The organism is Herbinix hemicellulosilytica, from assembly GCF_002904165.1.
Classification (GTDB): domain Bacteria; phylum Bacillota; class Clostridia; order Lachnospirales; family Lachnospiraceae; genus Mobilitalea; species Mobilitalea hemicellulosilytica.
On record NZ_CVTD020000008.1, the window covers coordinates 57,672 to 173,014 of the forward strand.

Here is a 115,343-nt window from a genome sequence, read left to right on the forward strand (position 1 = left end):
AAAAGTTTATGTGGCTAAGAACAAGGTGGCAAAACCGAGGGTATTTATTCCTGTATTTCCCGGTACCAACTGTGAGTATGATACCATGAAGGCTTTTGAGGCGGCGGGAGCCGAAGTGGAGACGGTCGTTTTTGCAAACATGAATGCGGACGATATAAGAGAATCTGTAAAGAACTATGAAAAAGCCATAAGAAAAGCCCAGATAATAATGTTTGCCGGCGGATTTTCGGCAGGTGACGAACCGGACGGCTCAGGTAAATTTGCAGCCACCATTTTCAGAAATGAAATTATAAGAGAAGCGGTAAATGACTTGTTATATAACCGGGACGGCCTGGCCCTGGGCATATGCAACGGTTTTCAGATACTGATAAAGCTGGGCCTGGTACCTTACGGCGAGATAAGGCCGCAGGATGAGGATTCGCCGACCCTGATAACCAACAAAATCGGGCGCCATGTATCCAAAACTGTTTATACAAAGATTGTAAGCAATGCTTCTCCGTGGTTAATGAAAGCAGAGCTTGGAGGCATATATTCGATCCCTTCATCCCATGGAGAGGGACGCTTTGTAGCAAGCAAAGAGTGGATAGAAAAGTTATTCAAAAACGGTCAGGTGGCTACCCAATATGTTGACATAAACGGAAATCCGACCACCGATGACGAATATAATCCAAACGGTTCATATTACGCTATCGAGGGAATCATAAGCCCCGACGGCAGGGTTTTCGGTAAGATGACTCATTCCGAAAGAATAGGAGATCATGTAGCTATCAATATAAGCGGAAATCAAAACCAGCATATATTTGAGTCGGGAGTTGAATACTTCAAATAATTATAGGTTAAAGCAAAAAAAGTGTCATAGAACACCCTTTATATAGTAAATGGGGAGAAGAAGGACCGTATTAATAAGCGGCTTTCTTCTCCCCATTATTTTGATTTTTATCTTTGAATATTTTAATTCAAATCATATATTCAATTAGATTATTATAGTTACTTCTTTGCAACTGTTTCCGTATCAGTTTATAGATTACAGTTTATACAATAATGGGGGTATCTTCTTTCGGAACCAGGCTTCCGTCTCATGCTGTGTCTGTAAGGGCTATAACGCTGCCCAAATAATCCAGCTCATCGGTATTCATTCTGCTTCCTTTTTCCGTATCAAAAAAGGTATACAATTCACCGTCAACAAATATCGAAGGCGGCGGATCAGCTTCCAAGACATATTCTGTGGAAACTGAAGGTGTCGGTGTGCCTGTGAAAACATTGCTATAAGCTAATTCAAAGCTATGCATTTTTTACAGCAGAAGTGATTTTATAGGTGTTAAGTTTAATTTTATATATTAATCGTCTAAGTCCACTTTATTGGTAAATGACTATATAGTCATTTTTTCTTCCTGACACTCCAAAGGTTCTTTATCATCCCTAAAGCCTTTAAATACCGGCTGGCGCAACATGCCCTTTTCATTGGGCATAAACTGAACCATACATACAAGCTTGGGTTTAAGCCAAACGGCATTTTCATTGCCGGGGGGAACTTCGGCAAAAGGAGGGGAAGCCATGGTTTCGCATTTTAATAAATCTTTATGCCTTACTCCCATGGTTACATGGCCTTTGTATATCAGTTCATTTCCACGGTATTGGCCTAAAATTATGCTTGTTATCCCTTTTTCCTTTTCTATATAGCCGCAGACTACAAAATCCATATCCTTCAGGAATTTGAACTTAATCCAGTCTTTTGTCCGTTTATCAAAGTAATATTTGCTGTCTTTTTTCTTTGCGATTACACCTTCCAGATTCCTTTCTTTTGCTATTTCGAATAATTCTATGCCTTTTTCCGGAATGTATCTGCTTACGGCAAGTTTCGCAGATTCGGTAACAGTTTCGGACAAAATGACTTTTCGCTCCGTTAAGGGAAGATGGATAAGCTCTTTGTCTTTCAGGTAAAGAATATCAAAGGCTACGAAAGAAGCAGGGTATTTGTCCGATGAAAGCTTAATTTTAAAATTGTTGGAGGTTAAGGCCCTTTTTTGAATTTCAAAAAAATCAGGGGATCCGTTTTTTAAAATAACAAGTTCACCGTCAAGGATACAGCGATATTTAACATTTTTAAATATATCGCTAAGTTCCGGAAATTTGGGAAGAAGCCGTAAGTTTCTTTTGTTTCTTAGTTCTGTATCCTTATCAAGATAAGCTATACATCTAATTCCGTCAAATTTAAGTTCATATATCCAGTCGGGGTCGTTAAACGGCTCTGTCATTTCCGAAATCAGCATGGGTTTTATATTTTTTTCCGTAAAAAGGTCCATTATGCTATATCACTCTTTTTATTTTTTTGCATATCCAAAGTTTTTTGCAGAGCCTCCATAAGGTCAATAACGTTGCCCGGCTCACCTGTATCTGCGGCAACAATATCTTCTCCCCTGATTTTTTGCATTATGGCATTTCTTAGCCGTTCCTGATATTCATCCTTATATGCAGTGGCATCAAAAGGTTTTGTAAGTGAATTTATCAATGTTTTAGCCATAGTAATTTCCGCTTCGTTTAATTCTACTTTAGGAATTTGCTTAGGCACAGGAAGTATTTCGTCATGATAGAATAAGGTCTTTGCTATCATTCCTTCCTGCGTGGGATATAATACCAAGAGGTTTTCCTTTGTACCTATAACCGTTTTTGCAAGAGCTACCTTCCCTTCCGATAACATGGCGGTCCGAAGCAGCTCAAAGGCTTTTTCTGCTCCGGTTTCCGGAATTGCATAATAGTTTTTCTCATAATAAATCTGGTCTATTTCGGGCAGGTTTACAAACTGAATAATATGAATAGTCTTGTCTTTTTTGGTCTTTATTTTCTCCAGTTCTTCATCTGTCATAATAACATATTTGCCCGGCTCATATTCGTATCCTTTAATTATATCTTCAGATTTAATTTCCTTATTGCAACTGGGGCAATACTTTTTGTATTTGACCCTTTCCCTAGTATCTTTGCATAGTTGATTAAAATGAATATCATTGTCCCTGGTGGTATTATAAAGACCGACCGGTATATATAATAAGCCCAGTGATATGGCTCCTTTATGCGAAACACCCATAAAATCACCCCGTTTTTTAATATGTTTAACAGTTATTATTGCTGAAAACAGAAAAAAAATACCTTTTAAGCAAAACGGTATCCTTAAAACTTATAAATAAGCATACAATTTATAGGTTTATGATAAACGTTTCTGTAAATTTAATAAAAATTATATTGTAGTACTAGGTTTGATATTGTATATTGGTAAAAGAAATACTTATGAGTGCCATTAAAATTAAGAGGTGGTTTATATGTTTAAATTGCTGATTATAGCTGCGGTAGTGCAAATTTAATTTCAATTTTTGGACCGATATTCTTTAAATTTCAATTTAGCTGGTTGTTGCTTATAAACAGCGTCTTATCTGGCATTTTATTTATAGCTGTTGCTTTGTAATATCTAATCAGGAAAACATATTGGGAAGACTAGAAGACAGGAAGAAAAATTGAGTAAATTAATATCCGGCAACAAAAAAGTATGTAAAAGGTGTAATTATTCCTATGATTTGGATTACAAATCGTGCCCGAACTGTGGTAATATGGAGACATAATTAAAAGAGTAAAACAGCCATATTCTGATAATGGAAAGCGACAAATTCATTCTTTAAATTGATATAACTGACGGAAGACATAAACATATGGAAGGAGAAATTAATTATATGGAAGCAAAAGAATACATAATAAAAACCTTACAGACTTTGGTTAACATACCAAGCCCTTCAGGCTTTACAAAAAAGGCAATAGAATTTGTAAAAGGGGAAGCGGAGCGTTTCGCCTATGCCTGTGAAATAAATCAGAAGGGCGGCTTAATTATTACGATAGAAGGCAGAAGCAATGAAACCGTAGGCTTGACTGCCCATGTAGATACCCTGGGGGCTATGGTCCGTTCCATCAACAGTGACGGTACGTTACAATTTACTATGGTAGGCGGTTACACCATGCACAGTGTAGAAGGCAGCTATTGCAAAATTCATACCAGGGATGGCAGGGTATATACGGGGACAATTCTCATAAAGAGTTGCTCGGTTCACTACCATGATGATGCCAGAACAATGGAGCGGACGGAAAAAAACATGATTGTCCGTATAGATGAAATTGTTAACAGTAAAGAAGATGTCCTGGCTCTTGGCATAAACAGCGGAGATTATATAAGTTTTGATGCTGAATTTGAATATACCGAAAAAGGTTTTATAAAATCAAGACATCTGGACGATAAGGCTTCTGTGGCAGTTCTTTTGGGAGTATTGAAAGAAATGTCAGAAAATAAGCTGGTTCCGGGTAAAAGAACTAAAATATTAATAAGTAATTATGAGGAAGTCGGTTTCGGAGCCAGTTGGATACCGGAAGATATATCGGAACTGGTTGCTGTAGATATGGGTGTCATAGGGGATGATTTAAACGGATCTGAATATAAAGTATCCATATGCGCAAAAGATTCATCCGGCCCGTATGATTATGAATTGACAGGAAAGCTTATTTCCCTTGCTAAGGAAAACAATATAGATTATGTGGTCGATATTTTTCCTCATTACGGATCGGATGTATCGGCTGTTTTAGGCGGAGGAAATAACATCAGAGGGGCTTTAATCGGCCAGGGAGTTCATGCTTCACATGGAATGGAAAGGACTCATATAAAAGGCATAGAAAATACTTTTAAGCTTGTAAAAGCTTACCTGGACTTAAGATAATACATGATATTATATAAATGTGCTATAATTTAGATTAAAAATCATATAAGGAATATTACAGATACACCTGTTGGATACTTGCTTTTGAAAGGATGTAAGATATATGCCTTGACAAAATGCCGGTATTACAACAGGTGTTTTTTATTATAAATTTATTTTTGAATTGGATTTAGTTATTGGTTTATATATAGGCGTCCTGTTTAATTATAGATTTGATTTATGTTTGATACAGCCTGTTTACTGTCAAAACATATAAATAGTTATTATAAATAGAGTTATTTTTACTTAGCAGAAATATAAATTTATTTAAATTTTTAAAATATATTGACAATAATGTGTTTAATTGCTATAGTGTATATAAACGATATATACAATATAACAGGAAGTGAGAATAATGGGATGAATATTATAATTAGTAATTCCAGTGATAAGCCCATATATGAGCAAATTACATCGCAAATCAAGCAAATGATTATAAGCGGAGACCTTCAGCCGGGTGACCAGCTTCCTTCTATGCGGATGCTTGCAAAGGAATTGAGGATTAGTGTGATAACCACAAAACGGGCATATGAGGATTTGGAACGGGACGGTTTTATTTATACGATTGTAGGAAAAGGCAGCTTTGTAGCCGATAAGAATATGGAATTTGTCAGAGAAGAACAGCTTCGCATAGTGGAGGAACACTTAAGTAAAGCCGTAGAAGGAGCCAAAGCCGGAGGAATAAGCCTGGAAGAATTACAGGACATAATCAGAATGATTTATGAGGAGGAATAGCATGAATGCCTTGGAATTGGTAAATGTAACAAAAAGATATAATAATTTTACTCTGGATAATATCAGCTTCAATGTACCTAAGGGCGCCATCATGGGATTTGTGGGTGAAAACGGAGCAGGAAAGACCACCACTATTAAAGCTATTTTAGACTTAATTCGTATAGACAGCGGAGAAATTCGTATTTGGGGGCATTCATCAAAAAAACTGCCGATGGACTTGAAAGCACAGATAGGAGTTGTTTTTGACGGAAGCAATTTGCATGAGAATTTGACTGCAAATAATATAGCCTTAATAATGAAGAATATTTATCCGAATTGGGATCAGAAGGTTTTTAGTGATTATTTAAGAAAATTTCAGCTTCCAAATGACAAAAAGTTTAAGGATTATTCCCGCGGAATGAAAATGAAGCTTTCCATAGCAATAGCTCTATCCCATAATTCTAAATTATTGATTTTAGATGAAGCCACAAGCGGGTTAGACCCTATGGTAAGGGACGAAATTTTGGATATTTTTCTTGATTTTATTCAGGAAGAGGATAACACCATCTTATTGTCCTCCCATATTATAAGTGATATTGAAAAAATTGCCGATTATGTGACTTTTATTCATGATGGGAAAATAGTTTTCAGTGAAAATAAGGATGAATTGGTTTACAAGTATGGGGTAATCAGGTGTCCGAAGGAAGACGTAAAAAAGATAGACAGAAACTTTGTGGTAGGAATCAGAGAAAACAGTTTTGGAGCTGAAGTAATGATAAATAATGTGGATTTGTTTAGAAGAAGAAACAGGGAATTTATTCCCGAGAGGACATCTATAGAAGAAATTATGCTTTTTATCAGCAGAGGTAAGGAGGCCAAGGCATGAAGGGTTTAATTATTAAAGATTTAATTAATATATTTAAAAATGTAAAAGTAATCTTGCTTTTATTAATTTTTTATGGGTTTATTTCTGTTATGACCGATAATCCGGGCAGTTTTATAGGGGTATTTAATTTATTATTTGCCATGTATTTTTTAAGTACTTACTCCTATGACGAATATGCCAATTGGGATAATTATGCCCTTACAATGCCTGTTACAAGAGAAAAAATAGTACTTGGGAAATACCTGTCTATGCTTTTAGTATCTTTGACCGGATTTATGATTAGCAGCGCATGGATTGTATTAATTAATTATATTAGCAAACAGGATAATATTTTTGAAGGTATTGTAATTAATGCTGCAATCATTGCGGCCGCAATCCTTTTCTTTTCCGTAATTATTCCTGTAATTAATAAATTCGGCATTATAAAAGCCAGAATCTATATAATAATCATATATATGGTACCCTTTCTTTTAGGCTCATATGTATTTGGAAAAGTTAAGGAGATTTACCCGACACCACCGGAGAAATTAATATCATTTATTGAAATAGTAATAAAATACGTTTATATTATTGTTCCATTGTTTTTATTGGTTGTTCTTGGAATATCATATGCATTATCGGTACGAATCTATCGGAAAAAGGAATTTTAGATACATCACCTTTTGGCATTATGTTCATAAAATATTATGTGAACATCGATGCAGAAAGAGGTATAATCATTGTATTATAACCAGGATAATAAAAAAACCGGGCAGGGACCGATAAGATATGAGCAGGTCTTTCCGGGATTTCCTCCGGGATCAGGACCCGGGCAAAGACCTGGGACAGGAACAGGACAGCAACCGGGAATGGGACCCGGACAAAGACCCGGGACAGGAACAGGGCAGCAGCCGGGACCGGGACCCGGACAAAGGCCTGGAACCGGAACAGGGCAGCAGCCGGGAATGGGACCTGGGCAAAGGCCGCCGGGAATGGGACCGGGATTTGGGCCAGGACCGGTAAGACCCGGTGTTCAACCACCTTCATCTCCTCCCGATTTTACACCCCAACTGCCCCGTGAAGAACAGCAATTGCTTTCAGAGCCTTCTGGTTTTCGTGGACCTTTTGGCAGCAGGATAATAGATTTTCGCAGGCGCCCCAGGGATTTTGGAAGATGCTTAAATCGTTTTACCTATATATGGATGGTTAACGGCAATAATTTTTGGTTTTATCCGGTATCAATAGGCAGAAACAGCATTGAAGGATTCAGGTGGCGCAGAAACAGATGGGATTATGACAGGTTAAATATCAACAGAATTCTGTTCCATCTATGTTTCTAAAATAATTTTTATAAGCGAAAATTTCAAAGGACACAGGTATAACCAAACCGACAGGTAAGATCCATGTGGGTTGGTAAAACCTGTGTCCTTTATAATTTATATATTCTATTTAATATTTTTATTGCATTTTAAATAAAAAAGCAAAAAAATAACAAACAGTACATACAATACTTTACATAATATCTAAAATTATGTATAATTATATAAAAATAAGTTTGCTGCATGGTGTATTTTGGTTACATATTATAATATTTGGTGTTATATATTTGTAAGAAATATATAAAATTGATAAATTATGATTATAAAATATGTTGTTTACATATTATCAAAAAGGAAAATTTATAGGTAAAATTTGGCGTTTAGTTTAAAAATATTGACGAATTTTATTAATAATTTTATTTGAAGGAGAAAATCATGTACAGAGATATGGAAGTTCGAAATAATAATATCGGAACGGCTATTCAGTATTTCCGCGAATCTTTTCATATCTCACAAAGTAAGTTATGCAAGGGCATTTGCTCTGTATCCACCCTGTCCAGAATAGAAGCAGGGGAAAGAGACGTGGATGCTCTTATTTTAGAAACGCTCTTGGAACGGTTAAGGAAGGTTACGCATCATTTTGAACTGATACTTACAGATTTTGACTATAAGGCCTATATATGCCGGGAAGAAATAAAAAAGAAGATTAAAGATAAAGATATAGAAAAGGCAAGAAAACTAATTCATGAGTACGACAAGCTGACTATAGGCAAGGGTTCACCTCATAGGCAGTTTATCATGGTAAACCGGGCATATCTTAATGAATTGGAAGGTAAAGAGCCCAAAACCACCATTGATTTACTGATGGAAGCCATAACCTGTACGGTTCCTGATTTTAACACCAATGAAATTAGAGATTACTATTTAAGTGTAACGGAATTAAATATTATTCTTGAAATTTTGCAGAGAATGATAGCCCTGGGGATGGATGAAAAGGCTGAAAGAATTCTTAATCAAATAATCGGCTACCTCTATTGGCACGGACAGATGGCCTATGACCGAAAAATTTATCTTAAGGTAGCCGTTATAGCAGGTAAATTTTTTATGAAACATAATAAAATTGATAAGGCCTTGGAGATATGTGATATTACCCTTAAGATGTACAAGGGCAGCAATAAGATGGATTATATTGGTGAACTACTTTATATAAAAGCACAATTATTGGAAAGAAAATTTATCGGAAGTTCAGAGTGGGAACCTGGTAAGAAAACTGATTGTCTGAAATTATATTTGCAGGCATATCATATTTTTGATTTTTGCGAAGAAAAATCGGAGGCTGAAAGTATACGCAAGCATTTGCGGGAGGTGTACCAATGGGAAGATATCGGTTAGGAGATATTATACGGATGACAAGAAAGTCTTTATCAATAACCCAGGAACAATTAAGTGAAGATATCTGTTCTGTGGAGACCTTATCGCGTATTGAAACCGGCAAGCAAAATCCCAGCCGGGATGTATACGAGCTTTTGATGGAGCGGATGGGAAGAGTAAGAAATCGGGCTTATTCCATACTTTCTGTTTCCGATTTTAAGGTTTTGGAAAAGATGCAGTTATTTGAAGAAGCAATTTTGTCTTATGATTATCACAGGGCTGAATATATATTGGAAGAAATAATGAAAAAACCCGGAAACACTAATTTGGATAAACAGTTTATGATACGGGCTAAAAGCTTAATTGATTACAGAATGGGCCGTATAAGCACCGATGAGTTTTTGGAAGAGCTTATAAAAGCAATCCGTATAACCATACCTAAATTTGGGGATATTTCATTGGTTAATTGGCCCCTAACCTATAATGAATCAAATATAATCCTCAATATATCTACAGCTTATGCCGAAAAGCAGGATTATCAAAAGGGGATTAATATTCTGGAAGAAGCGTACAGCGCTATCAAGAAGAGTTATATGGATGAGGAGTTTAGAATTACTATGCAGGTTATTATCCTTAATAACCTGTCTAAATGGTATGGCCTGCTGGGAGACCATCAGAAGGCAATTGATGTTATAAAACAGGGGCTTAAATTATGTAAGGAGTATAAAATAAGCAGTGTACTCCCTAATCTATTATATAATTATGTCTGGAACATGGAGCGGTTAATAGATAAGGGAGTACTGTCAAAGGAGAACAAGAGAGAATGTATTAACTTGTTAAAGCAAGCGTATTATATATCATGTGCTGTGCAATATCCCTATTTGGAGCAATTTATAAGGAAGCATCTACAAGTTCAATATAATATAAATTTATTATAAATTATAACGGGAATGCAACAGAATCTGCAGGAGGTAAATTACTGCAAATTGTTATTTCCTGAGTATCTGCTTTTGCATTACCTGTTACAACAGGAACAACTAAGCCTAAAGCCATAAGCAAGCCACTGACAATAAGTAATTTTTTAAATTTCTTCATATAAATTCCTCCTTTTAAAAAGTTGTTGGTTTATGGGGATGCTTATTATATAGCCGGCTATATCGGGTTGTATTTTGTACAACCTCTATAAGCAATTTTATTATAATATGTATATATATAAAATAACATGGCGTATCTGGAAAATTTTTTATGAAATTTTTCCAAATACGACATGGTTTTTTTAAGCCCTGTCCACTATTATATAATTGGACAAAGCGACTAGACATAAAATACACTACCTCATGAAAGAGAAAATATATGGAGAAAACAACCAAGTCAGAAAGATACCATGATTATATGAATGTCTTATCGGTATCCGGGTTATATAAAAAGAGGTATAAGAACGTAAGCTATCGCCGATCAGATATTTTGAAAAAAATTATAAAGGCTATAAAGAATGATGAGTTTACGCTGTTCTATCAGCCGGAATATGACCTGGAAACGGGAAAAGTAATTGGTGTAGAGGCTTTAGTAAGATGGATTTCTCCTGACAGTAATACCATAATACCTCCTGATGTTTTTATTCCGGTAGCTGAAAAAACCGGGCTGATATTTGAACTTGATCGAATGGTTATCCGAAAAGCATTAAATCAAAAAATGATATGGGAGAGTAACGGCTTAGGACATATAGAACTGTCAATAAATCTTTCAAGCAAAACTATTGAAAGTGAAGAGAATTTCAGATGTATTGAAGAAATAATAAAATCAATCAATGTTGATTATAATACGGTTATATTTGAGATTACTGAAACAATGGTTATCACAAATATAGATTTGACTATGGAGCGCTTAAACAGGCTCAGAGAATACGGTATCAGGTTTGCGCTGGATGATTTTGGTACAGGTTACTCATCCTTAATCCATTTGGTAAAATTGCCAATTGATATTATAAAGATAGATAAAACATTTATAAAATCAATTCCGAATGGCAACGAAGAAACTGCAATTACAAAAAACATTCTTGCGATGGCGCATGATTTAAATTTTAAGGTTGTTGCAGAAGGAATTGAAACTGAGAAGCAATTAGAATATCTGCAAATCAACTCCTGTGAAGGAGGACAAGGTTTCTTGCTTTGTGTTCCACTGCCTTCTGATAAAGTTGTTGATATTATCAGGGGATCAGCATAAAAATCAATAATTAATGTCGAGAGTTTCTGCATTGCCACCTTGTTGGCAACAGGTATATGGGGATAATGGAAGGCTCGTCCCGCAAGGGATGGGCCTTTCCATTTAGTACGCCCGGCATGGGCCTAAGCTAACATAGTATTATAAGTATTTATGAAACAATTAATAATAAAATTAATAATCAAATTTTGGTAAATTACTTGAGAAAAAAAGAAGATTATGTAAAATCACATATAGGACAAGCAATTAATTGGCATTTCAATGATGATGGCGAATATATGCTTACATATTTAAAGAAAAAGAAATATCAAAATAAGGAGATATATTTAATTTGCTATTCTGGTAACAGAGCAGCCAAAGCTTTTAATTTACTGTATATATCCGGTTTTAAAAATATTAATTATGTTAAATTTGGATACGATGAATTTGTTGAAAATGTGGGAAACGAATTTACACCGGCAACCGGTGAATGTAGCTGTAAATCTAATTAAATAAATTAAAGGAGGATTATAATGTCTCAATATGTATATTTACCGGCCAGAGTTAGAAGAACAGAATTTTATGAAGAATGGTATTACTATATTTCTAATGAAGAAAAATGTATCAGAGTTGATGAAATAATAATTTTTTTTAATAAAGATATAAATTATATCTTTTTATTAGCAAAATCAGATCAGAATTTTAATGATGAAGACTATTTTTCATGTGCCATGAATTTGGTACATGATATGATGGATGACAATGGCGATCATATAAATTTTAAATTTGAATATATACTGGTACCTGAAACATTAGATGATAATCAAAAGAAGAAGTTTATTTCAGATAAAAAAGAGGAGCTAAAAAATAATTATCTCAGAAAATAAAATGAAACGAATAAAACAGAAAACAGCATTTTATTTTACATATGACTGTCTGTTATATTTTGTTAGCGGTTAGTTTTAAATGTATCTTTATATGCATTATGGCAATAAAATTGATATGATTAAGTTTAGTATGATTTATACAGGCTTAAAATAGAAGAAGGGCATGCTGCAATCAATGATTATCTGTAACATGCCCTTTTACTTATGGAGTCAATGGGGCTCGAACCCATGGCCTTTCGCACGTCAAGCGAACGCTCGTCCCAGCTGAGCTATGACTCCACAGTATTTAAATTTACTTTATAAATGACAAATGGAGCATAGGGGATTTGAACCCCTGACCCCCACACTGCCAGTGTGGTGCGCTCCCGCTGCGCTAATGCCCCAGTACTACTAAGTATATCAAATCTTTTTGAAAAGTCAATCGGGTAATTTGAGGAATATTTTTACAGACATAGAAAATTGTAAATTCAGATTTGCTTTCTTAAAAAATTTGAATTTACAATTACATCATTTCAATATGAATTAACTTTTATTATTTGTTAAAGTGAATCGACTGCACCCCAACTATGTCCGGAAATATTAAACTTGTTGTCAGGTCTGTTTTGGATTGTTTGCAACATATTTATAACATGAATCATTATAACCTGATTAACGCATTTTCTAAGATCACGGTTCTGGCATTATCTTTTTAGACAAATTTTCTGTATTTGAGTTTTTTGATAATTCATGCATTATTTTAGCGTCCGGTATGTGTATAAATTATTACAGGGGTACTATATATCTGATAGTCCAGGAAAATTTTTATGAATTCATAATGAACTACCATTTTTGGCTGACTTTAATCAATATTTTTTGGAAGCTAGTTAGAATTAATATTATGATTTGATATAGATAATGGCTATAACTGATTATATAAATTTACTAATTTACAATAGCAAGCTTGAGTGTTATTCTACACATAACAAAGAAATTCCGGAACAATTACTGAATCATATAAAATTATAGATATCAGGTCAAGGAGGTTTGGTTATGAGCAAGAAATCATATTCCGAAAGGAAATTTAAATTTGAAACTTTACAACTTCATGTAGGACAGGAGAAACCCGATCCTGCTACAGACGCAAGGGCAGTACCTATTTATCAGACAACTTCGTATGTATTTAGAAACTGTGACCATGCATCGGCCAGATTTAGCCTTCAGGATGCAGGAAATATATACAGCAGGCTTACGAATCCCACTCAAGATGTATTTGAAAGAAGAGTAGCAGCCTTAGAAGGAGGTATAGCAGCTCTTGCACTTGCTTCCGGTGCGGCAGCAGTTACATATGCAATTCAAAATCTGGCACAAAACGGTGATCATATCGTTTCGGCTAAAAATATTTATGGCGGAACATATAATTTATTTGCCCATACGCTTCCTGCATACGGGATTACAACATCCTTTGTTGATCCTTTTAATTATGAGGAAGTTGAAGCGGCAATAAAAGACAACACAAAAGCAATCTTTATAGAAACTTTGGGTAATCCCAACTCTGACGTGGTTGATATTGAAAAATTCGCCGAGATAGCTCATAAACATAAAATACCGCTGATTGTAGACAATACTTTTGCAACGCCTTATCTGGTAAGGCCTATAGAACATGGAGCAGATATCGTAGTTCATTCGGCTACAAAGTTTATCGGAGGCCACGGCACTACTATCGGAGGAATTGTTGTAGACAGTGGAAAATTCGATTGGGAAGCCAGCGGAAAGTTTGAATCCATTACCGCTCCAAATCCCAGCTACCATGGCATAAGTTTTACAAAGGCTGCAGGACCGGCGGCATATATTACAAAAATGAGGGCTATATTGCTGCGTGATACAGGTGCTACTCTTTCTCCTTTCCATTCATTCCTGTTCCTGCAGGGGCTTGAAACTCTGTCGCTCAGGGTAGAAAGACATGTACAAAATGCTTTAAAAGTCGTAGAATATTTGAAAAATCATAAACAGGTAGAAAAAGTAAATCATCCTTCCGTTTCCGAAGATCCGCTTCAACAGCAGCTTTACAAAAAGTATTTCCCTAACGGCGGAGGAACAATTTTCACGTTTGAAATTAAAGGTGATGCTAAAAAAGCCAGGGATTTCATCGATAACCTTGAACTTTTCTCCCTGCTTGCCAACGTAGCTGATGTTAAGTCCCTTGTTATCCATCCGGCATCAACTACTCATTCGCAATTAACAGAAGAAGAATTGCTTGATCAGGGCATTAAACCTAATACCATCAGACTTTCCATCGGTACCGAGCATATTGATGATATTATAGAGGATTTAGAGGAAGCATTTAAGGCAGTATCAAAGTAGCATGTTAAATTATTTTCTATAAATCATTATAAAATTAAAATAATAGTATAAAGTAGTATTGTAATGCCTCCTGTCAGGTAGACAAAGAATGCTTGAAAACAACCGTATTGTTTTTGTGGTTGTTTTCAAGCATTTTTTTATATAATTCCTTATTTATTTAGAATATTACATTATATTAACTTAAATGAAGATAATGTTTTTTTGTGACATTGAATGGTATTTTGCAATGAAATTTGATTTACTTTTCTTCTATATTTTATGTCGCAATGATGTTTCATTCGTTATATCAGTTAAACCCAAATATAAAATACATATGAACGCAATTGTACAATGTAAAATTAAAACATATATTGACATCTTCATACATAATATATATAATCAATACAAGGTAATTATTGGGAATTTGCATAAAATAAATTAATACAGTATATAGAACAAATAATATTAAAAACTACTGATATCGTGTATTAATTTTATTATTATGCATCTCAATATTGCCTATATATTATAAAAGGGATATCATGAAAAAAATAAAGAAATTATCAGCTCTTATAATTGCTGGTATTTTAGTTTTTGCCTCAAGTTTAGGCATAGCATTTGCAGATACTAAAAAAGGACAATTGAATGGCCATGATGTTATAGGACACAGTTCAGTTACACAGACCTCAGGAATAGCATATACAGATATGTTATGGTCAGGTAGTGTATCAGTTAATGCAACATATGCATATGTAAATATTAATACATTAGAAACAGCTACACAAACAAAAAGTGCAGGCGGCCAGAGCAATTGTTCTGTAAGTTTCTCAGCTCCCAGTAGTTGCAGAAGTGTTTATATTAGTGCATCCCACTGGGCTAGTTTGTCGGGACAAACCTGGTCAGCATCTACTTATGACGCATATTAAAGTTGATTAATAGTATAAAATTGGATATAATTATATATATTTAGAAACGATATAAGATATCATTAGTAAAATGTTCTATATACTATATCGTTTCTAATTTATTTTATTGGATATGCAATACCGGATGAGGAGAGATTTCCAATGAAATTCAAATATTTTTTAATTTGTATTTTATTAATACTTCCGATTTTTCTGACGGCATGCAAAAAAAATAATCAGAATGATTTATTGCAAAATATAGTGAACAATACAACAAAAGAGGTAGATAATGATACACAGTGGCATGGCAAACTTATTTATTCCGACAATATAATAAAATGGGGTGTACCGAATTTATATAAAATCAGTGATAGGGCATTATCTGAATTTAATAAAAAACTTGTGAATATGGGATATGATTTTAATGTAGAATTTATATCATTGGATTTCAATAATTATCATGATGAGCTTAAAAAATATGAAGAAAAATATGGCTCATTAGATATTGCATTTACAGGTTTTAATTCTAATAAACACAAAGAATTAATTTTGGAATGGATTTTATCAGGTTATTATATACCTCTGGATAATTATTTAACTTCATCTGATGGGAAAGATTTGTGGGAACTTTATGATTCAAAGATTTGGGATTCGGTTAAAGTGGAGAATTCGATTTATATGGTTCCAAATGGTGTAGGCACAAATAACGGAATTGTATTTGCTTTTAACAAAGAGTATGTTTCTGAGCAAGAGTTAAGTAATTTTACCGGCAAACTGGAGCAATTAGAGAAGTTTTTGGATTATTTACCGTCGAGTGATGATTTTGTTCCAATTATTATAGAACTTTCCGACATGAGTTTAACGGATCTGATTGCATGTGATTACAGATATGGATTAATTTTGCCTCATAATGAAAAAGCTGCATACAATCCTTATGATTATAATAATTTTAGAGATTTATTATTAGTTCTTAATAAATATTATAAAGCAAATTATATTCAGGATGATTATTGTCTTATTGGTAACGAGGAAAAACCATCTACATATACTGAACTTGTTGACAAGAAATTAAAAGAGGGCAAATTTTTTGTATATATAGGAGATAAAAGCAGAATATCCTCTAATTATGAAAATATTTTAATATATGAAATGCCGTCATATATCAGAACAAGATTAAACGGTACTGGGATAGCTGCAGGATCCAAAAAGCAAAATGATGCTTTTAAACTTTTAGCATTATCCTACACAAACCAAGAATTGGCAAATCTTTTAATACACGGTTTAGAGGGATATGATTATACATTAAAAAACAATGTTGCATATCCGACAAGCGATGACGGTGGTAATGCTTGGTTAAACCAGCTAACGCTAGGTATTTATGAAAATACATATCCAATGCCGGGAGAATCTTTTAAAACTGACAAGATTACAGATAAAAGGGAGTTTTATAAATACCATGTAACAGCATCCCCTTATCTTGGGTTTAATTTTTATGATAAGGAATTTAGTACAAGAATTCGTGAAATAAATGAAATTGTCATGGATAATCTGGAACTATGGAAATCGGATAACATTGAACAAGATCTGGATTATGCTAATAATCTACTGAAAAAAAATGGCATTAACGAATTGATTGATGCTGTTAATTTGCAGTTGAATGAAAAATAATTCGTATGGAGAGCGATATGATATTAGAAATTAAAAATCTAAATAAAATGTACGGAAAAGTACAAGCTCTTAATGATTTTTCTTACAGGTTTACAGAGGGTGTATATGGTTTATTAGGGCCGAACGGTGCCGGCAAATCTACCCTGATGAACATTATAGCGGATAATTTAAAAGAAAGCAGCGGAGAGATTCTTTTTAACGAAGTAAATATAAAAACATTAGGCAGTAATTTCCGCAAGATTTTAGGGTATATGCCTCAGCAGCAAGGATTATATCATAACATGACTCTCAATAGGTTTTTATACTATATGGCTTCTCTTAAGGGAATGACAAAATCGGAAGCTGAAGAACAGATTGATCAGATTTTACACCTGGTTAATTTGGAAGCACATGCAAATAAACCTTTGGGTTCATTTTCGGGAGGGATGAAGCAACGGGCACTGATTGCACAGGCACTTCTCGGAAACCCAAAGATTCTTTTATTGGATGAACCGACAGCCGGACTAGATCCAAAAGAAAGGATTAGAATACGAAACTTAATTGCCAAAATATCCTTTGAAAAAATAGTCATTTTGGCTACTCATATTGTATCTGATATTGAATTTATTGCTAAAGAAGTTTTATTTCTCAATAAGGGTAATTTGATAGACTTTGGGTCTCCTCAAGTATTATGTGAAAAATTGTCCAATATGGTATATGAGATTATTTCAGCCCATGATGGAGTTACAGATATAGCAAAGGATTATCGTATAAGTAACATTTTTAAAGACGATAAGTATGCTTATATAAAAGTTATTACAACAAAGCCGCCTTTTGAATATAAATATCGGGAGGCAAAACCAAATCTAGAGGACGTATATCTTTACTATTTTGATGAGGATGTATTATGATGAGGCTCTTGGCAAATGAATTTATTAAGGTATTTGGGAAAAAATCAATATGGTTAATTCTTCTGGGGGCAATGTGTTTAAACGGAATCTTGCTTTATGTGAACGAAAGTAGTAGGGTTACCAGAAATAATTTTTATTCCACAAAGCACTATAAAAATATATATGTAGATCTTCAAGGTAAATCGAATCAGGAAGCTTTGAAAATATTACAAGATGAGTTTAAGACACTAGAGATACTGATGCAGCTTACCTATATGGAAAACGATATACTTTTTCAATATAACAGTCAAAATGGAATGTTAATGGATATTAATGAAGATGAACTTAAAAAGTTGGAAGAAATATATAAGTCAGGCAGCTATTTAAAATATACCGATGATATATGGAAAGAGTATTGGCTATATCGCGATGTTATTTCAGAAATTACCCTATGTGAGAGTTATGCTGATTACCTTAATAAAATTGATGAAGCAGCCGAAACATTATCACAGCTTCCTATATTCGAAGAAAAAGATTCGTTCAGTTATAGAAATATTTTAAAGACACCAGAAGCTTTTAATCACCTAAAAGGCAATAAACTTTATTTTGGGCCATCAAACGGCATAAAGATGGCTACAGAATTTTTTGGCACAGATATGTTGGCAGTTGTTTTATTAATTATGATTATTGCATCTCTGATTACCAGAGAAAAAGAAATGTCTCAGCTTATTTTATTAAAATCCACTTTTTTAGGCAGAAAACCTTTGGTTATTGCAAAGTTAGCAACTGCATATTTGGGTAGTTTTATAATTACAGTATTACTATATGGTGTTAATTTTTTTGTAGCATATCATGTTTACGGCTTTGGAAGTCTTAATCGTTTGATTCAATCCGTTTCCGGGTATATGGGAAGTAATTTAAATATAACTATTTTGCATTATTTTATAATGTTTCTGATAGCTAAACTTATTATTTATATACTTTTTACATCGATTGCTTTCCTTTTTGCCGTATTGGCAAAGGATGCCGTACAGTTGTATTTGACACTGGTTTCACTTTTAGCGGTAAGTGCTGTAGCTTATTATAATATTGATCAATCAAGTTATCTTTCCATATTTAAATATTTAAATATAATAAGTTTTTTAAATACCTATTCTTTTTTCAAAAGCTATTTAAATATAAATTTTTTTGATATGCCGATAAATTATATACTTATTTCATTTATTACTATAATTGCTAAATTAATTATAGCTGTAACTGTCTCTGTTTTAATATTCTGTAGACAAAAGACTATTGATAATACGTCGCGCATAACTGAAGTGTTAAAATATATTCGTTCTAAGTTACAGTTAAAATACGGATACAGAAGCAGCCGGTTATTTTGGCATGAATGCTATAAGATTTTTATCGGTGGAAAATCGTTATTATTCTTATTGGTTTATGCCGCAGTAACATTTGTTACATATAAGCCACTATCTGAAAACTTAAGCACTCTGGAAGATTTTTATTATAAGCAATATATGTTAGAATTAGAAGGAGAAGTAAATGAAGATAAGCTTCGTTATATTGAAGAGGAAGAAGCCAGGTTATCAGAGGCTTACAATAATATGATGCAATTGATGGAAGAGGCTGATATTAGTCCATACATTATGGAATCATATCAAAATATTTTGGCTCCATATAAAGCTTTACAAGAAGTTAAAATGCATACGGATTATTTGAAAACTAAAAATGGAAGTCAATATCTTTATGATTCCGGTTATAAAATACTTACAGGGGAAGGTAGTGGAAGATATAAGGATATTCAGCTTGCATTGCAGTCGGTAATAATGACTATAGTTTGTATAGTATATGTTTATACGGTGGAATATCAAACGGGAAGCATTAATTTAATAAAAGCAAGTTACAAAGGCAGATTGCATACGTTTCTTTGTAAATTAGGGATTTCTGTAATTATTTTGACGGTTATATACTTTACTACGTATGCTCCTTATTTTTATAACGTATTACAGGCTTACGGGGTAAGAGCATTATCTGCACCTGCATATAGTATGGAACATTTATCTGAGATTCCGAAGCAGATATCTATTTTAAAATATTTAATATTTATATCTGTTATGAGATATATTGGTCTTATTTTGACAATCTTTATTATTTTTTGGTTATCGGTTAGGCTCAAAAGCGTTATATTAACTTTAGTAGCATGTATATGCGTTCTTGTTTTGCCGTTACTTTTTTCTTTGCTCGGAATATCAGGATTTGATTATGTACTTCTCAACCCATTTTTATTGGGGAATGTGTTCTAAAATTATGCAGATTTGGAAGGGGTTATAAATGAAGAGTAAGAAAAAAATAATATATATATCATTTTCTTTAATAACTATATTGATTGTTATAATAGTAGTTTTTATTTACTACATAAAAGTTAATGATATAAGAATGACCGGAAAAGTAAGGGTGCATTCAATTTTTGCCTATACTGATCAAGGAATTACCTATAATATGGATAAATTTTTTAGATATGTTGATGCATCAAGCGGGAAAGCTGTAGTGTTATGCGATAAGCCCCATTGCAGACATATAGACTCTACATGTAATGCATATAAGGATTTTCATTTAAGAGGGCTTGCTATATATAACGGTAAACTCTTCTATGTGAAGGAAGAAAATGACCGTACATTAACTGTATATAAAGCTGATACAAACAGTACAAACAGGAAAGCAATTGTCAAATTAAAAGAATTACAGAATAATACGGCTGCTGTATATATGGATAATTATCTTCTTTATGCTTACAGAAATTCATTTATTTATGATGATGATTCTGTCGGACCTGTTGGTGAACTGGAAAAACCGTCAGCAGGATTAGCAATAATTAATTTGCATAAACGGAAAGTAGTATACGTACCTGAAAAAGCTGATTATGATGCTACTATTCTTCATCCTTATTTATATGATAATAAGATCTACTATTTATATCTGTATTTAGATGTAAAAATTGATTATACGAAAGATATTGCGGCAATTGACCAGGATTATATTAATAATCATACCTACTATAGAATTTATTGCTATGACATAGCTACCAATTCTGAAACGGTCATTTTTGAAGGCAAAAATATTTCACTTGAAGATTACAGTGAAAGTAAAGCGTTTATTGTGGAATCTTCCGGAGATTATAACAGAATATATTCGTTGGATTTGCTTACACAAGAAAAAAATCTTTTAATTGAGGAAAATGCTGATAAAAGTCTGCGCTGTTTTGCAGATGGAGATCGTATTATTTATTATAGTTATAATCGCAATGATAATAGCTCCAGATATCATTATTATTATTACGATTTAGTATCACAATCAAAAGTTGAAATCGGAGAAAGCGATTATTTTGCTGTAATATCAGAGATTGTGAATGATAAAATATACCTGTCATTTTATGATCAGTCATCGGGTGAGTTACAACTTGGTTATATTATGAAGGATGATTTTTATGCTTTTAAATTTGATAAGGCAGTACCGTTAAAATTAGAATACAATGATTAAAATTCAAGTACAGAATTTTTGCTATGTAAATAAGAAAGTAAGAGGTTTGATAATACCGGTATTAAGTATGAATAATGACAATATCTCATTTTTAAGCAAGGATGTGTCATAATTTTATAGGAGGAGTAAAATGACTTTACAGCAGATAAGGTATGTAGTTGCGGTAGCCGATACAAATTCTATGAATGAGGCGGCAAAAAGGCTGTATATATCCCAGCCGACCCTTTCCGGTGCAATTAAAGATTTAGAAGCCGAATTAAACCTTACCATATTTACCAGAACCAATAAGGGTGTGATACTCACACCGGAGGGAGAAGAATTCCTTGGATATGCAAGACAGGTTTTAAACCAGATGGAACTGCTTGAGGGGAAATACATAGAAGGCAAGAAGATTAAGAAAAAGTTCGGGGTATCCACCCAGCATTATTCTTTTGCGGTAAAGGCGTTTGTTGATACGGTTAAAGAGTTTGATATGAATGAATATGAGTTTGCCATTCGTGAAACAAGGACAGCCGATGTTATAGCTGATGTAAAAAACGGAAAAAGTGAGATAGGCATTTTATATACAAATGAGTTTAATGAAAAAGTGATTAACAAATTGCTGAAAGAAAATCAACTGGAATTTCATCATCTGGTCAGTTGCAAAGGGTATGTATATTTGTGGAAAGGCCATCCTCTGGCATCAAAAGATAAGATAACTATGGAGGAACTTTTGGATTATCCGTGCCTTTCTTTTGAACAGGGTGACAATAATTCTTTTTATTTTGCAGAGGAAATTTTAAGTACGTATGATTACAAAAAAACAATAAAAGCCTGTGACAGAGCAACCATGCTGAATTTGATGATTGGTATAAATGCATATACATTATGTTCGGGAATAATCTGTGAGGAGCTTAACGGCAGTGATTATTGTGCAATACCGTTAGATATAGATGTAAATATGAATATCGGTTACATTACCAGAAACCATGGTATAGTAAGTGATATCGGTAAGAAATACATAGAGGAACTGCAAAAATATATAGGTAATTATGTTATAAAGCAGCAGGCGGAAAATTTATAACCCGTAATATTTTAATATTACGGGTTACGGCATACACGAAAACCTGTATCAGGTCCCATACCGTTAGCTTCATATTTGCCTCGGTAGGAAAGTTCGCAGCATACCACGTCTCCCATCCAGCCTCCGCCTTTCCAGATTTTATATGCGCTGCCTTTGGCGCTGTCGGACTCCGTATACCAATCCCAGCACCATTCTCTTACATTGCCAGACATATCATAAAGGCCAAGTTCATTCGGTTTTGTGGAACCTACAGGCTTGGTTCGGTTGTTATTGCTTGCAATTTTAGGCCAACTCCAGTCACCTTTTAAGTATTCATCACCAGAATTTCTCCAGTACCAGGCCGCTTTATCTGCGTTATCGCTTCCGCTATAAATATAATTTTTGCTTTTTTGTCCGCCGCTTGCGGCATATTCCCATTCGGCTTCCGTCGGCAGGCGATAACCGTTGGCGTTTTCATTAATGGTTACCGTCCATTTGATATCATCGTATTCGCTTATATTAAAAGGATCTTTTGATGTTTTATCTATGTTGTAATACGGCTCCAACCCTTCTTTTATACTTCTTTTGTTGCAATATTCTATAGCATCATACCAGCTTACATTTTCAACAGGATAGTTATCCCCTTTGAATTCGGAAGGGTTATCACCCATTATCATTTTCCATTCATATTGTGTAATTTCGTATTTGCTGATATAAAAATCATTTATGACTATATCTTTTCCGTAAAAAGTGGAATTTTTATTTACAAAGGTACCGCCTTCTACAAATACCATTTCATTGGTAATATTTTCATCAGTGGATGCCTTTTTTGATGTCTTACGGGTGCAGCCACCCAGAATTAATATTGATATCAGAATTAATAAAAGAACTTTTTTCATTGGTATATCTCCTTCTGAAGATGCTTTCTAATTATAATATATATTCAAACAGTATGTAGGCAGTTAAGTCAAGGTTTTATGTTACCGGATGCTTGTCCGGTTTTAGCCAAGTGGCCATATTGCGCTAGAGGTATTATACTACCATACGGTTACGTTAGCGCTTCCGCTGCTTTGATAGCCTTCAACGGCCATAACCTGATATGACCAGCTGCTTCCCAGATATAATCCTCTGCTCGCCCATGCGTTGACATGGTTAGCAAATGTGATTGACACATTGCTTCCTGTCGGCCGCTTGGAAGTACGTACGCTCCAATACTGAGCGAAAGTCTGGGTTCCGTCTATGGACGGAGCATTGTATCTCATAGTTCTGTATATATCATATGTTCCGCCGTCACTGTATACAGTTCCCAGAGAATTTGATCCGGGTGGACGCCAATTGCCCCAACTGTCTACTACATAATATTCAATAAGAGCATTTCTTGTCCATCCATAAAGGGTAAGATAACCGTTGCCTGAAGGAGCCCAGACACCGGCATTATAATTGATTACCCTGTTGGGGCTTCCGGTAGCCCAACCTTTACCTACTACAAAGTTACCGCAATTGTACCAATTGACGCTGAAATTACCGCCTGATCCGTTAACGGCGTTAACATAGCCGCCGCCGTCGGTCCAATACTGCCAGTATGTATTGGCATATGCATTACCGGCAAGCATTGTTGAAATGCAGAGCGATGCAGCGAAAATTAATGCAATTGCTTTTCTTAATTTTTTACTCATATTTTTCCTCCTTCCAATATCCAAATATTTGCCCCTGCCTACATACTGTTTGAGTCAGGGATGTTAAGGAAGTTTAAAGAGTAATATTTGACAAAAAGAGTAAAATATTTACACGCAAATATAATATAACACATATTGGAAAAATATGCAATATTTATATAATAAAAATTTTTTTTGATTGGATTTGCAGTAAGAATATATGAAAAAAGTCTAAAAATTATAAATTAAAATAGTTAAAATTGATAGATATTAAATTTTTGCTTTAAATATATTAGTCATTTTAAACAATTCAATATATATTCGTGAAAAAATATACAAATCATAAAATATTAGTTGATATTTCAAAAATTGATATAATTTGACATAATGAAAATAAAATGGGAAAAAATGAAATTTAAAACTTTTTAAATTTTTGTAAAAAGGCTTTAAATTTCGATAGATTGTGATAAAATAGTATAGCGTTTATCAGATTTCGATAAATATAAGATAAAACGCTTATGAAACCCTTGTGTTTGTTAATTTGATTTGAAATGAGGAGTATATATGTATGATAATGATAAAAAGACGGAAGAATTACTAAAGCAGCAAGTTCTTGAGATAATGAACGAGGATAAAAATTCCCGTATAAACAATAAATCAGGTAAAAAGAACAAAGGAAAAAAGAAAAAGAAACGGATCTTTAAATATGTTGCTATTCCATTTTTATTGATATTGACTATGCTTATACTTGTTATAGGCACCAAACCCGGACGAAGCATACTTTATAAAACCGCAAGTAAATTTGTATACAGTAATATTAAAAAGGGGGAACCCAAAGAAGAAGAGAAAGAGGATTTCAAGCACGAACAAAAGGCCGATAATGTTGTTTGGGAGGATTATGTATACAATTTTCTGATATTTGGCGTCGAAGAGATAGGGGGAGCCAAAAATACGGATGCCATGTTAATCGGTTCCATCAATAAAAAGGACGGCAAGATAACACTTACTTCTCTGCTTAGAGACAGTTATGTTGATATCCCTGGATATAAGGCAAACAAGCTTAATTCTGCTTTTTCCAAAGGCGGAGTAGATCTTTTGATAGAAACTATAGAGAAGAACTATAAGATACAGATTGACGGTTATGCTTATGTCAACTTTGAGTCCTTTGAAAAACTGGTGGATATGCTTGGCGGTGTTACTATAGAGCTTGGTAAAGAAGAGGCGGCATATCTTAATAAAACCAACTATATTTCTAAGAAAGAAAACAGAAATGTAAAACCCGGAGTTAATAAACTTAACGGAAACCAGGTAATGGGTTATGTAAGGGTAAGAAAAGTTAAAACTTTGGGTGGTGCCAATTATGATTACGGCCGTGTTGTACGTCAGCAAAGGGTATTAAAAGCAATGTTTGACAGTCTGATGTCAACTAAGAATCTTTTTAAGATCATTCCTATCGGCAAGGAAGCTCTAAGCTATGTAACAACCGATTTAAGCCAAAAACAGATTGAAATATTGATGGAGGCGGTAATTGAAAATAAGATTACAACTCTTGAAACATCCAGGATACCCGTTGACGGGGCATTTGAAGCGCCAAAAAAGTATAACGGTATCGGTTATCCTATAGTTCTTGACTGGGACAAGAACTTAATAGAGATGTATAAATTTATTTTCGGATATACGGAAGAAGAAGCTTTGGCTGCTCTTGAAAGAGTAAAATAATTTAGGCTGACAGATGATTTAAAACTAATATAATCATAATTAACAGCGGTTTATGATTGATATAAAGCTCTTTGCCAAATAAGGACTGGCAAAGAGCTTTTTTGCAATAAGAATGAAAAATAAAATTTGTCAATTTATATTTTGTAGACCGGAATATTATTTATTCTAAATTATTTGGTGATAATAACGTATTGACAGCATAAAAACCAAGGTTTAGACTAATATTGTTGGCGTATTTTGATAGGGTTTGGATTAAGAATACGAATTTTAAAGGCACTTGGAACAATTAAATTATATTATGAAAAGAAAGGAGCGAGATGATAACAATGGACGCTGGCAGTAGTAATGGCATACCGGACCGAAGTTTCAATACAACTTTATATTGGACTGCGGAAGCGTCCGTTTGTTATTGACGCTTCGGTCTTTTTGTGCCTTTACTCCTGCCAAGTATGGCCAAGTATAGCAATATACTTGAGTTATGCTTTGGAAGGAGGTAAATTAAATGATTAAAACAACAGATTTAGAAAATCAGATTATTGAATTATTAGAAGGAAAAAAATACAAAGAACTAAAAGAAATCATATCAACTATCAATCCCTATGACTTGGCTGCATTGTTTGAGGATTTGCCGGAGAAAAATATTATTTTATTGTTCCGGTTACTGCCCAAAGATCTGGCAGCTGAAACATTTGTAGAGATGAATCCGGAGCACCAGAAAACTTTGATTGAAAGCTTTTCTGATGTTGAGCTGAAAGAAGTGATTGACGAGTTATATATCGATGACATGGTATATTTAATAGAAGAAATGCCGGCCAATGTCGTTAAACGTATTCTTAAAAACTCATCGGAATATGACCGTAAGATAATTAACCAGATCTTAAACTATCCCCAGGATTCTGCCGGAAGCATAATGACAACGGAGTTTGTCAGCCTGCGTTCTGACATGACCATAGCCGATGCCATTAAAAGAATACGGCAGATCGGTTTGGACAGTGAAACGTTTGATACCTGTTATGTTACCGATAATGTAAATCATTTAATAGGGTATATTACTATTCGGACAATTATTCTCTCCGATGATAACAGTAAAATAGAGGACTTAATGGAGACAAACGTCATATCTGTAAATACCCATGATGATCAGGAAGAAGTGGCCCATCTATTCGGTAAATACGACTTGACCGTTCTCCCGGTAGTTGATAACGACAACAGACTGGTAGGAATTGTTACGGTAGACGATGCATGGGATGTATTGGAGAAGGAAACAACAGAAGATATCGAATTGATGGCTGCTATAACCCCTTCGGATACCCCATATCTTAAGAAAACGATATTTGAAATTTGGAGAAGCCGTATGCCGTGGCTGCTTCTTTTAATGATATCTGCTACATTTACAGGCCTTATCATAACCCGTTTTGAAGATGCACTAAAAGCATATGTGGTTCTGACTGCATATATACCTATGCTTATGGACACCGGAGGAAACTCGGGAAGCCAATCTTCGGTTACTATAATCAGAGGACTTTCTTTAAATGAAATAGAATTTGGAGATATTCTTAAGGTTTTGTGGAAAGAATCTAGAGTAGCAATGCTATGTGGAATAACTTTAGCGGTAGTAAATTTTGCAAAACTGATGGTGTTTGACAAGGTAGGATTTGGGGTGGCTGTGGTTGTAAACTTAACTTTGTTACTAACAGTAATTATTGCTAAAATGGTAGGTTCAACCCTTCCTATGCTGGCTAAAAAGATAGGATTTGATCCTGCCGTAATGGCTAGCCCATTCATAACTACAATAGTTGATGCTATTTCTTTGATATTATATTTTGCTATCACCGGTATGATACTCGGTCTGTGAGAGGATCTGATACCTGTTTGCTATGTTAGTGGGGTGTACCTATGGTCTTACAGGAAACATTTATTTTAAAAAACGGAGTAAAGATACCCAAGATCGGACTTGGTACCTGGCAGATACCTAACGGCAAGGAAGCTTATAATTCCGTAAAATGGGCATTGGAAGTCGGCTACAGGCATATAGATACTGCCATGGCCTATGGGAATGAAGAAAGTGTAGGCAGGGCTATAAAAGATTCGGGTATACCGAGAGAAGAGATATTTGTAACGACAAAACTGCCTGCCGAAAAGAAAGGTTATGACATAGCCCATGAATGCTTCAAAAAATCCCTTGAAGCTTTAGGTTTGGATTATATCGACTTGTATTTGATACATGCTCCCTGGCCGTGGGATAGGATAGGACTTGATTGCACTGAAGGCAATATAGAAAGCTGGAAAGCTTTCGAGGAAATCTATGACAGCGGTAAGGCAAAAGCTATAGGAATATCAAATTTTGAACCGAAGCATATAAGGCCTATCCTTGAAATGTGCAAACATGTGCCTATGGTAAACCAGATTCGTTTCCATATAGGTGAACGTCAGGAAGAAACGGTAGAATTTTGTGCCAAACATGATATTTTAATTACAGCATATTCTCCGCTGGCTACCGGACGTATTCTTAATAGGAAAGAAATTGTGGATATGGCAAATAAGTATAAAGTAACCGCCGCCCAGCTTTGCATAAGATATTGTTTGCAGAAAGATACTGTAGTTATACCTAAGTCCACAAAAAAAGAACGTATCATATCAAATGCTAATGTAGACTTTATTATTGATGATGAGGATATGAAGGTTCTGGATAGGTTATAAGTCTGCTTTTCGTAAATTCTGCAAGAGCAGTAAATATGAATTTATATAAAAAATCTTAATAAAGTATGTATTATAATAGTTGATAGAGTAAGCAATTATATAACTCCCGGTGCCTCGTTTAAATATGGCATCGGGAGTTGTATTATAATAACTTATTCATCAATTGTTTTAATTTCCCATGCTTTCACAATGCTACTCGTATTGATAAGCAGTTTTTCTTTATTTGCATTGTATATAATAATTGCTGATATAAGAAACAGTAATGCAGAAGCCACAACAGATGTAACAATGCTTGTAGAATTAATCGGTATTAAATTTCCGAATGGTACAAATAGTACCGGCAAAACAAAGCCAAGAACAGCAAATACTGAAGCTATTAATTGCTTATGCAAAGTATAGTCTGCAAAATGTATTGTCGATCCTGCAATTAAAGCAGCGCTCATAAAAAGATTCAGAAATGATTGGCAAATCGTATAAATATTTAATGCAATATCTTTATGTAATGCAAATTTTAATATAAGGCCAAAGGCGAAGAGTAAAAATATTGAGTAAATAAAGCCGGTAATTGTGACAAATACAATGTTAATAAACCATAATTTCAGAATGGAGGTATTGGTAGCTAGTATTACTTCACATGACACAAGTTCTTCAATTGAAAAGTGAATAATAACGCTAAATGTTATAACATTAAACGGAAAATATGCCACTATACTATTCCACTGAACTCCGGTAAAATATAGTAAGCCGAAATATAATACAGGGAAAAGGAAAAAAAGGATTACTTTTGATATTTTTTTATGTGATTCATTAATTCTTTTCCAAATAAGAGCCCTCATATTCAGATACTCCTTTTTAAAATTCTTTCTTTGCTTAGTGTTTCGGTTAATTTTTTTATTCCTATAGAAATGGGCAACAGCAAACCAAGCATAATTAAAATAAGAATATTAACCATATTTTTTGATAATAGCAGAATACATGTAAGCAGTATTATAATTTGAAAAAGGTAAGGGATAATTCTTATTTTTGATTTTAAATTCCAGATTACAAGCCCAATAAAATAACTAAAATAGTATTGCCAGATAGGTAAAACTATGATCAGTAAAAAAGTTTTAACCGAAAACACCATATCTTTCTTTTCAATAAAAACATGATAAATCAGTAGAATAAGTGTTGTTATAATTGATTGTACATATGCTTTTAATAATATAAAAATACATTTGCTTTTTATAATATTTATAATTTCAATAGGCAATGAGAGTAATGATTCAATATAATTAGTAAAATCGTAATGAAATACATCGGTTTGGATGGCTAAAACATACATTAATGGTATAAGTGACAAAACAATTTCAATACTAAAGATGCTTTTTAGATATATATAAAAATAACAATAAGCTATAACTTGGATAATAGGCGTTATCTTTGATTTTTTTTGACGTTTTAATTCTTTCCATAATAAAGGATGTAATTTAGGATTCATGAATTTACCTCTCACTTTATTTTGAAAAACCTATAATACGTTGATATATGTCTTCCAAGTCACCGCTTACCTTTTTCAGTTCAATAATTTGCACATTTCTGCTATGCAACCATTCAGGCAAATTATTGTAATTATTATCAACGCAAACCGTAACAGTATCAAATTCTGTATGCACCCATTTTACAAAGGTACTTCTTTTTAATTCATTCAGCCATTTATCTTTATTTTTAGCTTTAATTGAATATATATTTTTGCTATACCGTTTGCTTAATTCTTCATATGTACCTATATCATATATTTTTCCTTTATTAATAAATGCAATTTTAGTACATAATTTTTGAAGAGAAAGCAGATCATGTGAATTTATAAATACAGTTTTTCCCTGCTTTGCATTTTTAAGAATAAAATCCCTAAGAAGTATTTGTCCTTCAAGATCAAGTCCTCTGGATGGTTCATCCAGGATTAGTAATTCAGGATCATTAACTAAAGCTCTTGCTAATGCTAACCGTTGCCTCATACCTCTGGAAAAAAATGAAATATTGCTGTCCTTTTTTGAATAAAGATCAAACTCCCTTAATAACATACTTATTTTTTCATTCCTAATACTTTTAGAAGCATTCGGAAAATAAATTCTGTGAAAAAATTCGAGGTTTTCCCAGGCGGTTAAATCTCTGAACAGACCGATATTATCAAGAAGAAATCCTATTTTTTGCCTTACTTTGTCATATTCTTTACTTCTTACATCAACGTTATTAACTGTTATTTTTCCGCTATCTGGGTTATATAAGTTTAAAATCAGACGTATTAATGTCGTTTTCCCCGCCCCGTTTGGACCGACCAGAGCAAATATATCTCCCTGGTTAACTTTAAATGATACATTAGAAAGAATCGTTTCTTTTCCTATAGTTTTACAGACATTAATAATGTTTACCTCCATATTCCTTCCTCCAACAAGTATATACAGTGAGATAAATTAAATATTAAGTATGCATGTGATTTTAGAATTGGCAGTATTATTATTTCGGTAACTGTACTATAATTGCGGCTAAATTAATACTTCCATTTTTTACGCTATTTATTAATAATTGTTAATATTATAATCATATTTCAAAATATTTACAATAATAAATATTTAATAATAATCTAAAAACTATTTTCTTAATAATTATATTTGTTGACTTTATTAAAGTAAAATAATAGGGGCTGTCGCATAATTAGATTAAGAGGATATAGATATAACTGTAATGCACCGTTAAAAGAACATCTAGCATGTTTTGACGTCATAGGCGAACCTTTGCGTCCGACAATGACGCACATAATTAGTTAGATGTTCTTTTACCGGTGTGTGAAGCTATATCTATATCCTCGATAGAATAATGCGACAACCCCAATACTATAAATATATCTATAACTTTATTTTAACAATATCCCCATCGCTGGTTTCTACATCTACCAGTACCAAACCGGGATGCTTTCGTTTGATTCTGTTTATTTCTTTTACAATCTTGTGCAGATCACGGGGTTTTATTTTAAACTTGTCGGAAGGAACATACTTTTTTAAAGCAGCCGCTCCGATTTTTGCTGTCAAACTATTAAACAGCAATCTGGTCGGAAAAATAAGCCTTATTGTTCTTTCATTAGGGGATTTAATAATTATTTTCATATTATTCCACCACTATTTCCACGATATCGCCTTCTGCACTTTCAACTTCTACAAGTTTGCCGATAACACCTGATTCCACCAAGCGGATAAGCTGCTCAAAATCTACGTTTTGTAATGCTGCATTTCCTGATACCTGTGGCAGGTTCATTCCCATTTCCAATCCCAGCTTTATCAGGGCCAGGGGGAGATTAATCTTTATTTTATCTCCTTCTGATGTATTTACATAGATTCTGAATATCATATCATCTATGTTTTTGCGTTCTTCTTCAGGCAATAACCTGGTTTCTTTTTTGGCTTCACCGGAAAGCAGTTCGTCAACAGTAACTTCGAGTATTTCTGCAAGTTTCGGAAGCAGCAGGATATCCGGATAAGATATATCATTTTCCCATTTGGATACCGCCTGAGGGGTAACTCCAAGCTTTTCTGCAATTTCTTCCTGGGTAATGCCTTTTTCTCTTCTTAAATAGGAAATTCTTTTTCCAATGGTTTCTTTCATACTAATCACTCTCCCTTCTTGTTGTTTACATTTTAACTTCAAATGCAGGGAAGGAAAAGAGATTATTGGTTGAATTTACGATTTTCTTGCAACCTGTGGTTTAATTTTTACTCAACCGTAAGTTGATTATTCTGCAAATGCCAGGATATTAAGTACAGAGCAAAAATTCTGCTATAGATAACAGTTTTAAATTTGAAATAAGAAAGTGTAAACTGCTAACAATGCTTAATGACAAATTGATTTTTTGATATTTGGAAAACCATAAGATGATATAATAAGGTAAGGAAATAGCAGACAAGATGTGATAGAATAAATAAAAATCATTTAAGTCAGATAACCGGTTGTAGAACTGTAAAATTATTACCAAGGGGGATAAGATGAAAATATTTCATATTTCTGATTTACATATAGGCAAATATTTGCATTTTTACAATCTGAAAGATAACCAGATAGCCATACTTGATCAAATTGTGGACAAGGTAAAAAAGTACAGGCCGGACGTATTAATAATTGCTGGAGACATTTTTGACAAATCCATCCCTTCGGCAGAAAGTTATACGGTTTTTGACCGGTTTTTGATTGATTTGTCGCAGATAAGGCCCGGTATTCCTGTTCTTATCATAGCAGGCAATCATGATTCGGCTGACCGCCTGAATTACGCCAGTTCTTTTTTGGAAAAACACAACATTTATATATCCGTCTATCCTCCCAGAAAAGATGACGAATATCTGAAAAAGGTCGTACTGGATGATGAATATGGAACTGTCAATTTCTATCTGCTTCCTTTTACCAAGCCGGCATATGTTAAGCACCTTTTTGAAGAAGGAAGGATAACAAGTTATGATGCGGCCATAAAAGCCTTAATTGAGAGGGAAAATATCAACTATAATGAGCGAAACGTCCTTGTATCCCATCAGTTTTATGTAGCAGGGGACAGTGTGCCTGAAACCTGTGATTCGGAGCAGGTTTATATTTCCGTAGGAGGAATTGACAGTGTGGATATTAGAGCTGTAGAGAAATTTGATTATGTGGCTCTGGGACACCTTCATGGAGCTCAAAGCATAGGGAAAAAACACATACGTTACAGCGGGACCCCCTTAAAATATTCCGTAAGTGAAGAAAAACATGTAAAATCCATAACCATGGTTACTATAAAAGAAAAAGGCTCGGATATCGCTATTGAGGAGATACCGCTTAATGCTTTGCAGGATGTAAGAAGCATAAAAGGCACTTTACGGGAAGTTATCGGGATGGCTACGGACGAAAACAGGCATGATTTTGTCAGCATAACCCTTACTGATGAGGAAGAGTTATACAAGCCCAAGGATCAACTGGAGGAGCATTATGACCATATACTTGAGGTAAAAATAGAAAACAGCAGAACAAAAGCCCAGCTTATGGATACATATTCGGAAATAACGGTGCTTAATCCTTTTGAAGCATTTAAGCAGTTTTATTTGGACATACAGGGAGTTCCAATGAGTGATGAGGAAGAAAAGATAATGTCTGAAGTGATAAATTCTATTAAGGAGGTGCGGGAAGATGAAACCGATTTACATTAAAATGTCTGCTTTTGGGTCATATGCGGGAGAGGAAGTTATAGATTTTACGGGTATAAACAACGGTATTTTCCTTATAACCGGGGATACAGGTGCGGGAAAAACCACCATTTTTGATGCCATAACCTATGCCTTATATGACCGGACAAGCGGAGGAAAACGTGACGGGGTTATGATGCGCAGCCAGTATGCAGCTGATGATGTCCGCACCTTTGTGGAATTTAAATTTCAATACAGGGGGGAAACTTACATAATCAACAGAAGCCCAAGGCAAAACCGTATCAGCAAAAGAAGAAACAAGGACGGAGAGTATGTCTTAACAACTGAGCAGGCGGCGGTTACCCTGATTATGCCGGACGGACAGCCTTTTAGGGGAAATATTAAAGAGACAAACCAAAAAATAGTAGATATAATAGGCCTTGATGCCGACCAATTTACCCAGATTGCCATGATAGCCCAGGGAGAATTTTTAAAATTACTCCATGCATCTTCCAAAGAACGTAAAGAAATATTCGGCAAAATCTTCAATACCAGAATTTATTGGCTGATAGAAGAGGAACTAAAAAGACGGGCAAATGAAGTCTATATTGCTCTTGAAGACAACAAAAAGGCTATTGTAAGAGAGTTGGAAGATGTTCAGTTGATTAAGGACAGCAGCCTTACCGAACTGTGGAATGAAATGGGGCGGTTTACGGAAACCGATCCTGAGAAGCAGTTGGAAATGCTAAAACAGGTTATAAAAGAAGTAAAGTACAGGGAAGAAGATATCAACAGCCATATCCGTGTATATAAGAAGGAACTGGATGAGGTAAACACAAAAATAAGTCAGGCCAAAGATCTGAATAAGCTGTTTGACGACCTGGAGGCAGAACTGAAAAAGAAAGAAGAACTGGATTTACAAAAACATGAGATGGAGCTTGTTCAACGACAGATAGAATACGGAAAAAAAGCCCAATATTTAGAACCAAAGGAAGCATTTTACCTTAATAAGAAAACGGACCTTATTCAGTGCAATCAAAGGATTGAAGATATAAAAAAGTGGCTTTATGAAAATAGGGCTAAATTGGAGAAATTAAAGAAAGATAAAGAGGATAAGGAAGAAAAGTACAGTAAATATAGCCCGATACTGGTATCAAAAATAAATAACATAAATGAGCTGATCCCCAAATATGAGCATTATGATAAAGTAAAAGCCGAATTGGAATTGCTAAGGGAGAATATATTAAAGACCGAAAAAGAACGTGACAAAATATGCGAGAGTATCGGTAAGGCAAGAGAAAGTAAAGTTAAATTGGAAAAAGAACAGGAAGAGCTAAAAAAGCTTGCCGATCAGTATACCGAACTGTTACATAAGGTCCGGGTAATGACCGATAGAAGCAATGCCATTATTGATTTGACAGAATTAATAAAAAATATGAAACTGCTTGAGGTTAATTATAATAAAGCAAGACAGGATTATGAAAATGCGAATAGATCGTATGAGTTAAAAAGGCAGCACTACGAAGAACTGTATCACAGCTTTATAGTAGGGCAGGCCGGAAGGCTGGCAGCAGAGCTTAAAGAGGGTGAGCCATGCCCCGTATGCGGTTCTACTTTCCATCCTCAAAAAGCAGTATTGGCAGAACAGATTATAGACGAAAATGAGCTGGATGAAGCAAAAATTCTTATGGATGAAGCTATGGGTACAAGGCAGGAAAAATATGAAGCTATGCAGAAAGCATGGCAGGAATATGAAAGCAAAAAAAGCCTAGCCGAACATGAGGGAAAGAAAGTGGTTGATGCTTCATTTGATCCTGACAATATTGACGAAAATCGCTTGCAGGATATGTTGGCAGAATGTCAGGAAGAACTTAATAAGACAACATTTGAAATGAACCGGGCCAAAGAAGCAGGAGAAAGATATACAGAAAATCAAAAAAGAATTAAAGTTCTGGAAGAATCTTTGGAAACCTATGATAAGGCAAAGATAGAAGCAGAAGAAGCTTTAAAAGAGTTTGCTGTAAGTTTAGCAAAAGCGGATACGATAAAAGTTTCCCTTAAGGAAGCTCTTGTTTATGAAAGCAAAAACAAGGCTTTGGAGGAACTTGCATCAGCAAAAGAACAACTTAAGGTCATGGAAGAAGCAAAATCCACAGCCGATAGAATTTATCAGCAGATGGCAGAAAAGTTTGCTTCTGAGCAGGGGAAGCTTAAGTCTGAAGAAAAAAATCATGAAAGGTTAACAGTGGAAGTAAACGCAGCTTTGGATGCATTCAATACGGAGCTTAAAAAGCAAGATTTTGCGGATGAGAATGAGTATCATAAGTCGTTAATCGGTCCTGAGAAGATAGAAGAATTAAGTGCTTTGTTACAATCGTATCGTGATGCCTTGGTAGATAATAAAGCACGGCTGGAAAACTTGAAAAGTCAAACTCAAGGTAAGGCAAGGATCCAAACCACAGAACTGGAAGAAAGGCAGGCAAAACTTACAGAAAATATAATGAAACTGGATGAGGAAAATAAAACCATATACGGCATACGAAGCAGAAATGAGGAAATTTTTGAAAGGCTTAAAAGACTTATTAAAGACAGAGAAAAAGCCAAAGAAACTTACGGAATTATAAGCAGGCTCTCCGATACGGCAAACGGTAAAATAAGCAGGCGGCATATAAATTTCCAGACTTATATCCAAAGAAGGTATTTTGAAATGATACTAAGGGAAGCAAATAAGCGATTATATAATATGACAGGCGGCCAATTCCTTCTAAAATGCAGGGATATGGAAGACCTATCCGGCCAGGGGGAAGTAGGTCTGGACCTTGACGTATACAGCCTGGTAAATAATCAGGTTCGTGACGTAAAGACTTTATCCGGAGGAGAGTCTTTTATGGCAGCTCTGGCAATGGCTCTTGGAATGTCAGATATTATTCAGTATACTGCAGGAAGAATCCATATTGATACTATGTTTATCGATGAAGGATTCGGCTCGCTAAGTGACGAGGCTAGGATGCAAGCCATTAAAATCTTAAATGATTTGTCCGGAGGAAAAAGACTGGTGGGTATTATATCCCATGTGACCGAATTAAAAGCTCAGATTGATACAAAACTTGTGGTGACAAAAGATGAAAAAGGCAGCAGAGCAAGGTGGGATAATTAATGGTACCTGACACTGTTAACAAATTGTAAACACATTTGTTTACAATTTATTTACAGTGTCAGGTACATAATGTTTTTTATTCAAATAAACTGTCCAATTTTTTTCTGATAAGTTGTTTCCTGGCTTCGGTGGCTTCAGTATCTATATAAAAATCACCGTTGTTTTCGATAAGTATATCCCCCTCTTTGGTATCGGGAGGAAGTATATCTTTTTTAATATTAATGAAAGATTTATCCTCTTTCTCGCATACGGCGTAGCATCCTTCAAACCTGTCAACAATATATTTATTCATATGATACCCCTTTTCTTTATCAGGTTTATGTAAAATTATATAAAACATAATCATAAAATAAATAAATTACATGGTCGGAGGATTGCAGGTTTTACATGGGGTTAGCCCTTTATTCAATGCTTCTTCCAAAGTAACCTCTATATCGCTTTTACTTAGATGTCTGCATCCTGCCCTGTGATATTTTGAACCGGTATTTGTTATGTGAACTATAATATTTTTAGCAGATTCTGTGTTTTTATTTGATGAATCCGATTTATTTGTATCAGTTTTGCTTGTGCTTGATTTACCCGTATTGTTACTTTGGCTTTTGCTTGTTTCAGTCTTGTTTGTGGAAGTTTTGACTGTATCTGCTTTAGTTTTATCAGTGGATGAAGAATTTGAATTATATGTTGATTTATCGCTTTTTGTGGTATTAATATCAGCATCATTTATATTATACGGATCTTTGTTGGCTGTAATTTTAATTCCGTCAGATTCCAAAATAATTGTACCTTGTTTATCGGTTCTGAACAACTTGATTTCTCTGTCTTTTATGGATTTTAAGGTCTCTGCATCGGGATGACCATATTGGTTGCCTTCCCCCACACTTATAATAGCCATATCCGGAGTTACGGCATCCAGGAATTTGGCGCTGCTGCTGGTAGATGAACCGTGATGGCCTAATTTTAAAACATCAGCATTAATATTAAGACCGTTTTTAAGCATTTCATTTTCCGATTGTACTTCTGCGTCACCGGCAAAAATAAATGAGTTATTGCCGTTTATCAGCTTAATTACTACGCTGTAATTGTTAAGATTATCATAGTCTGTGCCGTTAGGAGCCAATATAATAAATGAAGCATCTCCGATATTATATTCGTTTCCTGGGATTGCTTTAGTTATCTTTAAGCCTTTTTCTGAAATTGTGTCCAGTAAATTTTCATAAGTTTTGGAAGTGTGTACCGCATTGGGCATGATAATTTTGCCTATGTTAAAATGATTTATAACATCGGCAAGACCTCCGATGTGGTCACTGTGAGGATGGGTGGCAACGATATAGTCCAATTTTTTTACCCCAATGGTTTCTAAATAATCAATTACGATACTTCCCTTGTTCCTTTCTCCGGAATCAATAAGCATATATTTGTTGCCGGATTCAATCAATATAGAATCTCCCTGGCCTACATCGATAAAATGAACTTTTATTAAAGATGAGTTAGTTTTTTTATTGTCTGCTTTATCAGACTGTCCGGTCTGTGAAGAAATAGCAGCATTAGCATCTGATGAAGTATCGGATTCTGAATTTTCACTGTTTGGATTTTGCTGATTATCAGAAACATCAGATTTTTTAGCCTTGTCATCGTCGTCTATGCCTTCGGCGGAAATTTCTCTGTCGCCGGAATTATTAATATTGTTAATATCATTTTCTATTGATTCTTTATCTGAACCTGCACCTTGAGTATGCTCTATATAAGAACATCCGGTAATTATAAACATTGTCACTATAAGTATCCATAAGAGTATTTTTTTCATATTTGCCTCCTGTTTGTTACTTTATGCTTCTGTTTTACAGTAATAACCATTCTAATCCGATATGTGGAATTTATGTAAACATAAAAAAAGGCCATCTTTATGTGGCCTGTTATATTTGCTTCAATTATAACATTCTTAAATGGCGATGTCTATTGGTACCTGACACTGTTAATAAATTGTAAACAAAAATGTTCACAAAATATTTACAGTACCTGACACCATATGGTATGATAATTTCTCTAATGAGCAAATTCTTACATATAATAAAGGAGCAGAATATGTATAAATTAATTGCGGTGGATCTGGACGGAACTTTACTAAATGAGGATAAGAAAATTTCCGAAAGATGCAGGGAAGATGTTAAAAAGTTAAAGGAAATGGGTAAAAAGATTGTTATTGCCACAGGAAGACCAATGAAAGGGATTTTACCTTTTATAGAAACTCTGGATTTATTTGATGAAAATAATTATGTTGTTATATATAACGGGGCCATGGTTCAGAGTACCGTGGGTGAAAAAATCATATACGACATGCCTGTATCTCTTGAGTCTTATAAAGAGCTGTATGAATTAAGCCGGAAATTGGATGTAAATATACATGCTCTGACGGTAAACCGGGTGCTTACACCCAAATTTAATCCGTATACGGAAGTTGAATCAAGCATTAATCAGATACCTGTAGTTGAGGGACCGGTTGACGAAATCGATGCTTCTACTAAGATAGTTAAAGTAATGTTTGTAGATGAACCGGAAAAATTGGATTCTGTCATAGTTCAATTACCGGATTGGGTTAAGCAAAAGTATTCGGTACAAAGAAGCGCGCCGATATTCCTGGAATTTCTGAATAAGAAAGCCAATAAAGGCATAGGTGTATCGATTGTGGCCAAAGAATTGGGAATAAAACCGGAGGAAGTTATCTGCGTTGGCGATGCAGGAAATGACATTGATATGATAAAATATGCCGGTCTTGGTGTCGCCATGGGCAATGCAACAGACGATGTTAAAGCAGCAGCAGATTTTATAACTCTCACCAATGAGGAAGATGGAGTGGCTCAGGTTATAGAAAAATTTATGCTATAAACTACTTGGTAATTGAAACCAAAATAATTTGAGACCTCTGAAAAAAGTTTTGTTTCGATAATAAACGCTGATATTATTTTTTTATTAAAATATCCTGTATGTTATTGTTGTTTATCCGTAGCCCGGATTACAGCGACAAATTTATCACCCATTCATGATGATATCACCGATAATGAATTCTCATACGCCTTCTTAAGTAGATTGTGATTTTTGTTATACGCCACTATTACTATATATAAGTTAAGGTATATGGACTTAAAAGCAATTAACTGCATGCAGGTAAAATTTTAATGAATAGCTTACCTGCCTGAAAATTAATAGTAATATTTTCATACTAAATCGGAATTTTGTCCGGTTAATTTAGTTTTATATATTAGCTACAATTTAAATATTAAAAACTTAAAAAATCGGTGATAATATTATGAATAAATTATATGCCAGGGATGTTTTAAAAAGTTCAAAAATACTTGCTGACCGTTATTTCGGTAATTTGTTAAACGATAAAGAGTATTATGACTGTCAGTTTATTGATATAAAATATCAGCATTTATTAATTATAGGAAGTTTTAAATATCAGGTACCGGCATTAAAAGAATTATATAAAAATGAAGTTGTAGGGGAATTCCTTAACCGGCTGTCATTGGACAAATCACACTTATTTAAAATAGATTGGGATACAGAACAGATAATATATTATGTTTATTCGGACGGAAACATCTCTACGGAAATAATTAATCCTGAATTATTCATGAGGGTAAAAAATCATAGATTTACCCATGGAATTATTACGACAGTTCATTTCCGAGGATAAATTTTTATGAAAGTTATTCACAAAAGGGTATAATATCCCCTTGGTTTATCCACATTTTAAATTTCTTGAACTGTCAAGGTACATTTTATATATCATTCAAGCTTTGGCAGAAGCCGTATGTTTTTCAATGTCTCATAAAACTCATTTTTATAAGGACAGCTACTGCATAGCTTGAATGTTATATACCTCGCTGAATGCACTATTTTGGCGGCAACCTTCAACAACTTCAGGCGAATGGTATCAACTTGCAGCTTTCTCATTCTTGCCGGAAGTACCAAACGCCTAAACCAGTTAAATATATTATATGCCAATACGGATATCTGCAGCCGGTTTTCATTTATCACCATACTGTAGCTTGGCATGGTGTCCATATCAAATCCTCTTTTGGATTCTTTTATGAAGTTCTCCATCTTGCCACGGTTACAGTAAAAATGAATGATATCCTCAGCTTTCATATACATATTGGTTACAATAAAGGTATGCATATATACAAGCTGGCCTGCCGGTTTTTCTGCCTTTACAACAACTCTTCTCGGATAGGACCAGCTGGATGCTGCATAATGGATTTCACCATATACTACTGCATAGTCAACTTTATTATTAGCAGTAAGTTCGTCAAGCTCCTTATCCAGATATGCAGCCATCTCCTTTAAGATGGCATTTTCCTTCAGCCTGATTGCATAGGATGTACCGTTGCTTTCCAACTGTTCAAACAGCTCAGGTTTTGCAAATCCGCTGTCAGCACGAAGAAAAAGCTTTACATCAGGATAATCCTCCTGATATTCGGTAAGTAAAGGCTGAAGAAATTCGCAGCAATCCGTAGAGGAATATACATTTCCCGGCCTTAAGGCAGCTTTTAGCAGGTCGCCGGTAAGCCCGTCATAACACATTAGTGCATGGTAACCATAATTGGAATAATGATAATTATATCCACTGCCTTCCTGTTTACCGAAGGTATCAAAAAGAGTGGAATCAATATCCAACAAAACCATCTCAGGCCTTTTGATGGAATAAATCCTTTGTCTAAGAAGGTAAAGTATCCAGTCAAGCTGCATCAAAGTAACATCATCCATGCGGTTAAAGAACCGGGACATGGTAGGCTGGGAGGCCAATGCTTGTTTGCCAAGTATATTTGTAAAAACCGGGTCATCAGTCAGCTCATCCGAGTCATCATCAGAAAAGTAACCGGATATCTGCTGGTAAATTTTTTGCAACAGGTTATCAGCATCCGTATGGATACGAATTGTTTTGTCCTTGGTCTGAAAATGTTGCTTAACAAGCGGCTTAAGACCAATTTTGTGAATGAATTCATTAAGTAACAGCAAACCTGCATCGGAAGATAAATCGCCGCCGTGAAAATTTATTTTAAATTTACTATTGCTTTCTAAGTGAAGTGCATTTAAACTAGACATAAGGGTTTCTCCTTTGCTGATTTGTATGTTTGGTAAACTTCATTTTAGCAAAGCTGAGACCCTTTTTCTATAGTTCAGTTTCACTTTTTAAGTGAAAGCAATAAGAAGATAAAAACATAGTAATTATGCAGTGCCAGGCACTGTTGTATATGTTACGATGAATAATTCAGGTTAATAAAGAAATACAGAGTCAAATTCTTAAAACACTTAAAAATTATACCAAATGGGCAGGATACCTAAACGATAACGGAGATCATATTATTGACCTTAAAAGTCCGTCGCCCGGCCCACATTTTTCTACCAATATGTTATTGGGGAACAGGATAGGATTTGCCCATCCTTTGCAGACTACACCAAAATCAGTAATTGACCGGTTTGGGGGCGGCAGTTTCAGAGCCCATGCCGCTACTCAGGTTTTGGCTACCAGATGGGACATGCTGCCTGAGGAGAACGGCTTTCCTGCCAACCGCCAATTCTATCTCATTGAAAACGGCAGGCAAATATTTTATTCGGCCAATGCCACCGAAAAAAATATTAAATCTGCAACTTGCAGGCATTCAAGCAATTATACGGAAATCGAATACATTACTGAATGCGGTTTACAAATAAAAAGAAGAATTTTTATACTGCCTCAGTATGAAGGACTTCCTATAGCAACGGAAGTACAGCGTATTACCATAGCAAATAAAAGCAAAAGTAAAAGAGATATAAAAATTGTTATGACCGGTATGCTGGGTTCGCCTAAACCCGAGGCCTTCATGGAAGATGTAGTGTATTCGGCAATTATAATGGAAGCCGGAATGATTCGTGACGAAAACGGTAATCTTCTTGCTTACATACCCCATTATTATCCTGAATTTTGCCGAAAAGACATCAGGTTTATGACGGGTATGTTTTATCAAAAAGATCAAAAGTATTTAACAGAGGAAATCGGAACACATTACGGCGATTTTATAGGAAACGGAAATTTAAACTACCCTCAGGGCTTAACCAAATTGTCCAATAAACTTAGTACCAAGGGGCCGGCATTTGTAGCCCTTGGAAAAGCATTTTCATTGGATGTTGGGGAAGAAGTAACAGCAGACCAGTACGTTGGGCTTATCTCATCGCTTGATAAAGAAGTACCCGATGAAAAAGTTTTCTCTGAAATACATTCCCTTCATAGTAAGTTTCAAACTAAAGAAGCATTGGATAAGGCTTTTGAAGACCAGCTTTCATGGTATTTAAAATACAAGTCATATCTGACAGTCCGTTCAGATAAGGAATATTTTGATGAGTACATAAACAATAACCTGCCTTTTCAAGTTTTGTACCAGACCTTTGTTTCAAGGTCCTTTGACCTGACTCAAAAAGGATACAGGGAAACAGGTTTTAGAGAAATTCAGGATATATATGCTTCGATGTACTATTTCTTCTCCATGGGTCAGCATACTTTTGTCAAGGAGCTTTTGGCACAATGGATTGAAAAAGTATTGGAACCGGGCTACTGCTATCACAATTTTTTCTGGGTCGGAAAAGAAGCCGGAAAATGGTCTGATGATGGCTTGTGGCTGGTGCAGGCGGTTTACAGATATGTAGAGTATACCGGGGACATTGACTTTTTGAAAGAAGAATATAATATACCTGAATCTGGCGGTAAAAAGCGAAGCGTATATGACACTCTTAAAGCGATTATTAATTATTCGGGAAAGGTATCAACAGGCAGACATGGCCTTCCTTTGATAGACTTTGCCGACTGGAACGATTGTTTAAAGGTTGATCCTGATTATTTGAGCGGAAAGGATAAGGAAAACCTTACAGGGCCTTTTGACAAATATTCGGAAAGTGTCATGAACGGTTTTCTTTTAAAACTGGCTTTGTTGCATATGAGAGACCTAACCAGTATGCTTTCCGATTATGAGTATGAGGAAGAGTTAATAAAGCTGACAGAAAATTTAAGCCATTCACTTCAGACCCATGCATGGAAAGAGGACTTTTTTGCCCGGGTATTGTTTAATCGTTTTGGGGATGAAATCACATATCTGGGTGCAGGAAAAGACGGTTTTTCCAGCGATCCTGATATAGACGGAACATATTTTTTAAATTCATTCAGCTGGTCTGTCTTATCCGATGAGGCTACTGAAGATCAAATCGCAGTAATGGTAGACAGAATTGAAAAATATTTGAAAAAGGAAAACGGATTTGCCCTAATGAGCCCTACCGATTTATCAAAAGTTTCTAAAGTTACGGCAACAGGAGAGTATTTTCCGGGAGACCGGGAAAACGGAGGGATATTTAAGCATGCCACAATGATGGCTGCGGCTGCCATGGTTAAGGCTGCCAAAGAAGTTAAATGCCGTAATCTGGCTGAGAAACTTAGTGATCTTGCTTATTGGATGGTTGAAAAGGTTTTGCCGTACAATACCTTTAAAAACCCGTATTTGTACTGCGGCAACCCCAGATGGTGTACCCAGTATATCAACAGCAACACCGGCGAACACGTGGGGCCTACCTTAAGCGGCACATCCACATGGCTGGCTCTCACCCTGTTTGAAATGCTGGGAATTAAATATCAGGGGAATAAATTAATCCTTAACCCTTTGCCTGCAAAAAATGAGGAGCAGGTTGAATATACCTTGCGTTATCTTGACAGCTTTTACTCGATTACCGTAAAGAAACCCAAAGGATTATGCAGGGTTAAAGACTTTAAGTACAGCTTATCTTTAGATAATGAAATTCTGAAGGATAATATTATTTGCCTGGTAAATGACAAAAAACATCATAAAGTTAATATGATTTTCTTCTAGTTAAAACAGCCATAGATAACTCCTATACTTTGTTTATCTATGGCTTGTATTTGTTGCAGGAATTTAGTAGGCTAATAATCAGAGATGGGTTTATTATAGGAGGAGGGGGTTTATGTTTAACGTTCAGATAGTAGATGATGAACCTATAGTAAGAATGGGCCTAAAAAAATTGATTCCCTGGGAAAAATACGGTTTTAAGGTGGTTTGTGAGGCGCAAAACGGAATCGAGGCATTAAAACAACTTGAGAATAATAAAATTGATTTGACTGTTACCGATATTGAAATGCCTATCATGAACGGCATTGAATTTATAAAAAAAGTAAATGAAAAGAAATATAAGCCCCATATAGTCATTTTAACTGCTTATGAAGAGTTCGAATATGCAAAAACGGCAATAGATTACGGGGTAATGGGGTATATCATAAAGCCGATTATAGAAAGCCAAATATGCGAAATGCTTGAGCAAATCAGAGAGAAGCTTACAATTACCGTAAACAGGGATTTTGACAGTGAATTGGACAGAAAACTGATAGAAGCGGTAATAAAAAATGATGATGCGGCATTTCAGATTATGGAAGAGATAATTGAAGAAGAAAAGAAATATGGGGAGAAAGATATCAGCGGAACATGTTATCGCTTTTTTTATATACTTGAAAGTATTATAGATAAAGTAAATAAGAAGTTCAGTAATTTAAACAAGATAGAAAAGCTGAATGTCTACTTTAATTTAAAGAAGGAGAGGTATATTACAAAAGAAGACATACTCCTTGAATTTAAACAGGAAATAACAAGAATTTTTAAGCTTTTGCAAAAAAACTATCTTATTTATGATAACAATATTATAAGGCTTGCCTGCAACTATGTAATTGAACATATAGACGAAAAAATTGGTCTGGCGGAAGTAAGTGATGCTTTGGGAATAAGCAAGAACTATTTATGCAGTTTATTTAAGCAGGAAACAGGGGAGAATTTTTTGAATTATGTAACAAGGATGAAAATGGAACGGGCAAAGTACCTGCTTAAGGAAAAGGATATGAAAATCTATGAGGTCAGTAACTTCCTTGGGTATTCCGATACTGCATATTTTGCCAAATTATTCAGGAAATACTGTAATATGACGCCATACGAATATAAGAAATCCGAGTGTGAGTATTATGAAATGGTTGAATAAAATTTTTAAACGAAAGCATATTAATGCCACTATAACCAATGTATTAATAGGCAGCTATATCCGCGTCATGATAATATCTTTTATACTTGGGATTTTTTTGTTTATCGGTATAACGGGAAAAGAACTTAAATTTAGGAGAGCCCAAAACAGCGAACAGATTCTAAGAATAATAACATATATAATAAATACCAGGTTAGATGACATAAAAAAGTTTTGTGATGAGCTAATCATTGACGACGAATTTCATGAAATATTCACAAGGAAAGAAGACATCAGAAACAATTTGCTTGGCGGATATTTGATGAAACGGATGGCTGAGCAGGATGATATATCTTCAATTCATATTGTCTTAGAAGATTCTGTGGTGTCTGAATATAAGTACCCCGTTTATAATGTCGATCAATCGAAAATGGCAGAAACTTTTAATTTGAAAGACAACATAATAAAAAGAGGCGGGTCATACTGGGAGATAGGGACAGATAACGGAATAAGCGATGAAAATTCCTTTTATTTTGTTGTAAATATTAAATCCAAAACCAGTATGGAGCATCTGGGATATTTGATTATTTTTATGGACATTAATCAGTTGATACCTGACATAAACCAATATTTGCAAAAGGATACAGAAATCTATATACAAAGTGCTGCCGGCGAAATTTTAACTTTTCCTCAGGATATTGAAGATGATACAGTCGAAGATGTTATAAGAGTTATAAACGATAAGGACAGCAGGTTGCCGGACAAGTTTAGGATAAAGGAAATGGCAAATATACAGGGAGTTATTGCGGCCCTATCCAGACAGTCAATATTCAGCCCTAATATTGAGTTTGCCATTATATTTATGCTTATCATAATTATTGAATTTACGATTATTGCGTCCCTTGTTCTTAATAAAAGAGTGATCGGCCCCCTTGAAGAAATTGCGTTAAGGGCAAAAGAAATAGCCGTTAAGGGAAATCTGGACATTCAATTCCCCAATGAAAAATATTATACGGAGGCGGACGATATATCAAATGCTCTCAATGAAATGATGACGCAGATCAGAGGATTGCTTGAAGATGTTAAAAACAAGGAGAAAATGCAAAGGCAGCTGGAACTGTCAGTAATAAATCATCAGATCAAGCCCCATTTTTTATACAATACTCTTAACGCTGCAAGCATATTGATAAGTGTGGAAGAAAAGGAAACCGCAAATCAGCTTATTCAAACATTGGCCAGTTATTACCGGGCCTGCTTAAACAGGGGAAATGATATTATAACACTGGAAAATGAGCTTAATATTGTTCGGGATTACATAAAAATTGTATTAATCAGAAATCCCAATATTTTAGAATTTAAATGTGATATAGATGATGGACTAATAAACTTACAAATACCCAAAATGACCCTGCAGACCCTTGTAGAAAACAGTATTAAATATGGAATTAAAGAAATGGGACAACCCATTAAAATATCAATTACAGCAAGGAAAAGAGAAGAATATGCAGAAATTATAGTCGAAGATGACGGAGTAGGAATGAGCAAAGATACAATAGACAGGGTTATGAGAGGTGAACAATTGGAAACTAAATCAGGGTTTGGGCTTAGGTCTGTATTAAACAGGCTGGCTCTATTATACGATACCAAAGATATAAAGAATTTAATGGAAATTCAGTCAGAACCCAATTGCTACACAAGAATTATACTTAGGATGTACTGATAAAATATTAATTTACATATAGGAATATTATCCCCCTAAATCGTAATTTTACGTGGTTATAGGAAATTTGCATTTATTTTATAATTAATTCATCAAAAATAAGGGGGATTGATTATGAAAAAATTATTGGCATTTGTCCTGATATCTGTTTTGGTATTAGGTACTTTTGCTGCTTGCTCCAAAAAAGAGGAGACTACAGACGTGGGGCAAAGCGATGTAAAAAATGAAACTACACAAAACGAAAACAAACAAGATAATGAGAAAAAAAGCAATGACTCAGATAAGCAGGCCGGTGGCGAAGTAACAACTGTTACCATGTGGATTATGCCTAACAGCGGCGCACCGGAAGAAGATTTGAGAGCAACATTAGAGCCGTTCTTAGCCGAAAATCCTGATATCCAGGTTGAGATTACGGTTCTTGACTGGGGTTCTGCATGGACAAAAATAACAACAGCAGCAACCAGTGGAGAAGGACCTGATATTACACAATTGGGAACCACTCAAGTGGCAGCCGTAGCAGCCATGGGAGCCCTGGAAGATTTAACAGGTATTTATGATCGTTTCGGTGGAGAAGAAGCATTTGTTGAAGCTACACTTCCCACAACCCAGATTTTAGGCATGGGTGAAGAAAGATACGCAGCACCTTGGTTTATTGATACCAGAGCATTATTCTACAGAAAAGACTATTGTGAAATGGCCGGAGTTAATCCTGAAACCGATTTTGAAACTTGGGATTCTTTTGTACAGGCACTGGAAAAATTAAAAGGTCTTGTTGTAGACGGTAAGGAAATTGCTCCGCTTATAATGCCCGGTAAGAATGACTGGAACGTTATACATAACTATGCACCTTGGATTTGGGGCGCAGGCGGTGACTTTATAGCTGATGATTTAAAGACCAGTATTATAAACTCTCCTGAAGCTTTTGAAGGTGTAAAATTCTACTCTGAGTTGGCTATTAAAGGGCTTCTTAGTATGCCTCACCTGGAGAAGAATTCTGCAGAAGTTGAAGCAATCTTTAACTCCGGTGATGCTGCAATAATTTTCTCAGGTGCTTATCACATCAATACTTTAAGAAGAGAAGTTCCTGAAGTAGCAGAAAAGATCGGAACAGCACCTTTCCCTGCCGGTCCTAAAGGTAGATATGTATTCTTCGGCGGCAGCGATTTATGTGTATTTAAAACATCAAAGAATAAAGAAGCCGCATATCGGATTTTGGAATATTTGATGACACCCGATGCACAGATTACATATCAGAGATACTGCGGAAATCTTCCGACTGTTAAGGCGGCTTATGAAACAGAGTTTGTAACAGAAGAACCGTTAAGAGTAGCATTTAAAGAGCAGCTCCAGTACGGTAAGGCTTATCCGTCAGTTGCAGGATGGGGTCCTTCAGAGACAGTTCTGCAAAAAGGTCTCAGTAATGTTTGGGATAATATCATGGGCGTATATGGTGAATATGATCCGAACAGAACAAAAGAATTCCTGGATCAGACGGCAAGCGAGTGTACGGTTATTTACAGTCAGCAATAATAAGTTTTAATTGTTTAAATTAGAATAACCGCTGCAATGATTATATTTATTGCAGCGGATTATTTATAAGAGGTGTATGTATGCAGCACAGAAAAAGAAGGAAAATTTATAAACCCGAACTAATAAAAAAAGAGGGGCTGTTTACTAAAATAAAAAAGAATAAGCTTGCTTACCTGTTAATAACACCGGCAATAATCGGAATGATTTTTATACATCTTGTACCTATAGTATCGGGTATATTAATGTCATTTTTAAAATTAAACCAATTCACTTTAAAACAGTTTTTAAAAGCTCCCTTTATAGGTTTAGACAATTATAAAGCTGTTTTATTTGACCCTACCAGTACTATCAGATCGGGATTTTTGGATGCATTAAGAAATACGGCAATATTCGGAGTTATATGTAGTGTATCTGTTATTTGCATTTCTCTCCTTCTTGCTATTTTATTAAACAGAAATTTCAAACTAAGAGGCCTTGCTAGAACCCTTCTTATGACACCTTGGGTAGTCCCTTCCTTTGTTGTAGGTATGTTATGGGGGTTCATGTGGCAAAACGACGGAATCATTAACAGAGTCTTGGTTGATATTTTACATATATTGCCCAAAAAGCCTTTCTGGCTTACAGGACCAATGGTTTTGGTCGCTATTATAATCCCTACCATATGGAGACAGGTTCCTTTTGTAATGTTAATGTTTTTGGCAGGGCTTCAGCAGATTCCGGATGAATACTATGAAGCCGCCAAAATAGACGGAGCCAACGCCTGGCAAAGATTTAGGCATGTAACCTTGCCTATGCTTAGGTCGGTTTTATCCATCCAGATACTAAACGGTATCATTAACTATGTATATTCCTTTAATATTGTGGCAATGATGTTTGGCCACGGTGCAGGTTTCCCCGGCAAATACGGAGATTTGTTAATGACCAATATAAACAGAAACTCTTTCCAGATATGGCAATTTGGAACAGGAGCCGCAGCTACGGTTATTGTTATGTTGTGTGTCATGCTGCTGGTTGCTGTATGGTATAAAGTATTCCAGGATGATTTGGTGGTGAAAGATAATTAATGAGAAAAACCGGAATCAATTATAAAAAACGGAAAAAAATCTACAATATATTGGCAAATACAATACTTTTCCTTTTTGTGTTTTTTGCAATAGCTCCGATTTTATGGATGGTTGCAACATCCCTAATGACTCAGAATGAGATAGTAACGGGTAAGTATACCGTTCCTTCCCATTTCGAAAATTACATAGAGATGTGGCAAAACATAAACTTTTTTCAGTATTTTAAAAACAGCGTAATAATATGTGCATCTACTACAGCGGTTGCTTTAATTATTGCAACTTTAGCTGGATATGCGGTAGCCCGCTATAAATTCCCGGGTTCAAACTTATTTGGCGCAACCGTACTGGCAACACAGATGGTTCCCGGAATTATGTTTTTGCTGCCCCTGTATCTGATGTTTATAAAGATACAGGAAACCTTAGGAATCCGGCTTATAAATACCTATCCGGGAATTATTATTGTATATTCGGCATTCTTTATTCCTTTCAGTATATGGATCTTAAGAGGATTTTTTGCCAGCATACCGGTGGAACTTGAAGAAGCCGCAATTATTGACGGGTGCAGCCGGATAGGCGCTTTTGTAAGAGTGGTTTTGCCTTTGGCAAGGGTAGGCATTATTGCTACCGGAATTTACATTTTCCTCATGGCTTGGGATGAACTTTTATTTGCCTGGGCATTAACTACATCAACCGATGTGGCAACAATTCCGGTCGGTATCCGCTTGTATGTAGGAAACTACCAAAACAGATATGATTTGCTTATGGCAGCAGGATGTGTGACTACCCTGCCTGTTCTGATTATATTCTTCGGACTGCAAAAGCACTTTATTACAGGTATGACCGCAGGTGCGGTAAAGGGATAATAAGTTCGTGACAAAGGGGATGACGCATAATTTTATCGGGGATATAGATATAACCTTAAGTTGTATCTATATCCCTTTCGTTTAATTATGCGTCCCCTTTGTTTTTATGGGATCTTTTGCAATAGTTGGGGTGGGATTCTTTGAATCCCGCCTTATTTGTTGTATTTAATTAATTCAAATATCATTTTGGCAGACCAATCAAACTCGCTTTGCCTTGAACATTTTTATTTAACATTGAAAAATTATTGTGCTAAATCTTAAAAATTTTTTACCGGACGATAATTTTTTTTAAATAGTATTTGTAATATTTAGTCAGATGATATAATTTTATTTTTTTTGCGGCCACTTATTTGTGCATAATCTTGATTGGCAGAAAATGAATGTGCTATAATCTTATTGTTCGGATTCCATATCTGAAAGGTGGTCATTAAGTTTGAAAAGCAGACAATTAACAATTCTTTTGATTTGCTTGGGAGTAATCCTGTTTATTTTTATAATAAAAATATATTCCAATTTTATCTGGAGAGACGTTGACGTTGATAAGAAATCTGAAGAGGTAATCCGTGTCTGGACCATCCATGGAGATACCGAAGATGTTTTAAAACAAATTGCAAAAAAATATGAAGAAATTTATCCGAACATAAAATTTGAAATAACTGTTTATAAGAATGAGGTTTATCAAACTGCTATAAACAATGCCTTAATGACCGACAGCCTTCCGGATATGTTTTTTTGGTGGGGGTTTAGCAAATTAAAAAGGCTTGTTGATGCCGGCATGATATATGATTTAACAGAGGCGCTCAAAAAAAAGCAGATAGACCAGGAAATCATAGAAGGCGGTATGGATGCATTTACGTTTGATAGTAAAACGTATGCTTTGCCGCTTTTTGGCTGGACAGCCGTTTTGTTTTGCAACCGGGAAATTTTTGAGAGGAATAATTTAAAATACCCGAAAGATTATAACCAATTCCTTGAAACTATAAAGGCTTTACAGGAAAAAAACGAAGTGCCCATGATACTTGGAGCCAAGGAGCCCTGGTTGTCTTCGCTTTATTATATGAGTTTAGTTCAGGGAGAAGATTCCGGAAGGAATATTTTTGATGCTGTCAGAGACTATAATTTATTCCGGACATCTCAATTCAAAGAAGCTGCCGTCAAATTAAGTGATTTGGTCTTTATGAAAGCATGGCAAAACAATTATCTTGAAAGCGATGCTTATTATGCAGCATATTCATTTGCACAGGGTAACGGTGCAATGCTGTATTACGGGAGCTGGGCAACCGCATTGCTGGAGGGCGAATTATCAAATATCCAGGGGAAAGTGGATGTAATTCCCTTTCCAAACGATAATGAAGCTGAAGGCATAGGAGGCTTTGTAGATACATTTGTGATTAATAAAGAGGGTGTAATACCGAAATATGATTTTTTGGTAGATATGTATATAATGCCCCCCATTGTCAAGACAATTTTTCAGCTTTTCTAAGTTAGATTCTCCTTTCTTTAAATTTCTATATTTTACATTTATTTACTATGTCTGAGGATGTCAAGGGCGAGCGTAAGCGAGTTCATCTTGACCCTTGACATCCAATACACATACATCATTTTTCTTTCCGGTCTGTCATGACAGACCGGCTGCCTTCCGGCGAGGACGGGGTTTGGGGCAGAGCCCCAAGGTTTTATACGACTGCCTGAAACTGTTTGTAAACCCCGAAATAATACTCTGCTGGCGTTTTGTAGTCTAACGACTGATGAGGTCTCCGGTTGTTATAATATTCAACATAATCCCTGGTAATCTGCCGGAGTTGGTGCCCTGTTTCGCAATCCTCAAGATAAAGCTTTTCCCACTTGTAAGATCGAAAGAAGCGCTCTATCCTTTGGTTATCCAGTGCTCTTCCTTTCCCATCCATTGAAATTTTTATATTGTTACTTTTTAGTAAGTTTATGTAATCATCACTGGTAAACTGTGAACCTTGGTCACTGTTCATAATTTCAGGTTTCCCGTACCGTTTGATCGCCTTTTTTATTGCCTCTAATACAAATGTCCTTTCCAAAGTATTTGATAACTCAAATCCAACAATATACCGGGAATACCAGTCTATAATGGCTACCATGTACATAAAACCACGTTTCATCCGGCAGTATGTTATGTCTATAGACCATACCTGGTTTGGATGATCAATATTCAAGCCTCTCAGCAAATACGGATACAAATACTTGCCATGCAGACGTTTGCTAAGATTAGGTCCAGGACAGAAACCATGGATCCCCATTTCCCTCATGTAACGCCGGGTTCGCTTTCGATTGATATGAATGTGATAATCCCGGTTCAGGATATTCGTCATCCTGCGGTAGCCATACTCCGGATGAGCCGTGTAAATCTCATCAATAATACGCTTAATCAGGTATTCCTCATCATTTACTGGAACCGGCTTGTAGTAAAGGCTTGTACGGTTAATTCCCAACAGTTCGGCTTGCTTTGTGATGCTCAGTTTCTTTTCTTCTCTGTCAATCATCTTCATGCGGTCTTCACGGGACTTAGAGTCGGCCAGATTTTTTTTTAAGCCAGGCAACCTCATATGAAAGTTGTCCAATTTGCTTAAACAGTTCGTCCTTCTCCTTTTCATACGACTGTTTGACCTTCTCTACTTCATCAGTTTCCTTGCTGAAAACTCTGCCTGCATTGCTTATGAATTCTGCCTTCCAGCGACTTAGCTGGTTCGGATGTATTTCATATTCGGCAGCAATCTCATTCAGCGTTCTTTCTTCCCTTAAGACCTCAATCACTATTTTTGCTTTTTCTTCCGGTGTAAAATTTCTTCTCTTTTCCATAGTTCCATTCTAACTTATTTTGGCCGTTTTGTCTGTCTTAATTTCTGGTATCATTATAGTACATCGATATTATGCGTGAAATATCGGATAATATTATAAATGAAATCGGAGGAGGCATACCCGTATATAAGGATCAAAAAATTGATGCAGAACGGTTCCCTTTGCTTTATGATTGCTGGAAAATAAGTAATGACAGAATTTTATATCCAGCTTATGATCAGATTATGTCGGAGGAGCTTTCGGCACAATACTACTATTTACTTAATGAACTGATGGCAGGGGAAATTAACCAGGATGAATTTATAGAAGGTTTAGTTGCTCAATAATTTGACAAACATAACTCTGTTGCTTTGGATACTGGTGAAAGTCAGCCCATCCGTGCAATAGAGTTTTTATTATGCTCTTAATGATAATTTTGTCCATGAATTTCATAATTCTGTATACTTCAATGTTTTCTTATGTATAGATACAATAATCAGTGATAAATTTATTATATTGCTGTGACAAAATATTAATAAAAAGGTAGGAGGGAAAGGAATGGTTAAATTTTTGAAAAAAGCAGGAATAATCTTTATGGCTGCGATTATCTTGACCGGGTGCGGAAAAAAGGACATAAAAGTAGATAATCAGAAAGAAGACAGTGAAATGGAACAGGCGGAAAATATTCAAAACAGTGAGGAAAAGTTGACCGAAGAAAACCTTGCAGATCAGGAGAATCCGGCTGCCGATAATGAAGAAATTATCGATAATAATGAATTGGAGGAAAAAGACATGAATACAGAAGGTAAGTCCAATGTACTGGAAGTTGATTTACAGGAGCATGATCCCAAATTGTTTGAAATAGCAAACGGTTGGTCAAACGGTCAAATGTTTGACTGTACCTGGAGAGAGGCCAATATTACTTTTGAAAACGGTATTATGAAATTAAGAATAGACGATGACGGAGAAAATGCAAGTCCGAAATGGTCCGGTGCAGAGTACAGGTCAAGAAATTTTTATCATTATGGATTATTTGAAGTCAGAATGAAACCTATTAAGAATGACGGGGTAGTGTCATCTTTCTTTATCTATACCGGTCCCAGCGATAATAATCCCTGGGATGAAATAGACATTGAGTTCCTCGGAAAAGACACAACCAAGATTCAGTTTAATTATTTTACCAACGGACAGGGAAATCATGAATTTGTCTATGATTTAGGCTTTGATGCGTCCGAGGAGTTCCATACATACGCATTTGAGTGGTTGCCGGATTCAATTACATGGTATGTGGACGGACAGCCGGTACATACCGCAACGGAAAATATTCCTGTCACTCCCGGTAAGGTTATGATGAATGTATGGCCGGGTATCGGTGTTGATGAATGGTTAAATCCTTTTGACGGCAACGTGCCTCTTACTGCAGAGTATGACTGGTTCCGTATAACTCAGTATGATCTTAGCGACAACTGATTCTAAATAAATTGATAGGGTAAAAACTTTTATAATTAGGATTATTAATTATTTGCTCAGTACCGTTTAAAGTAAAATAAATCATCATTATCATAATAATAGCTTATTTATCTGTTTTATATTTAAACCAAGCAATTCTCATAAATCAATATACGTGTAGGAATAACCGTTAATGTATATTACTTAAAAAGGATGATTATTTGCATGAAGAAATACAGATTTTTGGATGAATACGGGACTTTTTATCTGGACAATCCGGAAAGTACAAATATTTTGTACTTTCCGCTTGCCAATGAAAGCGGTGTAATGAGTTGTGTAACCCCTTATCTAGGCGGGGATTCAAAGATCGGACAGGATTATTTCTGGCTGGAGCCTGTCAGCATTGAAAACCTGCATAATAACAGAAGTACAAGAAATTTTTGGGTTAATATTGAGGGATATGGCCCCTGGTCTGCCACAGGGGTATCTGCAAGGCAGCAGCTTAAGGTTTTCAGTAAGGATAAGGAAGAAACTGTGCTTGAAGCAGGTATCTTGTGGCATAGGATGACAAGGTATAATAAAGATGTAAAAATTAAAGCGACAGTAACATCCTTTGTTCCATGCAGCAAAGATACCGTAGAGCTAATGGAAGTTGTAATCTCAAATCTTGGTTCGGGTGATTTGAAGTTTACCGCAACGGCAGCAGTTCCCATCTATGGAAGGTCGGCGGATAATATCAGGGATCACAGGCATGTTACTTCTTTACTTCACAGGATAAAAACAGTTGATAACGGGGTTATAGTAAATCCCACCCTTAAATTTGACGAAAGAGGCCATCGAAAGAATGAGGTCTTATATGGCTTTTTTGGTAGTGCCGATGGGGTTAATATAACTGGCTTTTATCCTACTGTGGCTGAGTTTATAGGTGACGGCGGAAATTTTGAACATCCAGAAGCAATCTTAACGGATCATGTTAAGCCTGTTCCTTCCGGATATGCAGTTAACGGATACGAAGCCATGGGCGGAATCCGGTTTGAAGAAATATGTCTTAAGCCCGGTGAAGAAAAGGCCTTTTATCTCGTATTAGGTTACGGCAACGATGAAAAGGAATTAATTTATACGGCAGAAAAATATCTTTCAAAAGCAGGATTTCATAAGGCTTTGGGGGAATCAAAAGAGTATTGGAAGTCCAGAGTAAATATAAAGTTTGAAACAGGAAATAAGGAATTTGACAACTGGATGTATTGGGTAACATTTCAACCCATACTAAGAAGGATATACGGATGTTCTTTCCTACCCCATCATGATTACGGCAAAGGCGGAAGGGGATGGAGAGACTTATGGCAGGACTGCCTTGCCCTGCTTATTATGAATCCGGCAGGCGTAAGGGAAATGATTTTAAATAATTTCGGGGGAGTAAGGATAGACGGAACCAATGCCACTATTATCGGTACCAAACCCGGTGAGTTTATAGCCGACAGGAATAATATAACCAGGGTTTGGATGGACCATGGTGTATGGCCTTTAATTACGACTAAATTATATATTGAGCAAACAGGCGATATTGAGATACTGCTGGAAGAAAAAGAGTATTTTAAAGACGCACAAATATACAGAAGTGATAAGAAAGACTTAGACTGGGACCCTGAGCAAGGAAGTTTGCTTCGGACCAAAGACGGTGAGGTATATAAAGGGAGTATATTGGAACATATATTGCTGCAGAATTTGACTGCATTTTATGACGTGGGTGAACATAACCATATAAGGCTTCGGGGAGCTGATTGGAACGATGCTTTGGATATGGCTAAAGAAAGAGGAGAAAGCGTAGCTTTTACCGCATTATATGCCGGCAACTTATCGGACCTGGCGGATTTAATAGATTATTTGACTGAAAAAACAGATATAAAAGCTGTTAATATTGCCAAAGAAATAGAAATGCTTTTAAACTTTGATCCGGAGCATTATGATGACGTTAATAAGAAAAAAGAAGTGTTAAATGCTTACAATCAGCAGTGCCAAAGCTATATCAGCGGAGAAAAAAAGGCAGTTGACTGCAGGGAACTGTCGGATGCACTTCGAAGAATGAGTGAATGGATAAAAACTCATATCAGAAAAAAAGAGTGGATTACAAATTCGGACGGTTACTCATGGTTTAACGGATATTATGACAATAACGGAAGGCAGGTAGAGGGCGATGCACCGTCCGGTGTGCGTTTGATGCTTACAGGCCAGGTGTTTACCGTAATGTCAGGGACCGCAACCGATGAGCAAATCCATAAGATTATCGAAGCTGTGGATAAATATCTTTATGATGAAAAGGTCGGTGGATATCGTTTAAATACCGATTTTAAAGAACTTAAAACCGATCTTGGAAGGATGTTTGGATTTGCTTACGGGCATAAGGAAAACGGGGCTGTATTTTCCCATATGGCCGTAATGTACGCTTACGCCCTGTATAAAAGGAATTTTGTCAGAGCAGGTTTTAAAGCTATCGAAAGCCTCTTTAGGCACCTTAGTAATTTTGAAAAAAGCAAGGCTTATCCTGGAATAACCGAATATATCAATGATAAAGGCGAAGGTATGTATCATTATCTTACCGGATCTGCCAGTTGGTTGCTTTTGACCGTACTTACCCAGATGTACGGTATAAAAGGAAGTTACGGAAATCTTATGTTGGGACCGAAACTTCTTAAGGAGCAGTTTGACGATGAGAAAAAAGCAAGTGTAAGTTTTACTTTTAGCAATAAAAAGTTCAAGGTTACTTATTATAACAAAAATAACAAAGAGTACGGGGATTATAAAATATCAGAAATCGCTTTGGACGGGAAAAATTTGAGCGGTTTAATACAAATAGATAAAGATTTAATTGAACGCTTAGATTCGGAAAAAGTACATCATATTGAGGTTTGGTTAATTTAATGGTGTCAGGCACTGTTAACATTTTGTGAACAATTTTGTTCAAATTTTGTTAACAGTGCCTGACACCATTAAAAAATCAATCCGGCTGCAAAGACCGTACAGATTGCCCCCAGGGCAACTACCGTCAAACTTTTTCCCCTGTATGCAAGTATAATTGCTGCGACGGTACCGCATATGGCTGTGGTCATGTCTCCTGTGGAATATAGTATGTCCGGAAATGTTAAGGCACCCAATACGGCAAAAGGCACATACTTAAGGAAGGATTTTATATATTTTGACTTTATCTCTTTTCGGAATATAACAATCGGAAGTACTCTTGGAATATATGTTACGACTGCCATAAGTATAACCGCGATAAATGCATATTTTATATTCATGATTACGGCTCCTTTTCTTGTACTGGTTATATATTTTCTTCAACAGGAAACAGTAAAGCGCCGATTCCGGCACCGATAATTGTTGCAATTATTATCCTGAATCCAGAGGAAATAAAATTAAATAGCGGGATATATTTCAGTATACATACAACGACAACGGATATAGCAATTATTATGATGACCGGTTTTGATTTTCTGGCTGCCGGAAGTATTATAGCTATAAACATTCCGTATAAGGCTATTCCCATGGCACTGCTTAAGCTTTCCGGAAGGGTTGAACAGATTACGGCGCCCAGGGCGGTTCCGGAAGTCCAACCAAGTACCGGGCCCAAAATAAGGCCTGTGAGATAAGGAAATGTGAGAGTTCCTTGCTCCATGGAAGCGACAGTAAAAATTTCATCTGTAACGCCATAGCCAATCAAAAGCCGTTTTGGCAGATTCATTTTCTGATCCAGCCGTTGCGTCATAGATAAAGACATAAGTAAATAACGGATATTAATAATAAATGTTGTAAGGGTAATTTCCAGAAAACCTGCACCGTTTATTATTAAGTTTGTCCCCGCAAATTGTCCTGCGGAAGTCAGATTTGACAATGATATGAAAACAGCCATCCAAACGGGTATTCCACCGGAGACGGCCATAAGACCGAAAGTAAATGAAACAGGGACATATCCTAAAGCAATAGGCAGCCCTCTCTTTAATCCGTATGTAAAATCCTTTCGCCATTTGCTATTCATAACTAAAACTCCGTTCGGCTATATAATCGGAATGCTGTTGACATATATAACATGCTGCAAAAGACAGTCTTAGATATTTAGGTGACATACATTATCCAAATAACTTAAGAAACAGGGAAAATGACGGATATCAGACAAATTATACAGGCTTTAACCGCAGTTAATTTTTATTTTGGTGCCAAAATTTGCGAAGAGCCGGCAAGGCAAATGCAAATAAGCAAAAGCATGCAAATAAAGCGGCAGCCAATATAATCAAAGTTTTTACAGTTACTTCTTTACCGGTAGAATAATTTAATAACCAGTATACGGCAGAAGCAAAAACAGAAAGGAAAAGGTATTTTATAACACTTTTTAACTTATCCATTACGGCAGTCCTCCATTGCATTCTGAGTTTTAAGGGAAATTATATGTAAATTATAGTTATTCATATATGAAAAGTCAAATTTTAAGAATATACAGTAACTCTTAATAACAGCACATGGATATCAAGTGCTGGGAAAGCCGGTATAGACTGCAAAAGGAAGACTAATTGAAAAATTAAGATCTTTTGGATAAAATAGATTTAGCAGTATATAAATATCAAATTTAATCTGAATTAACGAGTAAGGAGGCATGGGATATGACAAATAAAAACAGGACATATATAGCAATAGACCTTAAGTCATTTTATGCCTCCGTGGAGTGTGTTGAACGCGGGCTTGACCCTATGACTACAAATTTGGTAGTAGCCGATGCAAGCAGGACAGAAAAAACCATATGCCTTGCGGTATCGCCTTCGTTAAAAGCATACGGAATACCCGGAAGGCCAAGGTTATTTGAGGTTGTGGCAAAGGTACGGGAAGCCAATGCAAGGCGCCTTCTTAATGCTCCCGACCGTAAATTTACCGGCTCTTCGTATGATGCCCTTGAACTGAAAGAAAATCCCCAGCTTGCAATTGATTATATAACAGCCGTTCCTCGAATGGCTTATTATATGGAATACAGTACCCGAATATACCAGGTCTATCTGAAATATATAGCACCTGAGGATATACATGTTTATTCCATAGACGAAGTTTTTATGGATGTTACTGACTATCTGAAAACATACAATATGTCAGCCAGGGAACTGACAAAGAAAATAATTTTGGATGTACGTGAAAGTACCGGTATTACTGCAACTGCAGGTATAGGTACGAATTTGTACTTGTGTAAAGTGGCACTGGATATAATGGCAAAAAAAATTCCCGAAGACAAAGACGGGGTCCGTATTGCGGAATTGGATGAGATGTCATACAGAAAAAAGTTGTGGACCCATAGGCCTTTGACTGATTTTTGGAGGATAGGCAGAGGTTACGCTAGAAAACTGGAGGAACACGGCCTGTATACAATGGGTGATATTGCCCGTTGTTCCATAGGGAAAGGTGATGATTATTATAATGAAGATCTTTTATATAAACTGTTTGGGGTAAATGCTGAGCTTTTAATTGACCACGCCTGGGGCTGGGAGCCGTGTACGATAGAACATATCAAAGAATATAAACCCAGTACCAACAGCATAAGCTCCGGCCAGGTACTGCAAAGCCCCTATGATTTTGAAAAGGCAAAGTTGGTTGTTCGTGAAATGGCAGATTTACTGGCATTGGATCTTGTGGATAAAGGGCTGGTAACAGACCAGATGGTGCTGACAATCGGATATGATGTTGAAAATCTCTCTGATCCTGAGAAAGCAAAAAACTACAAAGGAGAGGTCACTATCGATAATTACGGCAGAAGAGTACCAAAACATGCCCACGGAACTGCAAACCTGGACAAACCCACCTCATCTGCCAGATTGATTACAGATGCTGTTATGAAATTATATGACCGAATTGTGGATAAAAACCTGCTGATAAGAAGAATTACTATTGGGGCTAATCATGTGACAGATGAAAAAATCGCAAATAAGGAAGAATCATATGAGCAGCTCGATCTTTTCACCGATTATTCAGAGCTTATAAAGAAAAGGAAGCAGGAAGAAAAGCTGCTCGAAAAGGAAAAAAATATGCAAAAAGCCATATTAAGCATTAAAAAGCGTTACGGTAAAAATGCGGTTCTTAAAGGAGCAAATTTACTTGAAGGAGCTACAGCCAAACAAAGAAACGAGCAAATCGGCGGTCATAAAGCGTAAGGAGATGGAAGCGGTGAATAGGAACAATCTATATTCAGATGACGAACACCGTTATGATGATATAATTAATCTGCCTCACCATCAATCACAGACACGGCCCAGGATGCCGCTTATTGACCGGGCTGCACAGTTTTCTCCTTTTTCGGCATTAACAGGATACGATGATGCGATAAGCGAAACAGAAAGGTTTGTTGATGAACGCATAGAACTTGATAAAGACACTATAGCCATGCTTGATGAAAGACTGCAATTTTTGAAAAATAAAATTAATGAGCAGCCCTATGCAATAATCACGTATTTTGTGCCGGATTTAAACAAAGACGGAGGCAAATATGTCACCGTCACAGGAAATGTTAAAAAGATTGATGAATATGAGAGGAAAATAATACTTAAGGACGGTTCTAAAATTCCAATATATGAAATAATAGGAATTTCAACGGAAATTTAATATATGACTTTTCTATATAATAATTTTGGCTGATCATTTTTTAATGAATCCGCCAAAAGTTGATTTTACGTCATTAATACTTATATATGCATTAGGATTAGTTTCTTTTATTAGTTTAATAGCATAAGGTATTTTCTTTCTTTTAAGCTGAATAAAAAGAAGAGTTTTGATGCTGTTGTCTTTACCTTTTCCTTCAAGAATTGTAACGCCAAATTCGTTGTCACGCAGTCTTTCGGCCAATGCAGCTCCTGCTTTCGAATCAACAATTACTTGAATAGACGCAAGACCGATAGCTACTTTTGATTCGATAGATACTCCCATGTAAACCCCAAAAGAGTATCCGGCTGCATATGCAACTATTTTTAAAGGGTCTTCTGCAATATTGTTAAGAACAGAACTTACAACCAATAACCAGATCATTATTTCTATAAAACCAAGTATGGCTCCCTTAACCCGTTCCCCTTTATTGACAAATACCAAACGGATTGTAGAAATAGCTATTTCTACCGTTTTTGCAACAAAAATAATCAAATACAAAAGCGGACCGTTCAGTTTTATTAGAAAATTCATACATGACTCCTTCGCTTATTTTAATTATTATTATTTGTCAAAATTCATTTTATAATCTTTATTCCTTATAAAGTGAATAATAATCAGCTTCTATGTCTTCAAACCTTTTGTCAAACCAGCGTTTTGCATCATCAAGAGCCTTGTTATATATAACAGGTCCAAGGGAAACTAAAAAAAAGTCCAAAATCATTTCAGATCCGATAATTCCAAGTTTCTCATCTCTTTCTGTTTCAAAGAAATATATGATATCCTGTATAAGTTGTTTTTTTCCTCATTGCTTAGTTCTATGTTTCCTCTATGATAAAAACTATTCATTGTTATACCTTCCTTTGCTTATATTGAATACTAATATCAGAATAACAAGATATAAGTGGTTAGCAAGGTGATTGCCATCGATTAGCATTAGCATCTCTTAGAAAGAGAATAATGTTAAAATATGGCGGTTATTGTTGACAAAAATTGTGCTGTTGATATACTGGAATATATAAACAATAAACGTTTACGTGATATTATAGATGACTTACAAGAAATGTACCCAAATTATATAGACCAACGAGTTACTATTATTGAAACGGTTTGCTTGCTATTAAAAAACAGAGTGTTATTAATAGGAGGATAAAATGTATAAATATATACTTAAGAGTAAATTGGCGTTTATATACTTTTTATTATTGATTTTGATGCTATTAATGTTTCACTGATGGCCTGGTTTTTAAAAGAAACATTGGATGCATCATTAAGCGGCAATAAAAATGAGTTAATAAAAATGGCTATAGAAATCGTAATTTTTATAGCATTTTATTCTTTGATCAGTTGGTTTACAAGGACTGTAAAAGCTTTTTACATATCAAAGATAATGTATAGTATCAAGCAGGATCTGATGAAATCTATAATTAATTTTAATATTAAAGATTTTTTTACAAGAAGCAGTGCGGATTATATATCCGTATTTAATAATGATATTAAAATGCTGGAAGATAAGTATTTTAATTCTATTTTATTAATGTTCAGAAGTTCGGTAATCCTCATTGTATCAATGGCTATAATGATATATATTCAACCGATAGTTTCAGTTATTGCAGTAATTTTATCTTTCTTTCCTATAATAATTCCTAAATTTTATGGAAAAAAGTTAAGTCAAGTAAATGGGGTATTTTCAGAAGGATTAAAAAAATATAATAGAGTAATAGATGATATATTTAACGGATTTGAAGTTGTTAAAGGTTATAAGATGGAACCTTATATCTTAGAAAAACATGGTAAAGAAAACGAAGAACTCGAAATTTATCGTAAAAATGCCGGAATAAAAAAAGCTAATGCCGATGTATTAACAAATTTAATAGCTGTAGGTATTCAGTTCGCTGTTTTTGTTCTTTCAGGTTTTTTTGTAATTATGGACAAGATTTCAGCCGGTGATGTACTTGCAATAACGCAATTAATGAATAAAGTTGTAAACCCGGTGTTTGATATTATAGACGGCTTTAATAACATTCAGTCGGTGAAAGAAATTGAAAAAAATATGTTAGAAATAATAAATAAGAAGAGTGAATGTACGGAAACAAGACCTATAAATGAAGTTAATAAAAAAATTATATTAAAGAATATAACATATACATACTCGGAAACAGACCAAGGTCTGAAAAATATTTCCTTGGAATTTGAAAAAGGGAAAAAATATGCTATTGTAGGAGAAAGCGGAAGTGGAAAATCTACATTAATAAAATTAATATTGGGGTATTTTGATAACTATAAAGGAGACATATATTTTGATGACGTTAATATAAGGGAACTTTCGCAGGAATCAATTTTTAATATTATATCTGTAATGACTCAACGGGTATATATGTTTGAGGATACAATTAAACACAACATTACATTACATAAGAATTATTTAGATGATGAACTGGAAAATATTATATTGATGGTTGGACTCGATAAAACATTGGCAATGAAAGAATCTGACTTGACATATTTTCTTAAACGGAATGGTGAAAACTTATCAGGTGGCGAGAGACAAAAAGTCGCTATTGCAAGAGCCTTACTGAATAATAAAAAATGGTTAGTTTTTGATGAAGCAACGGCAGGTTTAGATAATGAAGCCTTATATCAGATAGAAAATTTAATAGTTAATTTACCTGATATAACATGTTTGACTATTACACACAGATATAATCATGATATATTAAGCAAATATGATAAAATATTCGTTATGAAAGAAGGAGAGTTGGTAGAATCAGGAAGATTTGATGAACTTATGAGTAAAAAGGGTATTTTCTATAATTTGTATTCGCTGCAAACTTGAAACACAAATGATAACTGCATAATATTTACGTAGGATAAATTTCTTAAATATAAAAATCCAAGCAATTCTGGTATGTTGCATCTTGAACTTAGTAAACTAATTAAATCATCTTAAATAAAAGTCTTGTATTATGTGACAATTGAATTGTGTAACAATAACTACAGATGAACATTGTATAAAAACGCTAATCCTTATAGGATTAGCTTTTTTTATTAGGTGCCCGTAATTAGTTTAAAACATTTGATTATTAATTGACATATATATGACAACAAAATGACAAACAAAAAATTTATAAAGTAATTAACAAAGGGATAATTTTCCTGAATGGAGGTTAAAGGATGACAGCTCAAATGAAAGACCAACTAATGAAAAAAAGAACTTTTATGCTTTTCATTATTGCTTTTGTGGTCTTTGGATTTATTTTTTGGCCCGGTAAAGCAACATATGCAAAAGAGGAAACCGTCTACAGCGACGGTATTTACAGATATATTATAAAAGACAACAACGAAAAAAAGGTACAACTGATCGGAATAGAATCTGATAAAGCTACAAAAGAACTTTACATTCCGGGAAAGGTTTTTATAAATAACATAGAATATACGGTTGATTTGGTGGATATTTACTATGAATATTATTCTAATGAGAAATATGCTAAATTTTATAGCAGTGTCAGCAAAATAAATGTGGCGGATAACTTTACTGGTTCACTGCGAAATTTGACATTTGCTTTTGAAAATTTAGAAGCAATTGAATTTTACGGAAAAGATGTACCAAAGGAAGTTGATATACTTTTATTTTACTGGAATTTAAAAGATTTTTTGTTTATAGTTCCCAAAGGCACGGAAAATGCGTATTCAAAGGTAATTAATATATATATTCATTATTATTTTTACAGCGATTTATATGAACAGGATATTGAGGTAAAACCGACCATAATATCAGGTAATTCTAAAGACATTGAATTCAGTTATTTTGCCAAAGACGGATTTATTTATAGAGTAACAAAATCGGCAAAAAAAGGAAAGGGGAAGGTAGAGCTTGTCGGTATTACCCATTCGCTTAAACTGGATTATTTGAAACTTCCAGATAAGGTAAGCCACAACGGGTACACTTATGAACTTACTAAACTTCGTCATTTTGCTTTGCTCGGATGCGGTGCAAGGGTTATTGTAGTGCCGGATTCTGTTACTGAAATGGAAGGAAGGGTATTTGATTCAACTGTTGAACTTCTTTTCCTGTCAAAGAACTGCAAAAAAATTCCTTCTTATATGGTCGCTGATGAAAACAGTGAGACAAATTTGAGGTTTGTATATGTGCCTGAAGGGGTAACTACCATATCGGATTATGCATTTAACAATATACCTCTTAATACGGCCAGTATAATCTTGCCTACTACCGTTACAAAAGCAGGAAAAAATTCTTTATATACTTTTAAATTAGTGACGTTTCTAAATAAAAAACCTCTGGATAACGTGGCTGCGGCAGTGAAAAAAGGCACGACTGTTAAAGTTGATAAATCGGCCGTTTCTGCTTATAAGAAAATTCTCGGAAGCAAGGCATCGGTTGTCGAGGCTAAGAAAATAGTAAAAACAAAAGATATTAAGGTAAATAAAGAAGAATTGAAACTTTCTACTTATAATACAGCCACATTAACCGGTACACTTTCAAAAGGTTCAAATGAAACGATTTATTGGCTTTCTGCAAATCCCGATATTTTGGAGGTGTCCTCAAAAGGGGTTATAACACCAAAGAAAGCAGGTACCACTTATGTGGTTGCATATACCAGAACCTCGGGAAGACATAAAGCGGTGAAAGTTACAGTTACGGAAGCAATTTTTGATGACGGAATTTTTACTTACAGAATTACCGATCCGTCAAAAAAGACAGTGACTTTATGTGAAATCCGCCCGGATAAGTCTCTCAAAACTTTGACCATTCCCGAAACGGTTACTTATAAAAAAGTAAAATACACTGTAACGTCAGTTATAGCCAATCCGGATGATCCTGCTGTTCCGTTAATACCCGAAAAGTATAGCAACAATAAGATAAAAACGATTATATTCCCCAAATCTATAACGGGAAAGGTCGGATACCTGGGAGTTTTAAAAAATATAGAGAGTATAACGTTTAAGGGGACTAAGGCTCCCGAAGCCATATGCAACTGGTATGAAGACGGTGGGCTTTTGGCATGGCAGGCTGTAATTTACGTTCCAAAAAAATGTGTAAGTGCATATACATCCGCCCTGTGGTTAAGGGCCTATGATACTTACCAGCAGAATCATTACGGCTGCATCATGGATTTTAATGTGGTTGAGACAGGTAACGATCAGGTAAAGCGTTTTGTGGCAGACGGAATACTGTACCATGTGACTAAATACGCAAGCAAAAAGAATAGCGGAGAAGTAATAGTAAAGGGAGCAGATGTCAACCTAAAGAAAATTGTAATAAAGAATACGGTTAAGTACAAAGGATATACCTATAAAGTTACCGCAATTTCAAGAGGAGCTATAGATTACAAAGGAAAAGAAGTGTATATTGATAAGTCTGTAAAGAGGAACTGATTATTTTTTGGGTGTTTTGGTTTATAATATAGCAAGCTAAATAACTGATGTTTAAGATTATATAACGGAACTCTTTCTTGTAAGCTTTTTATAAAACAAGAGGGGTTCCGTTATTTAATTAATAATATGGGAAATGTTAATTAAAGAATTATAACCGTTTGCTTTATTATATGTCCTTGTATTATAATATTTATGTATTTCGGCAGGTATGAACTTGCATAAAATCATATATTGTATTATTCTAAAGGATGAAATTACGATATTGTCAAACTATACTTCGCTTTAAAAAAATATGGGCTTAATATAAATTACATATGTATGTTTCTTTACTTTTACAAATATTATATAGACACATAAAAGTAACAGGCCGTATTTTTTTTGAGTTGATCTGGTTATAAAAAGCAATCATAAGCAGCTGATATATAAATTAATATAGAAAGTCTTGGTGGTTTAATGGAAAATGATAAAGCAAAACTTTTTGAAGAATTAAGGACCAAATATCCGAAATTCATATATAAAGGCTATACATATGCCATTGGTGAATCTTCTTTAGATATAGATTTTAACTTTGAAATACCCGGGCTTTCACAATTTAATCCAAGGTGGTCGATTAAAAAGAGTGAAAGTAAGATTACAGACCCTAAAGATCTTGAACTTCTGATTTTTAATCTGGGAATGGTAGAGCTGATAAGTTATTGGAAATTAACGTGTTCACCTAAGATTATAATAAATTGTGGATATCTTTCTTCTGAACAGATTAAATGGTGGAAAAAACTATTTATAAAAGGACTAGGTGAATTTTTTTATACTAACGGAATTTCATTTAATTATGATATGTTTGAGTTCCGGTGTGACAATTCGCAAAATAACATAAACTTTATAAAAAATCCTGTAGCTGTTGCAGACAATTCAAACCCCAAGGTGCTTATTCCTGTCGGCGGTGGTAAAGATTCTGCGGTTACAATAAACCTTTTAGAAAATAAAGCTGACAGATACGGTTATGTTATAAATCCGAGAAAAGCCTGTATAGATACTTTAAATGCTTCGTCTATTCCCGAAGATAAATACATTTTTGTTCACAGAACACTTGATCCGAATATGTTAAGACTTAATGCCGAGGGATTTTTAAACGGTCATACTCCTTTTTCGGCAATGGTTGCATTTTCGGCGGTTTTGACTGCATTTTTAAACGATATACCTTATGTGGCTCTTTCAAATGAATCCAGCGCCAATGAAGCGACGGTTTTGGGATCAGACGTAAACCATCAATATTCCAAAAGTTTTGAGTTTGAGGCAGACTTTGTAAATTATGAAAAAGAATATATAAAGTCCGGTGTTCATTATTTCAGCTTGCTTAGGCCGTTTGCCGAGGTAAAAATTGCAGAGTTCTTTTCAAAGTATAAGGAATATCATGAGATTTTTAGAAGCTGCAATGCAGGCAGCAAATTGGATATTTGGTGCAATAAATGTGCAAAATGCCTGTTTGTTTATATAATTCTTTCACCTTTTCTGGATGAGAGCGGGATGCTTAAAATATTCGGTGAGAATTTATTAGATAAAGATGAACTTAAACCCATATTTGATAAATTGATCGGTATTATGCCCGAAAAACCTTTTGAGTGTGTAGGAAGCTACAATGAGGTGAATGCTGCATTACAGGAGCTTTTACGCCAATATGAAAAAAATGGCATGTCATTACCGGTACTGCTTGAATATTACAGGAAACTTCCAGGCATTCCGAAATATAATTTACAAGACTATTGCGACAGCTTTGACAACGATAATTTAATTCCTGATTATTTTCTAAATCTACTTAAAGATATGGGGAAATGACAATGATAGAACTATTAACCGATATTGTTAAAAATAAAAATGTACTGATTCTTGGTTTTGGCAAAGAGGGCCAATCTACATATAATTTATTAAACAAGCTTAATGTCTGTAAAAGACTTGATATTTCGGACATAAAAATGCCGGACTACAAATTCAGTTCAGAAACAATGGTTTATACGGGAGATACTTACCTTGACTGTCTGGATTCATATGATTTAGTTTTTAAAAGCCCCGGTGTAGTTTTACCGAAAGACATTCATGAATATAAATGCAGAATTACATCCCAAACCGAAGTTTTTCTTGCAGCTTACAGAAGGCAGGTAATCGGAATAACCGGAACTAAAGGCAAAAGTACCGTATCAACCCTGTTGTATCATGTTTTATCAAACAGCAATGTAAAATGCATTCTTGCCGGAAATATCGGAACTCCGGTATTTGATGTTATAGATAATATAGATAAAGATACGGTAATAGTTCTTGAGCTTTCCTGCCATCAGCTTGAGTATTGCAATTATTCACCGGCTATAGCCGTATTGTTAAACATTTATGAGGACCATCTTGATCATTATAAAAGCTTTGAAGCATACAAAAAAGCCAAAAAGAATATATTCCTTCATCAACATGCATCTGATACATTATATTGTGGCGAGGAAGTTATATTGGATAATGACGAAGCTATATCCCGGGTATTTTATATAAATGCCGACATATTACCTTTCAAATCATTTGAAAGTATAGGAGACGTAAAATTAAAAGGGGTACATAACTTAAAAAACTGTGCCTTCGTTTATGCAATAAGCAAGAACTTCGGAGTATCGGATGATGGTTTTATTTCTTTGCTGCAGACATATAAACCTCTTAGACACCGCCTGGAATATATAGGCACTAAACACGGGGTGGAATATTACGACGATTCCATATCCACAACCGTTGAATCCACAATAAATGCAATTAAGAGTATAGAAAATGTAGAAACAATAATTCTTGGCGGAATGGACAGGGGAATAGATTATACCAATCTGATCCGGTTTTTGCTTAACAGTAAAATAAAAAATATTCTTCTTATATATGAATCCGGGAAGCGGATTTATGAGCTTTTTAAGCAGGAAACAGATTTACATAATAAAAAAATAATTTACTGTTCCGATTTGGAACGGGCTATAAAAATGGCCCAGGATGTAACATCCAAAGGAACTGCCTGCCTGCTTTCTCCGGCATCGGCAAGCTACGGGCATTTTAAGAATTTTGAAGAAAGAGGAGATGCATTTAAGCATTTACTTTTTGATTACTAAGTTTGATATTAGAGCAATAAAATTATATAGGAAGTATATGCAGATTGATTTTACCCGAAGATCTTGATTGATTTTTCGGGTAAATATTTTATATTCTTAATAGCAAATATATCGCCTTTAGAAATAAAAAATGGAGGAGCATATTGTGAATAAGAAAAGCCGAACTATGTTTATTGTGGTGAGTGTGGAGTAAAATATGACGAATCAAATATCTCTAACATTAAAAATAAGTTTTGCACCAATTGCGGGAAAGAATTACATACAAATGATAAGTTTTGCACGAATTGCGAAAGTAAGGTTGAGTAAATTTTTTAGTCTTATGTTCATGGATTTGTGTAAGGAAAATTTATGTTATTAATTGCAACATATTTAGTAATATGGCCATTGAGAGTATCTGTTCTTATATTTAGGATAAACGATTCGTAGGTTATGAATTTAACGGATACTGCCAATGGCCTATTTTTATTTTAATATATGTACCTGCTATAAAAGCATATAGTAGATCTAACTGATTATATGCTAAAAACCGTATTTTCTTAAAAAATAGGTATCAGTTTCAATATTTTATGCCAGTGCAAGTTATAAATATCCTCTGAAGCCACGTCCGATAATTTCGCTGGTATTGGTTATCAGGATAAAAGCGTCGGGATGGTTCTTTTTAATGTAATGTTGGAGCTGTACGGCCTGAGAACGGGTCATTACCGTCAAAATGATTTTCTTTTTATGATCCGTAAATGCTCCTTTGGCATCATATACGGTAGCGCTTCTGTTTAAGCTCTTTATAATGAAGCTGCAGATATCGTCTGCATCATCGCATATGACGGTAAAATATTTGCACAGGTTTAAAGCTTCAACAATATTATCGACTACAATGGATTTGATAATAAGTCCCGCCAAGGAAAGTAAACCTGTCAGCATACCGAAAATAGGAAATGTCAAAAGAGTAAGTATAAAATCTGTAGCAAGCAAGGCTTGTCCAATATTTACATTTGTTTTCTTCTTTAATATCATTGCAATGATATCGGTACCGCCTGTTGAACTACCAAGGTTAAAAAGGATGGCTGCACCGACTCCGGGAAGGACAACAGCAAAGAATAATTCTATAACAGGTTCATTTGTAAAAGGGCGGTCCATTGGGCTAATTATTTCCAAAAGTTTAAGTCCAACAGAAAGAATAAAGCTTCCGTATGCAGTCTTTACTCCAAAATCCCTGCCAAATACAATATAGCCTAAGACTAGGAGAATTGTATTAATAATAAGTACAATAGTTCCTGATGATATCTTGCCGCCTAAAATACTGCTAAGTAAAATTCCTGCTCCGGTTATCCCTCCAATGCTGAAATTGTTCGGAAACTTGAAATAGTGTACGCCAACAGTTACCATTAAGGCGCCGATTGTGATTAAAAAATATTCTTTAAGAATATCTGTTTTTTTATTTTGCTCTTTCATATAATCTCCGGTTTAAATAAATTTTAATTATTCGTTAATTATACCACTATAATAATACTAAATAACAAAACATGCAAAAAGTATTTCAAGGAAATTTGTTACAATAATTTATTTATGCCTATCTAACAGTAAGTTGTAATAAAAATAAATACATGCCAGTGTGACAAAAAATCCTGCGACAACGTCACTGGTAAAATGGGCACCAAGTACCACTCTTGAAACGGCCACAAGGCTGCCCCATATTACAGCAAGGAAAAAGAAAACTCTGCCTTTATATTTTTTTTGAGATGGTACAAAAACATTATAGGAAAGTATAGTAAAAGCATTGGCGGTATGGCCGGAAGGAAATGATTTAAACTCCTGACCTAAAGCAGGACCTGAAATTTCGTACCAGTAGCGAAATTCGTCAAATCCGGAAATGCTTCGCATCCTCGGTCTTCCCCATATATATTTCATTATGCTTACAAAAAGAATTTCTGTAAGAATGACCAGGATTAAGAATATTGCGTGTTGCCTGTATTTTTTTAGTGTTTTTTCATATTTAGGAGTAACGGTTGTTATAATTATGCCAATAACCAAAGCTATACCTGCAGTATTTAATCTGAAATTATTTATTGATGCCGAATTATCATATATGTAACGTAGGGGTATTATTAAAATCAGGTAAGTACACAATGATGAAAGAATGAATTCAAATATTAAGTAAATACAACGCAAAAGCTTATTCGTTTTATTATGTACGGATAGCAATATTACGGTGCCGATAAGTAATCCCCAAAAGGCAGGCTGTTCTCCAAAAATGTAAAAGAACTTTGCCCATATTGATTCTTGGTTTAATAAAAGAAGTGACAGGTTGTAATCTATCTTCCCAAAGGCCAGGATTAAAAGAGAAATTGTGGTAAGAATAAAACTTCCTAATGTAAATCTTTTAAGTAAGTTCTTATCCATTAAAAACGCTCCATTTCATATATGGCGAAATTACTGCTGAATCATTTTATGCGGATTTTATATATGGGATTATTAAAATTTTAGTCATTTGCCTGTTTTATCTTCTAAGCTATTCTTTCTCCTGTTAGATTTCTTAACTCCCTGTCCTGAAAATTAGTAAAATTTTTGATTTTGAAAACAATTCTTAGTTTTTTAGATTTAAACTTTAGGTTCGATATTAAAAATAAACAATATGCAAAATAAAAGATATATTTTTTGCATATACAGAAAAATCAAAATAAAGATATCCTGTCTTTTTGTATAAAAAGAATAATATAATACTGTTGCTTATAAGCCATGACAGTATTTTACATAAATAAGTTTACATAATTTGCTATTTATGTTATAATATGTAAAAACATAATTTTGAAAAGAATACACCTATTGTATGAATTGGGTTCTTAATTTTTTTTTATAGAGAGGAGAAACATATCAGTGAAAAAGCTTTTAAATCGTTATTCAATGTTTTATATTTTGGTATTAGCCTGTATATGCTGCTCTTCATGTTCAGTTAAAAAGGAACATGATTTGATAAATGACCAAAATTATAAGGTGGAGCAGGAGAAGGAGCAAGTAATTCCTCAGGAGGATTTATCGGATAAAAATATACAAGATAACTCAGAAAACACTTCTGATATTAAAACCAAGATCGAGGAGGATGACTTGCCTGCCGAAAATTATGGAAATAAAAATAATCTAAGTAAGGACTTTTTACAAAATTTTTATGATTTTACAGAGCAAACCTTTGCACATATTATCAGGGACAATGAAGGAAAAAATCAAATCTATGCGCCCTTTAACTTTTATCTGTCCTTATCTATGCTTAATGAATTATCTGAGGGAGAAGCAAGGGAAGAGATACAAAAGGCTTTAAATATATCTGATGCTAAAAATAATGCATCAGAGTTGAATACCGCACTTTCCTCCCTGCAGGAGAGGAGATTATTTCCCATAGGCAGACTCAATATAAATACTTCGCTGTGGTTAAGTGACGAAATAAACTATAAGGATAATTTACTAAATATGCTCCAAAGCCAATATAATACTGAAATATTTAAGGGTGATTTAAAAGATAGGGAATTTCAAAATTTAATGACAAAATGGGTGTATGAGAATACCAATTTTGAATTTCAACCTGACTATCAATCTGACTATCATAAATCTTTTGATCAGTTAGATCAACATACATTTATTTCTTTAAGTACCCTTGATTTTTATGATGAGTGGCTGAATCCATTCAATGAAGAGGATACAAAGCCAGATACCTTTTTTATAAGTGATAATGAGAAGATTACCTGTGATTTTATGAATATGGAAGCTTGGTCTCATCCATTTATGGTTGGTGAAGACTACATATCAACCATATTTATATTAAAGGGAGGAGCCGAATATATGCTATTTATCCTTCCGAAGGAAGTTTTGTCAGTGGATGAATTAGTAGAAGAAAAAGGGAAATTAGCTGAAATCATATATAATTGGACTGATGGGCAAGTTTCCGATGGGAAGATTTCCGTAGGGAAGGTAAAATTAAGCATTCCTAAGTTTGCCTATGAGGATGAAATCGACCTGAGAAAAACAGCAGAAAAAATGGGAATTAGAAAAATATTCGATATAAATTCAAAAGCATTTTCTTTATTTGCAGATGAGGATACATATATAACTGATATCCGGCAGGTGTCAAAAATTGAAATTAATGAAAAGGGATGTTCCGCATCCTCATATACTGAGATAGCAGCAGTGGGTGCAGTAGCATCGAAGGATGAAGCAGAAGTAATTTTAAACAGGCCATTTATTTATATATTATATAAAGATAAAATTCCATTTTTGGCAGGAGTTGTAAGAAACCCTATTGGATGAGAGAAATTTGTAAATAAAAAGTGATGTAGGTGTAATTATCAAATATAATTTTTTATTTATGATACAACCTAAAGAATAAAATAAGTTAAAAAAGTTAAGGGCTGAATGTTTTTGTTACATATGAATTTGATAAAAATGGAAAGGGGACTATTAATGAAGAAAGCAAAAATACTTACAGCTGTTATTTTAACCGTATGTATTATAAGTTCTAATTTTTTATCAGTGTATGCAAATGAAAAAAGCAATTATATTAATCAAGTTAATTATCTGGCTTTGAATTCACCCCAAAATTTCCGACAACATCAAATTGGATAAATAACAAAATTATAAATTTGGTTCCATTATATGATGTGAATGATTCTTTATATGCTTATTGTGTTGATATTGTTAATGAAGATACTGGAAACTACGCTTATATGATAATACTTGCTATAACAGATAAGCCTCAGATACTTGAATTCCATCCTAATGGGAGTTCTCCTTATATGAATATTGCTGATAAAAAAGCTTATTATGCTGGTTTATCAAAGTATTATATTAAAGAAACTGATAGTATGTTACAGGATTTAACAACCGGTAATAAAATCAATAAGAAAGATATTAGTGTAATTATTAGCAAAGAAAATTCTCATCTATCTTATAATGCAATAGGTGGGAACAGCAATATAAAAGGGGTTAATGCAATAGGAGGGTATAGCAATATAGATGCAGTGCCAGATTATAAATCTGAAAAAGGATGTGCGCCAACAAGTTTAGCAATGCTAATAAAATACACCTATGGCAATTTAGTTGATAGCCAAACTACTTTAATAGATAGATTAGCTTATGAATTCGATTCATTACCTGGAAGTGGTGCTACACCTGTGGCATATATTAAACCGGGGGTAATCCGCTATTTATCTTCTAAAGGCATTACGCCTACCTTTTGTAGATTTATATCTGAGAATTATTTTGGAGACCCTATTTATGGTATGACTTATAATTCATTAGAAACATACCAAACTTATATTAATGCAAAAATTCCGGTAGTAGTTATAATGTTTGGTGCCAAGGGAACATCACCTGCCTTTCCTAGTGGATTTAATGATCATGCAGTTTGTGGTACGGGTTATTATGTAGGTTCAGCTGGGGAGTTTATTATTGTACATACTACAGCACAAGAAGGGGATGTTTATGTGGCCTATTCAGAGTATGCCTTAGGCCAATTTGCTTGGTTTACAGTATACTAACTATTATAATAAAAATATATTATTTAATAATTCAGCCCTTAACTTTTTTAAAGAGAGGAGCTTTAAATCAGTGAAAAAGCTTATAAAGAGTTATTCAATATTTTATATTCTGATATTAGTCTGTATAGTTTTCTCATCATGTTCCGTTAAAAAGGAACATGATTTGATAAATGACCAAAATTATAAGGTGGAGCATGAGAAGGAGCAAGTAATTCCTCAGGAGGATTTATCGGATAAAAATTTACAAGATAACTCAGAAAACACTTCTGATATTAAAACCAAGATCGAGGAGGATGACTTGCCTGCCGATAATTATAGAAATAAAAAAAATATAAGTAAAGACTTTTTAAAAAATTTTTATGATTTTACAGAGCAAACCTTTGCACATATTATCAGGGACAATAAAGGGAAAAATCAAATCTATGCGCCCTTTAACTTTTATTTGTCCTTATCTATACTTAATGAATTATCTGAGGAAGATGCAAGGGAAGAGATTCAAAATGCTTTAAATATATCAGATGCTAAAGATCATGCATCAGATTTGAATACCGCACTTTCCTCCCTGCAGGAGAGAAAATTTCCCATAGAATTATCCATAGACAGACACAATATAAATACTTCGTTGTGGTTAAGTGACAAAATAAACTATCAGGATAATTTATTAAATATGCTCCAAAGTCAATATAATACTGAAATATTTAGGGGTGATTTAAAAGATAGGGAATTTCAAAATTTAATGGCAAAATGGGTGTATGAAAATACCAATTTTGAATTTCAACCGGACTATCATAAATCTCTCGATCAGATAGATCCATATGCATTTATTTCTTTAAGTACCCTTGATTTTTATGATGAGTGGCTAAATCCGTTCAATGAAGAGGATACAAGACCAGATACCTTTTTTATAAGTGATAATGAGAAGATTACCTGTGATTTTATGAATATGGAAGAACGGGATCATCCATTTATGGTTGGTGAAGACTTTATTTCAACCGTATGTGTTCTAAAGGGTCATGAATCTATGCTATTTATCCTTCCGGAGGAAGGTTTGTCAGTGGATGATTTTATAGGAGAAAAAGGGAAATTATCTGAAATCATATATGGCTGGACTGATGAGGAAGCTCCTGTTAAAAAGGTTTCCGCTGGTAAAGTAAAATTAAGCGTTCCTAAGTTTGCCTATGAGAATGAAATTGATCTGAAAGAAACAGCAGAAAAAATGGGAATTAAAAAAATATTCGATAAAAATTCAAGAGCATTTTCTTCATTTGCAGATGAGGATATATATTTAACTGACATCTCTCAGGCGTCAAAAATTGAAATTAATGAAAAGGGATGTTCGGCATCCTCATATACAGAGATATTTGCATTTGGCTCATCAGGACCAAAAGATGATGAGGCAGAAATAATTTTAAACAGGCCATTCATTTATATAATATATAAAAATAAAGTTCCATTTTTGGCAGGGGTTGTAAGAAACCCTATTGGTTGAGAGGATTCGTAAATAGATTGTATATCAGATAAAAAATATTGCTTTTCGGGGAAGGAAACAAAACGTGAACATTTAGGACACTCACATTAGGACATGGAGATTTATCTATGATTGCAAATCTAAAACAGAAAATCTAAGATACTTGTCTGTGTATTTAGAACATGAGTTGACTCAAGGGGCATCAAGTGCCGAATAAATAAAAACTCCAAAATCCTTATAAAATTTAGGATTCAGGAGTAAAAATAAAAAGCGCGAGACGGGATTCGAACCCGCGGCCTTCGCCTTGGCAAGGCGACGCTCCACCACTGAGCCACTCGCGCATCACTTATCGAACAAGAAATATAATATATTTATTTTGGACATTTGTCAAGATAAAAATTAATTTTTATTTCAAAACTATTTTTTAGCTTGATTAAAATTTATTGTTGCCATACAATACTTCCTTCCCTCATTTGCCTAAATTTGAATAGGAAATACAGGCATTATGTAAAAGGCATTTTCATTTCAGGGCTTATATATAACCTATACAAAAGGATGATGTTTAATAAGTTGTCATATGTCAATTTCTTTTGCTTTTTTATAAGCTAAATCCCAAAACTGATGAATCGAAAGATGTTCATAATCCCAATTCATAGGTTCCAAAGCAGTAGCACCCTTATATCCACAGTGAAGTAAATATTATTGAAAAACAAGAATATCAGGAAGAATCTCCACTATTGTATTTTTAATAATTGGGGTTGGGTAAGTTGGAAGCCTAAACGGAAACAAAAAAGACCTTATGCTTTGCATAAGGTCTTTTTATAAGCGCGAGACGGGATTCGAACCCGCGACCCTCGCCTTGGCAAGGCGATACTCCACCACTGAGCCACTCGCGCATATTATGATGTGTCACTGCTTTGCTGTTTTGCCTGCTGTATTTCGTGAGCACGTATCATAATATACTATATATATTGGGGTTTGTCAACACCTTAAAATAAATTTTTTTAATTTTACTTATTTTATAAATTATTCAGATAAATTAACTAATTAGAACAGTTAATATATATTCGTTGTTTGGGAATGATTTGTTTTTTAAAGCATCGGATTTTGCCACTTTTACATCAATCCAGAGTTCTTCGGCAGCAATCAAAAGATTAGCCATCATTATTCCCATATCAATCATTTTCATCCGATCTAAAGGTTTGGCAAACCAAGGATTTTTTCTTGCAAATACGTGAATACGGTTTTTATAAACGACAAAGCGCCAAGGCTGGTTATTTATGCTTGACGGAGCAAGCCTTGCTGCTTCCAGCATTTTACGGATATTTGAGGATACCTCTTCTTTATAGACTACAAGATCTTCTTCGGGAAGACGGTTTGCCTGTGAAGGGTCCCTATATACAGGCCCCTTGGATTTGCCAAAGGCAAGTGAAATTACATAATCGTATTTCATTGAGCTTTTCAGGGCTCTTCCGGGATTGGCAGTTCCAAGGAAGCAGGTCCCTAGACCTTTGGATTCAATATATAGATTTAATTGCTGCATAAGATAACCGGCATTCAAAAGATAATCTTCAGTTTTCTCGGCGGACAGACAGATATAATATGGAGCCTTTATAGAAAAAGGACCGTTAAATCCCTGTTTTTGCTCTATGTTACTGACTAATTTGAATTCCACTTTTGAATCCTTAATCAACATGGGTAGGCTGTCTGCAAATTTTAAGATATCTTCAAGTGTTTCCCAGTCTATTCTTTCCTGGCAAAAATTTCTGATGCTTTGTCTTGCGAAAATTGTATCAAACATATTCATATGACATACCTCACTTTACTGATTTGATGCTAAATTTTGCAGGGCCTTTTTCCGGTAATATAATGGTGAAATACCATAATATTTTTTAAATAATTTACTGAAGTGATAGGCGTCATCGTAACCTACCTTATTTGCTATATCTTTGATACTGCTGTTTTTGTCTTTTAATAAGATGTCCTGAGCTTTTTCAAGACGAATCTTTATAAGATAATTTATCGGGGATTCACCGGTTTCTTCTTTAAATATTTTTGATATATAAACCGGGCTTAAGTACATATTATGCGCAATTTGCTCCAGAGATATCTTTTTGTTGTAATTTTCGTTAAGGTAATTTATAACTCTTTTTACGGCATAGTTTTTGTTGTATGATTCGAAGGTGCATTTTGACTGCTCATAACTGTCGTTGCTGACTATTTCACGCATAATAAGCAGCAGCATCTGCATCAGATGGGTTTTAAACATAATATATTTTCCTACATTGCAGCTTTCTTTCTCCGCAATCATCGCATAGCAGTGCATCATAAGCTTTTGCTTAAGTTCGGCTGTGGTTTTTAATATGAAGCTGCCGCCCTTTAATTCGATTGAGTTTGGAGCCATATTTTTGAAATGAAAATCGGTAAATCCGGCAATAAATTCGATAGTTGGCTCTTTGGGATTGGTAACGATGTGGGTATGCATTACACCGGGATTGCAGATAACAAGGTCTCCGGCTTCCACGTCAAATTCTCTGCCGTCAATCAGATATTTACCTTTTCCGGATAAGATATAAGCCAATTCTGCATGTTCATGATTATGGTAAACTCCGTTTATTGTCATTTTGCATTTGGATACATAAAATACGGTGGGATTAAAATCGTTATAAGTTAGGTCATAGTCAAAAGCCACTGTAATTTCACCCCTTTAAAGGCATATATTCTGCCTAAGATTCTTTTGTGCCGACTTTTTTATATATTTTACTTACATATTTTATATCAGTAGATTAATGAATATTATAACATTTTAAATATAAATTAGAAAGAATAATTTAATGTTAATTTTAAATATGGTGCAATCATTAGTGGTTGCGAGTTTTTATATGCAGGCGACGGCTTTAATTGATTTGTTACTAAAAGTTATTATATATAATTGTTAGGTTGTTAAGTTTGGTAATTTCGATAATATGCCAGTTTTTATTTAAAATGTTTGAAATATATATTAAGACTAATTTTATCGTATTTTACATGATATTATAATTATAATTTTATTAAAAAATTTATTTTTATAAGGTAGTTGGAAGAAGAGGACAAATATGATATTATTGTATAGGACGATATTCTTATAAGACATCTAAACGTTGGAGTGATTTTATGAAAAGCAAACTTTTATATATTTTTTTGGCAGCCTTGGTAGTATTATTTGCAGGATGTAAAAGTGAAGATAAGGAAGCTTATTTTATTCCTACTCCTGCACCGGAAATTCCCGATCTTACAGAAGAAAATGATGTGCCTAATGATATCACTGACGATACGGATGGCCAGAATGAAGAGTCTGAGGATGCGGAAAAACCGGTTGTTATCGGTCAAACTACAACAAAATATGTTAAGCTAAATACTTTCGGAGCCATATTAAATGTCAGGTCTTCACCGACAACAGCAGAAGATAATGTGGTGGGGTTTTTGGTTCATACAGAACCGGTAGAAGTAATTTCAATAGAGGACGGTTGGGCAAGTTTTATGTACAAAGGGCAGATTTGCTACGTAAGTGCAGAATTCCTTGTGGATTTTGTTCCTCCGTATATATCACCTCCTACTCCGTCGCAGTAAATTATAAGTTATTCATTTTTTAAACGTACAAAATCAATAAGTTTTTTTAAAGAATCAGAGAGGTAGGCTGATTTGCTGTAGCAAAATCCAACCTCTCTTTTATTTATAGGTTTTTTAAGAGGAATAAGAATAAGTCGGCCAGAGTTAAGTTCATCAGACACAAATTCTTTTATAACGCAGGCAACGCCAAGGCTTGTTTTGGCAAACTCTATTAATAGGTCCATGCTGCTTACTTCAAGTATATGTTGCGGGATAATGTTATTATCCTTAAAATATTCTTCTACATGCTTCCGTGAAATATTTTCTTCATCCAAAAGCAATATAGTGGCTGCAGAAAAGAGATCTTCATATTTTTCCCGAAGCCTCAGATTATCCAGGTAATCTTTGGTGGCTACAAAAACGTCTTCGATTTCGGCTACAGGAATGAATTCATACATTTTCAGATTGGCCGGTTTAGCCACAAGCCCTATGTCTAAAGTGCCGTTTTCCAGTTGTTTTAGGGTATGAATGGTAGATTGGCTTTCAATCGTTATTTTTATATGGGGATATGTTTTCAGAAAACGATCCAGATAAGGAAGCAGAATATATTTGCACAAGGTAGCGCTGACACCGATTTTAAGATGTCCGATCCCCAGTTCTTGTATACGTTTTATATGATCTTCGCCCTGTTTTAAAATATCAAAAGCTTCTTTTGTGTACTTATAAAGTATCTGTCCTTCTTCAGTCAATTTTACTCCCCTGGAATTACGGACAAACAAAACCTGATTTAAGCATTCTTCAAGATTTGTGATGGCTTTGCTGATTGCTGGCTGGCTCACATAGAGTACTTTTGCAGCCTGAGATATGCTGCCTGTTGCGGCGACTGTGTTAAATACATTATATAAGGACAACAGATTATTCATAATACTTCATCCTTTTTGATTTATTATATTTTACACAAGATATAACTTAGAGTTATAGTAACCATTCTTAATATGTATTTCTATTATACCAGTCCATATGGTAAAATATCAATAGGTCGAATAGCAATAAATCAAGTGTGGGGGTGATATAAGATGGATTACCGAATTGCGGTAATTCCAGGGGACGGTATCGGACCCGAAATTATTGCTGAAGCAAAAAAAATTCTGGACGTTATAGGTAGAAAATACGGGCATAATTTTCAGTATACCGAGGTGTTGATGGGCGGGGTATCGATCGATATAACAGGAGTACCCCTTACGGACGAAGCGCTTCAGACGGCAAAAAGCTGTGATGCGGTTCTTTTGGGTGCTGTCGGGGGAGATGTGGGTAAATCCAACTGGTACAGCCTTCCTCCGAATCTGAGGCCGGAAGCCGGTCTTCTTGCTTTAAGGAAAGGTTTAAATCTTTTTGCCAATATAAGACCGGCAGTTCTTTTTGACGAATTAAAGAGTGCCTGTCCTCTAAAAGAGGATATAATCGGTGACGGTTTTGATTTTGTTGTGGTAAGGGAACTGACCGGCGGATTATACTTCGGTGAAAGATGGACCAAGGAAGTGGAAGGATTAAGGACTGCAGTAGATACTCTTATATATAACGAGAAAGAAATTGAGAGAATTGCCAGATGTGCCTTTGAAATCGCAAGAAAGAGAAGAAAGAAAGTATGCAGCGTAGATAAGGCTAACGTTCTTGATTCTTCAAGGCTTTGGAGGCAGATTACCCATGAAGTGTCAAAGGATTATCCTGATGTGGAGTTTACCGATATGCTGGTTGATAACTGCGCCATGCAGATTGTAAAAAATCCTCGCCAGTTTGACGTTATTCTTACGGAGAATATGTTCGGTGACATTCTCTCTGATGAAGCCAGCATGATAACAGGCTCTATTGGGATGCTTGCCAGTGCAAGCCTCGGAAAAACCAAGCTTGGCCTATATGAGCCTATACACGGCTCGGCTCCGGATATTGCAGGACAAAATAAAGCCAATCCTATTGCTACTATTTTGTCAGCGGCTATGATGCTTAAGTATTCATTTGATCTGGATAAAGAAGCGGCTGTGATAGAAGACGCTGTCAGAAATGTACTTAAAAAGGGATACCGTACCGTCGATATAATGTCCCCCGGAAAGACTTTGGTAGGTACGGATAAGATGGGTGATCTTATTGCCGACGAAATAATAAACTAAAGAGTTAGGGCATAGCAAGCCTAAATGGTAATCGGTAAATGGATTAGATAATAAAAATTATAAAAACTCTAATGTTAAAACGATTTTATCTTCTTTAAATATTTTAGAGAATGTTAATACATAATTGGAAGATTAATTTAAAATAGGGGAGGAATGTATATGGGAATGACAATGACGCAAAAAATTTTAGCTGCCCATGCGGGACTTGACAAGGTAAGTGCGGGCCAATTAATCGAAGTGAATTTGGATCTGGTTCTCGGCAATGATGTCACGGCTCCCGTTGCCATAAAAGAGATGGAAAAGCTGAAAAAGAAAGGAATATTTGATAAGGACAAAATTGCTCTTGTACCGGACCATTTTACTCCGAATAAGGATATCAAGTCTGCACAGAACTGCAAATGCATGAGAGATTTTGCAAAAGAATATGATATTACCCACTACTTTGAAATCGGTGAAATGGGGATTGAGCATGCACTTCTTCCTGAAAAAGGCCTTGTTGTAGCGGGGGATGTGGTTATAGGTGCAGATTCCCATACCTGTACTTACGGAGCTTTGGGTGCATTTTCAACCGGTGTCGGAAGCACCGATATGGCTGCGGGTATGGCTACCGGTAAGGCCTGGTTTAAAGTTCCTTCCGCCCTTAAGTTTATACTTAAAGGAAAGCCGGCAAAATGGGTTAGCGGCAAAGACATAATCCTGCATATCATAGGTATGATCGGTGTTGACGGGGCTAGATATCAAAGTATGGAATTTGTAGGAGACGGGATAGCGCACCTGAGTATGGATGACCGTTTTACCATAGCCAATATGGCCATCGAAGCAGGAGCAAAAAACGGAATATTCTCCGTAGATGATGTTACAATTCAGTACATGAAAGAACATTCAAGCAAGCCTTATACCATATATGAAGCCGATGAGGATGCCGAATATGAACAGGTTTATGAAATAGAACTCGATAAAATAAGGCCTACGGTAGCATTTCCTCACCTTCCTGAAAATACCCGTACGATCGATGAGGTCGGAGATATAAAGATCGATCAGGTTGTCATCGGTTCCTGTACCAACGGAAGACTGGATGATTTAAGGGCAGCTGCCAGGGTATTAGAAGGAAAAAAGGTAGCCAAAGGTGTTCGTGTTATTATTTTTCCTGCTACCCAGAAGATTTATCTTCAGGCTCTCGAAGAAGGGCTTATTGCCACCTTTATAAAAGCCGGTGCTGTTGTCAGCACACCTACCTGCGGACCTTGCCTTGGAGGGCATATGGGAGTTCTTGCAGCCGGAGAGAGGGCCGTTTCAACAACCAACAGGAACTTTGTCGGCCGGATGGGACATGTAGATTCGGAAGTTTATCTTGCCAGTCCGGCAGTGGCAGCCGCCAGTGCGGTTACCGGCAAAATATCAAGTCCTGAGGAACTTGGGCTGTAGGAAGGGGGATTTGCAATGAAAGCAAAAGGAATAGTACACAGATACGGCGATAATGTGGATACTGACGTTATAATACCGGCAAGATACTTAAACACATCCGAGCCTAAGGAATTGGCAAAATATTGCATGATGGATATAGATCCGGATTTTGCCGGACGGGTAAAACCCGGTGACATAATAGTTGCAGGCAAGAATTTTGGATGCGGCTCATCAAGGGAACATGCACCGATTGCTATAAAAGCATCCGGCGTTAGTTGTGTAATAGCAGAAAACTTTGCCAGAATATTTTACCGCAATGCTATTAATATCGGCCTGCCTATAATAGAATGTCCTGAAGCCTCAAAAGATATAGAAGCGGGAAATGAGGTTGAAATTGATTTTGATAAGGGGATTATTTACAACTTAACTAAGAACAGACAGTACAAAGGGCAGGCTTTCCCGGAATTTATGCAAGAGATTATTAAGGCAGAAGGGCTAATAAATTATATTAATTCTAAGTTTTAGATAGATTTGTGATAAGGCATAAAAATTGAATGAGTTATATTAGTGATATCACTAAAATTTCTGTTAAATGAAGCTATAGTAAATGTTTGGTAAGATATAGTTGAATAACAGGGGATTTTTTATAAATCTTAATGCCTTTACAAATACCTGCAGTAATCACTGTCACATCTGATAATATAGATGTGACGGTAAATAATGGCAGGTATTTTTTTCTTTTTTGCGCAGATATTACTGGTGTAAAGTATCTATGATTAATTATTATTATTTTATAATATAAGAAGATGTGCTAAAATAATTAAAAAACATACAAAAGGTGATATTATGTGGATTTTATATGCTTTATTGTCTGCCATATTTGCAGCATTGGTATCAATTCTGGCAAAAAAAGGGCTGGAAGGAGTTAACTCTAATCTGGCTACTGCCATCAGAACATTTGTAGTTCTTTTAGCTGCTTGGGGAATTGTATTCTTTACAGGAAAACATAAGGAAATACCAAACCTGACAGGCAGGAACTGGTGGTTTTTGGTTTTATCAGGACTTGCTACAGGAGCTTCTTGGCTTTTTTATTTTAAGGCATTGCAATTGGGAGAAGTATCAAAGGTGGCTCCTATAGATAAATTAAGTGTCGTTTTTACGATGATTTTAGCATTTATTTTTTTGGGAGAAACCGTATCCTTAAAAACAGTAATCGGAGGCTTATTAATAGCAGCCGGAACTTTAGTATTGGTATTTTAACAGTCACCTTTTTATATCGATTATCATAATCTAAAATAGAATTTATATTAGGTGATGATAATTGATATGAATGGTGTTATACGATATACAATCCGGCCTTATGACACCTTTTGGATGCTGGCCCAGATATTCAATACAACGGTTGAATCAATAATGCAATTAAATCCTGGGGTTGACCCGCATAATCTTCAGGTAGGGCAAGTAATTAATATAAGGCCGGGTTTAGGCTTCATACCTTCGTCTCCAATGGATAATGATATGGACGATATGGATGAAATTGATATGATGTTGCCGGATTTATTGGATTATTTCCATACACTTTGGGGACAACATATCATGTGGACCAGGATGGTAATTCTGGGTATTATTTTTGATCTTCCTGATTTACAATATACTACCGAAAGGCTTCTTCGCAATGCCCAGGATTTTGCCGAAGGGATTCGTGTATATTACGGTGATGAGGCCGCACAGACGTTTGAGAACTTGTTCAGAAATCATATCACATTAGCTGCAGATTTTGTGACAGCAGCCAAAGCAAACGAAGAGGCAAGAATGGATGAGGTATGGCAAAGTTGGACAGATAATGCCGGACGGATAGCAGAATTTTTAAGCCAAATTAATCCTAATTGGAGCACTGAAGACTGGAATGCTATGTTGATGGAGCATCTTCAGTTACTTGCAGAAAATACAATGCTTTTGCTTGAGCAAAATTACCAGGCTTCAATTGATGGATTTGACGATATATACAATCAGGCTATGGAAATGGCGGATATGATGGCTGAAGGCATTGCAACTCAATTTCCCGGATAATTATCCTATAATTCATAGTATATCGTATTAGTTGCGGATATTGGGTATTTATTTCCGGCAGCTTAAAAAATATAATTAAAAAGTGAATAATTCAAAACAAAGGTTTTATCGGCTTTGTAAATCCCACAGTCAGACTGAGATGATAAAGTGTCGACTGTATGATATCGGGGCAACCGTATCATGGGGTACAAAGCCGTTTTTGTTTAAATAATTAAGGATTAGAACGGGTGTTCGATTCTGTTATCAAGACAAATAAGTATCTGATCACAGACATAAAGTTACATTCGCTGCATATAGTATTGTGAATACTGAATTTTTGTGTTATTATAGTAATAGCGTATTTATCTGGGAGAGGTGATCACATTGTCTATAAGCTATAAAAAGCTTTGGAAGCTTTTAATTGATCGAGATATGAAGAAAAAGGACCTTTGTGCTTTGGCAGGAATTAGCCATTCGTCCATGGCAAAGCTGGGTAAAAACGAAAATATAACAACCGATGTGTTGGAAAGGATTTGCCTGGCACTGCACTGTGACATAGGTGACATTATGGAGATTATTCCGGATTCTGATAAAGCTGATTTGAATAATAATCATTATTCGGGACAAGCGGATTAGGCAATGTAAACAGCTCATAAATTGATACTAATTATAAAATAGATAGGAGTGGTTAAAATAGATACCATATTTTTCACTATTGTTGACAGGGGCAAAGCGAATGCCGTTCTTCGCAAAGCCAGAGAATGTGGTGCAACAAGCGGTACAATTCTACTGGGGGAAGGCACCGTTCAGTCCAAACTATTGGATTTTTTAGGCTTAACTGAAACAAGAAAAGAAATTCTTTTGATTCCTGCATCCGATGAATTGGATACAAATCTTCATGATCAAATCAGTCAATCATTTAATCTGTCAAAAAAGAACAAAGGCATAGCATTTTCAATTCCTTTTCAACGCCGGACATTGAATAATTCTTCTCAGGAGCACAATATTTCCATAGATGATGAAAGATTTAACCATTGTTGTATATTTACCATTGTCGAAAAAGGAAGGGGCATGGACTGCATAAAAGCTGCAAGGGCAGCAGGAGCCCGCGGAGGTACTTTGATTCATGGTCACGGTGCCGGGGTACCGGTAGATTCTTATTTTCATCTTGCTATAGAGCCCCAAAAGGATACTGTCCTTATTGTTACCAGAAAAGAAAAGGCTGTTCCAATAAAAATGAGAATATATAACGATCTTGAGCTTAACAAGCCCGGAAACGGTATAATCTTTACTCTTCCTGTAAGCAGAACTAGCGGGCTCTTTGAAGACAAGGCCGAAGATCGTAAAGGAGGGACATCATGAGCTCACTGATTGACAAGGTAAAAGAGGTAGCTAAAACACTTATTCCTGTTGTAGTTTTGGTGCTCATTATCTGCTTTACTATAGTGGATGTTGGCACTGATGTTTTGTTCCGTTTTTTAGTTGGCAGTGTCCTCCTTCTTATTGGGCTTACCATTTTCCTATGGGGTGTAGATATGGCAATGAATCCCATAGGTGAGTATATGTCAAAGGAGGTTGCCACTTCAAAATCTCCCGTAAAAATCGCCGTACTTGGTTTTCTTTTAGGTTTTCTTATTACCGTTGCCGAACCCGATTTGCTTATTCTCGGAAATCAGATTGAGGAAGCATCCGGAGGAACTTTAAGTTCATTCCTGATAGTTTATATGGTTTCTATAGGTGTAGGGGCTATGGTTACATTAGGAATTTTCAGATTGCTAAGAGACAGACCCCTTAACAGATTTATGGCAGTTACATATGGCATAATTCTTATTTTAGGTTTACTTGTGTCTCAGGAATTTCTGGCAATAGCCTTTGATTCTTCAGGTGCGACCACAGGAGCCTTAACCACTCCTTTCGTACTTGCATTATCTCTTGGACTTTCCAATGTTAAAGGCGGCAAATATGCTGAGGAAAACTCTTTCGGCCTTGTTGGAATTATGAGTGCTGGGCCTATACTTGCAGTCATGTTGTTGTCTATAATATCCGGGCAGAAAAACATCCATGGAGATGCTGGAGAGTACATTTTCCAAAAGGGAGTTATTGGCCCTATACTTGAAGCAGTTCCACATATATTTATAGAATCTCTTGTTGCATTACTTCCGATAACAATATTATTTTTTATATATAATTTTACTAAATTTAAAATTAAAAAGAGCGAAATGGTTCAGATTATAAAAGGTCTTATTTTTTGCTTACTCGGTCTTGTAATCTTTCTTACAGCCGTTAATTGCGGTTTTATGGATATGGGAAGAATAATAGGTATGGAATTGGCGCAAATGAGCAGCAGCCTGTTAATAGGAATAGGATTTGTACTAGGTCTTATAGTCGTTCTTGTAGAGCCTGCGGTACATGTGCTTGGTTCCCAAATAGAAGAGGTTACAGGTGGTTATATCCCAATAAATTTAATCAGAATGACCTTATCTTTGGGAGTCGGAACCGCAATTGCCCTTTCAATGGTTAGAATTGTTGTACCTGAGGTTAAACTGTGGTATTTCATTCTTCCGGGATTTGCATTGGCAGTGTTTCTTTCATTTAAGTCAAACCCTGTATTTGTCGGAATTGCTTATGATGCCGGAGGAGTGGCTTCGGGTCCAATGACTGCCACCTTTGTCCTTGCATTGGCACAGGGAGCTGCCACAGTCATAGATACAGCCAATGTTCTTGTTGACGGTTTTGGAGTTATTGCCATGGTGGCAACAGCGCCGGTTCTTTCGATTATGGCTTTGGGAACAATATTTGAACGCAGAAAAGTTGTTGAACTTAAACATTCTGCCGAAGAAACAGGCTCAGTAGCCGATATGCCGATAGCTGTCAGTGATTTTAATCATGATTGCCTTATAGCTATTGTAAACAGAGGCTATGCAGGATATGTTGTTGATTTGGCAAGAGAGGCGGGAGCTACGGGCGCCACTGTCTTTCACGGAAGAGGCGGCACGGACCATCCCACGGTTATATTGCCTATTGTTAATATCGAATTAATGCCAGAAAAGGAACTTATATGCCTTATTACAGATATAGATAAAAGCGAAAACGTTGCAGATTTTATACTTAAGGATACCGAGCTTGTTGAGAAGGGTGAAGTGGCGGTATATATCTCACCGACATTTGCCCTGATTAAAGACTTTTCAAGTGACGAAACTTCAACTGCAACAGTTTGATATATATGTATGATTAATTGGAATTTGAGGATAACTGATATAAAATTCTTAGATAATGTGCGCAAATAACATAAAATTATAAAAACGCCTGTCGCAATATATTGTCATACGTATTATACATCGTATATGACGTAAATTGCGGCAGGTTTTTTGCTATTTAAGAAATTTTGGCTACCTATAATTAATTTTTACAATCGTCATTTCTTATATATAAATAAATTATTCTAATACCAGGAACTGTATTTTATAAAAGTAATAAACTGATAGTAACAGTTAATAATATTTCAGGAGGTTTTATGCTATCTAGAACGGACTATATAAGACAGTCCCTGGAAACTCATCTTTTTTTTGCAAGAATTATGAAAGAGCATGCATTTTTCTTACAAGTCGGTTTTACTCCGAAGGATAACAAATATATCAAATATGCAAATGAGCTAAGGATGGCTTTTGATGATTTTCTTGAAGATTGCGTCGAATTGGCAAATGGGGTTATAAGTAAGACAGTAATAGCTTCAGGTGAAATCATTACACAATATACATTGGAAGCCGAAAAGCTGACAGAGTTTTATACAGGAGTTAATTTCAGAACAAAAATTACACAGAAAGAAAAAGCTTTAGTGGCTGGTAATGATTGTCATCCGACCATGGAACGGAAAGTATTTATACTCAACAGAAGAGCCTTAAGTTTGCTGGACAACATCATAAGGTTTAAAACAAATATTCTTAATGAGGTTTTATCTTGCAAGATGTTTACTTTAAATTATCCTTTACTCATTGAACACATTTTAAGAGAGGCTAGGCTGTATCGTCGCCTTATTCAAAAACTTCAGGCAAGGGAAACAATAAATGTGAAAAAAGAAATGCTCGAACAGGAAGCATTTTGGAATCAGATAATGGGCGAACATGCAAAATTTATACGCGGTTTACTTGATCCTTCAGAAGAAGAGCTGTTTGATGCTGCAGACCGCTTCGGCCGGGAATTTGACAGGCTTACCGATGAAGCTAAGGATGCCATGGACAGATGTACGCCTGTAGATTATATGCAAATAACCGATGAAAGTTTAAGGGCTACCAAAAATATCCGTGATTTTAAAGCACAGGGAACCGAAGGGCTTTTGGATTGTAAGATAAAATCGATTATTCTGCCTTTGCTGGGAGACCATGTACTTCGTGAAGCCAATCATTATCTTAATCTTTTAAAAATTTTCCGTCAATGTTAAAAAATTAATGTATTTTTTAAATTGCAAAAGCAGATAATAGTAGAGCAAACTAAAGATTTGGAGGGAATAAAAATGGCAATCAAAAAGATGGATAAACCTAATGAAGGAGTACGCTGTGTTGTCAATACCTGTGAATATTATATGGCAGGAGATCATTGTGCTGCAGAACAGATACAGGTAGAGCCGAGGAATGCTTCGGATTCCGAAGATACAGACTGCGCTACATTTGTTAAAAAAAGTGATTCGTTCAGTTAAAAAAATAATTAATAAAAGAGAGTGGTCCAAATATTTTATCCAAGCGTGTTGTTAAGACGAAGCTTAAGATATAATTTGGGACACTCTCTTTATTTGAGTTTTTTTATAAATTTTATAACGTTCTACTTAAAAAGCTTAATAGTTCCTTCGTCATTTAATGTTTTAACTATAGTTGCAATAACCGGAAGCAGTAAAAGGCCAAGTACACCCATCAGTTTTGCACCTACATACATAAGCACTAATGTAATAATCGGATGAAGGCCTATCTGGCCGCCGACAATTTTGGGTTCTATCGTTTGGCGTACGGCTGTAATTACAATGTATAAGATGAACATACCGATACCTATTTTTGTATTTCCGAGTATTAATGCTATTATTGACCACGGAAGTAATACAGCGCCGGTTCCCAGAATTGGCATTATATCTATAAGAGCAATCATAGCGCCAAATAAGAAGGGATTGGGAATACCAAGCACCAAAAAACCCAAAGACAATTCGGCAAATGTTATGGATAAAATTGCAGTATAAGCTTTAATAAATTTACCTATTGTACCTAAGCCTTTGTCTTTAAGCCTTAAAATCATATCCCTGCTGTTGCCGTTAAATTGACGCATTAAAAAGTCTGATATTTTATAATAATCAATGGTAAAGAAAAATGATGATACAATAGTGAATATCAATTTTATTAAAAGAGACGGAACCTTTCCGGCAAGTCCCGTTATTTTGGATATAACGGTTGCGGAAGCGTTCTTAACATAAGAAAAGATAGTATCACTGATATTAAGTAGAAAATCCTCGACATAAGGTTTTATGTCGGGAAATTGATTGATTAAATTGGTTGCTGCCTTGTCCAAAGCCGGCTCTATAGTATTTCTGTATAAGTCGGGCAATTGACCGAACAGTTCCTTTAGGAAGGTAAATGCCTTAGCTCCGATTATACTTATTATAAATGCAAGTATTCCGTAGAATATGATAAGTATAAATATAGATACGAAGGAACGTTTAATACGAATCTTTTTTTCTATGTAATCGATTACTTGTCTGAACAGTATGGCAATTATTAATCCTATAACAAAAGGCATTAAAAGGGGTAGGATATATTTTATTGCTATATATCCGAGCCCTAGGATAAATACGATATAGATAACATGCAAGATAAAAGCTTTCTGTTTTTCAATATTCATAAGGTAAATTGCCTTTCCGGGTATTTTTCAATTATGAGTTTTTCATAACAATTTGCTCCATAGTATCAGCAACATCTTCACATTTATCGCAGCATTTCTCAAGTCTATGCAGTATTTCAGTCCAAGTCATAAGTTCAATTGCATCTTTTGAAGAAGAGTAAAGGCCACGCATCATTTCCATGTAAAGACCGTCTCCTTCTTCTTCCAGATGGTTGATTTCTACAATTTTTCCATGAAGAGTTTTAGAATTTTTAAAGTTCTGAAATTCAACAAGTGCATCATGTAAAGACTTGCAAAGGGTAGAGATAAGCTCAGTGAATTTTAATATACCGGAACGGATTTCTTTAATGTTAAACATATTGATAAATAATAATACATCTTCAACGCAATCAGTTACATCGTCTATTCCTTGAGCCAGGGTGATAATGTCCTCCCGTTCAATCGGCGGAAGAAATTCCTTAACCAAATGATTCATAAGTTCATGCTTTGCTATATCTGCGCTGTGCTCGATCTCATGCATTTCTTTAACTTTATTTGGAAGTTCGGATGCCTTGAACTCGGCTAACGTTTTATGCAGAATTTCTGCCGAAGACAATGAGTATTTTGATAAGTTCACAAAAGCTTCAAAATAATTGAATCCTTTTTTACTTTTCTTCATCTTGCAGTTCCTTCCTTTTTTGATTTGTATTTTGTAATTAAAATATTAGTTTTTAAATATAATGTTACTTATATTATAGATAGATTTGATTTTATTTAATATTTAATTTGCTTGTTATTTTTTTTCGGATTTAATTCAGGCATTAATAAGTATAGACAAATCTGATGCTATTTAAAAATATTCATAAACAAGTATGCCATAAGGTATCCTAACAGGCCGCAACCGGGAAATGTAAGAATCCATGCTGCAACCATTTCTTTTACAATACTCCAGTTGACACTGGATAACCTTTTGGATGCTCCGACTCCCATAATGGCAGTGGTCTTGGTGTGGGTGGTACTGACCGGAATTCCTGCCAGTGATGCAGCAAGCAGGCTTATTGCCCCTGCGGTATCTGCGGAAAATCCTTGATAAGTATCCATTTTAACCATACCCATACCTACGGTTTTAATTATTTTGTAACCGCCGATGGATGTTCCCAGGGCCATTACTAATGAACATAATATCATAAGCCATATGGGAATTTCGAATTGGTTCACGTTGCCATTACCGTTGGATAAAACTATTCCCAACATAAAAATACCCATAAATTTCTGACCGTCTTGCGCTCCATGCATAAATGCCATGGCTGCCCCTCCGGCAATCTGAGCACCTTTGAATACCTTGGTTGTTTTACGCCTGTCCATGTTTTTGCAGATTTGGCCGATAACTTTTGTAACTACATAGCCTAATACAAAACCTAAAATAGTTGACATAAACAGACCGTAAATAACGTTCATCCATTCTTTCCCGTTTATTCCTTTACCGCCCTGCAGAGCTATTGCTGCTCCCGTAACTCCCGCAATCAGGGCATGGGATTCACTGGTAGGTATACCGAAAGCCCAGGCTGCGGTAGCCCAAACAACTATGGCAACTAAAGCGGCACATAGTGCTATTAAGGCATCTTGGCTTTCGCCGAAGTAAACCATATTTGATATGGTTTCTGCGACGGACTTATTAACCATAGTCATTATGAGAACACCTAAGAAGTTAAAAACAGATGCCATAATTATGGCATTTTTTGGGGTTATTGATCTGGTGGATACACAGGTTGCAATTGCATTGGGTGCGTCGGTCCACCCGTTAACCAATATTACCCCGAGTATCAAGGCCGAAGTAATGAATAAAGCGGGATTTGTCAGCTGCCGTAGGAATTCAGCTAAAGAAATAGTCATAATTGTGCCTCCTAAAGCATATGATTATTATTTACCCAATAACATTAAAATAGTAACATTAAAACTGAAAGTAAGCAATATAAAAAGTAATATTGTATAATAATTAACTAATTTTAAATCAATTTTCATAATTTAAAGTAATTTTATGATTGATTTTTGTAATAAAATACATTATTATATACTGTACTACTTTAAAGTGAAATATAACGAAAGTTAAGAAATAAAAAATGTATAAATATAAATTCAAAGGTGGTAATTGTTATGAGAAGTGACGCAGTCAAGAAAGGGATTCAGCAGGCCCCTCACAGATCTTTATTTAATGCTCTGGGGTTTACGAAGGAAGAGTTACATAGACCGCTTATCGGTATCGTCAGTTCCTATAATGAAATTGTTCCCGGACATATGAATCTTGATAAAATCGTCGATGCGGTCAAAATCGGAGTGGCAATGGCCGGAGGAACTCCTGTTGTATTTCCTGCTATTGCGGTTTGTGACGGAATAGCCATGGGACATCAGGGAATGAAGTATTCGCTTGTAACAAGAGAATTGATTGCGGACTCTACGGAAGCCATGGCTATGGCTCATCAGTTTGACGCTTTGGTTATGGTTCCGAATTGCGATAAAAATGTACCGGGGCTTTTAATGGCAGCGGCAAGGATTAATATTCCTACTATATTTGTAAGCGGAGGCCCCATGCTTGCAGGAAGAATAAAAGGTGAAAAAAAGAGCCTGTCCAGTATGTTTGAAGCTGTAGGCGCATATACCGCAGGCAAGATGACAGCCGAAGAAGTGGAAGAATATGAAAATAAAGTTTGTGCAACCTGCGGTTCATGTTCCGGTATGTATACGGCTAATTCAATGAACTGCCTTACAGAAGTAATAGGTATGGGACTTAAAGGCAACGGAACTATCCCTGCCGTATATTCTGAAAGAATCCGCCTGGCAAAACAGGCAGGAATGAAGATCATGGAACTGCTTGAAAAGAATATTAGGCCAAGAGACATTATGACCAGGGAAGCCTTTATTAATGCCCTGACTGTGGATATGGCTCTAGGCTGCTCCACCAATACTATGCTGCATTTACCTGCCATTGCCCATGAAGCGGGAGTGGATTTAAATATAGATATAGCCAATGAAATCAGTGAAAGAACGCCTAACCTTTGCCATCTGGCTCCTGCCGGCCCTACATATATGGAAGACCTGTATGAGGCTGGCGGTGTGTATGCTGTCATGAACGAACTTAATAAGAAGGGACTTATTAACACAGACCTGATAACCGTTACCGGAAAAACCGTAGGAGAAAACATAAAAGATTGTGTGGTTTTAGATTATGAAGTGATAAGACCTATTGACAATCCTTACAGCAAGACCGGTGGAATAGCGGTTCTTAAAGGTAATCTTGCTCCGGACGGCGGTGTGGTTAAAAGGTCTGCCGTGGCACCGGAGATGTTAAAACATGAAGGGCCTGCAAGGGTATTTGACTGCGAAGAGGATGCCGTGGCTGCTATTCTTGGCGGAAAAATTAATCCGGGTGATGTGGTAGTCATTAGATATGAAGGACCTAAAGGCGGTCCGGGTATGAGAGAGATGTTAGGGCCTACAAGCGCAATAATGGGAATGGGACTGGGCTCAAGCGTAGCTCTTATAACCGACGGACGTTTCTCCGGAGCATCCAGAGGAGCCTGTGTCGGCCATGTGTCGCCTGAAGCTGCGGTAGGCGGAAATATAGCTCTTATTGAAGAAGGAGATATAATAAATATTGATATAGATAATTATTCTATCAATGTTTTGGTGTCCGAAGAAGAACTGGCAAGAAGAAGAGCCAATTGGAAACCCCGTAAACCTAAGATTACCACAGGATATCTTGCTCGGTATACACAGATGGTTACATCAGGCAACCGCGGAGCTATCCTCGAGGTACAAATGAAGGATTGATGGAGGTGTTGTTATATGGAATTATCAGGTGCGCAAATCGTTATAGAGTGTTTGAAGGAACAGGGAGTAGATACGGTATTCGGTTATCCCGGAGGGGCCATCTTAAACATATACGACGAACTGTATAAACATAAAAACGAAATAAGACATATTCTTACTTCCCATGAGCAGGGAGCATCCCATGCGGCAGACGGTTATGCAAGGGCCACCGGTAAAGTTGGCGTGTGTATGGCTACTTCCGGTCCCGGTTCCACCAATCTGGTTACCGGTATTGCAACCGCTTACATGGATAGTGTTCCTATGGTTGCCATTACTGCGAATGTTGCGGTAGATTATCTTGGAAGAGATTCTTTCCAGGAAGTTGATATAGCGGGTGTAACAATGCCCATAACCAAGCATAATTTTATAGTCAAGGATATAAATAAACTGGCAGATACCTTAAGAAGAGCCTTCCATATAGCCAAATCCGGAAGGCCGGGACCGGTACTGGTAGACATTACTAAGGATGTAACCGCTCCTACCAATAAAATTGAATATACAAGGGTTGACATCCCTCCGATTCAACGAAGTTCGGACCAAATAACTGATGAAGATCTGAAAGAAGCCGTTAAAATGATCGCCAAGTCCGAAAAACCCTTTATATTGGTAGGAGGCGGTGCAGTCATATCCGATGCATACGACGAATTAAAGGAATTTGTAGAAAAGGTTGATGCACCGGTTGCCGATACTTTGATGGGCAAAGGAGCCTTTGACGGAACCGATCCCAGATATACGGGTATGGTAGGTATGCACGGTACAAAGCCTTCAAACTTAGGCATTACCCAGTGCGACCTTCTTATTGCTATAGGCGTAAGATTTTCCGACAGAGTAACCGGCAATGCCAAGCAGTTTGCCCGTAAGGCTAAGATTCTTCATATAGATATAGATCCTGCCGAAATTAACAAAAACGTTATATCACATCATTCGATAGTAGGGGACGTAAAAGAAGTTTTAAAGAGACTAAACAGCATGCTGGATAAACAGGATCATAAAGAGTGGCTTAATCATATTACCGATATGAAGGCCATGTTCCCTATGACTTACAGGAAAGATATTCTAACAGGACCTTATATAATAGAAAAGATATATGAATTAACCGAAGGCAAAGCAATTATAACTACCGAAGTAGGGCAAAATCAGATGTGGGCAGCCCAGTATTATAAATATACTTCGCCCAGAACCTTTATTACTTCAGGCGGTTTAGGGACCATGGGATATGGACTCGGAGCCAGCATCGGGGCCAAGGTAGGAAGACCTGACGCAAAAGTAATCAATATAGCCGGTGACGGATGCTTCAGAATGAATATGAACGAATTGGCAACAGCCACCAGATATAATATTCCTATCGTAGAAGTGGTTCTGAATAATAAGGTACTGGGAATGGTTCGCCAGTGGCAGACCTTGTTCTACGGCAGAAGATATTCATATACGGATCTTAACGACAAGGTTGATTTTGTCAAACTGGCACAAGCTATGGGAGCAAAGGCATACCGGATTACCAGACAGGATGAAGCGGAAAGTATACTAAAAGAAGCTTTGTCTCAGAATGAGCCTGTACTGGTAGATTGCATTATAGACTGTGACGAAAAAGTATGGCCTATGGTTGCTCCGGGAGCTCCGATAGAAGAAGTATTTACTGAAGAAGATTTAAAATCAAACTAAATATCGGAAAAGAATTGACAAAAAAATAACATAGTTCTATAATATATTCAATACTTTATTTAACTAAAGTTATATCATATTACATCGAAACAGTTAATAAGGGAGGATATGATAGTGGGAAGAATTTATAATTTTTCAGCTGGACCTGCCGTGCTTCCCGAAGAAGTATTAAAGGAAGCGGCAGAAGAAATGCTTGATTACAAGGGCACCGGAATGTCTGTTATGGAGATGAGCCACAGATCAAAGGCTTTTGAGGAAATCATTCAAGAAGCAGAAAAGGACTTAAGGGAACTTATGAATATCCCGGACAATTATAAGGTGCTGTTTGTTCAGGGAGGAGCTTCCCAGCAGTTTGCTGCGGTTCCTATGAACCTGATGAAGAACAAAGTGGCAGATTATATTGTTACCGGACAATGGGCTAAAAAAGCATATCTGGAAGCATGTTTATACGGAAAAGCCAATATAATTGCTTCTTCAGCAGATAAAACTTTTTCTTATATTCCGGATTGCTCGGATCTTCCTGTATCCGAGGATGCAGACTATGTCTACATATGCGAAAACAACACTATTTACGGAACCAAATTTAAAACTCTTCCGAACACCAAGGGTAAACCCCTTGTAGCAGACGTATCCTCCTGCATATTGTCAGAACCGGTTGATGTTACAAAATACGGGGTTATGTTTGCCGGAGCACAAAAAAACATCGGACCTGCAGGTGTAGTTATCGTTATTATAAGAGAAGACCTGATAACGGAAGATACTTTGCCCGGAACACCTACAATGCTCAAATATAAGATTCATGCAGACAATAATTCGTTATATAATACTCCTCCAGCATATGGTATTTACATATGCGGCAAGGTATTTAAATGGGTAAAGAAAATGGGCGGACTTGAAGTCATGAAGAAAAGAAACGAAGAAAAAGCAAAGATTCTTTATGATTTCCTGGATGAAAGCAAGCTGTTTAAGGGAACAGTGGCAAAAGAAGACCGTTCCCTAATGAACGTTCCTTTCATAACCGGAAGTGACGAACTGGATGCAAAATTCATAAAGGAAGCCAAAGCCGCAGGGTTTGAGAACCTTAAAGGTCACAGAACCGTAGGTGGTATGAGAGCAAGTATTTATAATGCTATGCCGATCGACGGAGTTAAGGCTCTTGTTGAGTTTATGAAGAAATTTGAGGATGAGAATTTATCCCGGTTATAAATAAATTGTGGATAAAAGCCGGAAAATTTATGGCTGCGGTTGACAGGCCCGGATAAAATTAATCTGTATATGAAAGGAGAGTTATCCATATGAAATACAGTTGTCTTAACCCGATTGCACCGGTGGGACTAAATATATTTACGGATAAATACCAAAAGACGGATAATGTAGACGAAGCGGACATAATACTGGTCAGAAGCGCATCCATGCATGATATGCAGTTTTCCGACAACCTGAAAGCAATTGCCAGAGCCGGAGCCGGCGTTAACAATATTCCTGTGGATATATGTGCGGAAAAAGGTATAGTTGTTTTTAATACTCCCGGAGCCAATGCCAACGGGGTTAAAGAACTGGTAATTGCAGGTTTGCTGCTTGCTTCCCGTGATATTATCGGTGGTGTAAATTGGGTTCAGACTATAAAGGATCAACCGGGAGTGGCAAAGTTAGTTGAAAAAGGCAAGAGCAAATTTGCCGGTAAAGAAATTCAGGGCAAAAAATTGGGAGTAATAGGTTTAGGTGCCATCGGCGTTCTGGTAGCAAACGCTGCTGTGCATCTGGGAATGACCGTATATGGTTATGATCCGTTTATTTCTGTTGAAAGAGCTTGGAGTTTGTCAAGACATGTTATTCCGGTAAACAGCAGGGATGAAATTTATAGAGAGTGTGACTACATAACACTGCATGCTCCGCTGATAGACAATGGTGATCCGAGCAGCAGTACTAAAGGGATGATAAATAAAGAGGCCTTCGATAAAATGAAGGACGGAGTTATTATCCTGAATTTTGCGAGAGACCTTCTGGTTAACGATGATGATATGGCCGAAGCCTTAAAATCCGGAAAAGTTGCCAGATATGTAACGGATTTCCCTAACGATAAAACGGCCAATATGGAAGGGGTTATCGCAATACCGCATCTTGGTGCCTCTACCGAGGAATCGGAAGATAACTGTGCGATGATGGCTGTAAAACAGCTTAGGGAATATATTGAGAAAGGAAATATAATAAATTCGGTAAATTATCCAAACTGTGATGCAGGCGAATGTGCAGCTTTGGGGCGCATAACTATACTTCACAGAAATATTCCTAAGATGCTTACTCAATTTACCGGTGTATTTTCCGCTTTAAATGTAAATATAGCAAATCTGGTAAATAAGAGTAAAGGCGACTATGCGTACACTGTAATTGACGTAGATTCAACTATTAACGGAGACGTTATTTCTAAACTTAACTCAATAGAGGGCGTAATTAAGGTTAGAGTGGTTAAATAAACAGTATAATAATATTTGGTAATTTGTATATGGTATTTTAAATAATATTATGGGGGAAGCGGCTTTTAGCATATGATTAGATCATAGCCAAAAGTGCGCTTCTTCTTTATATAAATAATGTTTAATCAGAAAATCCCGACATAAAAAATTGAATTATATTTATAATTTTGAGTAATTATTAAATATTAGTTATATAACTTGAAAAAGCATTTCATTTAAATTATTATAGTAGTACTTTATATAGATTTTTTCAGAGAAAAGTCTGTTGAATTTTGATAAATAATAGATAATAAGGAGAATGGAAAAATATGGCCATAGTGAGACCCTTTCGATGCATAAGGCCTGCTAAAGAGTTTGCCGGAAGAATTGCTGCACTCCCATATGACGTATACAGCAGGTCTGAAGCAAAACAGGAAGTAGAGCGGGAACCTTTGTCTTTTTTAAGGATTGATCGTGCGGAGACAAATTTTGATGATGATGTGGATACATACGATGAAAGAGTATACAAAAAAGCAAAAGAACTGTTGGAAAATATGATTAAAGACGGCTATTTTATAACCGATAATGATGAGTGTTATTATGTGTACGAACTGGTGATGGACGGACGGGCTCAGACAGGACTGGTTGCCTGTGCCTCTATAGACGATTATCTTAATAATGTTATAAAAAAGCACGAAAATACAAGAGAAGATAAAGAGATTGACAGAATAAAACATGTAGATATCTGCAATGCCCAGACAGGACCCATATTTTTAGCCTATAGATCACAACAGACAATTAATGAGATTATAGATAAAGTCAAAAAAGAGGAACCTCTTTATTATTTTACATCAACAGACGGAATCGGCCATCATGTCTGGAGAATAGCAGATGGAGAGAAAATTAATGTTATTCAAAAATGTTTTGACGGTATTCGGGAAATTTACATAGCGGACGGCCACCACAGGGCCGCTTCTGCCGTCAAGGTGGGTTTAAAAAGAAGGGGAGATAATCCGGGATATACGGGAAATGAGGAGTTTAACTTCTTCTTATCCGTTTTATTTCCCCATGATCAATTAATGATTTTGCCGTATAATAGGACGGTAGCTGATCTGAACGGATATACGGAAGAAGAATTCCTAAAGAAAGTTGAAGTCAATTTTGTAGTAACCAAATTGGGAAAAGAGCCTTATACCCCGAAAGAAAAAGGGGAAATTGGAATGCTGCTTAACGGATACTGGTATAGCCTGAAAGCCAAAGATATTATAAGATGCAGCAATGACCCTGTAAAATCTCTGGATGTTTCTATTCTTCAGGATTATTTGCTTGAACCTGTTTTAGGAATTAAAGATCCGAGAAGAGATAAAAGAATTGATTTTATAGGTGGAATCCGAGGATTAAAAGAATTGGAAAGACGGACATCCAAAGATATGAAAGTAGCATTTTCCATGTATCCTACATCAATTGAGGAGCTGTTTGCCGTGTCGGATGCAGGTAAGCTAATGCCCCCGAAATCAACTTGGTTTGAACCAAAACTTAGAAGCGGACTTTTCATACATGCGTTATCTTAGGAATATTGATATAATTGGTGATTTATTTCACATTTAATGCTATAATATCGGATGTATTGATAAATCATATCAATATATCATTTATTATAAAACTTATACATAGGAGGTCAAATATGAGTAAGAGTTTAAGAGGCACAAAGACATTGGAAAATCTTATGAAATCATTTGCAGGTGAGGCACAGGCAAGGTTAAGATACACCTACTATGCTTCCGTAGCAGGCAAAGAAGGATATAAACAGATTCAAAATATTTTTATGGAAACAGCAGAGAATGAAAAAGAACATGCTAAAGTATTCCTGAAACTGGCTCAAAAATACCTTGACGGAGAAAATCCTGCTCCGGTTGAGATAAATGCTACTTATCCGTTTGCATATGGAGACACAGTTGCTAACTTAAAGGCTGCCGCAGCAGGTGAACACGAGGAAAGCGAAGTTGATTATCCCGCTTTTGCAAAGGTAGCAAAAGAAGAAGGATTTGACGATATTGCAGAACGTTTCCTTTTGATTGCAAAAGTAGAGAAACATCATGAGGAAAGATATAAGAAGCTTTTAGAGAATATCGAAACCGGCAGAGTTTTCAAGAAAGACGGCAAGGTTTACTGGAAGTGCCTCAACTGCGGATATGTGCATGAGGGAGATGCCGCTCCGGAAGTATGCCCTGCATGTGCTCATCCCCAAGCATATTTCCAACTGCTGGATGACTGCTTCTAAATTATCTAATAATATAAGTAATATGGTGATTGACATCAGTTCATATTTCAAATACTTTATAATAACCCGGCTGGTATCTCCAACCGGGTATTTATTAAAATCGACGTCAAAAAATAAAACGGCGAAAATAGACCGACAGTAAAAATCGACATGCAATATTTTTCTTTGATATCAAAATAAAGTGTGTTAAAATATACACGAATAAGCAGATTAGGCGAAGGAAAACAGTACGTTTTAAGTGACATGATAATGTCACTATAAAACGCAGGGTTTTCCTTCGATAAGTGCAACGTGAGCGACAATGCGAAGCATTGGAGCTACTAACTCGCCGAAAGCAGATTAGTGCATAATGATAAGCATTTTATATGGTATATTAATGCTACAGCAAAAATAATAAAGTCAGTGTAAATGCTATTATATTTTTAAATTATTATATACAAGGGAGATTACTATGAGCAGTTTTTTTAATTTGGAAAATCCGGTTTTTCAACTGCTGGCAAAAGTGTGTGATATGCTTTTTGTAAGTATTGTTTATATTACTCTTTGTTTACCTATTGTTACCATAGGTCCGGCCAGCACAGCCCTGTATTATGCGGTTGTAAAAGTTATCCGCAGAGAAAGGGGATATATTTTCAAAGAGTTCTTCCGGTCATTCAAGCTTAATTTCAAAAGAGGTGCCATAATAGGAATATTACTTACACTTGCATATATTGTTTTAGGATTTGATTTACTTTATGCATGGGGACTTACAGAGCCGGACAGCAGTAAAGGGTCTCTTCTTATGGGTATATTTTTAGGAATCGCGTTTTTGGTTGTCAGCTTTTCCATATATGTTTTTCCTATTCTTTCCCGGTTTGATATGACAGTAAAGCAGTTATTCAAAGCGGCTGTTTATATGTCGATGAGGCATGTACATTTTACAATTTTAATGATAGTCGTAAATGTTGCCGCAGTGGTTATCGTTATTTTCTTTTTTCCCTTTATCTTTATTGCCCCGGCAACTGTTGCTTTGGTTAATTCGTTTATGATGGAAAGAATATTTAAGAAATATATGCCAAAATCTGAAGGACCGGGGGAAGAAACCGGTAAAGATGAGTGGTATTTGGAATAAGGGGGAGAAAAACATATGTCGGAAAAATTAACTGATATATTCGGTATAGATGTGTTCAGCGATGCGGTAATGATTGAAAGACTTCCAAAAAAAATATACAGTGCTTTAAAAAAGACTATTGAAAACGGGGAGGACCTGGACCCTAATGTGGCGGAAGTGGTTGCCAACGCCATGAAGGACTGGGCAATCGAGAGGGGAGCAACCCACTATACCCATTGGTTTCAGCCCATGACCGGAATAACCGCTGAAAAGCATGATTCATTTATAAGTCCAACTTCTGACGGAAAAATTATAATGGAATTTTCGGGAAAGGAACTGATAAAAGGAGAGCCGGACGCATCATCCTTTCCTTCCGGAGGATTACGGGCAACCTTTGAAGCCAGAGGTTACACCGCCTGGGATTGTACTTCACCGGCATTCTTAAGGGAGGATGCTTTGGGTGTGACATTATGCATACCTACAGCATTTTGTTCGTATACCGGAGAAGCCCTGGATATGAAAACACCGCTTCTTAGGTCCATGGAGGCTTTAAATAAACAGGTTTTAAGAATATTAAAACTTTTCGGCCATACCGATATAAAACATGTTTACCCGACGGTAGGGCCGGAGCAGGAATATTTTCTTATCGACAAATCCAAATATTTAAAGCGGGACGATCTTATATTTACGGGAAGAACTTTATTCGGAGCCATGCCTCCTAAAGGTCAGGAATTGGGGGACCATTATTTCGGAAACATTAAAGAACGGGTAGCTTCATTTATGAAAGAATTGAATATTGAACTGTGGAAGATGGGTGTAACGGCAAAGACACAGCATAATGAAACGGCTCCCGCCCAGCATGAACTGGCTCCGATTTTTACAACCGCAAATATAGCGACCGATCATAATCAGCTAATAATGGAATCCATGAAGCGGATTGCCAATCGTCACAATCTGGCATGCCTGCTTCATGAAAAACCTTTTGCCGGGGTAAACGGGTCAGGAAAACACAATAACTGGTCGCTGGTTACAGATACGGGTAGGAATTTACTGGATCCCGGTAAAACTCCTCACGAAAATACTCAATTTTTGCTGTTCTTTACAGCTGTTATAAAGGCTGTGGATATGCATGCTGATTTACTGAGGGTGTCAGCCGCAAATCCGGGTAATGATCACAGGCTTGGTGGACATGAAGCTCCTCCAGCTATAATATCGGTATATATTGGGACTCAGCTGGAAGACGTGCTAAATCAGATTATGAAAAACGGGGAAGCAAAAAGCTGTATGGTCGGCGGAAAAATAAATGTCGGTGTACATACCATTCCTGAGCTTTATAAAGATGCCAGTGACCGGAACCGGACATCTCCTTTTGCATTTACAGGAAATAAATTTGAATTCAGAATGGTTGGTTCTTCTATGTCAGTAGGCATGGCAAACACTGTGATTAACACCATAGTGGCCGATGTTCTTAGTGAAATGGCTGATGAGCTTGAACAAGCTGAAGACTTTAATTTGGCCGTTCATGATCTGATTAAAAGAACTATAACCGAACATATAAGAGTTATATATAACGGGAACGGATATTCACAGGAATGGATTGAGGAGGCTGAAAGAAGAGGCTTACCTAATTTAAGGTCCATGGTGGATGCTATTCCCGCATTGGTTACGGAAAAGGCTGTTAAACTGTTTGAAAAACATAATGTCTTTTCGAAAACAGAACTTATGTCACGTCGGGATGTACTATTTGATTCGTATGCCAAGACACTTAATATAGAAGCCAAAACCATGATATCCATGGCAGGCTCGCAATTCATCCCTGCGGTAGTAAAATATACGAAAATATTGGCGGATTCGATTAATTCCGTAAAAGAAGCAGTACCGGAAGCCGATATATCGGTACAAAAGGAACTGCTAATAAAGACTTCCGGATTATTGTCCGAGGCTCAAAGTGCATTGCAAAAACTTCGTGATCTGATAAAAGAGGCAGAGGGGATAGCTGACGGAGAAAAGAAAGCACGGTTTTTCTATGAGAAAGTTAAACCGGCCATGGAAGCACTTCGTACACCGATTGATACCCTTGAGCTTATAGTTGACAGGGAGTTATGGCCGGTGCCTACATATGGGGAGTTATTGTTTGAGATATAAATATAGTGAAGATACATATGATAAAAGGCCGAGAAAGAAAAGATTTACTTTCTTGGCCTTTTTACTATGGTTTTATGTTTAATTTTATGATTTTATATTTAAATAAATATTTACACCTGTAATAAATAGGCTGAATATAAATTTTATTAAACCATTATTAGCAAATTGTATCTAAAAAAATTTCTTGACATAGAATGTATTATAATATATATTTTGATTATCAAAATATTTGACTACCAAAATAATTATTAATTTATTAGAACATAATGAGTTATTTTTACTTACTTAGGAGTGGATTATGTGAAAGAGAGAATTTTAGAGATTAACAAACTACTGGTTGAGATTTACGAAGATGTAATCCATATTGAGGAATACGCGATAAAAACAGGAGTGTTTAAAGATCTTTCCATAACCGAAATCCATACGCTTGAAGCAGTAGGCCTTTACGGTTCGAAAACCATGTCAGAAGTAGCATCGGAACTAAATATTACGATGGGGACTTTGACTACTGCGATCGACAAGCTGATTAAGAAAGGATATGTAGAAAGAAAAAGAAGTGATGTAGACCGCAGAATAGTAAATGTGAGTCTGACCAAGAAAGGAAAGTTAGCCTATCGTGTTCACGAAAAGTTTCATTTGGATATGGTAAAGGCTATTATGAATGATTTTACTTCACAGGAGGAAGAAGTGCTGCTTTGTGCGCTTAGAAAGTTAAATAACCATTTGAAGGACATATATAATTATTCAGGCGAGAATCAGCAAAGTCAATAGGAGGACTACCATAATGGGCCATGCAGCCATAATAGGGACAGGAAGTTTTGTACCCGACAATATAATGACCAACGACGATTTAAGTAAAATGGTTGAAACCAGTGATGAATGGATCAGGACCAGAACAGGGATTCGTGAACGGAGAATTTCATCCGGATTAAACACTTCTGATCTTGCTTATGAAGCAGGAACACGGGCTATAAAGGATGCTGGTCTGCAACCTGAAGATATAGATCTTATAATATGTGCGACCATAACACCCGACTATTTTATGCCGTCCTGTGCATGTATGGTTCAGCAAAGATTGGGGGCAAAAAATGCGGCTGCTTTTGATCTTGTCGCTGCATGTACAGGAATGATTTACGGGATTGTTACTGCAGAGCAGTTTATTAAAAGCGGTATGTACCGTAATGTTCTTGTAATAGGCACCGAGGTTTTATCCAAAATTCTGGATTGGGAAGACAGATCAACCTGTGTTTTATTCGGGGACGGAGCCGGAGCAGTAGTATTATCTCAGTCCGATAAAGGGGGAATTATTCTTGCATCCAATCTGGAATCTGACGGAAGCAAATATAAGCTTTTGACATGTCCGGCTGTACCGCTTAAAAATCCTTATGTCAGTGTCGGTGGTAAAAATTCTCAGGCAGATTTGTATAATGATACAAGGTCTGTTATAAAGATGGCAGGTCAGGAGGTATTTAAATTTGCTGTCCGGACTATTATCGATAACATAGAAGCGGTATTAAAGAAAACAGGCCTTAATTCGGACGATATTCGGTATATTATACCCCATCAGGCCAATCAGAGAATATTCGAACAGGCTTCAAAATTGAGTGGGATTTCAGTAGACCGCTTCTATATGAATCTGGACCGATACGGAAATACATCGGCGGCAAGTATAGGAATAGCTTTGGATGAGCTTGCTAAAGATACGGGGATAAAATCCGGTGACATAGTGGTACTGGTCGGTTTTGGCGGAGGTATGACAGGCGGATCTGTCATCCTAAAGTGGAATTAGTAATAAACCGGGTATATACCCGGGTTCATAAAAATATATATATCTATTATATTAATAGCTTTAAGGAGGATTTGAATTATGGATATGAAAAAAGTTAAAGAAATTATAGCAGAGCAATTGGGAATAGACGCAGAGGAATTAAGACCCGAGACATCGCTAAAAGATGATTTAAATGCAGATTCTTTGGATCTTTTTCAAATTATTATGAGTCTGGAAGAAGAATTTGATATTGAGATACCAACAGAGGATACCGAGAACATAAATACAATAGGTGATATTGAGGCTTATCTGGAAAAAAGATTGGAAAATGTAGAAGAATAGTAAGAAATCTATTTAGACAGGAGCTTAAAAAATGAAATCACGAATATGTGAGATGTTAAATATTGAGTATCCCATATTTCAGGGAGCTATGGCATGGATAGCAAATGCTTCCCTGGCAGCAGCCGTATCAGAAGCCGGAGGACTCGGAATTATAGCGGGAGGTACCGCTCCGGTGGAACTTATTAGGGAAGAGGTCAGGAAAGCAAAAAAAATGACGTCCAAACCTTTTGGAGTAAACATAATGCTCTTAAGCAATAATGCCAATGAGATAGCAAAAATGGTTTGCGAAGAAGGGGTTAAAGTGGTTACCACCGGTGCCGGGACTCCGTCAAAATATATGGATATGTGGAAAGCCCATGATATAAAGGTAATACCTGTAGTTCCTTCCGTAGCCATAGCCAAAAGGATGGTAAGATGCGGTGCTGATGCGGTTATTGCCGAAGGCACAGAAGCGGGGGGACATGTCGGGGAACTGACTACTATGGTACTTGTTCCGCAGATTGTCGACGCGGTGGATGTACCTGTTATAGCAGCCGGCGGCATAGCAGACGGCAGGCAGGTTGCCGCAGCGTTTATGCTTGGGGCTGAAGGGGTACAGGTCGGGACCCGGTTTTTAACCGCATTTGAATGTACTATACATGAAAATTACAAGAAAAAAGTACTTAATGCCAAGGATATTGATACCGTTGTTACAGGGCGCCGTACAGGACATCCGGTGAGGGTAATTAAAAATAAATTAAGCCGAAAATTTTTTGAGCTGGATGAAAGCCTGGCTTCGAAGGAAGAGTATGAAAAGCTTGGATCCGGAGCATTGGCCAGAGCTGTTTTTGATGGGGATATGGAGTACGGAAGCATTATGGCAGGACAGGTTGCCGCAATGGTAAACAAAGAGCAAAGCTGCAAGGAAATAATAAAAGAAATGATGGAAGATGCATCAAAACTGTTAAATAAAGACTGGAATTAGAATAGGGTGGTTTAATGAGGAAAATAGCGTTTATCTTTCCCGGTCAGGGCTCACAATATGTCGGCATGGGAAAGGAGCTGTGTGACAGTTTTGAGCAATGCAGGGAAGTATTTGATATTACAGATGAATGCCTGGGTTTTAATTTTTCTGAGATGATATTTAACGGAAAGAAAGAAGACCTGGACCGGACCGAAAATACGCAGCCGGCTATTGTTACCGTTTCCCTTGCGGCATATGCGGCTTTAAGGACATACAATGTTATGCCCCATGTAACGGCTGGCCTTAGCCTTGGCGAATATACCGCTTTAACGGTCAGCGGTGTCTTTACCCAGTCCCAGGTAATCGGTCTGGTTAGAAAAAGAGGCAGATTTATGGAGGAAGCTGTTCCTGAAGGTAAGGGTAAAATGTGTGCCGTTTTGGGTCTTACCGAAGAAAAGGTAAGGGAAGTTTGCCAAAAGGCAAAAGAGTATGGCCTGGTAGAACCGGCAAACTTTAACTGTCCCGGACAGATAGTCATAGGAGGGGAAGCAAAAGCTGTGGAGGAAGCGGCTAAAATAGCCGAAAGTGAAGGTGCTTTAAAATGCATATTCCTTTCGATGAGTACTCCTTCTCATACGGAATTGCTTTTTCCCGCGGCAGAAAAGCTAAAAAAAGAATTGGACAATATAACCCTGGGACATATGAACATTCCGGTTATAAGCAACGTTACCGCCGATTATATTAAGTCGGTGGAGGATGTTAAAGACTTGCTGTACCGACAGGTAATGAAAAGTGTTTTGTGGGAACAGTCTGTGCGAAAAATGGTTGAAGACGGAGTAGACCATTTTGTTGAGGTGGGACCCGGTAAGACCTTATCCTCTTTTGTAAGGAAAATCAACCGCAACCTTAAGGTATATCATGTGGATGATATAAAATCCCTGGAAGAAACCGCAGCGGCACTGAAAAAGATAAACTAATCGTAGTAAAAACAATGAATGGGATTAAAGAAACCATTACTTTAGATTATCAAGACATTATATTAAAGCCTAGATGCGAACTTAAAAATAAACAGATAATAATATAATTTTTTGCACTTATATTTATAAAAATAATTAAGAAATGGAGTCGGATATGCTTAAAGAAAAAATCGCTGTAATAACAGGTGCCGGAAGAGGCATAGGAAGAGCAATAGCATTGCAGTTTGCAGAGTATGGTGCAAAGGTGGTTTTAAATTACAGAAACAGTTTATCACAGGTTGAGGAACTTATCCAGACCATAAGCAGGCTTGGCGGTGAAGCTATTGCAGTCAAAGCCGATGTAAGCCGGGAAGAAGAAGCAAAATACCTGATTGAGGAAGCAGTAAAGAAATATAATAAGATTGATATTCTGGTTAACAATGCAGGCATTAATAAGGATAATTTGCTAATGAGGATGACAGAAGAAGAATTTGATGCCGTTATGGATGTCAATTTAAAAGGCACATTTTTTTGCATGAAGCATGCGGCAAAGATTATGTTAAAACAGCGATACGGAAAAATTATAAATATATCCTCCGTTGTAGGATTAGCGGGCAATATAGGCCAGGCAAATTATGCCGCATCTAAAGCGGGGGTAATCGGCTTGACAAAATCGGCTGCCAGGGAGCTAGCCCGTAAAGGTATAACGGTAAATGCCGTTGCACCGGGATTTATAAAGACAGACATGACTGATGCGCTTCCCGATAAGGTAAAGGAAGCTAGCATTGCTGCTATTCCGATGGGCCGTTTTGGAGAAGCTTCCGAAGTTGCAGGCGCCGTATGTTTTCTTGCATCTGAAGCTGCCAATTATATAACTGGCCAGGTGTTGTCTGTAGACGGTGGAATGGTTATGTGATTATATTATATGCCGAATTAAACGGCATGGAGGGAAACTGCATGAATTACAGAGTAGTGATAACAGGTTTGGGCGCTGTTACGCCCATTGGAAACAACGTCAAAGAATTTTTTGACAATGTCAAAGCCGGAGTTTGCGGTATTGACTTTATTACAGGCTTTGATACGGAAAATTTTGAAGTCAAATTGGCCGCATCTGTTAAAAATTTTGATCCGAAGCCATATATCGATGTAAAAGAAAGCAGAAGAATGGACCGGTTTTCACAATTTGCCGTAGTGGCCGCCGCTCAGGCTTTGGAAGATGCTGCTATTGATCCTGAAAGCCTGGATAAAGACCGCTTTGGTGTGATAGTCGGTTCAGGCATAGGCGGGCTTGCGAATATTGAAAAACAGGAAAGAGTCCTTTTGGAGAAAGGACCAAGAAGAATAGATCCTTTATTCATACCTATGGTTATCACAAATATGGCTGCGGGCAATATAGCCATAAAATTCGGAGCCAGGGGAATATGTTCCAATGTAGTTACAGCCTGTGCCACCGGCAGCCATTGCATTGGTGAAGCTTTCAGGTATATCAAGCACGGGTATGCCGATGTTATTTTAGCCGGAGGGACCGAAGCTTCAATTACTCCTTTAGGTATTGCCGGTTTTAATGCTCTAAAGGCATTGTCGACCAGCAAAGATCCTCTTAGGGCCTCAATTCCTTTCGATAAAGAAAGAGACGGTTTCGTTATGGGAGAAGGCGCAGGTATATTGCTCCTGGAAGAATATGAACATGCCAAAAAAAGAGGAGCCAAAATCTATGCGGAAATAGTCGGTTACGGAGCAACTTGTGACGCTTACCATATTACTGCCCCGGACCCTGAAGGATACGGCGGCACATTATCCATGAAAAATGCCATGAATGAAGCGGGTATTACCCCCAAGGATATCTCTTATGTGAATGCTCACGGTACAAGTACACCGATAAACGACAGGCTGGAAACTCTGGCAATGAAAGCAGCTTTTGGTAAAGATATATATAATATCCCTATAAGTTCAACTAAATCCATGATAGGACATTTGCTGGGAGCAGCCGGGGCCGTGGAAGCAATTGTGTGTGTAAAGGCTATTGAAGAGGGCTTTATACCCGCGACTATAGGCCTTAAGGTTAAAGATGAGGAATGCGATTTGGATTATGTACCAAATACCGGCAGAGAAGGAAAGCTATCCTATGTAATGTCCAACAGTTTAGGTTTCGGAGGCCATAATGCAAGCTTAATCTTTAAAAATATGGAGGTATAGCCGTGAAATATAATGAAATAATCGGCCTGATGCAGGAAATGACCAAGGCCGGTCTCAGCAAGATTTTGATTGAAAAAGAAGATTTTAAGCTTATTCTCGAAAAAGACGGGGTAAAAACAAGTGAACCGGACCTTGCATCCGATGTAAAAGAAGCAAGACCGAATATTAATGATGCAAAATCTGCTGAAATTAAACCGTTAGATTCTCAAAAAGAAATCACAGAAGAAAAAACGGATAACAAAGATAGTAAAGATATAGATCAGTATAAAAAGATTGTAGCTCCAATGGTAGGGACATTCTATGCTAAGCCTGCTCCGGATAAACCGCCTTATGTACAGGTTGGGGATAAGGTGAAGAAAGGGCAAATAGTCTGCATTATTGAGGCTATGAAACTTATGAATGAAATCGAAAGCGATGTGGACGGGGAAATTGTGGAGTGCCTTGTAGAAAATGAGCAGATGGTAGAATACGGCCAACCCCTTTTCCTTGTTAAGTAAGAATTGCTTTCTCTTATAAAAGCTGTGCTTATAAAATCTCCGACTTCTAATAAAAAATCATTTGTGCTCTTTGTATAAAGACGTTAAGTAAATTTTAGATTTGATGTAAGTTTATAAATTTTTATTTTGGATTCTAAGGAAAGCTATACTTGAATATATAAAATTTTGACGAATCATGTTATATTAAATTTTGTATAAATGGAAAAAATAGGTTGCTATGGTCATAGAAAGGGATTATTATGTTAAATGTAGATGATATCCAAAAAATAATACCTCACCGTCCACCTTTTCTATTGGTGGACCGTATAGATGAGCTGGAACCGGGAATATACGGGTTAGGCGTTAAAAACGTTACAATGAATGAACCTTATTTTGCAGGTCATTTTCCGGGAAAAGCTGTTATGCCGGGAGTAATTATCCTGGAAGCTCTGGCACAGACAGGAGCCATAGTTATGCTTTCCTTAAAGAAAAATGAAGGCAAAATCGTATATTTTGGAGGTATGGATAAAGTAAAATTCAGACGGCAGGTAGTTCCAGGAGATGTTCTAAAACTTGAAGTAAAAATAATAAAAGACAAGGGTAATTTCGGAGTGGGTTCTGCGGTCGCTTATGTAGAAGATGAAGTGGCAGCAGAAGCTATACTTACATTTGCAATAATGTAAAATGCATAAGCAGATGGGAGAATCAGAATGTTTCATAAAATATTGATTGCAAATCGCGGAGAAATTGCAGTTCGGATTATCCGTGCCTGCAAAGAAATGGGCATTGAAACCGTGGCTGTATATTCCGAAGCGGACAGGGAAGCTTTGCATGTGCTGATGGCCGACGAAGCGGTATGCATAGGTCCCGACAGGTCGAAAGACAGCTATCTGAATATGCAAAATATAATAAGTGCCACCGTTCTCACAGGAGCTACAGCCATTCATCCCGGCTTTGGCTTTTTGGCGGAAAACAGTGCTTTCGCCAGAATGTGTGAAGATTGCAACATAACATTTATAGGACCAAATGCAGATACGATCGAACTGATGGGAAATAAATCAAAAGCCAGAGAAACCATGCAAAAAGCAGGGGTTCCCGTGATACCGGGCTCTGACGGAGAAATAGAAAGCATAAAGGAAGCAAAAAAACTTGCGGAACATATAGGATACCCCGTTATGATAAAAGCCTCAGCCGGAGGCGGGGGCAAGGGCATGCGGGCGGTATACTCCGCCGATGAGCTTGAGAAAGCCATTATGTCAGCCAGAAGTGAAGCAAAGGCTGCTTTCGGCGACGATAAAGTCTATATGGAAAAGCTGATTATTAATCCCAAGCATGTAGAATTTCAGATTTTGGCAGACAAATACGGAAACGTAGTACACCTTGGGGAAAGGGACTGCTCCGTCCAAAGGAGAAATCAAAAACTTATGGAAGAATCCCCATGTCCGGTTATGAGTAAGGACCTTCGTGCCAAAATGGGAAACGCGGCAGTAAAAGCAGCAAAAGCCACGGGGTATGTCAATGCGGGAACCATAGAATTTTTACTTGATAATCAGAATAATTTTTATTTCATGGAAATGAATACGAGAATCCAGGTAGAACATCCTGTGACAGAGATGGTTACCGGAATTGATTTAATAAAGGAACAGATAAAGATAGCGGCCGGTGAAAAACTTAGCTTTCGCCAAAAGGATATTGAATTTAGAGGCCATGCTATCGAATGCAGAATTAATGCTGAAGATCCTAAACGGGGCTTTATGCCTTGTCCGGGTCTAGTGAAAAATGTGTTGTTCCCGGGAGGCCCGGGTATCCGGGTAGACAGCGCCTTATATCCCGGCTATATGGTGCCGCCCTGTTATGATTCTATGCTGGCGAAAATTATAGCCCACGGTAAAAACAGGGAAGAAGCTATAGACAGGATGAAGAGGGCTCTTTCGGAGCTTATAATTGACGGCATAGAAACAAACGTTGATTTTCAATTTGAGCTTTTTGAAAGGGAAGAAATCATCTCGGGACATTATAATACAGGCTTAATCGAAGGAAAGAAGTAATATGAATAAAAATTTGTTTAGGACAAAAAAATATGCCACATCAAAAATCTACCGTTCAAGACCGCAGGATAGGTTGGGACCTGAAGAAGAAAAACCGAATGTACCCCAGGGGATTATGACAAAATGTCCCGCTTGCGGCAATATCATTTATACTAAACTTCTTTTAAAGAATATGAAGATATGTGAATGTGGATATTATTTTAAAGTATCCGCATATGAACGGTTGGCCATGGTTATGGATGAGGATACCTTTGTTGAAACGGATCAGCAGCTTACGACAAGGGATCCTTTAAACTTTCCCGGTTATGCCGATAAACTGGTCAAAACCCAGAACGCAACCGGCCTTGTGGACGGCCTTGTTACGGGAAAAGGCAGCATATGCGGTATTACCGTATATATAGGGGTTATGGATGCTGCCTTTTTTATGGGCAGTATGGGTACCGTTATCGGAGAAAAACTGACCAGATTATTTGAAAGGGCAACGAAAGAGAAGCTTCCTGTCATTAT

The 115,343-nt window shown here is 36.1% G+C and carries 103 protein-coding genes, 4 tRNA genes and 2 pseudogenes (2 of these 109 cut by a window edge); 76 read left to right on the top strand and 33 right to left on the bottom strand.

Annotated elements, in window-relative coordinates; genetic code table 11:
• On the top strand, positions 1-829 hold the 3' end of the coding sequence (locus tag HHT355_RS01280) for a phosphoribosylformylglycinamidine synthase (protein WP_103201651.1). The gene continues 2,960 nt to the left of window position 1, outside the view; 829 of the gene's 3,789 nt are visible here — the last part of the coding sequence; its start codon lies off the left edge, out of view; its stop codon occupies positions 827-829.
• Between the two features lie 247 nt (positions 830-1,076).
• Here HHT355_RS01280 and HHT355_RS01285 read toward each other — a convergent pair whose 3' ends face one another.
• The 3 genes from HHT355_RS01285 to ku all read right to left on the bottom strand — a co-directional run bounded on the left by HHT355_RS01285 (position 1,077) and on the right by ku (position 3,082).
• Positions 1,077-1,289, bottom strand: coding sequence for a hypothetical protein (locus HHT355_RS01285; protein WP_103201652.1), 213 nt, complete (start codon positions 1,287-1,289; stop codon positions 1,077-1,079).
• 81 nt (positions 1,290-1,370) lie between these two features.
• Positions 1,371-2,303: an ATP-dependent DNA ligase gene (locus HHT355_RS01290; protein WP_103201653.1), complete on the bottom strand. Its 933-nt coding sequence runs from the start codon at positions 2,301-2,303 to the stop codon at positions 1,371-1,373.
• Complete coding sequence (ku, locus tag HHT355_RS01295; protein ID WP_103201654.1) at positions 2,303-3,082, bottom strand: non-homologous end joining protein Ku; 780 nt, start codon at positions 3,080-3,082, stop codon at positions 2,303-2,305. The genes HHT355_RS01290 and ku overlap by 1 nt, the downstream gene beginning before the upstream one ends.
• A 637-nt stretch (positions 3,083-3,719) precedes the next feature.
• Between ku and HHT355_RS01300 the strand changes: the two genes are divergently transcribed.
• From HHT355_RS01300 to HHT355_RS01330, 7 genes are all read left to right on the top strand, one after another.
• Positions 3,720-4,748: a M42 family metallopeptidase gene (locus tag HHT355_RS01300; RefSeq protein ID WP_103202015.1), complete on the top strand. Its 1,029-nt coding sequence runs from the start codon at positions 3,720-3,722 to the stop codon at positions 4,746-4,748.
• 399 nt (positions 4,749-5,147) lie between these two features.
• Complete coding sequence (locus HHT355_RS01305; protein WP_103201655.1) at positions 5,148-5,522, top strand: GntR family transcriptional regulator; 375 nt, start codon at positions 5,148-5,150, stop codon at positions 5,520-5,522.
• Between the two features lies 1 nt (position 5,523).
• A complete protein-coding gene (locus HHT355_RS01310; protein ID WP_103201656.1) occupies positions 5,524-6,387 on the top strand; it encodes an ABC transporter ATP-binding protein in 864 nt (287 codons plus the stop codon).
• Positions 6,384-7,037 carry an ABC-2 transporter permease gene (locus HHT355_RS01315; RefSeq protein WP_103201657.1) on the top strand — a complete coding sequence of 218 codons (654 nt, stop codon included), beginning with the start codon at positions 6,384-6,386 and terminating at the stop codon, positions 7,035-7,037. The genes HHT355_RS01310 and HHT355_RS01315 overlap by 4 nt, the downstream gene beginning before the upstream one ends.
• Before the next feature lie 69 nt (positions 7,038-7,106).
• Complete coding sequence (locus tag HHT355_RS01320) at positions 7,107-7,706, top strand: hypothetical protein (protein WP_103201658.1); 600 nt, start codon at positions 7,107-7,109, stop codon at positions 7,704-7,706.
• A gap of 414 nt (positions 7,707-8,120) precedes the next feature.
• Entirely contained in the window at positions 8,121-9,077 is a 957-nt protein-coding gene (locus HHT355_RS01325) for a helix-turn-helix domain-containing protein (protein WP_103201659.1), read from the top strand.
• Complete coding sequence (locus tag HHT355_RS01330; RefSeq protein ID WP_103201660.1) at positions 9,059-9,994, top strand: helix-turn-helix transcriptional regulator; 936 nt, start codon at positions 9,059-9,061, stop codon at positions 9,992-9,994. The genes HHT355_RS01325 and HHT355_RS01330 overlap by 19 nt, the downstream gene beginning before the upstream one ends.
• A gap of 1 nt (position 9,995) precedes the next feature.
• Here the strand turns inward: HHT355_RS01330 and HHT355_RS13550 are convergent, their stop codons facing one another.
• Positions 9,996-10,151, bottom strand: coding sequence for a hypothetical protein (locus HHT355_RS13550; protein WP_158245853.1), 156 nt, complete (start codon positions 10,149-10,151; stop codon positions 9,996-9,998).
• Positions 10,152-10,409: 258 nt separating this feature from the next.
• On the opposite strand from HHT355_RS13550, the gene HHT355_RS01335 reads away from it, so the two are divergent.
• The 3 genes from HHT355_RS01335 (at position 10,410) to HHT355_RS01345 (ending at position 12,142) form a co-directional block, all read left to right on the top strand.
• The gene (locus tag HHT355_RS01335) at positions 10,410-11,279 is read left to right on the top strand and encodes an EAL domain-containing protein (protein WP_103201661.1); all 870 of its coding nucleotides are present in this window, start codon (positions 10,410-10,412) and stop codon (positions 11,277-11,279) included.
• A gap of 197 nt (positions 11,280-11,476) precedes the next feature.
• Positions 11,477-11,767: a rhodanese-like domain-containing protein gene (locus tag HHT355_RS01340; protein ID WP_158245854.1), complete on the top strand. Its 291-nt coding sequence runs from the start codon at positions 11,477-11,479 to the stop codon at positions 11,765-11,767.
• 21 nt (positions 11,768-11,788) lie between these two features.
• Positions 11,789-12,142, top strand: coding sequence for a hypothetical protein (locus tag HHT355_RS01345; protein ID WP_103201663.1), 354 nt, complete (start codon positions 11,789-11,791; stop codon positions 12,140-12,142).
• A gap of 205 nt (positions 12,143-12,347) precedes the next feature.
• Here HHT355_RS01345 and HHT355_RS01350 read toward each other — a convergent pair.
• Together HHT355_RS01350 and HHT355_RS01355 are read right to left on the bottom strand one after the other, a co-directional pair.
• A tRNA-Val gene (locus HHT355_RS01350) sits at positions 12,348-12,421 on the bottom strand.
• A 32-nt stretch (positions 12,422-12,453) separates the two neighbouring features.
• Positions 12,454-12,525 (bottom strand) — tRNA-Ala (locus HHT355_RS01355).
• 646 nt (positions 12,526-13,171) lie between these two features.
• Here HHT355_RS01355 and HHT355_RS01360 point away from each other — a divergent pair.
• From HHT355_RS01360 to HHT355_RS01390, 7 genes are all read left to right on the top strand, one after another.
• On the top strand, positions 13,172-14,482 hold the full coding sequence (locus tag HHT355_RS01360) for an O-acetylhomoserine aminocarboxypropyltransferase/cysteine synthase family protein (protein ID WP_103201664.1): 1,311 nt from the start codon (positions 13,172-13,174) through the stop codon (positions 14,480-14,482).
• Between the two features lie 521 nt (positions 14,483-15,003).
• Complete coding sequence (locus HHT355_RS01365) at positions 15,004-15,387, top strand: hypothetical protein (RefSeq protein WP_103201665.1); 384 nt, start codon at positions 15,004-15,006, stop codon at positions 15,385-15,387.
• A 141-nt stretch (positions 15,388-15,528) separates the two neighbouring features.
• Positions 15,529-17,034: a hypothetical protein gene (locus HHT355_RS01370; protein ID WP_103201666.1), complete on the top strand. Its 1,506-nt coding sequence runs from the start codon at positions 15,529-15,531 to the stop codon at positions 17,032-17,034.
• A gap of 17 nt (positions 17,035-17,051) precedes the next feature.
• Positions 17,052-17,924: an ABC transporter ATP-binding protein gene (locus HHT355_RS01375; protein ID WP_103201667.1), complete on the top strand. Its 873-nt coding sequence runs from the start codon at positions 17,052-17,054 to the stop codon at positions 17,922-17,924.
• A complete protein-coding gene (locus HHT355_RS01380) occupies positions 17,924-20,209 on the top strand; it encodes a hypothetical protein (protein ID WP_103201668.1) in 2,286 nt (761 codons plus the stop codon). The genes HHT355_RS01375 and HHT355_RS01380 overlap by 1 nt, the downstream gene beginning before the upstream one ends.
• Positions 20,210-20,237: 28 nt before the next feature.
• A complete protein-coding gene (locus HHT355_RS01385; RefSeq protein WP_103201669.1) occupies positions 20,238-21,443 on the top strand; it encodes a hypothetical protein in 1,206 nt (401 codons plus the stop codon).
• 130 nt (positions 21,444-21,573) lie between these two features.
• Positions 21,574-22,506 carry a LysR family transcriptional regulator gene (locus HHT355_RS01390; RefSeq protein ID WP_103201670.1) on the top strand — a complete coding sequence of 311 codons (933 nt, stop codon included), beginning with the start codon at positions 21,574-21,576 and terminating at the stop codon, positions 22,504-22,506.
• Positions 22,507-22,523: 17 nt separating this feature from the next.
• On the opposite strand, the gene HHT355_RS01395 is transcribed toward HHT355_RS01390, so the two are convergent.
• Both HHT355_RS01395 and HHT355_RS01400 read right to left on the bottom strand, forming a co-directional pair.
• Positions 22,524-23,384, bottom strand: coding sequence for a formylglycine-generating enzyme family protein (locus HHT355_RS01395; protein ID WP_103201671.1), 861 nt, complete (start codon positions 23,382-23,384; stop codon positions 22,524-22,526).
• A 138-nt stretch (positions 23,385-23,522) separates the two neighbouring features.
• Positions 23,523-24,161: a glycoside hydrolase family 11 protein gene (locus tag HHT355_RS01400; RefSeq protein WP_103201672.1), complete on the bottom strand. Its 639-nt coding sequence runs from the start codon at positions 24,159-24,161 to the stop codon at positions 23,523-23,525.
• A gap of 543 nt (positions 24,162-24,704) precedes the next feature.
• Between HHT355_RS01400 and HHT355_RS01405 the strand changes: the two genes are divergently transcribed.
• The 3 genes from HHT355_RS01405 to HHT355_RS01415 all read left to right on the top strand — a co-directional run bounded on the left by HHT355_RS01405 (position 24,705) and on the right by HHT355_RS01415 (position 28,559).
• Positions 24,705-25,859 carry an LCP family protein gene (locus tag HHT355_RS01405; RefSeq protein WP_103201673.1) on the top strand — a complete coding sequence of 385 codons (1,155 nt, stop codon included), beginning with the start codon at positions 24,705-24,707 and terminating at the stop codon, positions 25,857-25,859.
• 502 nt (positions 25,860-26,361) lie between these two features.
• Positions 26,362-27,714, top strand: a complete 1,353-nt coding sequence (mgtE, locus tag HHT355_RS01410; RefSeq protein WP_103201674.1) for a magnesium transporter — start codon at positions 26,362-26,364, stop codon at positions 27,712-27,714.
• A 41-nt stretch (positions 27,715-27,755) separates the two neighbouring features.
• Positions 27,756-28,559, top strand: coding sequence for an aldo/keto reductase (locus tag HHT355_RS01415; RefSeq protein ID WP_103201675.1), 804 nt, complete (start codon positions 27,756-27,758; stop codon positions 28,557-28,559).
• Between the two features lie 152 nt (positions 28,560-28,711).
• On the opposite strand, the gene HHT355_RS01420 is transcribed toward HHT355_RS01415, so the two are convergent.
• From HHT355_RS01420 to HHT355_RS01440, 5 genes are all read right to left on the bottom strand, one after another.
• Positions 28,712-29,395: a hypothetical protein gene (locus HHT355_RS01420; protein ID WP_103201676.1), complete on the bottom strand. Its 684-nt coding sequence runs from the start codon at positions 29,393-29,395 to the stop codon at positions 28,712-28,714.
• A 2-nt stretch (positions 29,396-29,397) separates the two neighbouring features.
• A complete protein-coding gene (locus HHT355_RS01425) occupies positions 29,398-30,039 on the bottom strand; it encodes an ABC-2 transporter permease (protein ID WP_103201677.1) in 642 nt (213 codons plus the stop codon).
• 16 nt (positions 30,040-30,055) lie between these two features.
• On the bottom strand, positions 30,056-30,976 hold the full coding sequence (locus HHT355_RS01430) for an ABC transporter ATP-binding protein (RefSeq protein ID WP_103201678.1): 921 nt from the start codon (positions 30,974-30,976) through the stop codon (positions 30,056-30,058).
• 468 nt (positions 30,977-31,444) lie between these two features.
• On the bottom strand, positions 31,445-31,702 hold the full coding sequence (locus tag HHT355_RS01435) for a hypothetical protein (RefSeq protein ID WP_103201679.1): 258 nt from the start codon (positions 31,700-31,702) through the stop codon (positions 31,445-31,447).
• A 1-nt stretch (position 31,703) separates the two neighbouring features.
• Positions 31,704-32,198 carry a helix-turn-helix domain-containing protein gene (locus tag HHT355_RS01440; protein WP_103201680.1) on the bottom strand — a complete coding sequence of 165 codons (495 nt, stop codon included), beginning with the start codon at positions 32,196-32,198 and terminating at the stop codon, positions 31,704-31,706.
• Positions 32,199-32,575: 377 nt separating this feature from the next.
• Between HHT355_RS01440 and HHT355_RS01445 the strand changes: the two genes are divergently transcribed.
• Both HHT355_RS01445 and HHT355_RS01450 read left to right on the top strand, forming a co-directional pair.
• Entirely contained in the window at positions 32,576-33,760 is a 1,185-nt protein-coding gene (locus tag HHT355_RS01445; protein ID WP_103201681.1) for an exonuclease SbcCD subunit D, read from the top strand.
• Positions 33,741-36,893: an AAA family ATPase gene (locus HHT355_RS01450; RefSeq protein ID WP_103201682.1), complete on the top strand. Its 3,153-nt coding sequence runs from the start codon at positions 33,741-33,743 to the stop codon at positions 36,891-36,893. The genes HHT355_RS01445 and HHT355_RS01450 overlap by 20 nt, the downstream gene beginning before the upstream one ends.
• Positions 36,894-36,969: 76 nt before the next feature.
• Here the strand turns inward: HHT355_RS01450 and HHT355_RS01455 are convergent, their stop codons facing one another.
• Entirely contained in the window at positions 36,970-37,185 is a 216-nt protein-coding gene (locus tag HHT355_RS01455) for a DUF3006 domain-containing protein (protein WP_103201683.1), read from the bottom strand.
• 66 nt (positions 37,186-37,251) lie between these two features.
• Positions 37,252-38,697: a ComEC/Rec2 family competence protein gene (locus HHT355_RS01460; protein ID WP_103201684.1), complete on the bottom strand. Its 1,446-nt coding sequence runs from the start codon at positions 38,695-38,697 to the stop codon at positions 37,252-37,254.
• Positions 38,698-38,975: 278 nt separating this feature from the next.
• Between HHT355_RS01460 and yidA the strand changes: the two genes are divergently transcribed.
• Positions 38,976-39,776, top strand: coding sequence for a sugar-phosphatase (gene yidA / locus HHT355_RS01465; RefSeq protein WP_103201685.1), 801 nt, complete (start codon positions 38,976-38,978; stop codon positions 39,774-39,776).
• 421 nt (positions 39,777-40,197) lie between these two features.
• Entirely contained in the window at positions 40,198-40,587 is a 390-nt protein-coding gene (locus HHT355_RS01470; protein ID WP_103201686.1) for a hypothetical protein, read from the top strand.
• A gap of 92 nt (positions 40,588-40,679) precedes the next feature.
• Here the strand turns inward: HHT355_RS01470 and HHT355_RS01475 are convergent, their stop codons facing one another.
• The gene (locus HHT355_RS01475; protein ID WP_103201687.1) at positions 40,680-41,999 is read right to left on the bottom strand and encodes an IS1380 family transposase; all 1,320 of its coding nucleotides are present in this window, start codon (positions 41,997-41,999) and stop codon (positions 40,680-40,682) included.
• 341 nt (positions 42,000-42,340) lie between these two features.
• On the opposite strand from HHT355_RS01475, the gene HHT355_RS01480 reads away from it, so the two are divergent.
• The 7 genes from HHT355_RS01480 to HHT355_RS01510 all read left to right on the top strand — a co-directional run bounded on the left by HHT355_RS01480 (position 42,341) and on the right by HHT355_RS01510 (position 52,595).
• Entirely contained in the window at positions 42,341-44,785 is a 2,445-nt protein-coding gene (locus tag HHT355_RS01480; protein ID WP_242967488.1) for a GH36-type glycosyl hydrolase domain-containing protein, read from the top strand.
• A 112-nt stretch (positions 44,786-44,897) separates the two neighbouring features.
• The gene (locus HHT355_RS01485) at positions 44,898-45,956 is read left to right on the top strand and encodes a response regulator transcription factor (RefSeq protein WP_103201689.1); all 1,059 of its coding nucleotides are present in this window, start codon (positions 44,898-44,900) and stop codon (positions 45,954-45,956) included.
• Positions 45,940-47,655: a sensor histidine kinase gene (locus HHT355_RS01490; RefSeq protein WP_103201690.1), complete on the top strand. Its 1,716-nt coding sequence runs from the start codon at positions 45,940-45,942 to the stop codon at positions 47,653-47,655. Before HHT355_RS01485 ends, HHT355_RS01490 begins: the two co-directional genes overlap by 17 nt.
• Before the next feature lie 114 nt (positions 47,656-47,769).
• Entirely contained in the window at positions 47,770-49,185 is a 1,416-nt protein-coding gene (locus HHT355_RS01495) for a sugar ABC transporter substrate-binding protein (protein WP_103201691.1), read from the top strand.
• Positions 49,186-49,265: 80 nt separating this feature from the next.
• Complete coding sequence (locus tag HHT355_RS01500) at positions 49,266-50,249, top strand: carbohydrate ABC transporter permease (RefSeq protein ID WP_103201692.1); 984 nt, start codon at positions 49,266-49,268, stop codon at positions 50,247-50,249.
• Positions 50,249-51,112, top strand: a complete 864-nt coding sequence (locus tag HHT355_RS01505) for a carbohydrate ABC transporter permease (protein ID WP_103201693.1) — start codon at positions 50,249-50,251, stop codon at positions 51,110-51,112. The genes HHT355_RS01500 and HHT355_RS01505 overlap by 1 nt, the downstream gene beginning before the upstream one ends.
• A gap of 433 nt (positions 51,113-51,545) precedes the next feature.
• The gene (locus tag HHT355_RS01510) at positions 51,546-52,595 is read left to right on the top strand and encodes an ABC transporter substrate-binding protein (protein ID WP_158245855.1); all 1,050 of its coding nucleotides are present in this window, start codon (positions 51,546-51,548) and stop codon (positions 52,593-52,595) included.
• A 193-nt stretch (positions 52,596-52,788) separates the two neighbouring features.
• Here HHT355_RS01510 and HHT355_RS01515 read toward each other — a convergent pair.
• Positions 52,789-53,941, bottom strand: a protein-coding gene (locus HHT355_RS01515) for an IS3 family transposase (RefSeq protein WP_456298587.1) whose coding sequence is annotated in 2 segments (ribosomal slippage) — positions 52,789-53,671 and positions 53,670-53,941 — 1,155 coding nt in all. Because the reading frame shifts where the segments join, the coding sequence is not laid out codon by codon here.
• Positions 53,942-54,012: 71 nt separating this feature from the next.
• Between HHT355_RS01515 and HHT355_RS01520 the strand changes: the two genes are divergently transcribed.
• The 3 genes from HHT355_RS01520 (at position 54,013) to HHT355_RS01530 (ending at position 58,288) form a co-directional block, all read left to right on the top strand.
• Positions 54,013-54,267, top strand: coding sequence for a hypothetical protein (locus HHT355_RS01520; RefSeq protein ID WP_103201696.1), 255 nt, complete (start codon positions 54,013-54,015; stop codon positions 54,265-54,267).
• Positions 54,268-54,478: 211 nt separating this feature from the next.
• The gene (gene bglS, locus HHT355_RS01525; RefSeq protein ID WP_278320026.1) at positions 54,479-55,390 is read left to right on the top strand and encodes a beta-glucanase; all 912 of its coding nucleotides are present in this window, start codon (positions 54,479-54,481) and stop codon (positions 55,388-55,390) included.
• Positions 55,391-55,594: 204 nt separating this feature from the next.
• Complete coding sequence (locus HHT355_RS01530; RefSeq protein WP_103201697.1) at positions 55,595-58,288, top strand: GH36-type glycosyl hydrolase domain-containing protein; 2,694 nt, start codon at positions 55,595-55,597, stop codon at positions 58,286-58,288.
• A 68-nt stretch (positions 58,289-58,356) separates the two neighbouring features.
• Here the strand turns inward: HHT355_RS01530 and HHT355_RS01535 are convergent, their stop codons facing one another.
• The 3 genes from HHT355_RS01535 to HHT355_RS01545 form a co-directional block, all read right to left on the bottom strand.
• Positions 58,357-58,665, bottom strand: a complete 309-nt coding sequence (locus HHT355_RS01535) for an AzlD domain-containing protein (protein WP_170124933.1) — start codon at positions 58,663-58,665, stop codon at positions 58,357-58,359.
• Positions 58,666-58,691: 26 nt separating this feature from the next.
• Entirely contained in the window at positions 58,692-59,402 is a 711-nt protein-coding gene (locus HHT355_RS01540; protein ID WP_103201698.1) for an AzlC family ABC transporter permease, read from the bottom strand.
• 160 nt (positions 59,403-59,562) lie between these two features.
• A complete protein-coding gene (locus HHT355_RS01545; protein WP_103201699.1) occupies positions 59,563-59,766 on the bottom strand; it encodes a hypothetical protein in 204 nt (67 codons plus the stop codon).
• Between the two features lie 255 nt (positions 59,767-60,021).
• Between HHT355_RS01545 and HHT355_RS01550 the strand changes: the two genes are divergently transcribed.
• On the top strand, positions 60,022-61,551 hold the full coding sequence (locus HHT355_RS01550) for a Y-family DNA polymerase (protein ID WP_103201700.1): 1,530 nt from the start codon (positions 60,022-60,024) through the stop codon (positions 61,549-61,551).
• A 13-nt stretch (positions 61,552-61,564) separates the two neighbouring features.
• On the top strand, positions 61,565-61,999 hold the full coding sequence (locus HHT355_RS01555; protein WP_242967489.1) for a YolD-like family protein: 435 nt from the start codon (positions 61,565-61,567) through the stop codon (positions 61,997-61,999).
• Positions 62,000-62,032: 33 nt separating this feature from the next.
• Here the strand turns inward: HHT355_RS01555 and HHT355_RS01560 are convergent, their stop codons facing one another.
• The 3 genes from HHT355_RS01560 to HHT355_RS13835 are packed head-to-tail and all read right to left on the bottom strand — an operon-like array spanning position 62,033 to position 62,884.
• Positions 62,033-62,569 carry a DUF2179 domain-containing protein gene (locus HHT355_RS01560; protein WP_103201702.1) on the bottom strand — a complete coding sequence of 179 codons (537 nt, stop codon included), beginning with the start codon at positions 62,567-62,569 and terminating at the stop codon, positions 62,033-62,035.
• Between the two features lie 58 nt (positions 62,570-62,627).
• Entirely contained in the window at positions 62,628-62,816 is a 189-nt protein-coding gene (locus HHT355_RS01565; protein WP_330403357.1) for a DUF2164 domain-containing protein, read from the bottom strand.
• Positions 62,756-62,884 carry a hypothetical protein gene (locus HHT355_RS13835; protein WP_278320027.1) on the bottom strand — a complete coding sequence of 43 codons (129 nt, stop codon included), beginning with the start codon at positions 62,882-62,884 and terminating at the stop codon, positions 62,756-62,758. Before HHT355_RS13835 ends, HHT355_RS01565 begins: the two co-directional genes overlap by 61 nt.
• Positions 62,885-63,269: 385 nt before the next feature.
• Here HHT355_RS13835 and HHT355_RS01575 point away from each other — a divergent pair, with 385 nt between their 5' ends.
• The 5 genes and pseudogenes from HHT355_RS01575 to HHT355_RS13940 all read left to right on the top strand — a co-directional run.
• Positions 63,270-64,871: an ABC transporter ATP-binding protein gene (locus HHT355_RS01575; protein ID WP_103201705.1), complete on the top strand. Its 1,602-nt coding sequence runs from the start codon at positions 63,270-63,272 to the stop codon at positions 64,869-64,871.
• Positions 64,872-65,209: 338 nt separating this feature from the next.
• Entirely contained in the window at positions 65,210-67,432 is a 2,223-nt protein-coding gene (locus tag HHT355_RS01580; protein ID WP_103201706.1) for a leucine-rich repeat protein, read from the top strand.
• A gap of 453 nt (positions 67,433-67,885) precedes the next feature.
• A complete protein-coding gene (locus HHT355_RS01585; protein WP_103201707.1) occupies positions 67,886-69,265 on the top strand; it encodes a hypothetical protein in 1,380 nt (459 codons plus the stop codon).
• A gap of 2 nt (positions 69,266-69,267) precedes the next feature.
• Positions 69,268-70,557, top strand: coding sequence for a UDP-N-acetylmuramoyl-L-alanine--D-glutamate ligase (murD, locus tag HHT355_RS01590; RefSeq protein WP_158245856.1), 1,290 nt, complete (start codon positions 69,268-69,270; stop codon positions 70,555-70,557).
• A gap of 171 nt (positions 70,558-70,728) precedes the next feature.
• Positions 70,729-70,863: pseudogene (locus tag HHT355_RS13940) on the top strand (zinc-ribbon domain-containing protein); the annotation flags it as partial.
• Positions 70,864-71,136: 273 nt separating this feature from the next.
• On the opposite strand, the gene HHT355_RS01600 reads toward HHT355_RS13940, so the two are convergent.
• The gene (locus HHT355_RS01600) at positions 71,137-72,006 is read right to left on the bottom strand and encodes a YitT family protein (protein WP_103201709.1); all 870 of its coding nucleotides are present in this window, start codon (positions 72,004-72,006) and stop codon (positions 71,137-71,139) included.
• 108 nt (positions 72,007-72,114) lie between these two features.
• Entirely contained in the window at positions 72,115-72,954 is an 840-nt protein-coding gene (locus HHT355_RS01605; RefSeq protein WP_103201710.1) for a phosphatase PAP2 family protein, read from the bottom strand.
• A 474-nt stretch (positions 72,955-73,428) separates the two neighbouring features.
• On the opposite strand from HHT355_RS01605, the gene HHT355_RS01610 reads away from it, so the two are divergent.
• The 4 genes from HHT355_RS01610 (at position 73,429) to HHT355_RS01620 (ending at position 77,568) form a co-directional block, all read left to right on the top strand.
• On the top strand, positions 73,429-74,850 hold the full coding sequence (locus tag HHT355_RS01610) for a serpin family protein (protein WP_103201711.1): 1,422 nt from the start codon (positions 73,429-73,431) through the stop codon (positions 74,848-74,850).
• Positions 74,851-75,003: 153 nt separating this feature from the next.
• On the top strand, positions 75,004-75,165 hold the full coding sequence (locus tag HHT355_RS13555) for a hypothetical protein (RefSeq protein WP_158245857.1): 162 nt from the start codon (positions 75,004-75,006) through the stop codon (positions 75,163-75,165).
• A 170-nt stretch (positions 75,166-75,335) separates the two neighbouring features.
• Positions 75,336-76,079: a C39 family peptidase gene (locus HHT355_RS01615; protein WP_158245858.1), complete on the top strand. Its 744-nt coding sequence runs from the start codon at positions 75,336-75,338 to the stop codon at positions 76,077-76,079.
• Between the two features lie 70 nt (positions 76,080-76,149).
• Complete coding sequence (locus HHT355_RS01620; protein WP_158245859.1) at positions 76,150-77,568, top strand: serpin family protein; 1,419 nt, start codon at positions 76,150-76,152, stop codon at positions 77,566-77,568.
• A 248-nt stretch (positions 77,569-77,816) separates the two neighbouring features.
• Here the strand turns inward: HHT355_RS01620 and HHT355_RS01625 are convergent.
• The 4 genes from HHT355_RS01625 to HHT355_RS01645 all read right to left on the bottom strand — a co-directional run bounded on the left by HHT355_RS01625 (position 77,817) and on the right by HHT355_RS01645 (position 80,239).
• A tRNA-Gly gene (locus tag HHT355_RS01625) sits at positions 77,817-77,888 on the bottom strand.
• 483 nt (positions 77,889-78,371) lie between these two features.
• Positions 78,372-78,443: transfer RNA gene (locus HHT355_RS01635), tRNA-Gly, on the bottom strand.
• A gap of 143 nt (positions 78,444-78,586) precedes the next feature.
• Positions 78,587-79,354, bottom strand: a complete 768-nt coding sequence (locus tag HHT355_RS01640; protein WP_103201714.1) for a nitroreductase family protein — start codon at positions 79,352-79,354, stop codon at positions 78,587-78,589.
• 15 nt (positions 79,355-79,369) lie between these two features.
• Positions 79,370-80,239: an AraC family transcriptional regulator gene (locus HHT355_RS01645; protein WP_103201715.1), complete on the bottom strand. Its 870-nt coding sequence runs from the start codon at positions 80,237-80,239 to the stop codon at positions 79,370-79,372.
• Between the two features lie 461 nt (positions 80,240-80,700).
• Here HHT355_RS01645 and HHT355_RS01650 point away from each other — a divergent pair, with 461 nt between their 5' ends.
• On the top strand, positions 80,701-81,156 hold the full coding sequence (locus HHT355_RS01650; protein WP_103201716.1) for an SH3 domain-containing protein: 456 nt from the start codon (positions 80,701-80,703) through the stop codon (positions 81,154-81,156).
• A gap of 8 nt (positions 81,157-81,164) precedes the next feature.
• On the opposite strand, the gene HHT355_RS01655 is transcribed toward HHT355_RS01650, so the two are convergent.
• Positions 81,165-82,058, bottom strand: coding sequence for a LysR family transcriptional regulator (locus tag HHT355_RS01655; RefSeq protein WP_103201717.1), 894 nt, complete (start codon positions 82,056-82,058; stop codon positions 81,165-81,167).
• Between the two features lie 153 nt (positions 82,059-82,211).
• Here HHT355_RS01655 and leuB point away from each other — a divergent pair, with 153 nt between their 5' ends.
• The 10 genes from leuB to HHT355_RS01705 all read left to right on the top strand — a co-directional run bounded on the left by leuB (position 82,212) and on the right by HHT355_RS01705 (position 91,446).
• Positions 82,212-83,300 carry a 3-isopropylmalate dehydrogenase gene (gene leuB, locus HHT355_RS01660; protein ID WP_103201718.1) on the top strand — a complete coding sequence of 363 codons (1,089 nt, stop codon included), beginning with the start codon at positions 82,212-82,214 and terminating at the stop codon, positions 83,298-83,300.
• A 159-nt stretch (positions 83,301-83,459) separates the two neighbouring features.
• Complete coding sequence (gene leuC / locus HHT355_RS01665) at positions 83,460-84,725, top strand: 3-isopropylmalate dehydratase large subunit (RefSeq protein WP_103201719.1); 1,266 nt, start codon at positions 83,460-83,462, stop codon at positions 84,723-84,725.
• 15 nt (positions 84,726-84,740) lie between these two features.
• Positions 84,741-85,229: a 3-isopropylmalate dehydratase small subunit gene (gene leuD, locus HHT355_RS01670; protein ID WP_103201720.1), complete on the top strand. Its 489-nt coding sequence runs from the start codon at positions 84,741-84,743 to the stop codon at positions 85,227-85,229.
• 321 nt (positions 85,230-85,550) lie between these two features.
• Entirely contained in the window at positions 85,551-85,964 is a 414-nt protein-coding gene (locus HHT355_RS01675) for an EamA family transporter (protein ID WP_103201721.1), read from the top strand.
• Between the two features lie 66 nt (positions 85,965-86,030).
• The gene (locus tag HHT355_RS01680) at positions 86,031-86,774 is read left to right on the top strand and encodes a LysM peptidoglycan-binding domain-containing protein (protein ID WP_158245860.1); all 744 of its coding nucleotides are present in this window, start codon (positions 86,031-86,033) and stop codon (positions 86,772-86,774) included.
• Between the two features lie 363 nt (positions 86,775-87,137).
• Positions 87,138-87,389, top strand: coding sequence for a helix-turn-helix domain-containing protein (locus HHT355_RS01685; RefSeq protein ID WP_103201723.1), 252 nt, complete (start codon positions 87,138-87,140; stop codon positions 87,387-87,389).
• Positions 87,390-87,437: 48 nt separating this feature from the next.
• A complete protein-coding gene (locus HHT355_RS01690; protein WP_103201724.1) occupies positions 87,438-88,115 on the top strand; it encodes a transcriptional regulator in 678 nt (225 codons plus the stop codon).
• Entirely contained in the window at positions 88,112-89,971 is a 1,860-nt protein-coding gene (locus tag HHT355_RS01695; protein ID WP_103201725.1) for a DUF1538 family protein, read from the top strand. Before HHT355_RS01690 ends, HHT355_RS01695 begins: the two co-directional genes overlap by 4 nt.
• A 296-nt stretch (positions 89,972-90,267) precedes the next feature.
• Positions 90,268-91,191, top strand: coding sequence for a DUF2935 domain-containing protein (locus HHT355_RS01700; protein ID WP_103201726.1), 924 nt, complete (start codon positions 90,268-90,270; stop codon positions 91,189-91,191).
• Between the two features lie 72 nt (positions 91,192-91,263).
• Complete coding sequence (locus HHT355_RS01705; RefSeq protein WP_103201727.1) at positions 91,264-91,446, top strand: DUF1540 domain-containing protein; 183 nt, start codon at positions 91,264-91,266, stop codon at positions 91,444-91,446.
• A gap of 122 nt (positions 91,447-91,568) precedes the next feature.
• On the opposite strand, the gene ytvI is transcribed toward HHT355_RS01705, so the two are convergent.
• The 3 genes from ytvI to HHT355_RS01720 all read right to left on the bottom strand — a co-directional run bounded on the left by ytvI (position 91,569) and on the right by HHT355_RS01720 (position 94,502).
• Positions 91,569-92,630, bottom strand: coding sequence for a sporulation integral membrane protein YtvI (ytvI, locus tag HHT355_RS01710; protein ID WP_103201728.1), 1,062 nt, complete (start codon positions 92,628-92,630; stop codon positions 91,569-91,571).
• Positions 92,631-92,661: 31 nt separating this feature from the next.
• Positions 92,662-93,288, bottom strand: coding sequence for a DUF47 domain-containing protein (locus tag HHT355_RS01715; RefSeq protein ID WP_103201729.1), 627 nt, complete (start codon positions 93,286-93,288; stop codon positions 92,662-92,664).
• 167 nt (positions 93,289-93,455) lie between these two features.
• Positions 93,456-94,502, bottom strand: a complete 1,047-nt coding sequence (locus HHT355_RS01720; protein WP_103201730.1) for an inorganic phosphate transporter — start codon at positions 94,500-94,502, stop codon at positions 93,456-93,458.
• A gap of 261 nt (positions 94,503-94,763) precedes the next feature.
• On the opposite strand from HHT355_RS01720, the gene ilvD reads away from it, so the two are divergent.
• The 19 genes and pseudogenes from ilvD to HHT355_RS14000 form a co-directional block, all read left to right on the top strand.
• Positions 94,764-96,437, top strand: a complete 1,674-nt coding sequence (ilvD, locus tag HHT355_RS01725; protein WP_103201731.1) for a dihydroxy-acid dehydratase — start codon at positions 94,764-94,766, stop codon at positions 96,435-96,437.
• A 15-nt stretch (positions 96,438-96,452) separates the two neighbouring features.
• The gene (gene ilvB / locus HHT355_RS01730; protein ID WP_103201732.1) at positions 96,453-98,138 is read left to right on the top strand and encodes a biosynthetic-type acetolactate synthase large subunit; all 1,686 of its coding nucleotides are present in this window, start codon (positions 96,453-96,455) and stop codon (positions 98,136-98,138) included.
• 114 nt (positions 98,139-98,252) lie between these two features.
• Positions 98,253-99,344 carry a 3-phosphoserine/phosphohydroxythreonine transaminase gene (serC, locus tag HHT355_RS01735; protein ID WP_103201733.1) on the top strand — a complete coding sequence of 364 codons (1,092 nt, stop codon included), beginning with the start codon at positions 98,253-98,255 and terminating at the stop codon, positions 99,342-99,344.
• 89 nt (positions 99,345-99,433) lie between these two features.
• Positions 99,434-100,612, top strand: a complete 1,179-nt coding sequence (locus HHT355_RS01740; RefSeq protein ID WP_103201734.1) for a phosphoglycerate dehydrogenase — start codon at positions 99,434-99,436, stop codon at positions 100,610-100,612.
• 308 nt (positions 100,613-100,920) lie between these two features.
• Positions 100,921-102,162: a DUF1015 domain-containing protein gene (locus HHT355_RS01745; protein WP_103201735.1), complete on the top strand. Its 1,242-nt coding sequence runs from the start codon at positions 100,921-100,923 to the stop codon at positions 102,160-102,162.
• Positions 102,163-102,275: 113 nt separating this feature from the next.
• Positions 102,276-102,872, top strand: coding sequence for a rubrerythrin (gene rbr / locus HHT355_RS01750; protein ID WP_103201736.1), 597 nt, complete (start codon positions 102,276-102,278; stop codon positions 102,870-102,872).
• A 451-nt stretch (positions 102,873-103,323) separates the two neighbouring features.
• A complete protein-coding gene (locus HHT355_RS01755) occupies positions 103,324-103,983 on the top strand; it encodes a YesL family protein (protein ID WP_103201737.1) in 660 nt (219 codons plus the stop codon).
• 15 nt (positions 103,984-103,998) lie between these two features.
• Positions 103,999-106,107 (top strand): glutamine synthetase III family protein, encoded by a 2,109-nt coding sequence (locus HHT355_RS01760; RefSeq protein ID WP_103201738.1) that lies wholly within the window; start codon positions 103,999-104,001, stop codon positions 106,105-106,107.
• A 300-nt stretch (positions 106,108-106,407) separates the two neighbouring features.
• Positions 106,408-106,878 (top strand): MarR family winged helix-turn-helix transcriptional regulator, encoded by a 471-nt coding sequence (locus HHT355_RS01765; RefSeq protein WP_199179138.1) that lies wholly within the window; start codon positions 106,408-106,410, stop codon positions 106,876-106,878.
• Positions 106,879-106,891: 13 nt separating this feature from the next.
• Positions 106,892-107,896 carry a beta-ketoacyl-ACP synthase III gene (locus HHT355_RS01770; protein WP_103201740.1) on the top strand — a complete coding sequence of 335 codons (1,005 nt, stop codon included), beginning with the start codon at positions 106,892-106,894 and terminating at the stop codon, positions 107,894-107,896.
• Positions 107,897-107,974: 78 nt separating this feature from the next.
• Entirely contained in the window at positions 107,975-108,217 is a 243-nt protein-coding gene (gene acpP, locus HHT355_RS01775) for an acyl carrier protein (RefSeq protein ID WP_103201741.1), read from the top strand.
• Between the two features lie 31 nt (positions 108,218-108,248).
• Positions 108,249-109,181, top strand: a complete 933-nt coding sequence (gene fabK, locus HHT355_RS01780; RefSeq protein ID WP_103201742.1) for an enoyl-[acyl-carrier-protein] reductase FabK — start codon at positions 108,249-108,251, stop codon at positions 109,179-109,181.
• 14 nt (positions 109,182-109,195) lie between these two features.
• Positions 109,196-110,137, top strand: coding sequence for an ACP S-malonyltransferase (gene fabD / locus HHT355_RS01785; RefSeq protein ID WP_103201743.1), 942 nt, complete (start codon positions 109,196-109,198; stop codon positions 110,135-110,137).
• Positions 110,138-110,291: 154 nt separating this feature from the next.
• Entirely contained in the window at positions 110,292-111,032 is a 741-nt protein-coding gene (gene fabG / locus HHT355_RS01790) for a 3-oxoacyl-[acyl-carrier-protein] reductase (protein WP_199179139.1), read from the top strand.
• A 41-nt stretch (positions 111,033-111,073) separates the two neighbouring features.
• Positions 111,074-112,312 (top strand): beta-ketoacyl-ACP synthase II, encoded by a 1,239-nt coding sequence (gene fabF, locus HHT355_RS01795; protein ID WP_103202018.1) that lies wholly within the window; start codon positions 111,074-111,076, stop codon positions 112,310-112,312.
• A 2-nt stretch (positions 112,313-112,314) separates the two neighbouring features.
• Entirely contained in the window at positions 112,315-112,809 is a 495-nt protein-coding gene (gene accB, locus HHT355_RS01800; protein WP_242967492.1) for an acetyl-CoA carboxylase biotin carboxyl carrier protein, read from the top strand.
• 239 nt (positions 112,810-113,048) lie between these two features.
• Positions 113,049-113,471 carry a 3-hydroxyacyl-ACP dehydratase FabZ gene (gene fabZ / locus HHT355_RS01805; protein ID WP_103201745.1) on the top strand — a complete coding sequence of 141 codons (423 nt, stop codon included), beginning with the start codon at positions 113,049-113,051 and terminating at the stop codon, positions 113,469-113,471.
• Positions 113,472-113,498: 27 nt separating this feature from the next.
• Positions 113,499-114,836 (top strand): acetyl-CoA carboxylase biotin carboxylase subunit, encoded by a 1,338-nt coding sequence (locus tag HHT355_RS01810; protein ID WP_103201746.1) that lies wholly within the window; start codon positions 113,499-113,501, stop codon positions 114,834-114,836.
• Between the two features lies 1 nt (position 114,837).
• A pseudogene (locus HHT355_RS14000) lies at positions 114,838-115,343 on the top strand (acetyl-CoA carboxylase carboxyltransferase subunit alpha) (it continues 1,398 nt past the right edge of the window).

What these genes read in the sequence shown, in the direction of transcription:
- HHT355_RS01290 (WP_103201653.1), bottom strand. Translation starts at nt 2,303, where the DNA reads ATGGACCTTTTTACGGAAAAAAATATAAAACCCATGCTGATTTCGGAA.
- HHT355_RS01755 (WP_103201737.1), top strand. Translation starts at nt 103,324, where the DNA reads ATGAGCAGTTTTTTTAATTTGGAAAATCCGGTTTTTCAACTGCTGGCA.
- HHT355_RS01445 (WP_103201681.1), top strand. Translation starts at nt 32,576, where the DNA reads ATGAAAATATTTCATATTTCTGATTTACATATAGGCAAATATTTGCAT.
- mgtE (WP_103201674.1), top strand. Translation starts at nt 26,362, where the DNA reads ATGATTAAAACAACAGATTTAGAAAATCAGATTATTGAATTATTAGAA.
- HHT355_RS01810 (WP_103201746.1), top strand. Translation starts at nt 113,499, where the DNA reads ATGTTTCATAAAATATTGATTGCAAATCGCGGAGAAATTGCAGTTCGG.
- HHT355_RS13555 (WP_158245857.1), top strand. Translation starts at nt 75,004, where the DNA reads ATGAAGAAAGCAAAAATACTTACAGCTGTTATTTTAACCGTATGTATT.
- HHT355_RS01440 (WP_103201680.1), bottom strand. Translation starts at nt 32,198, where the DNA reads ATGAAAGAAACCATTGGAAAAAGAATTTCCTATTTAAGAAGAGAAAAA.
- rbr (WP_103201736.1), top strand. Translation starts at nt 102,276, where the DNA reads ATGAGTAAGAGTTTAAGAGGCACAAAGACATTGGAAAATCTTATGAAA.
- HHT355_RS01655 (WP_103201717.1), bottom strand. Translation starts at nt 82,058, where the DNA reads ATGAATAATCTGTTGTCCTTATATAATGTATTTAACACAGTCGCCGCA.
- HHT355_RS01485 (WP_103201689.1), top strand. Translation starts at nt 44,898, where the DNA reads ATGTTTAACGTTCAGATAGTAGATGATGAACCTATAGTAAGAATGGGC.
- HHT355_RS01435 (WP_103201679.1), bottom strand. Translation starts at nt 31,702, where the DNA reads ATGAAAATAATTATTAAATCCCCTAATGAAAGAACAATAAGGCTTATT.
- HHT355_RS01425 (WP_103201677.1), bottom strand. Translation starts at nt 30,039, where the DNA reads ATGAATCCTAAATTACATCCTTTATTATGGAAAGAATTAAAACGTCAA.
- bglS (WP_278320026.1), top strand. Translation starts at nt 54,479, where the DNA reads ATGGTTAAATTTTTGAAAAAAGCAGGAATAATCTTTATGGCTGCGATT.
- HHT355_RS01505 (WP_103201693.1), top strand. Translation starts at nt 50,249, where the DNA reads ATGAGAAAAACCGGAATCAATTATAAAAAACGGAAAAAAATCTACAAT.
- HHT355_RS01455 (WP_103201683.1), bottom strand. Translation starts at nt 37,185, where the DNA reads ATGAATAAATATATTGTTGACAGGTTTGAAGGATGCTACGCCGTATGC.
- HHT355_RS01385 (WP_103201669.1), top strand. Translation starts at nt 20,238, where the DNA reads ATGAAGAGTAAGAAAAAAATAATATATATATCATTTTCTTTAATAACT.
- HHT355_RS01375 (WP_103201667.1), top strand. Translation starts at nt 17,052, where the DNA reads ATGATATTAGAAATTAAAAATCTAAATAAAATGTACGGAAAAGTACAA.
- HHT355_RS01600 (WP_103201709.1), bottom strand. Translation starts at nt 72,006, where the DNA reads ATGAAAGAGCAAAATAAAAAAACAGATATTCTTAAAGAATATTTTTTA.
- HHT355_RS01550 (WP_103201700.1), top strand. Translation starts at nt 60,022, where the DNA reads ATGACAAATAAAAACAGGACATATATAGCAATAGACCTTAAGTCATTT.
- HHT355_RS01695 (WP_103201725.1), top strand. Translation starts at nt 88,112, where the DNA reads ATGAGCTCACTGATTGACAAGGTAAAAGAGGTAGCTAAAACACTTATT.
- HHT355_RS01400 (WP_103201672.1), bottom strand. Translation starts at nt 24,161, where the DNA reads ATGAGTAAAAAATTAAGAAAAGCAATTGCATTAATTTTCGCTGCATCG.
- yidA (WP_103201685.1), top strand. Translation starts at nt 38,976, where the DNA reads ATGTATAAATTAATTGCGGTGGATCTGGACGGAACTTTACTAAATGAG.
- HHT355_RS01495 (WP_103201691.1), top strand. Translation starts at nt 47,770, where the DNA reads ATGAAAAAATTATTGGCATTTGTCCTGATATCTGTTTTGGTATTAGGT.
- fabG (WP_199179139.1), top strand. Translation starts at nt 110,292, where the DNA reads ATGCTTAAAGAAAAAATCGCTGTAATAACAGGTGCCGGAAGAGGCATA.
- HHT355_RS01680 (WP_158245860.1), top strand. Translation starts at nt 86,031, where the DNA reads ATGAATGGTGTTATACGATATACAATCCGGCCTTATGACACCTTTTGG.
- HHT355_RS01380 (WP_103201668.1), top strand. Translation starts at nt 17,924, where the DNA reads ATGAGGCTCTTGGCAAATGAATTTATTAAGGTATTTGGGAAAAAATCA.
- HHT355_RS01345 (WP_103201663.1), top strand. Translation starts at nt 11,789, where the DNA reads ATGTCTCAATATGTATATTTACCGGCCAGAGTTAGAAGAACAGAATTT.
- HHT355_RS13550 (WP_158245853.1), bottom strand. Translation starts at nt 10,151, where the DNA reads ATGAAGAAATTTAAAAAATTACTTATTGTCAGTGGCTTGCTTATGGCT.
- HHT355_RS01330 (WP_103201660.1), top strand. Translation starts at nt 9,059, where the DNA reads ATGGGAAGATATCGGTTAGGAGATATTATACGGATGACAAGAAAGTCT.
- HHT355_RS01585 (WP_103201707.1), top strand. Translation starts at nt 67,886, where the DNA reads ATGGAAAATGATAAAGCAAAACTTTTTGAAGAATTAAGGACCAAATAT.
- fabF (WP_103202018.1), top strand. Translation starts at nt 111,074, where the DNA reads ATGAATTACAGAGTAGTGATAACAGGTTTGGGCGCTGTTACGCCCATT.
- HHT355_RS01675 (WP_103201721.1), top strand. Translation starts at nt 85,551, where the DNA reads ATGTGGATTTTATATGCTTTATTGTCTGCCATATTTGCAGCATTGGTA.
- HHT355_RS01360 (WP_103201664.1), top strand. Translation starts at nt 13,172, where the DNA reads ATGAGCAAGAAATCATATTCCGAAAGGAAATTTAAATTTGAAACTTTA.
- HHT355_RS01285 (WP_103201652.1), bottom strand. Translation starts at nt 1,289, where the DNA reads ATGCATAGCTTTGAATTAGCTTATAGCAATGTTTTCACAGGCACACCG.
- HHT355_RS01770 (WP_103201740.1), top strand. Translation starts at nt 106,892, where the DNA reads ATGGGCCATGCAGCCATAATAGGGACAGGAAGTTTTGTACCCGACAAT.
- HHT355_RS01700 (WP_103201726.1), top strand. Translation starts at nt 90,268, where the DNA reads ATGCTATCTAGAACGGACTATATAAGACAGTCCCTGGAAACTCATCTT.
- HHT355_RS01420 (WP_103201676.1), bottom strand. Translation starts at nt 29,395, where the DNA reads ATGAGGGCTCTTATTTGGAAAAGAATTAATGAATCACATAAAAAAATA.
- ilvD (WP_103201731.1), top strand. Translation starts at nt 94,764, where the DNA reads ATGAGAAGTGACGCAGTCAAGAAAGGGATTCAGCAGGCCCCTCACAGA.
- HHT355_RS01325 (WP_103201659.1), top strand. Translation starts at nt 8,121, where the DNA reads ATGTACAGAGATATGGAAGTTCGAAATAATAATATCGGAACGGCTATT.
- leuD (WP_103201720.1), top strand. Translation starts at nt 84,741, where the DNA reads ATGAAAGCAAAAGGAATAGTACACAGATACGGCGATAATGTGGATACT.
- HHT355_RS01650 (WP_103201716.1), top strand. Translation starts at nt 80,701, where the DNA reads ATGAAAAGCAAACTTTTATATATTTTTTTGGCAGCCTTGGTAGTATTA.
- HHT355_RS01715 (WP_103201729.1), bottom strand. Translation starts at nt 93,288, where the DNA reads ATGAAGAAAAGTAAAAAAGGATTCAATTATTTTGAAGCTTTTGTGAAC.
- acpP (WP_103201741.1), top strand. Translation starts at nt 107,975, where the DNA reads ATGGATATGAAAAAAGTTAAAGAAATTATAGCAGAGCAATTGGGAATA.
- HHT355_RS01395 (WP_103201671.1), bottom strand. Translation starts at nt 23,384, where the DNA reads ATGAAAAAAGTTCTTTTATTAATTCTGATATCAATATTAATTCTGGGT.
- HHT355_RS01530 (WP_103201697.1), top strand. Translation starts at nt 55,595, where the DNA reads ATGAAGAAATACAGATTTTTGGATGAATACGGGACTTTTTATCTGGAC.
- HHT355_RS01745 (WP_103201735.1), top strand. Translation starts at nt 100,921, where the DNA reads ATGGCCATAGTGAGACCCTTTCGATGCATAAGGCCTGCTAAAGAGTTT.
- HHT355_RS01545 (WP_103201699.1), bottom strand. Translation starts at nt 59,766, where the DNA reads ATGGATAAGTTAAAAAGTGTTATAAAATACCTTTTCCTTTCTGTTTTT.
- leuC (WP_103201719.1), top strand. Translation starts at nt 83,460, where the DNA reads ATGGGAATGACAATGACGCAAAAAATTTTAGCTGCCCATGCGGGACTT.
- HHT355_RS01540 (WP_103201698.1), bottom strand. Translation starts at nt 59,402, where the DNA reads ATGAATAGCAAATGGCGAAAGGATTTTACATACGGATTAAAGAGAGGG.
- HHT355_RS01305 (WP_103201655.1), top strand. Translation starts at nt 5,148, where the DNA reads ATGAATATTATAATTAGTAATTCCAGTGATAAGCCCATATATGAGCAA.
- ilvB (WP_103201732.1), top strand. Translation starts at nt 96,453, where the DNA reads ATGGAATTATCAGGTGCGCAAATCGTTATAGAGTGTTTGAAGGAACAG.
- HHT355_RS01575 (WP_103201705.1), top strand. Translation starts at nt 63,270, where the DNA reads ATGGCCTGGTTTTTAAAAGAAACATTGGATGCATCATTAAGCGGCAAT.
- HHT355_RS01300 (WP_103202015.1), top strand. Translation starts at nt 3,720, where the DNA reads ATGGAAGCAAAAGAATACATAATAAAAACCTTACAGACTTTGGTTAAC.
- HHT355_RS01500 (WP_103201692.1), top strand. Translation starts at nt 49,266, where the DNA reads ATGCAGCACAGAAAAAGAAGGAAAATTTATAAACCCGAACTAATAAAA.
- fabK (WP_103201742.1), top strand. Translation starts at nt 108,249, where the DNA reads ATGAAATCACGAATATGTGAGATGTTAAATATTGAGTATCCCATATTT.
- ytvI (WP_103201728.1), bottom strand. Translation starts at nt 92,630, where the DNA reads ATGAATATTGAAAAACAGAAAGCTTTTATCTTGCATGTTATCTATATC.
- HHT355_RS01390 (WP_103201670.1), top strand. Translation starts at nt 21,574, where the DNA reads ATGACTTTACAGCAGATAAGGTATGTAGTTGCGGTAGCCGATACAAAT.
- HHT355_RS01405 (WP_103201673.1), top strand. Translation starts at nt 24,705, where the DNA reads ATGTATGATAATGATAAAAAGACGGAAGAATTACTAAAGCAGCAAGTT.
- HHT355_RS01580 (WP_103201706.1), top strand. Translation starts at nt 65,210, where the DNA reads ATGACAGCTCAAATGAAAGACCAACTAATGAAAAAAAGAACTTTTATG.
- HHT355_RS01605 (WP_103201710.1), bottom strand. Translation starts at nt 72,954, where the DNA reads ATGGATAAGAACTTACTTAAAAGATTTACATTAGGAAGTTTTATTCTT.
- HHT355_RS01640 (WP_103201714.1), bottom strand. Translation starts at nt 79,354, where the DNA reads ATGAATATGTTTGATACAATTTTCGCAAGACAAAGCATCAGAAATTTT.
- HHT355_RS01415 (WP_103201675.1), top strand. Translation starts at nt 27,756, where the DNA reads ATGGTCTTACAGGAAACATTTATTTTAAAAAACGGAGTAAAGATACCC.
- murD (WP_158245856.1), top strand. Translation starts at nt 69,268, where the DNA reads ATGATAGAACTATTAACCGATATTGTTAAAAATAAAAATGTACTGATT.
- HHT355_RS01310 (WP_103201656.1), top strand. Translation starts at nt 5,524, where the DNA reads ATGAATGCCTTGGAATTGGTAAATGTAACAAAAAGATATAATAATTTT.
- fabD (WP_103201743.1), top strand. Translation starts at nt 109,196, where the DNA reads ATGAGGAAAATAGCGTTTATCTTTCCCGGTCAGGGCTCACAATATGTC.
- HHT355_RS01370 (WP_103201666.1), top strand. Translation starts at nt 15,529, where the DNA reads ATGAAATTCAAATATTTTTTAATTTGTATTTTATTAATACTTCCGATT.
- HHT355_RS01450 (WP_103201682.1), top strand. Translation starts at nt 33,741, where the DNA reads ATGAAACCGATTTACATTAAAATGTCTGCTTTTGGGTCATATGCGGGA.
- HHT355_RS01520 (WP_103201696.1), top strand. Translation starts at nt 54,013, where the DNA reads ATGCGTGAAATATCGGATAATATTATAAATGAAATCGGAGGAGGCATA.
- HHT355_RS01430 (WP_103201678.1), bottom strand. Translation starts at nt 30,976, where the DNA reads ATGGAGGTAAACATTATTAATGTCTGTAAAACTATAGGAAAAGAAACG.
- ku (WP_103201654.1), bottom strand. Translation starts at nt 3,082, where the DNA reads ATGGGTGTTTCGCATAAAGGAGCCATATCACTGGGCTTATTATATATA.
- HHT355_RS01470 (WP_103201686.1), top strand. Translation starts at nt 40,198, where the DNA reads ATGAATAAATTATATGCCAGGGATGTTTTAAAAAGTTCAAAAATACTT.
- HHT355_RS01615 (WP_158245858.1), top strand. Translation starts at nt 75,336, where the DNA reads ATGAATATTGCTGATAAAAAAGCTTATTATGCTGGTTTATCAAAGTAT.
- HHT355_RS01740 (WP_103201734.1), top strand. Translation starts at nt 99,434, where the DNA reads ATGAAATACAGTTGTCTTAACCCGATTGCACCGGTGGGACTAAATATA.
- fabZ (WP_103201745.1), top strand. Translation starts at nt 113,049, where the DNA reads ATGTTAAATGTAGATGATATCCAAAAAATAATACCTCACCGTCCACCT.
- HHT355_RS01335 (WP_103201661.1), top strand. Translation starts at nt 10,410, where the DNA reads ATGGAGAAAACAACCAAGTCAGAAAGATACCATGATTATATGAATGTC.
- HHT355_RS01560 (WP_103201702.1), bottom strand. Translation starts at nt 62,569, where the DNA reads ATGAATTTTCTAATAAAACTGAACGGTCCGCTTTTGTATTTGATTATT.
- HHT355_RS01490 (WP_103201690.1), top strand. Translation starts at nt 45,940, where the DNA reads ATGAAATGGTTGAATAAAATTTTTAAACGAAAGCATATTAATGCCACT.
- leuB (WP_103201718.1), top strand. Translation starts at nt 82,212, where the DNA reads ATGGATTACCGAATTGCGGTAATTCCAGGGGACGGTATCGGACCCGAA.
- HHT355_RS01760 (WP_103201738.1), top strand. Translation starts at nt 103,999, where the DNA reads ATGTCGGAAAAATTAACTGATATATTCGGTATAGATGTGTTCAGCGAT.
- HHT355_RS01365 (WP_103201665.1), top strand. Translation starts at nt 15,004, where the DNA reads ATGAAAAAAATAAAGAAATTATCAGCTCTTATAATTGCTGGTATTTTA.
- HHT355_RS01475 (WP_103201687.1), bottom strand. Translation starts at nt 41,999, where the DNA reads ATGTCTAGTTTAAATGCACTTCACTTAGAAAGCAATAGTAAATTTAAA.
- HHT355_RS01315 (WP_103201657.1), top strand. Translation starts at nt 6,384, where the DNA reads ATGAAGGGTTTAATTATTAAAGATTTAATTAATATATTTAAAAATGTA.
- HHT355_RS01705 (WP_103201727.1), top strand. Translation starts at nt 91,264, where the DNA reads ATGGCAATCAAAAAGATGGATAAACCTAATGAAGGAGTACGCTGTGTT.
- HHT355_RS01460 (WP_103201684.1), bottom strand. Translation starts at nt 38,697, where the DNA reads ATGAAAAAAATACTCTTATGGATACTTATAGTGACAATGTTTATAATT.
- HHT355_RS13835 (WP_278320027.1), bottom strand. Translation starts at nt 62,884, where the DNA reads ATGAATAGTTTTTATCATAGAGGAAACATAGAACTAAGCAATGAGGAA.
- HHT355_RS01535 (WP_170124933.1), bottom strand. Translation starts at nt 58,665, where the DNA reads ATGAATATAAAATATGCATTTATCGCGGTTATACTTATGGCAGTCGTA.
- HHT355_RS01720 (WP_103201730.1), bottom strand. Translation starts at nt 94,502, where the DNA reads ATGACTATTTCTTTAGCTGAATTCCTACGGCAGCTGACAAATCCCGCT.